The sequence below is a fragment of the Pseudomonas sp. P4_B3 genome, assembly GCF_056402295.1.
The window spans coordinates 1-89,021 of sequence record NZ_JBFUHR010000026.1 but is presented as its reverse complement, the minus strand read 5'-3'; the positions used below and the strand labels follow the sequence as shown (position 1 = coordinate 89,021).

Genomic DNA, 89,021 nt, shown 5'->3' with positions numbered 1-89,021 from the left:
GCTCATCGTCGCTGGGTTCGGGATGATGGTATTGCTCACTGCCTGGGCCAAAAACAGAGACACCGAAGCGCACATGGAGCAAGGCACCAGGACTCCAGGAAACGCCGCCCTGGCTGGCTGGTAATTCCAGGTTGAACAAGGAAGTTCAGCTCTAGCCAATGAATCCCGCTTTAACTGTTAATAAAGTCTCACTTGAGGATACCCAAATGAAATCCATGAAAGTTCTCTTCGTAGCCGCCACTCTGACCGCTTCTTCTCTGGCGATGGCCACAGGTGGCGGTGACCGGACCTTCGCACGCATGGAGTCGGCCCGCAAAGTCTCGATGGAAACCTACCAGGTTGCCCAGAAACAGAAGGCTGAAGCCGCTGTAGCTCAAAGCAAAGCCAAGGCAGCCGATCACTCCAACAGCTGATCTGTTGTACGACCTCAAGCCTCAAATGCAGCACCCAAGGTGCTGCTGGCGCCGGTTTGACCGAGATCCTGCTTACACAAAATCTGTTGTGTTGAATCCACAGTCCAAGCAGCCCTTCGCCAAGGGCTGCTTCGTTTACAGGCCGTAGTGGCAGGCAGCAATTGGCTTTCATCTCCAATAAGTTGCTTCATCGGTAAACTCCCCTCGCTCCCATTCAACTTTGGAGCTCTACGATCCTGAGCCAAGGCCAGCGAGCCTGATAACTTTTCGCCTTCTGGTCGAACAAGTCTGGCCTGGGATTCCTTGGATTGATTCTAAGTAACCCGTGCTCTGTGTCGGCCAGGCCGTTGGGTGCATAGACCTCGCCCGTTTCAACATCCAGACCCATGCAGGTACCGGCAATCAGGTAGCGATCAATCCCGTCTCTAGCCGACTGAAGCTGAGGATAATCCCCGCCGAACCGCTGGCTGTACCACAGATGAACGCGAGCCTGATTCCTGACCTCAATGTTCACGTCGAGGTGGTTGAACAGACGCTGAGCGGACTGGATGACCTCATTCTCGGCTTCCCACGACAGATCATCATCGAAGTAAAAGACGTCGTAATCCTTCACTCCCCACCCTGCCGCTCGCTGTGACTGATGATTCCAGGCGGCCTGGAACAGGCAACCGGCCGTGAGCATGCACTGGTTCAAACCGAGCTCAGGCAAGCGATCAGCAAGCTCTGCGTTTACTGGATTGGCCATTGCGATCCTGACCAGGCTTTCGACAGTCAATGTCATCTTCATCCCTTCTAAATCGATCAAGTCCTGGCGACCGACAATACCGCCAACGCTTTACAAATACGCGAAAAACACCGCCCTTTGCTCACCCTCGGCCAATCTGGCGCGATTCATGCCTCGTTCAACGCAATGAAGTCGGTGCTGGCTATGTGGATGACACTTTTGAAGTGAGCCGCCCCGGTGTCTGCCCCGATAATCGATAGCTTACTTACGAAGTATCGAGGTCAAGCATGACGAGCGCAACTATGGAACAAGTCAGCCCAAGAACGCTGAGAAAAGTGATTGTGGCTGCCGGCATCGGCAATTTCGTCGAGTGGTTCGACTTCGCCGTCTATGGCTTTCTGGCCACGACCATCGCCCAACAATTTTTCCCCAGTGGCGATGCCAGTGCCGCGTTGCTCAAGACCTTTGCGGTATTCGCCGTGGCCTTTGCGTTTCGGCCCCTTGGCGGGATTTTCTTCGGCATGCTGGGCGACAGGATCGGCCGCAAACGAACCCTGGCGATGACCATTCTGCTGATGGCCGGGGCGACAACCTTGATCGGTCTGCTGCCCACTTATGCGGCGATCGGAGTCATGGCGCCGATTCTTCTGTCCCTGATCCGTTGCGCCCAGGGCTTTTCCGCCGGGGGTGAATACGCCGGTGCCTGTGCCTACCTGATGGAGCATGCACCGAGTGACAAACGCGCCTGGTACGGCAGCTTCCTTCCGGTGTCGACATTTTCCGCCTTCGCCGCGGCGGCTGTGGTGGCCTATGCACTCGAGGCGTCATTGTCGGCCGAAGCAATGGGCAGTTGGGGCTGGCGCCTGCCGTTCCTGATTGCCGCGCCCCTGGGCCTGGTGGGTCTTTACTTGCGCTGCAAGCTCGATGAGACACCGGCATTCCAGGCGGTGACCCAGGAACGTGCAGTCGCACACTCCCCACTCAAGGAAACCTTGCGCAACCATGGTGCGGCTATCTGCTGTCTGGGCGCTTTTGTGTCACTCACAGCACTGTCGTTTTATATGTTCACCACCTATTTCGCGACTTACTTGCAAGTCGCTGGTGGCCTGAGTCGCGCCACAGCGTTGCTGGTGTCGCTGATTGCATTGCTGTTCGCTGCGGCGATCTGCCCGCTGGCCGGGCTGTACTCGGACCGGGTCGGCCGTCGAATGACGGTGATGACAGCCTGTGCGCTGTTGATTGTGAGCGTGTATCCATCGTTCCTGATGGCCAGCTCCGGCTCGTTCGCAGCGTCCATCGTCGGCGTCATGCTCCTGGCGATTGGCGCGGTGTTGTGTGGCGTGGTGACGGCGGCCTTGCTCTCGGAAACCTTCCCTACCCGTACCCGATACACCGCCTCGGCGATCACCTACAACATGGCGTACACCCTTTTCGGCGGCACGGCACCGTTGGTGGCTACGTGGCTGATCAGCACCACCGGCAGCAACCTGTCACCAGCGTTCTATCTGATCGCGGTTGCATTGCTCGCGCTGGCGGGTGGGCTGGCATTGCCGGAGACTTCAAGGATTTCCCTGCATGACGTTGCGTCGCGGGAGAAAGGCTTAGGAGTGAGTGCGTCCGCCTGAAACACCAAACAAGCCTGTCCTGGGCCCGGTACTGTTCTATCGCAAAGGTGTTGCGGGTCAACCTCCCCGGATTCACACGCTACGCTACTGCCTGAGTCTTTCCTGACATCAGGCATTAACGTAGCGAAAAAGGGGAATCAACCCGTGCAGGCACTCTTCTCGTTTCTCAATGCCAACCCTTACATGTTGCTGTTCCTGGTAGTGAGCCTGGCGGTGCTGATTGGCCGCTTCACCATCAAGGGTTATGGGTTGGGTACCGTCGGAGGCGCCATAGTGGTTGGCAGTGGCGTCGCCATTGCCGCCTCCCTCTATGGCATCACCTTCAAGCTCGACGCGTTCACCATGAACCTCTTCTACTACCTGTTCATGTACGGGGTCGGTTTGCGGGTCGGTCCCTCATTCCTCAATAGCCTGAAGGATGACGGGCTGAAGTTCACCGTCCTTGCGGTCATTTGCAGTTTGGTCAGTCTGGCCGTGGTAGTCTTGGGCACGCGTCTTTTCAACTTGCCGACCGGCGCGGCCGGCGGAATCCTCGCCGGGGCCACGACCATGTCCTCGGCCATCGGCTCGGCTGAACAGGCGGTTGCCTCGGGTGCCGTCCACCTCGCACCGGGCGACACGGTCGAGGGAGTGTCGGCGATGATTACCCTGTCCTATGGCATCACTTACATCTGGGGCACCATCGGCATCGTACTGATGTGCAAATACATGCCGCGCTGGTGGGGTGTCGATGCAAAGGCGGCAGCCCGTCGTTATGAGGAACAGCATGGGATGCATGATCTGGAGGACGACGGCCTGACCGCCGACAAGGCCTTCGGATTGCGCGCTTACCGCCTGGAAAATCCCACGACTGCAGGCCTCAATATCCGTGAATTTCTCGCTCGCTTCCCCGAATATCGCATCGTCAATGTGCATCACGGTGACGAGTCGATAGGGGCAGATCCGGATATCCAGTTGCAGTTGGGGGATGTGATTACCCTTGGCAGCACACGTACAGGCCTCACCACCAACATCGGTCTGATCGGCCCGGAGGTCGATGACGCCAAGGCACTCGCCGTCCCCCTGGACCACGCGGAGATCCTGGTGACCGAGAAAGCTGTCATCGGCAAGCCGCTCAAGGAGTTCCGCGGACTGGACCTGGCCGGGCAGCTTCAGTTGACTCGCATCCAGCGCGGCGGTGTACCGCTACCGGTAGGGCCGCAGACCCGGTTGCAACGCCGCGATGTGCTGTTCGTCACCGGACTGTCCAGCGCCGTGCAACGTGCGGGCGAGTTGTTTGGCGTCATCGCCCGCCCCAGTAGCATGACCGACTTGTTAACGTTGTTTGCCGGGATGACCCTGGGGCTGCTGATCGGTCTGATCCAGTTCCCCGCCTTTGGCGCCTCTGTCGGCCTGGGAAGCGCTGGCGGCCTGATGGTGTCGGGCATCATCGTCTCGTCACTGTCCTCGCGCCTGCGTTTCTTCGGCAATACGCCGAACGCGGCGCGTAACATCCTTGAGGACATGGGCCTGCTGGTGTTCGTGGCGATTGTCGGAATCAATGCCGGTGCCACCCTCCTCGCCCAACTGACGGGTACGCTGGCCGTGCAGATATTCCTGGTGGGCTTCGTCGCCTGCATGCTGCCGCCGTTTGCCGTCTGGGTGGTCGGCTATCACTTGATGAAGATCAATCCGGCGGTACTGATGGGCGGCATGGCCGGTGCCCGCAGTCATTCCGGACCGTGCCTCGAAGCGGCGGCAGAAATCGGCAGCAACGTGCCGTGGGTCGGTTTTCCGGTAGCGTTCGCAGTCTCGGGAATCCTGCTGACGGTCCTCGGCTACTTCGCCATGGTCTTCGCCAATTGATGCTGCTCATCTGTAGGAGCGAGCTTGCTCCTACAGTAGCATTACATCGGCGGACGGCCCGTTGCCAACGATGCCACTAAGGCAACGCATACACCCTGAACAGTTTTTTCATAACAGCGTTGGTCCCGCCCAGATACTGGTCGTAGGCCTTTTCTATGGCGCCCGAGTAATAGGCTTCACTCAGGGCCATATCGACCAGCAAGCGGAAGTCTTCGTCGTTGCGCTCCACGATCATCGCCACCGGCGAGTACTCGAAGATGCGGTCCAGGAGCATCAGGTTCTTGGCCGCACCCTCCTTGGCCACTTCGTTGCGCAGCAGCATGCGTTCGGAGAAGAAGGCATCGGCCTTGCCCTCGGCGACCAGCTTGATGCCCTCGTCGTTATTGTCCACGGTCACCAGCGAAGCGATCACGTTGAGCAGGCGCATCTGTTCGCGAATCCAGTCTTCGGTCACGCCCCCCTCCAGGGTCGCGTAGGTTTGGTTGGCCAGACCGTTGTTGATGCTGGCACGCCAGGTCGGACCGGTATTGGCGACCTTGCCATTGAGCACATTGAGCAGCGATTCGCGAGCATCGTTGCGCACCACGACCGAGAGGCCGGCGGTGTAGATCGGTATGGAGTAACTGATCATCTTGCGCCGTTCCAGGGTGGGCGGTGTCGGCGTGCAGAGGATATCGACTTTACCCTGGCTCACGGCGTTGACCTCGTCCGAAATCCTGACGGGCTGGTAGCGCACTTGCAGGTCGGGCAGACCCAGCTCGCTCTTGAGCTTGTCGGCGACTTTCAGGCACAGGTCGATGGCATAACCGCTGGCCTTGTCGCCTTCCTGCTTGCTGAAAGGCGCCAGGTCAGGCAAGTAGCCCAAAGTAAAGGTGTGGCTGCTGCGCACGCGTTCAAGGGTGTTGGCGCCGGCCACTAGTGGCAGCGTCAAGAGTGCGAAGGCAAGCAGCAGTCTGGTGGTTGTGGCAAATGGTACGTTCATGTCCGGTTTCCCCGTATGCAGATGTCTGTGCAGTCCTGGTGGTCACGCCTGAGGATTGCCGGCCCTGGCCTGGTTCGCGGGTGGCGCTTCGGTGAAGCGTTTGGCGAGGAATCCATAAAGCAGGTAGCCGACAGCGAGCACCAGGGTGCCGCCCATCACTGCGTCCTTGCCGCAGGCATACAGGGCGTACAAGGCGTACGTCATTGCAATCAGCAAGACCACCACGTTACGCGAGTAGATGGACGACGAGACCCCGGCCTTGTGCATGATCACCAGCAGGCCGGTCATCGCAGTTATATAAGGGATCAGGTTGGTGACCGCTGCCAGGCTGACCAGTTTGCTGAACTGTGCGGCGGCGTCGGGCGAGATGGTCGACAGGGCCATGATTGTCTGCAGCACACCGCAGACAATCATGCCGACGACGGGCGCATTCATCGTGTTGACCTTGCTGAACAGCTTGAGGAACAGGTTCTGGTCAGCCGTCATCTTGGCGGTTTGCGCCAGGGTAAATTGCCAGCCCAGCAGCGAGCCGACACAGGCCATGACCGCCAGGGCCATGACGATATTGCCCACCATCGGGCTGAACATCGTGGCATAGACCAGCGCGAAGGGTGCGGAGGACTTGGCCAGCTCAGCGTTGGGAATGATGCCCTGGATGACGGTGGTCGACAGCACATAAACCACGGCGGCACCCAGGGTGCCGAACAGGCAGGCCAACGGCACGTTGCGCTTGGGGTCTTCCACGGCATCGGTGGCCTGGGCCGCCGATTCCATGCCGAGGAAGGCCCACAGGGTCAGGGGGATCGCCTTGCTGATGGCTTCGGAGATCGCCAGGCTGTTGGGGTTCCAGGCGGCGGCCAGCACATCGGGCTTGAACCAGAACCAGCCGATGATGCTCAGGCCGGCTACCGGAATGATCACGCCCCATACCGTGAAAGCACCGATCTTGCCGGTGATGCCCGGTCCACCGAAGTTGGCGAAGGTGGTCAGCCAGATCAGTGCGATCGTACCGACGCACAGTGGAATCGCACCCGTGCCCAGCCAGGGTACGAAGGCCGTCATGTAGCCCACTGCCGAAATGGCCACGGCCACGTTGGCGATGGCCAGGGACAGGAAGTACAGGTACGAACAGAGGAAAAAACCCGACTTTGAATGGGCCTCTTCGGTGTAGGCGGACAAACCGCCGGAGCGTGAGCAGAAGACGCCACACTGGGCAAAGCAGTAGGCGATGGCCATCGAACCAATCGCCGTGAAAATCCACGACAACAAAGAGACGGCACCCAGTTGAGCCATGTTGGTGGGCAACATGATGATGCCCGAGCCCATCATGTTGACCGTTACCAGCGTCGTGAGCCCCATCAGGCCCATTTTCTTGCTTGAATCAGCCATCGCAAACTCCTTGCCTTGTTCAGAGAGTTAACCCCTGGGCCCGCCGACTTGACACCTGCCATCGAGTACGAGGGTGATCCTTACTGCTTGATCACATAGCCATACGCCCGCGTGCGACCGCCTTCCTGCTTCAGGTAAACGCCCTGAAGCTCCGGCGTGAAACCAGGCAAGCGGTTGATGCCCTCCTCCAATGCAAGGAAGTACTTGAGCACGGCGCCACCCCAGATCTCCCCGGGTACAACGCACAAGACGCCCGGCGGGTAAGGCAACGCGCCCTCGGCCGCAATGCGACCATCGACATCCGCCAAGGGCACCAGTTCGACGTTGCCGCGGATGTACTCGATTTGCGCTTGCTGCGGGTTCATGGCCTTTTTCGGGAAGTGTTCCTTGCGGAACATGTCCTTCTGCAATTGCTGCACGTTGTGGCTGCGATACAGGTCGTGCATTTCCTGGCAGAGCTGGCGGATGGTGTAGTCGCGGTAGCGTTCCTGGTGCTGAGCGTAGATGGCCGGCAGCACCCGGCTCATCGGCGCGTCATCGCTGATGAAGCGTTCGAAGCGGGCGATCTGTGCCGCCAGGTGGCTCATCTTCGCCCAGTCTTCGGCCGGTGTGAGCAGGAACAGGATCGAGTTCAGGTCGCACTTTTCCGGGACGATGCCGTTCTCGCGCAGGAAGTTGGCCAGGATGCCGGCGTGAATGCCGAAGTCGGTGTAGCTGCCGTCCACCGGGTCGATGCCCGGCGTGGTGAACAGTAACTTGCACGGGTCGATGAAGTACTGCTTCTCGGCGTAGCCGGCAAAAGCGTGCCAGCGGTCCTTGGGATGGAACTCGAAGAAGCGGATGTCGCTGGCGATTTCTTCCGTTGGATAGTCCTCCCACGCACGCCCTTCAATGGTGTACGGCACGAACGGGCGGACCATGGTGCAGGCTTCGAGGATCAACTTGCGCGCATTGATGCCGAACTTCACGCAGTCATCCCACAGGCGCAGGCCACTTCGGCCTGAGTGGATGCGGGCGTTGACATCCAGCGAGGCGAACAGCGGGTAGAACGGACTCGTTGAAGCCTGGGCCATGAAGGCGTTATTCAGCCGTGCGTGATTGCAGTAGCGTGGCTGGCCCTTGATGTGCCGGTCTTTCTTGTGGATTTGCGAGGCCTGGGAGAAACCGGCCTGTTGCTTGTGCACCGATTGGGTGACGAAGATGCCCGGGTCGTTCTCGTCCAGATCGAGCAACATGGGCGAGCAGTCCTTCATCATCGCAATGAACTGTTCGTAACCGACCCACGCCGAGTCGAACAGGATGTAGTCACACAGCTTGCCGATGCGGTCAACCACTTGCCGGGCGTTGTAAATGGTACCGTCATAGGTGCCCAGTTGAATGATCGCCAGGCGAAACGGCCGTGGCAGTTGCGCCTTGTCCGGGGCGACTTCGGCGATCAGCTGGCGCAGGTAGTCTTCTTCGAAACAGTGGGCGTCGATGCCGCCAATGAAGCCGTAGGGATTGCGCGCGGTTTCCAGATAGACCGGTGTCGCACCGGCCTGCAACAACGCGCCCTGGTGGTTGGACTTGTGATTGTTGCGGTCGAACAGCACCAGGTCGCCGGGGGTCAACAGGGCGTTGGTCACCACCTTGTTCGACGCCGAGGTGCCGTTGAGCACGAAGTAGGTCTTGTCGGCGTTGAACACCTTGGCCGCATGTTTTTGCGCCAGCAGCGCCGGGCCTTCGTGGATCAGCAGATCGCCGAGCCTGACGTCGGCGTTGCACATGTCGGCGCGAAACAGCGTCTCGCCGAAGAAGTCGAAAAACTGCCGACCCGCCGGGTGCTTGCGAAAGAACTGGCCGCCCTGGTGACCGGGGCAGGCAAAAGTCGCGTTGGCCGATTCGGTGTAGTGCTTGAACGCATCGAAGAACGGTGGCAGCAGGCTTTCTTCATAGGCCTTGGCGGCGGTCTCCAGTTGATTGCCGTAGTACTCGGCATTATTGCTGGACAGGTCGAACACGCCATTGACCTGCAAAATCACATCCTGCAGTTGTTTGTAGACCTCCAGGGAACGATTGCTGCGGCCCTGAGAGGCCACCAGGAAGATGGGGATGTCGAAGCCGGTACGCTTGATGGCATCCAGCGCCCCTGCTGCCAAATCATCTTTCGAGAGTACGGCGACAGCGACATCGGTAAAGTCAGTCTGGTCGAGCCGGACGATTTCACGGGAATTACGAAAGCAAACTCGTACCGCATCGCTGGCAGCGATTTTCAAGGCGTTCATAACCAGAATCTCTCGGTCTGTTTGACGTTGAAGTTCCTGGGACGACTGACTTCAGAGGCATCATGTCCCGGGGTCAGGAGCGATTGCCCTGTTGGGTATAGTTCATTTTTACTATTTGTTACTTCTTGCTGAATTTATTTCTTTGACCTTGTTTTTGCGTGGTTCATGACAATGAAACACCCCAACGGTTGCATCCAACCTTTGGGGTGCTGCTCATCCAGCCATCAGGTGCGCCCTGCGGAACCTGTGACGGGCAGGTTCCCGAGCAATTTGAGCCCGGTGCTCTTCACGAAAGTGTCGTAGTCCATCGGCTTCTCGATTCGGGTCTCAGCGTTAGGCAGTACGTAGGCCCAGGCACGTTTGGACGATGCGTCATAAACCAGCTTGAACAGGCGCGTCGGCACCCACACCTGGTTGTCGCCAATGGTGGAGTGGCCAGGGTCAAACAGCGGGCCGGTAAAGACAAACACGTTGCCATCGGCGCGCTTGGCAAACTTTCGGACATCAGACTCGACCTTGCTCCAGATCTTGCGGTTGTTGGTCGGGTCTTGCGGCACCATGTTCGACAGCGCAAAGGATTGGGCCATTGCATTGGGGTTCGGTGCATCGGCTGCCGGGGATTGATGGCCACGGTCCACGGCCGGATGCTGGCTGCGGTAGTCGCTCAACTCAGCGCGCCCACCCTTGGGAATGCGTGGGTCCGGATAGAACTGGTTGGTGCGCTCCTCCCCTTTGGCATCCTGCAACTGGGCCGCGTTCAGGCGTTCGACCACAACCAGCGGGGTCTTGCTGGTTTGCGAGTACAGCACCGCGAAGTTGTCGGAACACAAAGCCAGGGGCTTCATGGTTGCAGGCACAGTGGCCGTATTGATCGGTTTCGCTGCCGGGAACAAATCTGCGCAGCCGTCGAACGATGCCTGTTTCTGTTTGCTTGAATAGAGATCCAGGGCCGCGCTCTGGCTGATCGAACCCGAGCGGGAAGCTTGTTCATGATGCGCGGTGGGCGGCTTGAGGAAGTCCAGCAGACTGCGGGCTTGCACCCCGGTCGAGAGCAAAACAAGGGCCGACAGCCCAACTGCAATTTTGCGTAGGTACATGGGTTAAATCTTCGAATGGGGTTGAGGGGTTAAACGTAGGGCGAGTCCCGACTCACGGAACCAGATGCAGGCGGTTGCTGATTATATGGCGGCGAGCATGCTTTCACTGTCCTTGATCAAATTACCGATGCGGGGCCGGTCGGTTCCGGGCAGTTCGACCGCTGAGGGTCGTGCGGGGTTTATTGACCATGACAAGATACGTTAGTGCCGGGCGGCGGTTGGATTCTATTCGCCAGTGCTCGTCGAAGAAGCGGACCGGATGACATATCCAGTACCGCTCGATACCCTTTCGCCCCCGGGTGCCTGACAGCCATTCAGGCCAGACTCACTCCATCCAGACGAACCAAAAATGAAATCCTCCGCAGGTTTACTGTTGTCAGGTATCGAGCTGGACCGTGCCAGCTCCATCCCCTTGTACCGCCAACTCTACTTGCAGATTCGCAAACAGATTCTCAGTGGCAGGATTCAGGGAGGCGTACGTCTGCCGTCCACCCGGACCTTGAGCAAAGAACTGCAGCTGTCGCGAATCAGCATTCTCAATGCGTTCGATCAACTGATTGCCGAAGGTTTTCTGACGTCGCGCACCGGGGCCGGGACTTATGTCGGCCATGAATGGGAAAGCCGCGGTATCGATGACGATGAGCACAAGCGCCAGCCTCCTCGCCTGTCCGACCTGAGCCAGTCCATGCTGTCATTGCGCAGCGATCATTTCCGCGGCGTTTCCTATGCGGACTGGGCCACCGGCAGCCCGACCTCGTTCCTGCCCAGCCACAGTGCGTACGATGCGTTCCCGCAATCGGTCTGGAAGCGGCTGATGAATCGCCACCTGCATAAGCCAACCAAGGCCATGCTCGGCTATGGCGAACTGCAAGGGTTGCTGGCCCTGCGCGAGGCGATTGCCGAATACGTCTTCGATGCCCGGGGCATCGACTGCACTGCCGAACAGGTGGTCATCGTTTCCGGCGCCCAGCAAGCCTTCAACCTGCTGGGCATGCTGTTGCTCAATCCGCAGGACAGCTTCTGGATGGAGGATCCCGGGCATATCGCGGCGCGAATTGCGCTCCAGGCCCAAGGGGGGCTGGTCGTGCCGTTGCGTATCGACGAACAGGGGATCGATATCCAGCAAGGCCTGGCTCAATGTCCTGACGCCCGCCTGGTGTTTACCACACCTTCGCGTCAGCATCCGCTGGGCATCACCATGAGTTATGCGCGGCGCCAGGAGCTCATCGATTGGGCCGCGCGCAATCAAAGCTGGATCATCGAGGACGACTGCGACAGTGAATTTCGCTACAACGGCCGCCCCTTGCCGGCACTCTATGCCATGGACCAATGGGCCCGGGTCATCTACGCCGGGACATTCAGCAAAGTGCTCTTCCCCTCGCTGCGCCTGGGTTACGTGATACTGCCGAACGCCCTGGTCGAACCCTTCTGCACCCTGCGGGCGGTCATGGACCGCAGCCCGCCCACACTGCTTCAGGCCGTCACGGCAGACTTCATGCGCGAAGGCCACTTTCTCGGTCATATCCGGCGCATGCGTGCGCTGTATCAGGCTCGCCAGCAAGCACTGGTCGAACAACTGCAGCAACGGCTCGGCACGTTTTTCAGGATCACGCCCGTGGAAGCCGGCATGCACCTGATCGCCTGGTTACCCGCGCACCTTGATGGCGACACCCTTGCCAGGGAACTCGGCCAGCATGGCATCCATACCTATGCCCTGAGTGACTACTGCATCGCGCATGTCTTGCCGCCGGCTCTGCTGATCGGTTTTGCCAGCACGCCCGAGGACCAGGCCCGGGCGCGCGTCGAAGCACTGGTCCAGGCCTTGAGCACATTGGGCTACCTGCAGCAGGCCACTTGACGCAAGGCAAGTGGTCTTATGATTTAACTGATAATGGATCTATCGAGAGTTCCTGACTGGCGCGATAAAGGCTGCGCCGGTAGACCCGGCGTCTGAACCAGGAACGACTCGAATGAACAATAAGATCCAGGAACGATTCAACGCCTTGCTCAGCCATAAGGCTGCCCGGGCCGGGGCTCCCCCCGTACTGACTGAGGCACTGGCCCGCCAATTGCTCGACCGGCTTGGGCAACTGCGCCTGTTTGCCCATGCCTACCCCTTGCTGACCAACCTGACCCACGGCCGCGTGACACCTGCTGACCTGTTGGACTTCGCCTATCGCCACGAGCTGCAGGGGCTGAGCCTGCACTTGCTCGACGGTGAGGAAAACAGCCTCAGTCAAATGACGCCCGCGCAGCTTCAGGCGTTTGCAGACAAGGCCAATGCTCTCGGGCTGGACGTGCATCTGGAAATCAGCAGCACCTTGAAAAAAGATGTCGATCAAGTGATCGCCATTGCCAAGGCGCTGGGCACCCGCAACATTCGTGTTTACTCACGCTACGAAGGGGCGCTGTCGCGGGTCATGGACCTGATCGAGTCGGACCTGCACTACCTTGCGCAGCAGGCAGACGAGCACGACCTGTTCTTCGACTTCGAGCAGCATGAGGAACTCAAGAGCGGCGAGATCGCGCAACTGCTGAGCCGGCTGAACCACCCTCGCCTGCACGCCCTGTTCGACTTCGGCAACATGATCAATGCCTGCGAACAGCCCCTTGCTGCGCTCCGTAACCTGGCGCCGCACATACGCCAGACCCACCTCAAGGGTGTGCGCATCGTCCCCGAGCAAAACGCATTCGGCCATTACGGCGTGCTGCAGGGCTGTGACGAAGACGACCTGCCCAACGCACGCATGTTGTTCGAACTGCTGATGCTCGGTGAGTCAACCCCGCAAGTGATCGCCTTCATTCTCGAGCAGGAAAACCACTACGTGGCCCCGGCGTTCCGCCAACTCGACGAAGCCGCCGACCCGTTCATTGCCTACCGGAAAATGAGTGAAACGGCGCTGCCGCAAGGCTTCTCGCTGGAGCAAATGCTCGCCGGTGAACACCGTTGGGCCAACAACCAGGTGGCCTTTGTACGAGGTCTGCTGGCCGAGTTCCGCACCCTGGCCGAGTTGACCCTGGCCCATTGCACTGGCGCCTGAACCTGACGTGCCGAGCGGCACTGCGTACCCAATCAAGCCTGGAGAATAATAATGACATCCCAAGACAAGGCCAAATGGCTCAGATTCCTGATTCTCATCCTCGGTGGTGGCACCATCTACAAGCTGGCGAGTCTCAAAGACGCCTTCTACATCCCCATGCAGGAATTCATGGGGCTGTCCCATACTGAAATCGGCCTGCTGCTGAGCGCCAACGCCATTATCGCCACCGCGCTGTTTGTCGTCGGCGGCATGCTCGCCGACCGGTTCGACACGCGCAAGCTGATCCCCCTCGGCCTGATCGGCACCGGCAGCCTCGGGCTCTACCTGGCGACCTTTCCGCCCTTCAGCAATCTGCTGATCGTGTTCTGCCTGCTGGCCGTCTGTGCCGACTGTCTCTTTTGGCCTTCGCTGCTCAAAGCCATCCGCAACCTGGGTGACGATAAGGAACAGGGGCGCCTGTTCGGTCTCCTCGAGGGTGGACGCGGCGTCATTGATACCCTGGTCGCCTTTTCCGCGCTGGGCGTGTTCGTCGCCATGGGCTCCGGTGAAAACGGTCTGAAGTCGGCGATCCTCTTCTACTCGGTCATCGACATTCTTGCCGGGACCCTGACCTGGCTGCTGCTCAAGAGCGGCAATAGCCAGTCGACCGTCAAGCCCAAGAACGGTTTGTCGAACCTGCTCGAGGGCATCAAGGTGCCGGGCATCTGGCTGGTCAGCCTCAACGTGTTCATGGTCTATATCGTGTACTGCGGCCTGACCTATTTCATTCCCTACCTCAAGGAAATGTACGAACTGCCTGTCGCCCTGGTGGGCGCCTACGGCATCATCAACCAGTACTTCCTCAAGATCCTCGGCGGCCCTGCCGGTGGCTTCATTGCCGACAAGCAGTTCAAGAGTTCCAGCCGTTATCTGAAGTGGGCATTCCTGGCGTTGTTGCCGTTGATGGGCGTCGTCATGCTCATCCCGAAAAGCCCGGATTACATCTACGCAGGCATGGCGGCCACCCTCTCCTTCGCGCTGATCGTGTTTTCCATGCGCGGCGTGTTCTGGGCACCCATGGGTGAAGTCGGCATTCCCCAGCACATCACCGGCTCGGCCTTTGGTATCGGTTGCCTGATCGGCTATGCGCCTGGCATGTTTGCCTACGTCATCTATGGCGCAATCCTTGACCACTTCCCGGGTCAGCAGGGCTACAACTACGTGTTCTCGTTGATGAGCGTATTGGCGATTGTCGGGTTCATGGTGTCCAGCCTGCTGTATCAAGCGGTACGGAAAAATTCCACGGTCACTGGCAAGGTCAGCGCCGCGCAAGCCTGAACATAGACCGGGTGTACGCGTCGCAACACCACGCCGTGCGGCGGTAGCCGGAGCCTTTCGGTTACCGCCGCACGGGTGCCGCCATCAAGCAGCACCGACGATGCACTGGCTGATCATCCGTGGTGTGTAGTTCATCAGTGAAGCTGTCGGATCGCTATACAGTGAACTACTGTCAATCATGGGTGTGGCGCCCATAGCCAATCTCCAGATATCCACTGAGTTGCAGGGTTTCCAACCGACTTATCACGATGATCAGGGAACCAGGTCGATGGCAAAAGATGCAAAAGTCGAATCAAAAAACGCGACTTTTATCGCGCAGGAGACTGAGGCTCTGGTCGAGCCAGCCCCTGTTTCCGATGCGGCTCGCAATGGAATCTGGCGCACGCGGATCGGGGTCAAGGCGCGCAATCTAAGTCGCTCGACCCAGTTTGTCATTGCCGCTGCGGTGATCCTGGGACTGACCATGTTCTTCGTCGGCAATCTGGTGAGTGAACGAATAGAAAGTGCCGCAGTACAAAGCGCGGCAGAAGCAGCCGCTCAGTACATGGATACGTTTCTGGAGCCCTATGTGCAGGAGATGAGCCGGGAAAGCGGCCTCTCGGCTGCAAGTGTCCAGTTCCTGGACCGCCTCACTGAAAGTCGTTCGCTAAAACAGCACATTGTCTCGATCAAGATCTGGCGAGCGGATGGCACGGTGATCTACGGCACGAACAAAGCCATCACCAACCGCCAGTTCCCATTGGATGAGATCTCCGAGGCACTCAAGGGCAAAGTGGTCACCGACCTTCAAGACCTGAGCCAGGATGAGAACGAGTTCGAGCGCAATCTCGACCTGCCGCTCTATGAGATCTACGCGCCCCTGCGGGACTCAAGCTCCGGAAAAATCATCGCGGTGGGCGAATTTTATGAAAAGGCCGATAGTCTGAAGCGCGAGATCGATCGCGTCCGGGATCAGGTATGGGGGGTCGTTGGCGCCGCGACCCTGGCAATGCTGACGCTGCTTTTCTTCATCGTGCGACGCGGTGACAAGATTATCCAGCGACAACAAGTGGCACTGCGCTTACGGCTGCAGGAGCAAACCCGTCTGCACATCAGCAATGCCGAACTCCAGCGCAAGATGGCGACGGCTACCCAGGAGTTTTCCCATGTCAACGAACTCACCTTGAGGCGCATTGGTGCAGACCTGCACGATGGGCCAGCGCAGTTGTTGACCTTGATTCTGATCCGGCTCGACGACCTGGCCGAAAACTGCTCCGCTGTCGATCAGGAGTCGCTGGAAACCATTCGTGGCGCCGCCACCGACGCATTGAGTGAGGTCCGCGATTTATCGCGAGGTCTGGCACTTCCGGAAATCAATGAATTGAGCCTGGTGGAAGAGTTGCAACTGGTGGCGCAACGGCACGAGCAACGCACTGGCACCAAGGTCACATTAACCCTGGGACTGCTACCGGAGGCCGCGCCACTGCCGCTCAAACTCTGTTTGTACCGTTTTGTGCAAGAAGCCCTCAACAATGCTTACCGTCATGCCAACGGCGAGGGTCAGGTCATCCAGGCGCAATACATTGATGAAGTATTGAACATCAGCGTCAGGGACAGTGGACCAGGCATGGCGGCAGACGCCATGCTGCAAGGGGCATCCGGCAGAACCCGATTGGGGCTCGCCGGTTTGCGTTATCGCATTGAATCTCTGGGCGGGTTGTTCAGCATCGACTCCAGCGTCTCTGGTACGTCGGTCAATGCACAGTTCAAACTCTAGGGGGCGTTCCGGCATCCATTCGTGTTTTTGCTGCGCCGGTGTGAAGTCGCCCGACCGCTTCGCGCTCCCTGTAATGCCGTAGAGCCGTGACCGCTTCGACACGATTTCGGGCGTGCAGTTTCTGCATCACGCAGCCCATGTGGTGCTTGACGGTTTTTTCGCTGATCATCAGCTTTGTCGCAACCTCCCTATTGGTCAGCCCCTTTGAAACTTCACGAATGACCTCCTCCTCCCGATGGGTCAGATCAATCGTGTGAATTTGCGCTTCGTGCTTCTTGTCGTTACTCAGCAGTTTGTTGGCGAACTCGGGGGTGATATACGTCTCCCCCCTGGCAACCGATCTGATTGCCAGGACCAGTTCCGGTCCGCTGACTCCTTTCAACACATACCCGCGCGCGCCGGCCTCCAGTGCCAAAAAGGCGTCGTCTTCGGATTCTGAAACCGTCAGCATCAGTACCTTCACATTCGACAGTTGAGTGGAAATGAACCGCACCGCGGCGAACACATCGCCCGGCATATTGACGTCCATCAACATCACATCCGGACGGATCTTGCGGGCAATATCCATGGCATCTTGCGCATTGGCGCCCTGATCCACGACCTGCAGATCCGCCCGTTTTCTCAACGTATTGGCAACGCCCTCACGCAACATCGGATGATCGTCGGCAATGCCGATGCGAATGGATGGATTCATGACGCGCTCCCGAAACGATCAGCAATCGAACACTCATTGATTAATAGCAGGGAACCGGGGACGCCGCCGGTCGCCAGTCGCATGTCCCAGGCTCCAGGTGTTCGAAAATCAGACTTAAGTCGGACAAAACTCGATCGTCAACAAGCATTCATTATGACAAAACCCTGATTTTCAGACGCCAACCCATTGTTTTAAAACACCATTAAAAACGTCAATAAACAGACAGCCTCATAAAACCCGGCCCCATCTTTCATCCGACCAACAGTCGCTCTCCTGCACTCAGGTACATGCAACCCCGGCTCGATAGCAGGCCCGGCCAAACTAATTGAGAACGCCCCCTAGCGTCGGGACGCAGTGATCGGTGACAAGGGTACGCTCTGCGTGACTTTGGCCATCTGGGTGATTTCCACCTGCACCTTGTCCTTGCCGAGCAGGTAGTCGGCCAGCTTCTGCGAAAACGGCCAGTAGTTCAGTGCGGCCGTCAGGGTCAGCGGCCCGACCGCGTCGGCCGGCACCAGGAAGGAGAACTCCCCGATATCGTAGCCCTTGGGCAGAATGCGGTTGTCCGAGAGAATCTGCGTGGCATTCCAGACCTCGACATCCAATGGATTGCCGTCCTTGTCGCCGATGTGCACTTTGAAGTTTCGCGTGTTGTCCTCGGTCTTGCCGTCCTTGATCGAGCCCAGTCGATAGAGCTCGCGACCACTGGCATCGAGCACCCGGAAATCGATCCACATCTCCCGTCCCTCTGGAAAACCGGTCGGCAGCTTGTGCCCGGCGCCGACGTTGGAAACTTTGACCGCTACCGAGGTGTATTGCCCGGGAATGATGGCTGCCGGCGGTTGCTGGAAGGTTATTTCCGCTGCGCGCGCGAGCATGTCGCGAGCGCGTTGCGAACCCTCTTCCTGACCGAGATGCTTGAGCATCATGGCGTTGGCTCCGCTGAACCAATGCGAGGCGACCTCTTCGCGGTCTGGCCCCATGATCGCGGCCTTGCCCGCAAAACCCGGCATATGGCAGCTCTGGCAGGTGACATCGTTAAGGCTGTAGGTGCTCTCCTGCCATTCGTCATAGGTGCGCTCGACCGCCACGCTGCTGAAGGGATGCGTGACGTTGTGGCAGGTGCCGCAAAAGTCCGAGCGTGTGTGCAGAGCGGAATATACGGTGTCGTGATACGGCGAAACGGCATCTTTGCGCGGGCCGAACTTGGTCGGTTTACCGTGTGCCCGAGGGCTCAGAACATAGGCGCCGTTATCGAGGCCCGTGCGGGCACTGATGTTGTGGCAGGTCTCGCAATCGACCCCTGGCATCGGATGATTCTTCGTGCTGTCTTCAATCGAGGAGCGGTTGACTTGCGAATTGATCTGCCCGGTCGTGAGACCGATCGGGGTATGGCAGCCAGTGCAGAAGTTATCGACCTTCCCCTCGGTGGATGAACTCGCACGCTTGAGCAAGGCCCGATAGATGGGTTCATCCCAGGCCTGGGACATCATCGACGAGCGCCACTGCCTGTAGATCTCCGTATGGCAAGCGCCACATACCTGGGCATTGTCGAAGTCCTTCACATTCAAAACCAGGTTGCCGGGGGTATTGGCCCGATGTGGAAAGAACGGCATCGCGCCAGTCACATGCATGAGCTTGGAGCGTGCCGGCTCCAGCCACTTCTCGTTACTTTGATTGTCATTGCCCTGAGGTTCGTCTGCCGCCATCAGCGTTACCGTCAGCAGGCTGGCTAGAAAGCACAATCCGAGCAGCGCTACCCGCGCACACGTGTATCTGGAGTGGCTCATAAGCATTTCCCCTGGACGGTTGCAGAGGAGGACTGCAGCACTTCTATTGAGTAGCCAGGGGTATTAGTTACGTGCAATCACTCAATGGGGTACTTACAGCTCCACAGTTTCCCGACTCTGCACCTTTCATGGTCGGGATACGCTCACTCAGCAATTACCTTGCCATCGATGTAACAAAACATATCGGCCGACCTGAGAGCCCGGCAAACATTGCTCAGAACTTGAAATTCTTGAGCTAATGGATGTGCGAATTCTGCCGGGGAATCGCGCCCATTAGTGGGGGGGCTCGCTCCGAAATCGGGGGGTGTCAAGACCAGAGGGCCAGCCCTGCCGTGCAACCGCCGCACAACATCCGATAGCCCAATTGCCCCCCGGGTTTAATGAGCCGCTCAGATCTGATCCGTTATTTGGTGCACCTCGCAAATCCGGGGCCACTCACTTGACTCACTACGACTTACTCCCTGTCTTTCGTCGACCGGATGAGACTGCCCCGTAACTTCACTATGGCCTTCTGCATTTGCACGAAGTCGTCGGGGTCAAGACCGGTTTGCGGGAAGCCATCTTCGGTGAGGCCTTCGCGCAGTTTTCGCCCCTCTCTGGTGAGACTGATCCGCACCTGGCGTTCGTCTTCCGGGTCGCGCTGGCGCAGCAGATAACCCATCGCTTCCAGCTTCTTCAGGATCGGCGTGAGGGTATTGGATTCAAGAAACAGCTTTTCGCCGAGGCTGCCAACGGTCTGGTTGTCTTCCTCCCACAGCGCAACCAGGGTGATGTATTGCGTATAAGTCAGGCCAAGCCGCTCGAGCATCGGCTTGTAGGCCTTGCCGAAGGCCAGATTGGTTGAATAGACCGCAAAACACAGGAAATCGGAGAGTTTGAGATCCAGGGCGGATGTCTTGTCGGTGTTTTTCATGGACGTACTCTTGGGTCAGTCTGGCGAGACTGAAACTTTACATCGTACGCGATGGTATCGGAAGTGCGCATAAATACTGAAGGCCGGCTCACCGGGAGATCCCCGGTGAGCCGGCCGTGGAGTGGGTTATGCCGTCAAGACATTGATGTCGACATCAATGTTGCCGCGTGTGGCCTTGGAATACGGGCAGATTGCATCGGCGTTGTGTGCCAACTCGGTCGCCACCCCATGATCCAGCCCCGGCACACGCAAAGTCAGTCGAGCCTGGAGGAAGTAAGCCGCGCCGGTCTGGCCCAGATCGACTTCAATGTCGACGGCCGTGTCGGTCGGCAGCGTCACCTTCATCTGTAGGGCGGCCAGCCCCACCGCTGCGATGTAGCAAGCCGACCACGCTCCGGCGAACAGTTGCTCGGCTTTCGGGTGCGGCTGGACGGCGGTGAGCACGTGTGCCGGTGTGTCGCTGCCAGGGGACGACAGCACGATATCGAGGTTGCCGTTATGGCCGCGCGAGGTGTTGCCTGCGCTGTTATGAGTGGTGTGGGTTTTGCCGGTTGCCAGTACTTTTTCGATCTTGCTCATGGGGCCTTCCTCAGGATTTAATGTTTCGTGCGATTGTATCGCATGCGATGTTTATGGCGCTTAAAATGCAACGTTCATCAATTGGCGTGTGCAATGATCCAGTTGTTGCCGTTTTGGCCATGGGAAGCGTGGGCGGTCGAGATAAACATTGTGCGGCGGCTTCCGGTGTTCATGGCTGAGTCTCCAAACGGCAAGGGTTGTTGCTACATCATATCGCGTTCGATTAGATCGTATGCGATAGATGAATACTCAACCAAAGCCCCAATGATGTCAAAGCCTATTTTGTGCCTTGGCGATGAGCGGTAGACGCGAGATCAACCTCGCTACCCTCCCCCTTGTCGAAACGATGATGGGCTTCTCACCGTCCGGCCCTACGGGGCCTCTGGTTACGCGCTTCGGATCGCTTTCACGCATGACGATCAAGTCGTTGGCGCTGAAATGAAATGGATGTCTTTCACTCGAAAAAAAACCGGCCAATCGAGCCGGTTATCTTTGACCTCCTGTTTCCCACACGCACAAAAACCCCCCTCGCCAGGAGGGGGTCTGATGTTTCAAAGGGTCAAACGGTTTTACCCGTCTTTACCTGGATTTTCGTCAGCTCAGCGCAGCGCAGGAATACCCGCAAACAGCCACGAAGTCTCCTGAGCTGGCGTTGCTTCGTTGCGCTTGCGCGCCCACTGAGTCAGCGCCACCATCATCGCAAAGCCGAGCACGATCAACACCGGATAGGCCATCAGCAACTCGGTGAGCGAATATTTCCAGGCCAGTGGTCGACCGACACCGAGCATGGCGGCATACAGCCAGGACACGCCCGACAGTGCGCCAGAGAACAGGGCAAACATTCGTACACTGACCTTGAGATCAAGCAGCGACCCGGCCTTCAGCATTGCCGGCAATACAAAGCGGTGCAACAACATGCCGTTGAACGTCAGCAACAATACAATGATGACTTTGGCTTGCAGTTTTGGATTGGCAAAATAGTTCATGCCTTTATCCAGATAATCAATGCCTATTACCGCGGCTCCGGTGATCCACAAGAATATCAACGCATTGGAAACAGACTTCTGAAGACTGGCCATATGTTCATTATCGTGCCCCGACGACACACGACCTTTCCATAAATCCTTGACCATTGCGGCATCGCTGGCAAACACCAGGCCAATCGCCACGCAGCAAGCCAACAGGTGAACGTAAACAACACCTAAACGCAAAAACTCCATGGATTCTTTCTGGCCGATCAGGCCGATCATTGTATTAATATCCAAGATGACATCTCCACTTATAGCCGCAGTGCAAATTGACCATGCCCCAGGCATGCGAATTATTTATTCGCACCTGCAAGATCAAGTTCGCAATGATTGAAGCAACTTAATAATTAGGTATTACAAGAGGGAGCGACTCGCCCAGCGAGTCAGTGATGACGGCATACTATCACTCCAGGTCTCAGGTAAAAAAAATCCCCATGTGCATTCCATTCAATGCAGATGAGGTATACGTCCTTTTTATTAGTGAGTGCAGCGCGACCTCTCAAAGGATCCCGTCTGCCGGAACATCAGAGCGAAGCCTATCAAAATCGTTCACTTTTTGAGCAGAATGCTCGACAAACGGTACCGAATCCAACACCAGGGAGTACCTGTCTCCTTGGCTGAAACCGGCGTAGCCAAGGAGCTGAATCGTTTCCGGTTTTATTCCGAAAAAAAACCGCCATCGCGCTGTATGCACATCGCCTGCCCCCCACGCTTCCTCAGGCCAGTAACTGGGTGATCCACCGGGCCTGACGCGCGATGTCCTGCACCTTTTCCTCGGGTACGGCCTGTTGCACCCGGGCAAAGTGGGTCAGGGTCTTCTGCTTCTGGCGCAACTTGCGCTGCCACTTGAGCAGGAACGCCGGACTGCGGGCCTGCATCTGCAATGGGCCGAAGTACAGCTCTTGGGCGGTGTACATCACCGGCCCGGCGCGCTCGGCGACGATGATTTCATAGTCGAAACGACTTTCCCGCAGCACTTCCTCGCAGAGGATGCGGTAGCCATTGTCCATCAGCCATTGGCGCAGTGGCTGTTCGCCGCCGTTGGGTTGCAGGATCAGGCGCTCCTGACCGCTCAGGTACGTCTTGCCGCTGTCGAGGATGTCGCGGATCGTTTCGCCGCCCATACCGCAGATGCTGATCGCCGTGATCCCGTCTCCCGGCTCGATTGCCGCCAGGCCGTTGGCCAGGCGCACGGTGATCTGCGGGTCCAGGCCGTTCTCGCGCACGGTGCGTTCGGCCGAGCGGAACGGCGTCAACGCCACCTCGCCGGCCACCGCCGCCGCGATGGCGCCACGGCGCATCAGCGCCACCGGCAGGTAGCCGTGATCCGAGCCGATATCGGCCAGGCGCGCGCCGGCTGGCACATGCGCCGCCACGCGCTCCAGGCGCATGGACAATGTCTGTTCGTTCACCTGCGGCCCCTTTTCACCACAAACGTCCGGCGCCTTTTGGCCGGATCGGGGCGCGATTGTGTCGAGCAACGCCGTGCATTTCAAATTTATGTGACCAAGGTCATTGCCCCTTCACGCAATCACTTGCGCATACACCGATCTGTCGACGTTGCCGCCGGATAGAATCACACCCACCCTTCTTCCCGACATGGCTTCACGCTCCGAAATGAGCGCTGCCAGCGCCGCCGCACCGGCCCCTTCAGCAAGGTTATGGGTATCGGTGTAATACACGCGCATGGCCTCGGCAATCTGCGCGTCACTGACCGCTACAATCCGCTCCGCACCTTGCGCGTAGACGGCAAAGGCCTCAGGCACTGGCTTGCGTACGGCCAGACCGTCGGCAAAGGTGGTTGCCGAGGCGGTTTCGCATAGGACCCCAGTGTCAAACGACAACTGTGCGGCGGCCGCTTGCGTGGAAACCACGCCCACCACCCGGGTGCTCAGTCCCAGCGCATCGCGGGCGGCGATCACCCCGCAAATCCCCGAGCCACAGCCAATCGGTACATATACGGTATCCAGGTCCGGCGCCGCATTGAACAGCTCCAGCGCATAAGTGGCGACGCCTTTGACCAGCTCGGTGTGAAACGGCGGGACCAGGAACAGGTCATGCACCTGCGCAAGGCGTGCAGCCTCTTCGCGGGCCTCATCGAAATCGCGCCCGAATTCGACCACTTCAGCGCCAAAGCCGCGCATGGCGTCGTTCTTTTCTACCGAGTTACCTTGCGGCACTACGATCAACGCCCGCAAACCCAGTGCGCCAGCTGCCAGCGCGAGGCTCTGGCCATGGTTGCCGCGGGTAGCGCTGACAATGCCTTTCGCGCCTGGGTGCTCGCGTTTGAGCCAGTGCATGAAGGTAATACCGCCGCGCACTTTGAAAGCACCGGTAGGCGTGTGATTTTCGTGCTTGACCCACACCGTGCAACCCAACCGCCGAGCCAGCAACGGCCAAGGGTATTGGGCGGTGGCCGGCATGACCTGGTAAACGTTGCGTGCAGCCTGTTCGATATCGCCGCGAGTCAGTCTGTGCATGATTGATCCCCCTGAGATTTTGCCCAGTCTGGACACGGACGCAGTACGCTGGCTTTCAGAAAACTGACCTGACTTTTGTCCCCCCTCTTCACTACTATGGTGTTCATGAGCTATCGAAACCGCATGACGCCACCACTCCTGTCCGAACCGGTCCGCCGTATCGAGGCCGGCCCTTGGGCGATCGAATTGCTCCCCGGCTGTGCCTACGCGACCCGCTATGTGGCGACCCAGGCGGGAATCGGCTTTGCCTTCGACAGCCAGCGAGGCCTGCACGCTATCGGCAGTGACCGAATACGCCCTTTCGATGCCGTGCCCAACGGCCTGGCGTTCGTTCCCGCCGGGTGTGACGTGTTGTCCGAATCACCCACGGGCGGTGAATACCTGCGGGTGATGCGCACCGACGGTATTGCGTTGGTCGGGGATCGTGCCTTCAACAATCGCATCGACCGGCAGGCCACTGCCCTCGCACGGCGAATGCGCGCCGCGCTGTTGCACGCTTGCGTGGAGGACGATTGGGAGGCCTGGGCACTGGCATTGTCTGCGCGGGCGACGAGTAGCGAAGCAGTGCTGTCACCGGCCCATGGCTCGATAACCGGTTACCGGATGCGCTTGCTCGATGAGTTCATTGATGCTGGCCTCGATGGCCCGTTGAGCGTACCGGCAATGGCGGGGCTGCTTGGATTGTCCGAAGGCTATTTCATGCGGGCCTTCAAAAACGCCACAGGCAAAAGCCCGCACGGTTACCTGATCGACCGACGCCTCGCCAGGGCCCGAGCCCTGATGCGCGATTCGACTGCCACGCTGACGGAGATCGCCTACGCCTGCGGTTTCAACTCCCAGGCACACATGGCGACCACCTTCAAGCAACGCCTTGGCGTGAGCCCGGCGCAGTTGCGTCAATGTTCAAGGTTCAGTTAGCGCCGGGTTTGATGTTTGCGATGGGCCGGTGGTCGTTGCATTTCGGTTGTCGCCGGCGTTTGGCTAAGCTTAATAAATCAGGGCGAGTTGAAACTTGTGTGATTGCGGCCATCAACGGATCTGGATGGGCATCAAGACGGTACTCCCAAAGGAGACGACTATGTACGCGGTGATAAGAACCTACCTGGGTACGGGAGCAAAGCAACTTTTCGAGCTTCTGGAAAAGCGCAAAGACGACATCGAAGCTACCTTGCGGACAGTGCCTGGCCTCGTAAGCTACACATTGCTGAATACGGGTGACGGTGGTACGTCGATCACTGTTTGCATAGACAAGGCCGGCAGTGATGCGAGCTTGAAAGTAGCGCGTGACTGGATTCAGAAAAACACCTCGAGTATCCACGCGAACCCGCCGATCGTAACGGAAGGTCCGGTCATTGTGCAGATCAATTAGCGACCGATCCGCATGCTGGCGAGTGCTATACTTTTTTTCAGATTGCATGAAGTATGCAACGTTCCCCACGGTACAGGTACCGACTGTAAATCCTGGTTAACAGCTGCCGGACAAAGGAGGTCTACAGCAAACACGAGTTGGGAGGTGTGGCATGAATCGACACTATTACATCAGTGACAATCTCAACGATCTCGAAACCGTTGAAAATGAATTGGAAGCCAGCGGCATCAATTCCGAACAAATTCATGTGCTCAGTGAAAAAGTTGCTGATGTCGAACAACATCACCTCCACGAGGTTAACTCGTTAATGGAGCAAGATGCTGTTCACTCTGGTGAGATTGGTGCGGTGATCGGTGTGCCCCTCGCAGCACTGGTCCTGGGTGTCGCCTATTGGATGGGCTGGACAGAATCCGCCGCAGGCTGGATGCCAGTTATCTTCCTTGCCATTGTTATTTTGGGCTTCTGCATCTGGGAAGGCGGCTTTTTTGGGTTCCAGGTGCCGAACACTCACTTCCGCAATTTCAAGCAGGTGGTAAACGAAGGCAAACATATCTTCTTCGTGGATGTTGAGCCGGATCAAGAATCGCTATTGGACCAGGTAATCAAACATCATCCAATGCTGCAGATCGCCGGCACGGGAACGGCAGCCCCCCACTGGACAGTGGCCTGGCAGCACAAATGGCATCAGTTCAAGCGAGTGATATCGGGTTAACGCCTGGAGACTCAAGGCCATCCGAAAGCTGCTTATTGGCCAAAGGAAATGACCCGGCTGAGGAAAACATAGTCTGCCTCGGTGGCCATGAGTCCGACGAGCACCAGTAAACACAAAGGTGGCACCAATATGGCGTAGACCATGGCCAACCGCTCCCATGCCATATGCATGAAGATGGAGACAATTAAACCTGCCTTCAACAACATGAAAGTGATAATCAGCGTCCACCGAAGGTAGCCATGGAAGTGGAAATAGTCGACAAGGTACGACAGCGTGCTGAGGACGAATAACAACCCCCAGATTTTAAGGTACAAACTGATTGGATGTTGCTGACCCTGAGCATGTGCCATCACCCGCACTCCTCTACCACAAATAGAAGAAAGCAAAAATAAACACCCACACCAAATCCACGAAGTGCCAGTAAAGCCCGGCTATCTCAACGTTCTGATAGTTTCCGGAGCGCTCATAATCTCCCCGCAAAACTTTCAGCGCCACAATGCTGAGGTAGATGGCGCCGATTGACACATGCAGTCCGTGAAAACCGGTAATCATGAAAAAGCTGGCACCAAATTGCGCCGCCCCCATGGGGTTCCCCCAGGGACGCACCCCTTCTGCGATGAGTTTGGTCCATTCAAATGCCTGCATGCCGACGAAAGTCACCCCCAAGGCAGCGGTCGCCAGCATCAGGGCCGTGGTTTTCGCACGATCACGGCGATAGGCGAAATTCACGGCCATGGCCATGGTGCCGCTGCTACTGATCAGCACAAAGGTCATGATGGCGATCAGAATAAGCGGGATTTCCCTACCGCCGATCGTCAATGCGAACACTTCACTGGGGTTCGGCCAGGCGGTGGTGATAGTCATGCGTACCGACATGTAGCCGGTCAGAAAACAGGTGAATATAAAAGTGTCGCTGAGCAGGAATATCCACATCATCGCCTTGCCCCAGGGGACCTGCTTGAAGGCCTCTTTATCCGAGGACCAATCGTTGGCGATGCCCTGCCATCCCGGCGCAGGTGGCGAACCTGTTGGATTGGATGAACTGGTCTCGACTTGGGCTTGCGGGTGCAATGCCATGGCTGTTCACCTCAGGCCGCAGAATCTGGCGATGGCTTCATAGGTTTGCGGGGTGCTGGCCAGCAGCGCGAATAGCACGAACCAAAGGCCCAGCAAGTAATGCCAATAGATGGCACAGAGCTCTACGCTGGCGCTGAGTTGTGCCAGTGGCACATGACGCAGAAATTTAGCGACGATCCAACACCAGGCGATCAGCCCGCCCAGCAGGTGGAGCCCATGCAGGCCGGTCAACAGGTAGAAGAAACTGTTGGCCGGATTGCTGGCGACAAAGTAGCCCCAGGCGACAAACTGCTGCCAGACCCAGAGTTGCCCCGCCAGAAAGGCAATGGCAAAGACTCCCCCCAATGCAAAACCAATGACAGCTGCGCCCGGCAGAGCCTTTCGGGCGGCCATACGCGAGCACTGCAGTGCGATGCAACTCAATACCAGAAAAGCCGAATTCAGCCAGAGCGGTCGGAGATTGCCTAACGGCGCCAAAGGCTCTGTCAGGGGTAGCCAGTCGGCCATTTGTGAACGGGCGACAAAGGCGATCAGGAAGAGGAAGAATAACGAACTCACCACCACCAGAAACAAGCGCAGGCCTACCCTTGCGATTTGCCTTCTATCGGCACCCTCGGCGGCCTGAATACCCTCAGGGTCGCGACTCCAACTGCCGCCGGGGTCAGCGCCATCGGCGTTTCTCAATAGCAGTCTGTTCATGTTTTAACGTCCGCTGTCCTGGTTCCGGCACTGAGTTGCCGCATTTGCTCCAACTCCTCGGCCGAGACTGTTTGCGGCACGAAATCCTGCTCTATCCCCGGCACACTGTAGTCATAGGCCCAGCGATGCACGACCGGCAGCTTCTCTCCCCAGTTACCGTGTATCGGCGGGGTGTTCGGCGTTTGCCATTCCAGACTGGCCGCGCCCCAGGGATTACTGCCTGCGGGTTTGCCCTTGAACGCACTCCAGGTCAGGTTGAACAGGAACAGCAACTGGGAAACGCCGACAGTCAATGCGACTACCGTAATGAAGGCATTCAAGTCTTGAGCGGACTGCGGGATGAACGCGTAGTTTTCATAGGCGTAGTAGCGACGTGGCATGCCCTGGAAACCCAGGTAGTGCATGGGGAAGAAGATGGCGTAGGTGCCCAGAAAGGTAATCCAGAAATGCAGCTTGCCCAGGGTGTCGTTCCACATCCGCCCGGTGATTTTCGGGAACCAGTGATAAATGCCGCCGAACACCACCAGGACCGGTGCAACCCCCATGACCATATGAAAATGGGCTACGACGAAATAGGTGTCCGAGAGCGGAATATCCACGATCACATTGCCGAGAAACAACCCGGTCAGACCGCCGACCAGGAAGGTGACGATAAAGGCCAGGGCAAACAGCATCGGCACGGTCAGATGGATGTCGCCCTGCCACAGGGTCAGCACCCAGTTGTAGACTTTCAGCGCAGTCGGCACCGCGATGATCAAAGTGGTGACGGCGAAGAAAAAGCCGAAGTACGGGTTCATTCCGCTGACATACATATGGTGCGCCCAGACCACAAAGCTGAGTACGCCAATCGCAATAATGGCCCACACCATCATTCGGTAGCCGAAGATGTTTTTACGTGCATGGGTGCTGATCAAGTCGGAGACCAGGCCAAACGCAGGGAGAGCAACGATGTAGACCTCCGGGTGGCCGAAGAACCAGAACAGGTGCTGGAACAGTATCGGGCTGCCACCCTGGTGATCGAGGTGCTGCCCCAGCGAGACCATCGCCGGCATGAAGAAGCTGGTGCCCAACAGCTTGTCGAACAGCATCATGACCGCACTGACAAACAACGCCGGGAAGGCCAGCAAGGCCATGATCGAGGCCATGAAGATGCCCCATACCGAGAGTGGCATGCGAAACAATGTCATGCCGTGCGTGCGCGCCTGCAACACCGTGGTGACGTAGTTCAACCCGCCCATGGTGGCCGCGACAATGAAAATCGCCAGTGAGACGAGCATCAGGACAATGCCCCACTCGACCCCCGGTGTCCCCTGGGAAATGGACTGTGGCGGATAGAGCGTCCAGCCGGAACCTGTGGGGCCGCCAGGGACAAAAAAACTGCTGAGCAACACCAGTACCGCCACCAGGTAAAACCAGTAGCTGAGCATGTTGACGTAGGGGAAGACCATGTCGCGGGCGCCCACCATCAGCGGGATCAGATAGTTGCCGAAGCCGCCTAGAAACAAGGCCGTCAGCAAGTAAATGACCATGATCATGCCGTGCATGGTCATCGCCTGATAATAAGTACTGGCATCCATGAACGCCAAACTACCGGGGAAGCCTATCTGCATGCGCATCAAGCCGGACAACACCAGAGCGATAAGCCCCACGAAGATGGCCGTCAACGAATATTGAATGGCTATGACCTTGTGGTCCTGACTCCAGATGTATTTGGTCAGGAAACTTTTGGGCTCGTGCAGTGCTTCTGTTTCGGCTTGCTCCGCATAGGCCATCACGTCATCCTCCTGCCGAAGTTTCAGTGTATTCCTGGCTGTTTCACGGCTACTTCCCTGGCTCCGCCTTGTTCGCATCAGCGTCAGCATTCGCTTTGGATTTGATGAAAGCGATCAGTGCATTCAGCTCCTCGTCACTCGGAGCCAATACCGGCATGACGGCTGCATAGCCCTTGACGATTTTGGCATTGGGATGAAGAACCGAATCTCTGATATAGCTCTCATCGACCTTTACGCTCGAATCGTCGGCAAGGGTTTCCGTCTTGCCGTACAGGCCCAGCCAGCTGGGGCCGACGCCCTTGTTGCCATCGACACTGTGGCAGGCCAGACAGCCGAGCGACCCGGCCAGTCGCTGTCCCTGCGCCACCAGGTCTTCACCCGAGCTCGACGCTTCGCCGGTAGAAGGTTCATCGACTTGCCCCGCAGCACCCAGTGATTTGATCAGGGCGATGACAGCACCCAGCTCATCGTCTTTGAGAGTATAGGCCACCATGACCGGCGGGTAGCCCTGTACCAGTCGGGCCTTCGGATCGAGAATCGACTCTTTCAGGTAGGCCTCGTCGACCTGCACACTGGTGCCATCGGCAAGCTGTTCAGTGCGGCCGTACAACCCCTTCCATCCCGGTCCGAGACTGGCACCGCCATCCTGGCTATGGCAGGCCTTGCAGCCGAGTTGTTCGACCAACTGGCGGCCTTTTTCCAGCACGCTGTCTCGACCGGGTTTGGCGGCTGTCGTCAATGTCTGCGCAAAAGTCGGCTGGCCTTTCAGCCATTGATCGAAGACGCCCTGCTCTTCCACGATCATATGGCCGCGCATGTTGTAATGACCCACGCCACAATATTCAGCGCAAAGGACGTCATATTTTCCGGTTTTAGTCGGCGTAAACCAAAAGTACGACACCATCCCTGGCACCATGTCCATCTTGCTGCGAATTTGCGGTACATAGAAATCGTGCAGAACATCTTTAGCGCGCAGTAAAACTTTCACCGGCCGATCGAGCGGAAGACGAACTTCATTATTGATTACAAGCACATCGTCCTGCCCTGCAGGATCCTTGGGATCAAGGCCGAGGGGATTGGCGGAATCAATAAACCTGATATCCGATCTGCCCAGCTTTGCGTCTTGACCGGGAAAACGAAAGGCCCACTGCCACTGCTGGGCGACCACTTCAAGTTCGTAAGCATTTTTCGGCACCCGGACGAAGTCGTTGTAAACAACCAGACCTGGCGCCAACATCCCGGCAATACCTACCGAGGTAACGATAATCAACCATAATTCCAGCTTTTTATTTTCTGGCTGGTAGGCCGCCCTGGCACCCTCCTTGTGACGATAGCGCATCACCGCTACCGCCATAAATATCGTGATGGCGATGAAAAACACCCCGCAAATGATCAGGGTGATGAACAGGGTGGTGTCTATGGAGCCCCAGTTGGAAGCTGCCGGTGTCGCCTGCCAAGGCGCTAGTATGTGGAATAGCACTGATGCAATAACGATTAGTATCAAGACAATTGCTATTGCCATTTCCTCTTCATCCTATTCCTGTTGTTCATTGGTTATGCAAAAGCATCGCCACTTACGTCCAGGCAGGGCAGACAAATACCACCCGTCCGGGCGGTAAAGTCAGTAAGGAGTATAGAGCCATCGGCTTGTACCGTGAGGTGGGTAAAGGAGGTTCGGTTGCCAGCTATACTCAATTTCTGATGACGGACGGCAGAGATCGACCGGAAGCGGCCCCAAAGGATGAACCCTGCCCTTGTGCAGTCATCAAACATAAGTGATGGCATTGAGCAGGAACGATAGCTACAGAGTCCAGCAATCCACATGGGAGGTTTCCTCATGAGTGCCCTGACGATTGAAGGCTGGTGCAAAACCAGCGGCGCCCCAAAGTCCACCCCGATGGGGGAAGTCCATTTCTACGTCGACGGACCTCTGCATCGCCGTCTGGAAGATGCCGAAGAGCGCTTGCAGAAGACCCACGAGACTGAAGCCATGGTCGATGTCGATATGGACTCGATGGATTTGATCATGCCTGAGGGATACGCCCCCTTGTCCGACTGTCAAATGCGTGTCTATTTGCAACACGACCGCGGTCAGTTTCACCTGGTCGGGCACCGTGCGAGCGATGACAGCTTGATCTATACCAATGCGGTGTTGATCGATCAGCTGCTTGATTAACGGCTACGTGATTCTCGGCACCGGACTTTCTCATGCTGATTGTCTGCGCCAAGTGCCGGGGGAAGTGCCGAACTGGCGTTTGAATGCGCGACTGAACGCAGCTTCGGATTCGTAGCCGACTGCAAAACCGATTTGCGCCACATTGCCGCGACCTTCGCGCAAGTGTTGAGCCGCCACGTGCATACGCCAGAGCGTCAGGTATTGCATCGGTGGCTGTCCGACCAATGCGGTGAATCGCTCCGCGAATACCGAGCGCGACATGCCCACTTCAAGCGCCAGTGCTTCTGCCGTCCAGCCTTCGGTTGGACGCGCATGGAGCAGCGCCAGTGCGCGCCCGATATGCGGATCCCGCAAACCCGCCAGCCACCCGCGTCGCTCAGCGGGAAGGCTGCTGACATACTGGCCGACGGCTTCGACGAAGAGCAATTCCGATAGCTTGGCGATGACCGTTGCCGAGCCGACGCGTCCCGCCGCGATTTCACTGACCGCAAAACGGAACGAGCTTTCGATCCAGACACCCGAAGCCGTCGCACGCAGGTCCAGTTTCAATAAGGAAGGCAGCGACGAAAGCAACGGACTGAAAGGTGTTTCAGAGCCGAGGAAGCCGCACAACAACTGCGTGGCCTCCCCGCCCCCGCCGTATTTGATCCGTGAAATTGCGCCGACTTCTGGCGGCTGAATAACTTCGCTCGCCGGCATGGGCGCAATGCTCAGGTCGCTGCCAAACGAATGAGCGTCGTTGCGAGGCAGCAGAACAAGTTCGCCTGCCCCCACGTCCATGGCGACACCACCGTCGACGCGTATTTGCATGTGCCCCGCGGCGACAAAATGCGACGCAATGATATGTCGGGGCGCCGCCAGGAACGGTCTGCAATCATCCGCCGAGATTCTGCCGTTGATGCACCAGGGCGCAGTGAGTTCCGCCTCGAGGAAGACCCCTCCAGACAGCCGGATCACACGCAAGACATCAGAAAGCGCATCCAACACTTGATCGCCCTCTTTTCCGGAGTCCGGAGCAGGTATTCAGGCGCACCGGTCATTCACCGCCTGAACTGCGATGCCTAGATTAGCACCAACGCGGACTCAGAGATCGAGACTGTTCCCAGAGGCTTCACCACGGGTCTATGGCTCCGACGTCAACCGAAATTGCCCCATTCCAACTCAACCAGGGCAGCAGGAGTTCCATATGAACAGCGTCGTTACCCTACCCGGCTCAGAGCCGGGCAACATCGCCCGTTATGCGCAAATTGTCAGATCATCGAAAAAAACCGAATGGCAGATCGATCGCGATTTGCTACAGGACCGGAGTTTCGACTTCTCGCGCAAGTTCTTGCCCGATGGACTCTCGCAGGTCGACCACCTACCCTTTCTCGCCGCGGCCGAGGCTCGCCTGCTCAGTCAGATTCAGGGCCGAACCTATGCGTATATCTTTGGCCTGGTCGAACGTTTCATCAGTGCCAAAATGCTCGATCAAGGTCGGGCCCATGTATTTGACAATCAACTCGCACTCGAAGCGCTGGTGCGCTTTTCCAACGACGAGATCAAACACCAGGAACTGTTCCGGCGCATGGAGACGATGATGGGTTCGCAATTACCAGCGGGATATCGTCAAGTGGCCGATCCAAACGATGTGGCGCGCGCGGTACTTGCGGCGAGCACCTGGTCGGTGCTGGCGCTGACCTGTCATATCGAGCTGTTTGTTCAGGCGCATTACATACAGAGCATCGCCCCGCGCGAGGAGTTGTGCCCGTTATTCAAGGATGTTTTCAAATTTCACTGGAAGGATGAAAGCCGGCACGTCGTACTCGATGAACTGGAGTGGCAGGCGGAGCACGCGAAACTCTCGCCAGCCGAGTGCGACCAGGCGGTGAATGATCTGATTGCGCTGGTGGCGGCCGTCGACGCAATCCTGCAGGCACAATCGGCAGCCGATGCCGACTACTTCATTGGTATTGTCTCACGATCGTTGAGTGCCGATGAGTCAGCGCAAATCAAGGCCTGTGTGCTGGGCGCCTACCGCTGGCAATACATTATCTCGGGCGTGCGGCATCCACACTTCGGCCGGCTGCTGACGCAGATGACAACGCCAGCACAGATGTCCCGGATTCAGACCGCACTGGCACCCATCATGAGCAATTGACCGTCAGCGCGCGACCGACGGCCCGGCGGTCGCGCTACGGGATGACGTGCTGATAATGAACTATCGAGGATGGCGGCCATGACGATACCGATGTGGATGCTGCTTGGGTTTGCGACCTGGACTTTGCTGCTGTTGATGGCAACCGTCGGGGTTTATCGCTGGGTCGGAATTCTATTCTCGAGTGTACCGATTGCCTCTTTCCGAAGTGATCAGCTCGAAGGTGAGGATTGGTATCGGCGCGGGACAAGGGCACACGCCAACTGTGTGGAAAATCTGCCTGTCTTTGGCATCATCGTGTTCGTGATTTCAGTACTCGATATCAACGGCCCTGCAGTGAACTGCTTGTCCACACTTGTCCTGATCGCTCGCGTGTRCCAGTCGCTGGTTCACGTATTCCATGAGCAAACCAATACATTCGTGGCGGTTCGATTTACCTTCTTTTGCGTTCAGTTGGTGTGTTTTCTCGCGCTCATCGTCATAGCCGCTTGTTACGGCGTATGAATGCGGCAGAGGTCCACTCGGAGCCGAGACTGGATCGAAACAACAACACCAGGAACGACTGGTGAGTCGTAACTCAGGCTGCAACCATTAATTCCATCGGTTATGTGTGTGAGGAGCATTCGTTCTATTGGGCTCGGTACAGGTAGCTAATCTTCTGGGGTTGAGGGTGGAACCTTCAGAAAGGCGAAAGCATATGGACGCAAATCTGATCGAAACCGACTACCTGATCATCGGTGCTGGCGCGACGGCCATGGCTTTCGTCGATACGCTACTCAAGGAAACGAATGCACGCATCATAATGGTGGATCGACACGACCGACCTGGCGGGCACTGGAATGATGCCTACCCGTTCGTCCGATTGCACCAGCCCTCGGCCTTCTATGGCGTCAACTCACGGGAACTGGGCAGCGGAACGAAAGACCGGGCGGAACTCAACGAGGGCCTATATGAGCTAGCCTCCGGCGCCGAGGTGGCGAGCTACTTCGACCAGGTGATGAATCAGCAGTTTCTGCCATCAGGTCAAGTCCGTTACTTCCCCATGTGCAACTACACCGGCGACCGCATTGACGACCACCGGTTTACCTCGCTGGTCAGCGGCGTAAACCACCAGGTCCAGGTGCACAAAAAGGTGGTAGACGCCACCCATGCCCAGACGGCAGTTCCCTCGACCCACCCGCCCAGGTACCGGGTGGACCCCGGCGTGCAATGCGTGCCACTGAACGACCTGCCGAAGATCCGGCACCCTCACTCTGGCTACGTAGTGGTCGGATCGGGCAAGACCGGGATCGACGCTTGCCTGTGGTGTCTGCAAAACGGTGTTGCACCCGCAAAAATCTGCTGGATCATGCCGAACGATCCGTGGTTGATCGACCGGGCCAACCTGCAACCCGGCCCCGACAGCTTCGAACGAACAATCGGCGGCCTCATGGCGCAATTCGAGGCCATCGCAGCCGCAGACTCGATCCCGGACCTGTTCGCAAGACTTGAGGCCGCGGGCCAACTCCTGCGCCTGGACAAGTCCGTCGAACCCACTGCTTACCGCTGCGCCACCGTCACACAGGCGGAATTACGCGAGCTTCGACGCATCGGCAACATTGTGCGCCTGGGCAGGGTGCGAGCTATCGAGCCAACGCGCATCGTGCTCGACCGGGGCAGCATCGCCACGAGCCCAGGTACTCTGCACATTGATTGCAGCGCCAGTGCCATCCCGTCACTGCCTGAAATGAAGGTGTTCGACGGCGGCAAGATTAACCTGTTGATGGTAAGCAGTTGCCAACCCGTGTTCAGCGCGGCCTTGATCGCTTATGTGGAAAGCCACCTGACCGATCGAGCGCAAATGAACGCGCTTTGCACGATGGTCCCCCCGCCTCACGTCCCCACGGACTGGATCAGAATGTGGGCGGTCTACCTGGGTAACCAACTACGCTGGGGAGAGCATGAAGGCCTGTCGCGCTGGATCAGACAGTCGCGCTTATTCTTTCTGACTGCGGTGCTCAGGGGACTGCAAGAAACCGACACCGGGAAAGTGGCACAACTGTATCGGCTCTCTGTCAGCAGGCAGAAGGCTCAGGCGAATCTGCCGCGGTTGCTGGAGTCCATCGCTTGAATGGCAGGAAGCGCACATGAACGAGCCACACCTCGAAATGCTCGACATCAATGGCATCCGCATGCGGGTAGCAACGCAAGGTTGCGGCCCGTTGGTCTTGCTATGCCACGGCTTCCCGGAGCTGTGGTACTCCTGGCGCAATCAGCTTGCTGCGCTGGCGGCCGCCGGCTATAGAGCGGTCGCGCCCGACATGCGTGGCTATGGCGGCACCGATGCGCCGGCCGAACCCGACGCCTACACCACACTCCACCTGGTAGGCGACATGGTGGAGTTGGTCAACGCACTCGGCGAACAACAAGCCGTGATCGTCGGTCATGACTGGGGTGCGCTGGTGGCATGGAGCGCAGCAATGATGCGACCCGATCTGTTCCGCGCAGTGGTCGGCATGAGCGTTCCCTTCTCGCCACCGGGTCGCGTGGAGCTCCTGAGCGCGCTTGCCTCGCTGGGTATCAGCGACTTTTATATCCAGTACTTCCAGACGCCGGGTGTGGCCGAGGCCGAGCTGGAAAGAGATGTCGAGTCGTCGATCCGGCGCATCTACTTCAGTGGCTCGGGTGACGGGCCCGATTGGCCGGTGTTTGGCCGGTTGCAGCCGGGACAAGGCTTGCTGGGGGGGATGATCGAGCCCGAAACCCTGCCAGCCTGGCTAAGCCTCGAGGATATCGCCTACTACACCGGCGAATTCACCCGCAGCGGATTTCGCGGCGGCTTGAACTGGTACCGCAACATGACGCGCTCATGGGCACTGCTGGCACCCTGGCGCGATTGCATTATCCGGCAGCCGTCGATGTTCATTGCCGGGAGCCGCGACGACGTGCTGAAGTTTCCGGGTTCCCCACGGCAGATCGAAGCCTTCGCGCAGACACTGCCGGAACTGCGCGGGTGTCATATCCTCGAAGGTGCCGGCCACTGGATACAGCGAGAGCGCGCGACAGAGGTCAATGAGCTGCTACTGGGTTTCCTGAAACAACTCTGAGGACATATCACCAGCATTTAATACATATTCTCTTTTGTATTTTTTAATACTGCCGTTTCAAATCGTCGAGGGTTCAATCAATCCGGGGGGCTGCTCCAACAGGTCAAGCAACCGAGGCTCAATCGAAGTCGCCGTTACCTCGAGCAGCGCCAGCGTGACAGGCAGCTTGAAGCGTCGTCGCCCCGCGCTGCCTGGATTGACAAACAATCGCTCCCCACGCCATTCCATGCATGGCTTGTGGGAGTGGCCGGTGATCACCAGCTTTATGCCTGGGTCCAGATCGACCGGAACATCGGCAATGTCATGCACCAACAGCGTCTGCCAACCGTTGAGGTCCAATCGCAGAAAATCAGGGAGATTTCCTGCCCATGCCTGGTTTTGATCATTGTTCCCGCGCACGACGTGCAGCGCAGCGATAGACGCCAGTCGCTCAAGAATTTCCGGGCTACCGATGTCGCCGGCATGAATGATCTGCTCGCACCCCGCCAGGGCGGCAAGCGCTTCGGGACGGAGCAAGCCGTGGGTATCGGAAATCACGCCAACTTTCATGCAAGCTCCAGAACGATATGGGCAATGGCCTGAATAATATGTGGACCCCAGGGAATCGAACGGTACCCAAAGCGGTCCAACACGTGGCAGGACAACCTGCCCGAATGATCGCCTGCCGACCGCCATTGCCTCTGGGAGAACCAATTGTCACCTGCCTTTATGCGTCAACTTGTCCACTTGGCGATAGCGCTTTTCTGCGTGGTTACTTCGTCCTCTGCTTTCGCCTGCCCGCAAGGACAGTACCAGGTCTGCGTGGTCGCTTGTTTTTGTGCTCCCGGCTCCAAAGGGGACGTTGGGGAGATCTTCGATAACATGAACCAGATGGCGGCCGCCGGTTTACAGAGCTGGATCGTGCAATCGCGCAATACCGTGGCAACGGGTGATATCCAGACAGTCCCGCTGAATATCCGGGCCCAGCTCGAACCCTACTATGACATTCGAGTGCTCGATTCGGCTCGCTACAAGGTTGGCGACGATGCGCAACTGAACGCCGCAAACACCATACTGCAGAATCCCGATGTAAATGCAGTCACCCTTGTCGACATCATCGTTTTTCGCAGTCCCGATGATGCACTGAACAATGTCGCGCTGTGGGCGCACGAACTGAAGCACGTGCAGCAGTACCAGCAATGGGGCGTCAGCGAGTTTGCCACTCGCTATACCCGTGATTACTCAGCCGTCGAAACGCCTGCCTACGAGATCCAGACCCAGGTAGCCAGAGCGCTGAGAGCCAGCGTGGCCCAGTCAGGGTCTCCTCGGGTTCCTTCAGAGGACGGAGCAATAACCAACGAGTAGCTATGCTTGGTTTATTGACAGACTCTGTTAGCAACATCGTGAAAGGAGGCGTTTTAGATGCAACTCATCACTTTGAAAATCGATAAACCGGATGTGACGAATTTCATTTTGGGTCAGACGCACTTCATCAAATCCGTCGAGGACATCCACGAAGCGCTGGTTAATGCCGTGCCGGGTATCCAGTTTGGCGTGGCCTTTTGTGAAGCCTCTGGCAAGTGCCTGGTGCGATGGTCTGGCACCGATACCTCAATGATTGAACTGGCACAGAAGAATGCCAAAGCCATCGCCGCAGGCCATAGTTTCATCATTTTCCTGGGCGACGGCTTCTATCCGCTGAACGTGTTGAACACCATCAAAATGGTTCCAGAGGTATGCCGTATTTTTTGTGCAACCGCCAATCCAGTCGAAGTGATTCTCGCTGAGACGCAACAAGGGCGAGCAATCCTGGGCGTAGTGGATGGCTTCTGTGCCCATGACATTGAAGGCGATGAAGACATCCAGTGGCGCAAGAACCTGTTGCGGCAGATTGGCTACAAGCTGTGAATTGCAGAGCGAGCATTTCGTGAGAAAGGGACTGGTCTGATTTCGTCTGGCTTTACATCTGCGACGTGTCGTTTGCAGCGGGTCCCTAGAACTTTTCCTTATTTATCGGTCTATGTGGGTAGGCACATCCGCTCGGTAAGCTCGAGCTCGCAGGCTTCCCGCAACCAGATGGCCATACCCCCAAATGTCAATCAGAGGTTTTCTTCGCTCATGAAATTCCATGACCCACGGATGGTGCTCTTCGGCCTGTTCGCGTTCGCGGCAATGGGCTCGGCATCAGCAACACAGATGAAGGCCTCAACCTCTGTTTTCGCAACTGAAGTCGCAGCCGTCCAGGTTCCGGTCCAGGCTGCCGGCAACCCTTGGCCGACCTTGGCCAGTATGGCCGGCAAGCAGCCAGGGCCGTTGCTTGCCCATGACGACCGATACTGGCATGACGGCCGTTGGCATGATCGTAGAGACGATTGGCGCCGAGACGACTGGCGTAGAGAACAGTGGCGTAGAGAACAAGCCCGGCGAGAAGCCGAGCGCCATCGTGATTGGGAATACCACCAGGATCGGGCCATGCGGCACCGCTACGAGGACGATCACCGCTACTATCGTCGCTAGTGCGACGCCACGAGATCACCCCGCCTGCACGATGAAGGCACCACCTTCCGAGCCTTGCTGGCCAAGCCCCGCAGCCGCAGCCGCAGCGCCATCGAGATGCTCAATGACGAACGCTTGAGCCTCACCGAGATTGCCGAGCGACTGGGTTTGAGTGACCTGTCGAGCTTTTCCCAGGCACTCAAGCGCTGGTATGGGGTAGCTCCAAGTCATTTCTCGCTGCGAAAAAGTAGCGGTGGCATGTGCTGGATGACGAACTGGAGTGATCAATGAGCCCAGTTCACACCTCCCCAAGACGCTCGCCTGAGCAGCCTACTGATTCAACGAATCAAGTCACGGATATTTACCTATAGAGCAGATCCTTATACGATGAAGTCCGCTCTACTGCGCTCCATCAGGTCTGAGTAAGCTATGGTTGTTATGCATAACAAAGCGATCTAACAAAATGTGCTCTATAGCCACGAAAATTTTGCGTAGAAAAACAAGCGGAATCTGCATGCAGATTCAACTACTTCTACAACTAAATACAACACCATTGAGCACTTGAACAATGAACAATCCTGGTTCTCCGCCCGAAAGCTCTAAAGCTTTCAGCATCGTCATAGTGAATTACAAAACACCGGAAATTACCAAGATATGCCTGGACTTATTGCACCAGCATGTGGGCAACGACAACGTCCCAATATGGGTAGTTGACAACTATTCCGCCGATGAAAGCACTGAGTATTTACGAACGCTTGACTGGATCAATTTAATCGAGCGCTCTGTTACCGAACCAGAACCGGGCCACATCGCGCATGGCAAGGCACTTGACCTGGTTTTGGAGCGAATTGAAACTGATTATTTATTCTTGATGCACACTGATACGTTTGTTTTCGATAAAAATGTTTTTCCGATGATGCTGAATAAATGTTTAAAAAACCCGAACGTCGTGGCCGTCGGTTGTGTTGAGCAATTAAACCGCGGCGCCACCAGAACTTTTTGGCGTTTTAGCTCGCGACTATTCAAACATCATTTCCGGCGTCTGAAAATCTCGATGGGATTGCGCTCCAGAGAGCCAAAACCGTACAAAGAAGTCTACTTGAAAAGTTTCTGCACATTGTGGAACTGCAAACTTATCAAGCAGCACGACTTGCATTTTTCGATGGATGACCGTGTACCAGGCTATACTCTCCAAGACCGCATGACCGAGCTTGGCTATGTCGTTGAAATGTTATCGCCGCGTAAAATCTTCAGTTATCTGGATCACATTCAGGCCGGCACTGTCGCAGCGGCTGGTGGCTATGACAAGACTCATAGACGAACCAAAATGTACAACAACATCCTTAAGCGTCTGAACAAGGACGACAAAAAAAATTAAGCTACGAATAGACGCAACGAGCCGTGAGCTCAACGCTGTTTGACGTCACCTATCAGTCTTTATATCAAGTTATTGGAGCGGTAATGGCCCCCATCACTCAAGCACTACCTATCACCCTGTCCCCGGAGCTTGATTTCGACCAAAACGCCGCCAGCGCCTTTGGTGAGTCATTGACCAGTCGCTATACTCAGGCTACGCCATTTCCGCACATCGTCATCGACAACTTTTTGCACGAAGACCTGATTGCGAGTATCTGTTCGCACTTCCCAACCGAGCCAACCAACAACGAAATGCTCTACGAGCGAGGCTATAAAGGTCAACGAAAACGTCAAATCAGTCCCAACGAATGCGTGCCCCATTTGAAGACTGTTTTCAACATCTTTAACTCGGCCCCCATGTTGCAATTTCTTGAAAAGCTCACAGGCATCGAAGGTTTGATACCCGACCCCTACTTTGTCGGTGGCGGCCTGCATGAAACCAAAAGCGGTGGTTTCCTGGGGGTGCACTCGGACTTCAGGCTCAACAAAAAGCTTAATGTCGAGCGCCGACTGAATATCATAATTTATCTGACTGAAGACTGGCGAGAGGAATACGGCGGCAACCTGGAACTTTGGGATGTCGACATGAAAACCTGCCTTAAAAAAATCCTGCCGATTTACAATCGTTGTGTCATTTTTAATACGGACAAAGACAGTAATCATGGGCACCCAGAGCCTTTAACGACTCCAGAGCACATCACCCGTAGGTCTATAGCACTTTATTACTACACCGCAGGAACCATGGTGATCGATCCTGCACAAAGAAACAAAACCCACTACAAACCAAGGCCAAAAGATCGTTTTAGCCTGAAGTACTACATGAATAAACTAATCAAGAAGAAAAACTAAGCGGTATCGCCAGACGATCGAGTTCGTGCTTTTTTGAGCGTTAGCTCGCCAATCAGGATATGCCCCCATGCTCAGTTACAGCGTCGATCAAATGGCCCATGGGGGCGCAGGGATAAACTTTGACTCGATCCATTGTTTGAAAGCGACAACCACAGCAGGCGAGGCGCACAGAATCCGGCGATGGTCACTTGGTTTTCTGGCTATCAACCGGTTGTCTTCCAATTCTCCAATCCGAATGGCAGCGTCAAAACCTTCATCTTCGACACTGGCCTGCTTTGATACCACGCAGGATGCTGGTCCTGGCAATTATGGAGACGCCAAAGGTTATCGCCGCTAGTCCTCAAGACGCCCCGTGGCATCCCGATCGCGTTCGTAGTGTCGTGTGAGCGCAAACGGCGGCAACCAGGCCTCGCGACGCACGATCCAGCTCTCGTAGGTTGGGGTCAGTTGGTCTGGGGCATCTAGGGATCCGAGGTTCACTTCGATTTCGTCTGCGCTGCGCGAGAATACGGACGAACCGCAGTGCGCACAGAAATGCCGCCCGGCGTAGGCACGTGTTTCGCCTTCGATCGTCACCGCATCCTGATGAAATATCGCGGACGCATGAAACAGCGCCCCATGATGTTTGCGGCAGTCAAGACAGTGACAAACGCCAACCCGGAACGGGCGCCCCGATGCGACAAGGCGTACGTTGCCGCACAAACAACCACCGGTGAATCGGTCCATGCGGTGTCTCCTCCAAGCTGTCCGAAACGGCGTATCAGCGTGGAAACAGGAACGTCACGGCAGCGCGAAAGCCCCAGCCTTGCGGGCCGTCCTCCGGGCTGTCGAGCCAGTAGCGCGGGCCGGCCTGCACCGTCAGCGGTTGGCCGCCGATTCTCAACAGTTGGGTGACCGTCAGGTTGATCGGTACCGACCATTCGCGCGATTGCCAATTGTAGGTCGATTCGGTGTTCACCCCGTAGGTCGTGTACGTATGAGTGGTGTACGAGAGGAAGGGTTGCAGGAAGGTCTGGTTGACCTTTTCCTTGTCGTCCGGCGGGCTGCCGTCCAGGCCCCAGATATGGTTGGCCAGAATGCCTCGGGTCCAGCCATTGGACTGTTTCAACGCCACCGCCGTCGGGCCGAGGCCCCATTGCTCGCTGCTGAGCAATTCGTCACTGCCGGTCGGTATCAACAACGCCGGGCCGCCGCCGAGTATCCAGCCACTGTCCGTGGGCTTGGTCGGCGAGAAGAAAAAACTCTGGGTGATATCGCCGGTGCCGGATTTGTCCGCCGCGCCATTGGGGGCCAGGCCGTGCTGGTCGATGACCGGCAGAATGGTGCGAGAGATGAGGTTCCAGTCTTCGTTCAAGGCAAACGGCAGCACAGGCTGGATATTGGTGACGCTGTGCATGCCCTCCCCGGTCGGCCCCATCTTCTGGTCCCAGTTGTACTGCACCGGCAGGCTGTACATCGCCGCGACCGGGTTGAGGGCTTTCTTCGCCAGCTCTGCCGAATCGTCGGCCTGAGCCAGCGGGATGAAGCCCAACGCAACGACGAGTGTCGACGCGGTACACATCCATCGTTCTTTCAAATCCATCTCACTCACCTGTAGACGCCAAAACCGGCGTTGCAAAGGGTTAGCGTAGGCAACTGTGATCGATGTGCAATTTTTCCTGGCCGCGTGTTTAAAAGTTTTTGAGAGTTATTGATTCGGATTATCCCGCTGCTACAGGCAGCATTCGGCCCGCATTGGACGGCGTGCAAGCACCTGCTTTGCGTAACCGACTGGCAAGTACCAATGCCTGAATACAAGGCACCCGGACCAATGCCCGGGGCCAGGTCGGAACCCGAATGACAACTTTCATCACTTGAGAACCAAATACATGGGCATGTCGAATAAATGGATTGCGGGTATAGCTTTGAGTTGTGTATTTCAGGTCGGCTGTGTCTCGAAAGTGGCGCAGCAAGAGCAATACTCGGGCTTCCTGGGCAATTACCAAGGCCTGGAGGAGCAAACTACGCCGAGTGAGCAGAAAGTATTGCGCTGGGTATCGCCAGGGTTCGATCCTCGCGCGTACTCCACTGTTGTGTTCAGACAGATGGAGCTGTATCCCGCGCCGCAGCCGACCGCGCGCGTCAGCCTGAAGACGCTGCAAGACCTGCAATTGATGGCCAGCAACAGCGTCAAGACCGCCTTTGCCCAGCGCTACACGATCGTCCCCTATGCGCAGTTGGTACCGACCGATTCGCGATCGCTGATCCTGCAGGCGGCGATCACTCACGTCAGTGCCAACAACGAAGGCATGCACTGGTATGAGGCTGTTCCAATCGGGGCCATTGTCGGGGCGACACAAGCAGCCACCGGGCATCGGGATCAGACTGCCGAGATGTACATCGAAGCCAACCTGATCGATGCCAAAACCGGTATGCCGGTCGCGAAGATCGTACGCAAGGTATTCGGCGAGACCATCAAGAATGCCGAACAGCCGATTGTTGCCAATGACTTCAAGGTTGCACTCAAAGGCATGACCGACGATATGCAGGCCCTCCTCCTCAAGCGTTGACGCTCAGGTAAACCCCATCGCAAGCAGGCCGGCATGGGGTTTCAATGTGATGCCCCGCCGTGTTTTCCCTCTGACAAACCGTTAGCCGTGCCGACGCCTGACGTGAGACTCAATGATGAAAATAATGGCCCATACCTTAGCGCTCGTTACGATGTTGCTGAGCACCAGCTCTGATCCAGTTCGCCAAACGACTAAAGGGTTACTGGCGGGGCATCGTGAGCCGGGTTCGCTGGCCGATGCACACCGGTCAGTTGGAAGGAATAAACAATCGAATAAAGGTCATCAAGCGGATGGCGTACGGTTACCGGGATAGCGAGTTCTTTTTCATGAAGATCAAGAGCGTCTTTCCCGGTAATCCGTGAAGAACCAAAAAAAGCCCCGGCCCCTTCATGAAAGGACTCGGGGCAAAGCCGTAGAACGAGAGGTGAGGATCGTTTACGCCGCGACAAACAAACCCTGTACGCGATGTGCGTCAACGCTCCTCGAGATCCATTTAAATCGATAAAACCCCTGGTTCAAAGCTAATAAGAATCAAAAATAATTTTTCACAAACCTGGCGCACAAAAAAACAATCATTGATTTGTATCCTGATAGTTCAGGCTGAAATAGAAGCCTGTCGCAACAGCGAGGTTAGTTCATTCAGGCGTGGCTCCACGCAAACCCACCCGCCCGAGCTTGCAGTTTTCGGATAGCGCAGATAATCCATTCCAAGCATTATTCACGGTGTCCAAATCGAAAACCATGGGTCATCCAGCAATGCTTTTTCTTTGTTTAACTGAACTGATACCTCTGACAGGCCGGGCTGCTTGCCGCACTGCACACCTATGAAACGAGCCAGTCCGGCATTGTAAATGTGACACACAGTGCACCTTCCGCCTGGCCCTCATCTTCGTTCACCTCCCGGACCAGAATGCACCGAGCCAAATCCGGCCCCTATACTCAGGCCAGTACCGCCTGAACGGAAGATTTCTATGAGCTACACCTTCAAGTTGAAAAATGGCGCCGTGGCGGTATTCGACCCGGACAGCGCCATGCTTTCCATTACAACACCCCATGGAGATGTACAAAACTCCACGCTAGGTAGAGCTGAGTCGCGCCTGTTGGACCTGCTGCTCATGGAGCCAGGTGTCACTAAAAGCCGCGATGAAATCATCGACTACACCTGGAATGACCGCGTGGTTGCCTCCGGCAGTTTGAACCAAACGGTTTTCTCACTACGCAATATTCTCAATGACAGTCGGGATCACGAGATCCTGATGACCGTTCCTCGACGCGGATACTGCTTCAACCGGCACTGTGTAGTCGATGCAGCAGCAGATGTACCAGCACCCTCAGAGCAAACAGCGCAGCCACCCGCCCCCATCCCTGGACAACTACCGCCACCTGGTAGTGATGGGCTGCTTGCACCCTCAGGTAAAACCAATAAATCCACTCGCATTACAAAGGCCCATCTGATCGCTTATATGGTTACGCTGGCAGTCGTTGCCTTTACTATTTTTAAATTCGACTTCGACGCGCCAAAAATTGAAATTTCCAGCGTCGACAAGAATGGACTGGTCATACACGCCGTGGGCAGCGATCTTGCCGAGGCTCAAGCCCTGATGAACTTGTCGGCCAAACAAACTGAACAATTACCGCCAAACCTGAAGGGTCAAGTCTGGATCAACCTGTATAAAGCCAATTATTCCGTTTCGTGCATTCGCCCGGATCTAAGCACTGCAAATCTACAATTGAACAGCAGCGAAAGAGACCTCGCCTTGATGATCCGTCAATGTTTGGAAGTCACCCTATGAAGTTTGAAATTCCGCAAGCCATTCACTGGCCGGTCATAGCCTTGATCAATGCACTCTGCATTTTTTCGCTTGCTTACTCCCCTTCGCACTACATGGAAAACACCAGTTATCAAACAAAAGCCCGACAATGGCTGGAAGATCTTGATCAACTGAACACCGAAGAGTACCTCACTATCGGACATGGCCGACTCACGGGGACCACGCTGGAAAGCCTGAATGGAAAAATCCGCAATGCGACCATTTCAGCGAATATAATCGACGAAAGCAAAACTCACGTCGAAATCAAAGTCAGCAACATAAAACTCAGCCAGGACAATGAACTTTTTGCCATTGAAAAGACCCCTGACCTGTTTTTCAGACGTCAATACGTCTTGCAAGAAGGCGCCATTCTAAATTACGAATTGATTCCGACGCCGGATAAAAACGCCGTGTGTTTTTACGTACATGAACTTGGTCGCTTGCGCTGCATGAACCATTAATCGGCCTCCCGAATCGACTCAACACCCGCCTGGCACAGCTTCACATCAAAGAACTTCTCAAACAAAAATAACACTTATTGATTTGAATCAAACGTCTCTCCCGCCAAAAATTCCTCGCCGATAATCCTTGGAGTCGAGCCTGCTTGATTCTCGTCCGGGACAATGCCCTATACAGGAGAATCAAGTGAAAGTCCTGCATTTCCTGCGAACCCATAATTCGACGACTTTCGGATTTCTGGCGGTTGTATTTTTGTCTGCCATGCCACTTTATTCGTTGGCTCACGACGAGCACTCCGTCGAAAGCACGACCATTGAATATTATGAAATTGAAACAAGCCCGGATGATCGCCAGAAACTATCGCATCTGAAAATCCAAAGTGAGAATGAGTATCACTCGGACGATCAGGACAGTGATTTTCCTCTCTCCACCCCACCACAAGGTGATACAGGCACGAGTTACGCCAGCTCGCTCATATTACTCTGACGTGTAGGGTGTAACCCGGTGCAAACGGTGTTTTGACCATTCTGACGACCTCATAAATATGAGTTATTGACTTTGGCAGACACCATCGAGGTGAGATTATTTTCAGGCCAGGTCGTGGCAGAGATGCAGCTGACATTCTGCTCTGCCTGAATAAACTGTTTATAAGGAAATCGCCTCGATGCTACTGAAAAACTTCGTCACCGTGTCGTTTGGCTTATTGCTTTCTCTCAAGGCCATGGCCGACGACAAGAGCGTCTACAGTGCCAAATTGACGAGTGTCGAAACCAACAAGAAGGTCCCAAGTGCAGTGAAAACCAGCTATCAGGTAAAAAACGGTTATCGTATTGACGACTTTTACACCTTTACAGCTGCAGCCATTGACCCGATGAAACCCCAATCGCAGATCTTCAGTTCGAAAATTGACCCGCGCAACGTTCAACACATGGATGATTCACCGTTGGACAGCAAGTACGCATTTTCGGCGGAGCTGGAACTGATCCGGGGACTCTGACAACCCGTTCAAAGCCAATGGCAATGGGGTCGAACTCACCGACAGCAAGGACGCCGAATTACGTATCCTCTCCATGACTGCCCGTCAGGCTTGACCCTAATCATTTAACAGATGAGCCTTCAATTTCATGAGTATCGCACCGCCCGACGAGATCTTTCATTTGTCTTCTGCCTTGCCGAGCCAACTGAACAGAACAATAGGCAAATGGGAAATGAGCCTTATTCCAACCGAGCAAGAGGCACGCATTCGGCAACATAAACTCTTTCACAGCCCGGAACTGCAGTGCAGTCGCCTTGAGTTCGACTCATCCGTGACGCTGGTCAGTTCTGTTCCTGCCGGATTCGTGACATTCGCCATCTCGCAGCCTCCGATTGGACGCCCCGTCGTAAACAATCACAAACTACGGCCTGACGAAATCATCGTACTGCACAGCGATGAATCGGTGCATTACACCTGCGAACCGAATGAAACACTTTTCAGCATAACCACAACACTGGAAAACTATGACCGGTGCCGCCAACATCACGCGGTCATGGATATACTTGCCAACAGAACACAACACAGCTTCCAGGCTGAAAACTATCAATTCATACAATCTGCCGTTCAAGCCATCAGCGCTTGCTGTGTCGACATCAACGACTCTGATTCTTCACAGCACAGCGAAGCACAGGGTTCAGCGATTGAAAGTGCGGTGCTTGCTTCTCTATTGCAGTCGTTGACACCCGCTGGTGGCTTCAGCCGTAAAGTCCCGACAAGAAGAAAGGTGGCGATAGAAGCTATAGAGTACATTCATGAAAACACAAAAAAAACGCTCACTATAAAATCGCTGGTAAGGCAACTTGATACCACCACTCGCACCCTGCATTTTGGCTTTATTGAAACGTTCGGGATGTCGCCAATCGCTTACATCAGAAACCTGAGACTCGCCAGTGCCCGCCGCGATCTGATCAATAAAACGTGGCCCACCGTGACAGAAACCGCGATGTACTGGAATTTCCACCATCTGGGTCGGTTTTCCAAGGCGTATCAGATTGCTTACGGAGAGACTCCGTCAGAAACGGCCAGGCGCAACTCAGCCAAGCCCTGCAAATGATGATTAATAATTTCCTTTGATTAACCATAGGGACCCACCATTGCCTATTTGCCCATTCAAGGAAATAAGCATGCATCATCGAATAAACACACTGCCACTCAAGCAGAAAATCATTCTGTGCATTACCGCCTATGCCAGCGGCATCTTATTGGCCTGGGTTATTGACGGGTACTGAAGACGTTCAATCCGTGACTACAGGGTGCACAGTGAAATAATGATACCTCGAGGTTTTTCGATGGTTGCCGCATATAAAGCGTTACTTGGAAGGCACGCAGTCACTGTATGTCTGATTGCTGCAGCGGGCTGGGCCGCATGGTTTTGTGCCGGGGGACTGGCTGAGCAATTCATTGAACGGAAGTTGAATAACGTTTACGCCGATCTGCGCGCTGCTCAAGTGGAGCCCAATGCGCAGATCGACAAAGCACTGGAAAACCTCGGCGATCTTGATCGTTCGGGTCAGGAATGCTCCGTCGATCAATATTCACAACTGGCTAACCTGGTCAAGAACCTGCGATTTGTCGATCAAGCGGCAATCCGTTTGCCCAACGGCAAGATCTGCTCCTCCTACGGACAAGAACTCCCTTCAGTACTGGCAGGCAATGAGAAGCGCAAGTTCTCAATTGGAAGACGCACTTATTGGGTAGGTTCCGGCCACACAGCTTCTGCGGACACCGACTTCATCATTGTGTCGGAACAGTCAACCTACGTCTGGGCAAACAAGAAGATCCTGCTCGACAATTTGAAGTTTCCAGAGGACCTGCAACTGGACCTCATCGGCCCCGGCGGCGCTGTGCCCATTGCTTCCACGGGCCCTCAGCCGCTGAAGATGCAGAAGCCGTTCCACCTGGACGAACTGGTTACCTCGCCAGACAAGGTCCTGATCGCCTTTGCGGGCAACCGAAATGAACTGATCGCCGTCATTTCTCTTCCGTTGAGTTACCTGACAAGTCTCAAATTCAAATTATTCATTGGCCTTGTGTGCGTGTTCGCAGCGCTGCTCTTGCTCGCAAGGTGTGCCCAACGGTATTACACCTCTATCGCCGTACGACTTCGCAATGCCATAAAAACCAACACGCTGGGTGTTCACTACCAGCCTATCGTTAACTTGACGACGGGCTATCTGGTGGGCGCCGAAGCACTTTCTCACTGGAGCGACAACGGCACCCACGTGCCTGCGGATGTTTTCATTCCAGTGGCGGAGAAGTCTGACTTGATCCGCAAACTGACGCGCTCGGTGATTCGACAAGTGGCGGAGGATTACAGCACCTGCCTTTGGGCGTGCAAGGACTTCTACATTTCGGTCAATCTATGCGCCCGGGATATTCAGGACCCGAGCTTCCCAGACTATGTGGCCAGCGTGCTGGCAACCTACAACATGCCTGTGTCCGCCATGGCCTTTGAAATCACCGAAAGGACCCTGCTCGATCAGAAGCCTGCCGCCCGGCAATTGCAACGGCTTCGTGCGTGTGGACATCGCATTGCCGTGGACGACTTCGGTATCGGCTATTCCAACCTCTCGCTTCTTGATTCGGTGCCTTTCGACATTCTGAAAATAGATCGCTCATTGATCGCAGACGACAAGATCGCTGCCGAGGATGCCTTGTGGCGACACATTGCCCGGTTGGCCAAGTCGCTGAGACTCAAGGTCGTGGCCGAAGGTGTCGAGACTCAGGAGCAACTGCCGCATCTGGTTTCGGAGGGGGTTCTATTGGCGCAAGGCTGGTTGTTCTGCAAAGCGCTGCCTGTTCAAGCGTTGGCAAGACGCTACTTTCAATGCCCGGCAAACATCCCGCCTTACGACGCAAAAATATCAATCAATGACTTCTATTAACCCCTCACGGCCCCTCAAATGCTCGCCGAACCCTAACACCTGACAAACCTGTACAAGGACTCCACCACACATGCGACTTCGAAACCTTGGCTTCGCTTCACTGCTATCGTTGTTGTCTTTTCAGGCGCTCGCTGATGACAAAGGTTTATATCTTGGAGCTGGCGTAAGCAGCATTCAGACCGACGAATCCAGACTGGACGACGACGACACCAGCTACAAGGTTTATGCCGGGTATCGCGTCAATAGTTACCTGGCCTTCGAGGGGGCCTACGTCGATCTCGGTCAATTCAAGGACAAGAATGTCGATTTCGAAGGCAAATCGGCTCAGGCTGCCGCCCATCTCGGCTTTCCGCTGGGCGATCGGATGCGGGTATTCGGCAGTGTCGGTGCTCACGCCTGGGACGCCGACGGCAATGCCACCGACGACGATACCGGGGTTGATCTGACCTACGGTGTCGGCCTGGAGGTCGATGTCTTTCGCAACATCGGCCTGCGTGCTGAATACGAAGTTCTGGAGGTCGGAGAGATCGACCTGAACCAGACGACCGCATCCGCCTATATTCTTTTTTAACACCACTACAACCGAGCGGCCTCCCCCGGTCGCTCATCGTGCTCTGTGCGACCCTCGTCCCTCGCCCTGCCTGCCCCCGCGATTACTTCGCACATTAAGTCCGACTGCTAACGTATTGAGAGTCTTGTAACTACAACGTGTAAAGAAACAGCGACACACTCAAATTCTGGCACATTTCAAATTGCCATCAAACAGCAACGCCCCTTGAATGAACGAAGCATTATTGGGCTCTGCGCATTCCAACCATAAGTTGTGCACCAAAAGCGCGCCAAATGTACGCGAAAATGGCATATAGCACGTGCAGAATAGAATGATTAACAAATACACCGGCACCACCTCAGCTCAATAGTGCACTAGCTCCGAGAGACTATCGCCATCACAGAAAGTTTAATTTTTCCGATAGAACACTATTTTTCAACAAAAACAATCTATTACGAGCAATACATCACACAAGTAGATAAAAGGTATGCCTTTTGACTTCTTATGTTTGACAGACCGCTTAGAGTGGCCGATAACTATATAACTCAGGCGGATATTCCAAGAGTGCAGCAGCATCTGATATCCTGGGCAACACGTGAAACACCGTTGTTTATCGGGCGCCAAGTGCGAACCGTGCGGTAGCTTTAACCCTGATAAAGTTGTAGCGCTTTCATTACATATACAAATATCCATATACACTGCCGAACTGCTTCACACTTGAAACACATATAAGATCATTTCTGAAACACATATAAGCTCATTCCTGAAACACCTGCAACTGCCAATAATAAACATGACGCTTCTGGGATCATTTTTTTAAGGTCTCGTTGGCCTACTACCTACTAGCGAGCACGACGGTGTCTCCCCCCGACTAATCAGGCCCGCCGTGCTTAAAAACAAGCTATGTACGGAGCTCTCCAGAATGCTGACCGATACCCCCAATGGCGCTCATTGGTATCTACTGCAATGCAAACCCCGACAGGACGAAAGGGCTCAGCTCAACCTGCAGCAACAAGACTACATCACGTATCGCCCTCTACACGTGAGCGAACGCCTGATTCGCGGCAAGCGGCACCGGGTGCTGGAGTCCCTGTTTCCAGGGTATCTCTTCGTCCAGCTGAGTTGCAGTGACCACTGGGCGCCCATACGCTCTACCCGCGGCGTGAGCCGTATCGTTGAATTCAACCATGTCCCCGCAGAAGTGGCCGACGAGGTCATCGAGCACTTGCGTTTGCGCAGTATTCAATCGCTGGATAAATTGCATGACTGCAAGGCAATCGAGCCCGGGGAAATGCTGCAAATCGTCCACGGCCCGCTGGCGCCGCTCGAAGGTGTGTTTATGTCAATGCTGGGGGCTGAACGGGTCATGCTCCTGCTACAGTTCTTGAACCGGCAGCAGCAAGTCTGCGTCCCGCTCAGTGATCTGGAGCGACAACGTTCGTAACGACACAAGCAAAAACAGCCGGGCTTATTCACTTCTAGGGAATAACGATATGCCCCTCAAGCCGCACCGCCCTTTTGCATTGCTCGTGGTCTCCCTGTATCCCGGCATTGCCTGGAGTATTGACCCGCAATCCATTGATATTTACGGATTCCAGTTCATTCCCACTTTCGGCTTGTCGGAAAGTTACGACGACAACATTCGAGAGGTCGAGCATAACGTCCAGTCCTCTATGGTGACCAGGATTGCACCTTCCTTCGAGCTCAAGGCTGAAGACCGCAACAGCGCCACCCGGCTTACCTGGCAACCGACCCGCAACATCTATCATTCGCAGTCCGATGCATCGAGCACCGGGCAGCGCCTGCGGGCCGACAGCATCATGGAGTTCACCGACCGCCACCGCCTGAAACTCGACGCCGAATACCATAAGTTCGAGCGAACGACTTCAACCGCGGTCGAAGGTATCAACGACAAACTCAACGACAAGCGCGTGGGGGGCGTCTACACCTACGGTGCCAAAACCGCCGACAACCAGATAGACATCGGCGCCAATTACGCGCAACGGCGCTACGACAATAGCGACGGCATAAATGACGACAAAGAACGCAACACCACCGGCCTCACCACGACCTGGTACCACCGGATCGGCAGCAATACCCGCGGCTTGATTGAATACGATCACACTCGCTTCGATTACCTGCAGTCCAACAGTCCGCGCAGTAGTAAATCCGATGCCGTACTGACCGGTGCCCAATGGGACTTTACCGCGCGCACCTCCGGCAAGGTTCGGGTCGGGTATGAGCGCAAGAACTTCGATGAAAGCACTTCCAGCGATCTGAGTAATCCGACCTGGCAAATTGACCTTCAATGGAAACCCCGCACCTATTCGACCTTCACCTTCCTGGCCCGCCAGGCACTGGCTGAAGGTGACGATGGTTCAGACGCCGTCAAGGCGACCTTCACCCAGATCGGCTGGCGCCATGGCTGGACCGAACGGATCACCACCGTCGCGCAGGCCGGTTATGGGCATTACGTCTACGAAGGTGAAAACCGCACCGACAAGCTTCAAGACTACAACCTTGCGGTGATCTACCAGATGCGTCGCTGGCTGGACATCGATCTGAGTTATCGATTGCGCGATAACAACTCCGATGCCGACAACGAAAGCTTCTTGCGCAATGTGTTTCAGCTCGGTTTCAACGTCAGCCTGTAAGAGGACATGTATATGAACCGGCGCCTGTTTGGTTTGTTGATATGGCTGTTGCTCGCTCCCGCTACCCAGGCAGCAGATCCCTCCACCGAATACAAACTGGCCGCTGGTGATGTGTTGCGCATCACCGTGTTCGGGGAGCCGGGATTGAGCATCAAGAAAGTCCGACTCAACGATGCCGGGACGTTTTCCTACCCGTTCCTGGGCGAAATCGTCGCCAAGGGGCTGACCCCGAACCAGGTCGAGAGAAAGATCGTCGACGGGCTCAAGCAAGGCTACCTGATCGACCCGAAAGTCAGCATCAGCCAAATCGAATACCGGCCCTTCTACATCAACGGCGAGGTGAAAAAGCCTGGCAGCTACGCCTTCGTGCCGGGCCTGACCCTGGAAAAAGCTATTGCCTTGGGTGGCGGCCTGACCGAACGCGCTTCGATGAAACGCGTGACCATCCTGCGTGGCGACGGCGGCCCGGCGCTTGAAGACAACATTTCCAAGACCACCGTAATTTCCCCCGGTGACACCATTTCCATTGCACAAGGCTTTTTCTAATCATGGACAATAGCCCTAGCACCTACGTCGAACGTCCGCTCCAGGCGCATCTGCGCCCGCAGCACAGCGAAGAGTCGGACACCCTTGATCTGCTCGAACTGTGGAGGGTCCTCTGGCTCGCCAAATGGAACATCGCCTGGTTTGTGGTGCTTTGTTGCGCCCTTGCGGTGGCGGCATTGTCCTTCATCACGCCACAGTACCTGGGCAGCACCACGATGTTGATCAAGGAAAAAACGCCGCCAGTGCTGACCTTCCAGCAAGTCTCCGACTCTGGCGCGTCGTCCACCGCAGACTATCTGCAGACCCAGCAGGCGCTCCTGCAATCTCGGGACCTGGCGGAACGGGTGGTGAGGAAACTCGGGCTCACCACCAACCCGATCACCGATCCGCGCCAGCATACGCAAACCTGGTTCAAACCTCGTCAATGGTTAAACGATCTCAATGCCGGCCAATGGCTGCCCTGGCTGGCTTTTTTGCCCCCGGAGAAACCCGCGCCCACTGAAGCGGACGTGTTCAATGAAGTCACGCAAAACCTCATGCTGCAGACCACCGTCAAGTTTGTCGGCAAGAGCCAACTGATCGAAATTGCCGTCGAGTTACCCGACCCTGATCTCGCGGCGGCAGCAGCCAACGCGCTGGCCCAGAGCTACATCGACAGCCAGCTCGACACCAGCCTGAAGTCCTCGCAAAACACCACCAGCTGGATGAACACCCGCCTGGTGGAGTTGCGCAACAACCTGCGCGCCGCCGAGGACAAGCTGCAAGGCTATCGGGAAGAGCAAGGGTTGGTGGATGTCGACGGCGTGGCAACGATCAGTGCCAACGAACTGCAAATGACCGGCAATCGCATGATCGACGCCCGGCGCAATCGGGCGGAAGCCGAAAGCCAGTACCGTCAGGCCCAGTCATTGACCAACGGCGACATGAGCCGGCTGTCCAGTGTACCGGCGGTGTTGAGCAACCCGTTGATCCAGCAATTTCAGGCGGAGGTGGCCAAGGCGCAAGCCAAGGTCGAGCAGCTGTCCGGACGCTATGGTTCGAAACACCCGGCGCTGATCTCCGCTCAATCGGAATTGCATACAGCGCAAACCAGCTTGCGCCTGCAAGTACAGCAAGTGGTGGCTGGCATCGAGCGCCAATATCAATTGGCGGTGGCCAGCGAAGGTGCCCTGCAGAAATCCTTCAACACCAACAAGGCGCAGATCCAGAACATTTCACGTAAAGAGTTCCAGCTGCGCGAGTACCAACGGGAAGTCGACAGCTCCCGTGCGCTGTACGAAACGTTCGTCACCCGCCTGAAGGAAACCGCCGCCACCTCCGACATGGACTCTGCCAAGGCCCGCGTCGTCGATCCGGCGATCACACCGATGGAACCCAGCAAGCCGCACAAAACCTTGATTGTGGCGATTGTCGCGGTGGTCGCATCGATCATCGGCGTCGCGCTGGCCTTCCTGTTCGATACTTTGAGCAATACCTTCAGGACTGAGGACCGCATCGAAAGCATTCTCAATGTGCCATTGCTCAGCGTGGTTCCGCTGGTCATGAAGAAAAGTCGCCGGCAACTGGCGCGTCTGTTCGAAGACAACGACAACCCGCGATTCTCCGAGACAATCCGCAATCTGCGGACCTGGCTGATGCTGCAGAGCACAGAAGAACCTTCGCAGGTGGTGCTGATTACCTCGACCGCACCGGGCGAGGGAAAAAGCACCATCGCCAATAACCTCGCCTCCTCGCTGGCACCACTGGAACGGGTGCTGTTGATCGATGCCGATTTGCGCCAGCCGACGTTGTCGTTGAACTTCGACTTTCCGCCGGACAGCCCGGGGTTCGCCGATGTGATCGCCGGCACCGCACTCCTTGAAGACTGCATCTGCACCGTGGGCAATCTCGACATGCTGCCGGCCGGGAGTGTCTCGCGGCCCTCGATGGACATGTTCAACACCCCTCGCCTGCCTTCGCCAAACAATCCGCTCGACTCGCTGCGCCAACCACCGGCGCAGGACCTGCTCAGTTCGCCGCGGGTGGCGCGCATGCTCGAAGTGCTCAAATTGCGCTACCGGCACATCATCATCGATTCACCACCCGCCGAGATGGTCAGTGATGCGCTGTTGCTGGCCCAGCATTGCAATGCGGTGATCTATGTGGTGAAAGCCGACAGCACACCGGTCGAGCAGGTGCAAAAAAGCCTGGCGATGCTGCAGCAGAGCCATGCGCCGGTGTTTGGGGTGGTGCTCAACCAGGTCGACCTGCGCAAGGCGCGCAAGTACGGCCACAACCACTTAAAATCCCTCTACGACTATGACTTCGCCCCCCGGTAACAACGTGCAGCGGCCTTAGCTGCATTACCTCACCACCAGCATTACCTCACTACCAGCGCGCGTATCAAAGCCGTGACGTTCACAAACGGCTTCGAATGACTACCCATGCCTGGAGATTGAGCCGATGACTTCGCTATATACCGCTCAAATGGCACATCGCCGTGGCGTGACCTTCTGGTGCCAATGGTTGAGTGCGATCACTCTGGTCAACCTGTTGCTGATACTGCTGGTACAGATGCGCATCGGCACCCTGACCCCCGAGTACCGCGTCCTGATCATTCTGACTGTCCTCGGTTCGGTGCCGATCTACAGCCTCATGCAGGTCTACCACAAGCGTCATGGCCTGTTGGTCGGGCTCAGTCGGTTGTTGGCCGGCTGGCTGATCCTGCTGGCGGTGCTGATCAGCATTGCCTTCCTCACCCAGACCAGCGCCCTGTTTTCGCGACAGGTGATCATCGTCTGGGCCTTCGCCGGGTTCCTCGTCCAGGCAGCCAGTTTCCTGCCCTTGCACTACTTTGCCCGGCTGTATTCGCGGATGATCTTCAACGAACGTCGCTCGGTGATCATTGGCACCTGTCCGACCGCCCATGAGCTGGCCAAGAAACTGAGCAGACCCAATCGCGCGCTACTGTTGGGGTTCATCGCCGCGAAAGACCATCATGGCCCTGCCCCCAGCATTCTGCCGCTGCTGGGTCACGTCGAAGACATACGGGAACTCATCACGCGCATGGAAGTGCGCCGGGTCTACATCGTGTTGCCGATGGCGGAGGCCGCGACCATCGAAGCGCTGTACATCGACTTGCTGGACATGAACGTCGACGTGGTCTGGATTCCCGATTTCGGCAGCATGGTGCTGCTCAACCACTCGATCTCGGAAATCGAGCGGATGCCCGCCATCTACCTCAACGAAAGCCTGATCAACTCCCACCCCGGCAGCCTGTTTTGCAAAGACCTGTTCGAGCGCAGCCTGTCCGCCGTGGCCCTGATGCTGCTCAGCCCGTTACTGCTGAGTGTGGCACTGGCGGTCAAGCTGACATCGCCGGGCCCGGTGTTGTTCAAGCAGAACCGCCACGGCTGCGACGGCCAGGTGTTCAAGGTGTGGAAGTTCCGTTCGATGCGCGTTCACGATGAGGGCGAGGTCCGCCAGGCCACCCGGGACGATGACCGCGTCACACCGTTGGGGCGCTTTCTGCGCCGCAGCTCCATCGATGAACTGCCGCAACTGTTCAACGTGCTGTTCGGGCAAATGGCCCTGGTCGGCCCGCGTCCGCATGCGGTCACCCACAACATCTATTACACCGGCAAAGTCCGCGCCTACATGGCCCGCCACCGCCTCAAGCCAGGCATCACGGGGCTGGCGCAGATCACCGGCCATCGGGGCGAAACCGAAACCCTGGAGAAGATGCAGCTGCGGGTTGCCCAGGACCTCAACTACATCAACCAGTGGTCGCTGTGGCTGGACATCAAGATTCTGCTCAAGACGCCCTTCACCTTGTTCTCGAAAAACATCTACTGACCTCGTGCCCGATCCTGGATCGGCCCCACGAAAACTGAGGTTTTCCCATGAATATGAGTGTATTTGGCATTGGCTATGCAGGGCTTGTAAAAGGCGCCGCGACGGCCGAGGTCGGTCACACCGTGATGTGCGTGGACGTCGACGCCGTTGACGGACGCAACCTGTACAACCCGCAGCGCCTGAGCAAACGCGGCTTCACCTATGTGTCGGTGGGCCGCCCGCCTCGACCGCTGGTGGCACCGGGAGACGGGCCATGATCCGGCTGGATTTGATCGGCCAGTATTCGCCGGCCCTGCTCGAGGCCAACAAAGCGTTTTCCTTTATCAACTTCGCGTCGATCGGCAGTTTTTTCCAGCACCCGCCTGATGCCATCGCCTACTTTTGCGACGGCATGCTGATGTCGAGTTTCATGTCGCAAGTCACCGGGCGATCCATCGCGCGGGTCAGTTTCGACTTCACCTCGATTGCCGGACCGGTGTTCAGCGACGCAGAACAACAGGGCAAGCGGGTGTACATCGTCGGCGCCACGCAATCCGAGCTGGAGCGGTTCATCCGCAAACTGCAGACACGCTACCCACGGCTGCCGATTGCCGGTTATCACCACGGTTACTTCGATGCGCCTCAGGCGGCGGCCATCCAGGCGGACATTCGCCTGGGTCGGGCCAACATCCTGATCGTGGGCCTGGGCGCCGGGTTGCAAGAGCGCTTCGTGCTAAGCGCACTGAATGCCGGCTTCACCGGTGTGGCGTTTACCTGCGGCGGTTTCATTCGTCAGGAAGCGATGACCAACGGTGTCTATTACCCCGAAGCAATCAATCGCCTGCACTTGCGGGCGTTCTATCGCATGTACCGCGAGCCGCACACGATCAGGCGTTACCTGGTCGACTACCCCGGCAACTTTCTGCAACTGGCGGCGATGATTCTGTCCCACAAAGTCGCGATCAACATCACTACGCCCTGAGCGCCGGAGAATGGCCGTGCACATTATGTTCACTCTCAAGGATTTCAAGCTCGGCGGTGGCATCGAGTGCGTCCAGCAACGCCTGGCCGGGCAGTTTCTCAAGGATGGGCAGCGTGTGAGCTTTTTCGTCATGAACGGCGAAACACCGGATGTAGCAGGGGCGCGAATCCTCGACGGCGGCGGTAACGGTCTCCTGGGCCTGATCAAGTCTATTGTGCTGCTGCGCCGGATCATTCGCCGTGAAAGCGTGACTCACCTGATCAGCGCCAAGGAACAAGCCAACCTGTGTACCTGGGTGGCCACCCTCGGCAGCCGTTGCCAGGTCATCTACACCCGGCACACGGCCCTGGATTGCACGGAACAGAAAACCGGTGTCCACAGCCTGCGCCTGCTCTATGCCCTGTACCTTTGCGGCAGCGGCAAGGTGGTGGCCGTGTCCCATGACCTGCAACAGACCATTGCCCGTCTGATGCCCTGGGGGCGTGAACGCATCCGCTATTGCCCCAACGCGGTGGTCACCGAACAACTGCACAACGCCTCCCGGGCGCCACTGCCCAACGGCTTGCCCCACGAATACTGGATCGGCGTGGGCCGGCTGGTCGAGGTCAAGGGCTTTCATTTGATGCTCCAGGCCTATGCCCTGGTGATCCACAACCCGGACGTACCCGACCTGGTGATTGCCGGTGACGGCCCGTTGCGCGAAGAACTGATCGCTCAGGCGCGGAAACTGGGCATTGCCAACCGGGTGCACTTTACCGGCCACGTGAACAACCCCTACCCGCTGATCCGCCATGCACGCCTGTTGATCCTCAGTTCTTTTTTTGAAGGCCAGCCCACCGTGTTGATCGAGGCACTGGCGCTCGGTACTCCCGTGCTCGCCAGCGACTGTCCCACCGGCCCTCGAGAGCTGCTCGACAACGGGCGCCTTGGCCAACTGGTGAGAGTCAACGATGTGCCCGACCTGGCGCAAGCGCTGCAGCAAAGCCTGTGTTTCAAGGCACACAGCGCAAGATCAATGGCCAAAACCGTGCGCCCCTACACCAGCGAGCACGCCGCACGGGCTTACTACGAGGTGTGGGATCGATGAAACGGTTGCTGATCATCCTGCACGACCTCAGCGCAGGCGGGACCGAAAAAATGATGGCACGCCTGGCCGGTGCGCTGGTTGACGCCGGCAATGACGTGACGTTGCTGATGCTCACCGGCGGCGGTGTCAACGTGGCGCTGGTCGATCCTCGGGTCAAACAGGTGGAATTGCACAGTGCCCGCAGTGCCAGCGCGGTGCCGGCGCTGGCCAGTTTTCTGCGCCAGAACCGCTTCGACGCACAACTGGCCGCCCTTACCCACGTCAACGTGGTGGCCATTGCCGCCGCTACGCTGTCGGGGACACTGGCACAATTGCATGTCAGCGAGCGCAATGCGTTTTCCCGGGATAAACACGTCAATCCTTCATTGCGTGTACGCCTGGCTTACTGGTTGGCGCCGTTGCTGTACCGGCTGATTCCCAACCCGGTGATCTGCGTCTCGCGCGGCGTGGCCGAGGACCTCGTCGAGACCACTGTCGCCCGCGCGCAGGACGTCACCATTGCCGACAATCCGGTACTGGATAATGACTTTCGCGACAAGCCACCGGGCAGTCCGACGCATCGCTGGCTTCAGGAAAAAACCACCCCGGTGATTGTCGCCGTGGGTCGCCTGGCACCGCAGAAGGGCTTTGACACCCTGGTCGAGGCGTTCGCCCGATTACCGTATCGCAACGCCCGGCTGATCATTTTCGGTGAGGGCGGGCTCAGGGCCGAGCTGCTTGAACTGGCCACCCGACTCGGCGTGGCGGACCGCTTCGATCTGCCGGGCTATGCCGATCGACCCATGGCACAAGTCGCCGCCGCCGATTGTTTTGTCCTGTCGTCACGCTTCGAGGGCAGCCCCAACGTCCTGGTCGAAGCGCTGTCGACCGGCACACCGGTGGTCTCGACTCGCTGCCATTACGGCCCGCAGGACATTCTCGAAGATGGCGTGGTGGCTCCGCTGGTGAACGTTGATGACCCCCAAGCACTGGCCCAGGCCATCGGTATTGAATTGACCCGGCCCAGGGACCGGCATCGCCAGGTCCGCATCGATGCCGCCGCCCGTTTCATGAGCGGCCGCGCCGTACAGACTTACCTCGCTGCACTGCTTGGGAGCCAGTCGTCATGAACAAACTGGAAATCAGGTATTCCACGCTGCGCGATGCCTTCACGCTGTTTGGCCTGTTGTTTTATTTCCAGGTGACGTCGTTCTTTCTCGGCCTGGGCAATGTGGCGACCCTGGACGGTGTCGGAAAAGACCTCGAAGGCAACGTGCTCAATCAGGTGTGCGGCCTGATCACCTTGCTGGTGCCGTTGTTCCTGTTCGTGCGCCACAAGGTGTTCCTGAGCAAGAGCTTTTACCGCGGCAACTTCTTTTTGCTGGTGTTCCTGGTCTGCGTGGCGGCATCGATCAGTTGGTCCGACGATCCGATACTGAGCTTCAAGCGTTATATCGCGATGATCAGTGTGGTGTGCTTCGCAGGGTTCATTGCCTATAACTACAGCATCGAAAGAATCGCCCTCATGCTCGGCTGCGTCATCGGTGCCGTGGCGTTGATGGGGCTGATCTTTGCCGTGATCAACCCCGATATCGCGTTCATTACCGGCGGTATTCGCGACGGCGCCTTCAAAGGGATCTTTGCCGAGAAAAACGCCGGCGCCCGGCTCAATGCCATCGGCATCCTGTTGCTGCTGCCGGCGATCAGGCAACGCAACCTGCTGGCCATCCTGTGTGCACTGTTCTCGCTGATTGCCATCGGGCTGGCCCAGTCCGCCACCGCCATTGCCCTGATCGTGGCTGGCGCGGCGAGCTACGGGTATTTCCTCACGCTGGTGCGGTTGCGTGTCAACCGTTCGATGATGGCGTTCTTCGGCGCCACACTGGTTTATGCCCTGATCTGCTTGTTTTTGTACGGCAATTACACGTTGATGCTGAACCTGCTCGGGCGGGACTCGTCACTCACCGACCGCACGCTGATCTGGGAACTGCTCACGCCGCTCATCGACGACAGGTTCCTGAAGGGCTACGGCTATGGCGCGTTCTGGACCAGCAACGATGCCGAGGTCTTTATCAAGCGCTGGGGCTACATCGGCAATGCCCACAGCGGCTACCTGGAAACCCTGCTCAACGGCGGCGTGATTCAACTCGCGGCGCTGATGCTGCTGTTTGCCGAAGCCTTGATCAAACAGTACCGGGCGATCACCTCCGCGCAGTCGGCTCAGGTGCGCGCCTGTGCCCTGGTGATCATCGGACTGTTCATCGTCTCCAACTACGTGGCGTACGTGATTCCCAACTACCGCAGCGCCGAGTTCCTGGTGTTCTGCACCCTGGCCCTTTCGTTTCGGCACCATCACGCGACTCGTCCGCACCTGTCACCGACAACAGGCCGGGCCTACTACCGTGGGCCGGCGAAGATGTATCCCAAGGAGAAAACCTCGTGCTAGAGCCAAGCCCCTCTTCGGTGCATTCAGTGTGCGTCGTGATCCCGATGTACAACGGTGCCGACAGTATCGAACAGACGCTGGGCTCGTTGACCGACCAGACTCGACTGCCCGATCACGTCATTGTCATCGACGATGGGTCGAGTGATGACGGACCGCAACGGGTCAAGGATTTCGCCGCGCCGTTTCGCCTGACGTTGTTGCATCAGGCCAATGAAGGCCCGGCCAGCGCCCGCAACCATGGCTTGCGGCACACGGAAGAAAGCCTGGTGGCGTTTCTCGATGCCGATGACCAATGGCATCCGCAAAAGCTCGAAAAGCAACTGGCGCTGTATGACGACCTGCTTCGTCAGGGACGGCCCGTGGGGCTGATTGATTGCAACGTGCTGATTGAATACAGCGACGGCACCCGGTTTGTGGAAGATCGCTACAAGAGCGGCATGCACTTCCATGATTTCATCCGCTGCAACATCGTCAATGGCGTCTCCACCGTGCTGATCCGCCGCGATGTGCTCACACAACTCGGCGGCTTCGAAGCCAGCCTGCGCTATTCCGAGGACCGCATGATGTGGGCCCGGATCGCCGAACACTGGGAAATCCACACGGTGCCGCAAACCCTGGCGCGGCGGACGGTCAACGGCGGCAACATCACCGCCCAACCGAAAAAGTACTTCTCGCACAAACTCAGGTTCATCGAGCTGTTCCTCGCCCGTTATGGTGCGCAGTTGAGCCAGCAACAACGGATCGATTTCGAGCTGGGCAACCTCGCGGATTTCCTCTGTGCCTTTTCCCGCTTCGGTGAACATGCCGAGGTGATCAACGTGTACCGGCGCATGCTGGCGTGTTCCTGGCAGGCACTGATTTTCGCCCGGGGTAAACCGACCTTGCGTTACCTCTATGCCCGCGCCAGAACCCTGGGCCGGACCGCCGAGTCAACCACCGCTCATTGAACCGGTGCCCGCCATGGCCAACCAGCGTCTGGTTACCCTGATCTGGATCTTCACCGAGAAATTCGGCCTGATTTTCCTGTCGATGATCACCTTTGTCGTCTACGCGAGGCTGCTCACGCCCACGGAGCTGGGCGTGGGCACGGTGATCATCGCGATTGTCGAAATGGTCGGACTGCTTTATTCGTCGGTACTGGAAGACCCGCTGGTACGGGCCGAGCGCCTGGAAGACAAGCACATCAGCACGGCGTTCTGGTTTGCCGTGCTGATCAGCCTCGTGTCCATCGGCGTCATCTCCCTGGCGGCCATGTTGTACACGCCCTCGCCGGCACTGCAATGGATGATGGCGGTGGCCTCGGTAAAGATTCTGTTCACCATGATAGCGCGTGTGTATGTCGTGGAAATGCGCCGCACCAGCAACTTCAAGAGGCTGGCGTCGCGTACGTTGCTGGGGAAAATCGTCGGCGGCGTCGGCGGGATTGTCGTGGCGCTCTGGGGGTTCGGCCCGTGGGCGGTGATCGCCCAGGCGCTGATCATGGAGTTTGTCTGCGTCGTGGTGCTGATGAACGGGGACCGGCGGCGCATCGCTTTGTACATTGACGGGCCTTTCCTGCGGGAACTGCTCAAGACCGGAACCCCGGTGGCGATCAATGCGCTGAGCGCACAAACCCTGCAACGTGGCGTCAACGTGGTGCTGGGCATGACCGCCGGGGCCCATGCGGTGGGCATGTTCAACCTGGCCATGCGCATCATCGATCTGCCGCGCTCGGCGATCTACAACGGACTGATGAGCTATGCCTTGCCGGTGTTCGCCCGGCGCAGCAGCGACCCGCCGCGACTGATCGGGATCATCAGCGACTCGACGGTGATCAGCGGTTTTCTGCTCACGCCGTTTTTCCTGGGGATTGCGCTGACGGCCGAGGATATCGTCCTGTTGATCTTCGGCGCCAAATGGGCCGACGCCATTCCCATGCTGCAAGTGCTGGCGATCACCGCAGCCATCGGCAACCTTGCCATGTACGCCACCACGGCGCTGGTGGCGGTCAACCACACCCGCGTCACCCTCAAGGCCGAGGTGAGCACCGCCCTGCTCGCCCTCGGGCTGGTTTATATGCTGGGCCCGACCTGCGGCGGCATGGGCGCTGCACTGGCCTTGCTGGTGCGCATGCTGCTCATCACGCCGTTGCAAATTCGCGGACTGAACACCGCCATCGGTTACGGCTGGGGCGTGTTCATCGAGTCCGGTTACCGCAGCGTGATCGCCTCGCTGGTCATGGCGGTTGTGGTGCTGACCGCTTCTGCGCACCTGGCCTTGCAAGGCGTCTTGCACCTGGCCTGCAACATCGCCATCGGTGCCCTGACCTATGCGCTGGCCTATAGCGTGTTGCACCCGCGCTGGCCGCAGGAATTCAAGTTGGTTTTCACCGCTCGCTGACCCTGACTTCTTGAAACAGGAACGCCCAAAATGCCTAAAACCACGCTGATCACGGGCGGGGCCGGCTACATAGGCTCCCACACCGCGTTGACCCTCATCGACGCCGGCCAACATGTGCTGGTGCTGGATAACCTGTGCAACAGTTGCCACGAGTCCATCGAGCGCCTGGAACACCTGGCCCATGCCCGGGTCCGCTTCATTGAAGGCGACATCCGCGATACGGCCTTGCTCGAAAGCCTCTTCAGCCAATACGAAATTGACGCGGTGGTGCATTTTGCCGGCCTCAAGTCCGTGGCCAACAGCGTGTGTCATCCCCTGGAGTATTACGCCAACAACGTAGTGGGCACCCTTAACCTGTGTGAGGTCATGGCGCGCTTCAATGTGTTCAAACTGGTGTTCAGTTCCTCGGCGACGGTCTACGGCGAACCGGCGCACACGCCCATCGTCGAGGCTTCGGGCACCGGCATTCCGGCCAGCCCTTATGGGCGCTCAAAGCTCATGGTCGAGCAGTTGCTCACTGACCTTGCCCTCTCCGAACCGCGCTGGAGCATCGCCCTGTTGCGCTACTTCAACCCGATTGGCGCCCACCAAAGCGGCCTGATCGGCGAAGACCCCAACGGTCGGCCGAATAACCTGTTGCCCTGCCTGACCCAAGTGGCGATTGGCCGAATCCCCGAGCTGACGGTGTTTGGCAATGACTACCCCACCGTCGACGGCACCTGCGTGCGGGACTACATCCACGTGGTCGACCTCGCCGAAGGGCATCTCAAGGCATTGCAGGTGCTGCACGGTGCTGGCGGCATTCACATCTGGAACCTCGGCACCGGGATCGGCTATAGCGTGCTGCAGATGATCCACAGTTTCGAAGACGTCACCGGCGTCAGCATTCCGTTCCAGATCGCCCCGCGCCGGGCCGGCGATATTGCGCAGTGCTGGGCCGATGCCAGCAAGGCCCGGCACGAACTGGGCTGGTGCGCCCGGCGTGACCTCGCGCAGATGATCCAGGACAGCTGGCGTTGGCAATCGAGCAATCCCTACGGCTACCGCCCCGCTGTCGAGTTGTCGGCCGCCTTTGCCAAGTGACCGGCGCGTCACTCCTCCGCGCTCTTTCAGGGGGCTCACATGCTCAGGGAATGCTGGCTGGTTTTGCTGCTGGCCGCGATGGCCTGTTGTGCCCAGGCGACGCCCGCGCGTCCGGTGACCGATGGCCTGGTCCTGTGGCTGGACGGCGCCGATCAGTCAACGATGTCCCTCGACCGGCAAAACCGGGTCCTGCGCTGGCACGACAAGTCGGGCAAGTCCAACCATGCGAGCGTCGACAACCCGAACGCCACGTCACTGCCGCTGCGCGTCGACAACGCGCTCAACGGCAACGCCGTGGTGCGTTTCAGTGGCGTTTCGGCATTCGTCGGCAAACAAATTCGTGTGGCAAAGGGCCCGGCCACGGTGTTTCTGGTGTCCCGCCGGCTGCCCGAACAGGCCGGCGGCGACACCTGGCAGCGCCAGTTCAGCTCGCGCCCGCGGCTTGCCGATAACGACAACGTGACGCCGAACTTTGCACTCAGCGTTGAAAAGAGCACAGCCTTCGCGCCAACCCTGGATTTTCTGGAACTCCATGATGTGCCCATCGGCCCCTATGCCGTGGCGCGCAACGTGGTGGGTACCACCGAAGTCTTGCGTGGCGACATCGCTGAAGTGCTGGTTTACGACCGCCCGCTGATCACCCAGAAAGAGCGCCGGGAGGTGTTCGAATACCTGGCGAACAAATGGGCGGTGACCATCCCCGGCCAAGCGAATGTCTGGACCCGGGCGGGCCCACTGGGCCCCGTGCCTCAGCAAACCCATGCCAGCCTGCCGCTGTCGGATCAGGCCAATGCCGGGCGTTGGGTGCTGGACGCGCAACTGTCCGACGACTTCAACGGCAACACCCTTGACCGTGATCGCTGGCACGTCAACAACGCCACGGGCAGCGACTCGCTGGGGCGCAAACCGGCCCTGTTCATGCCGGAAAATGCCAGCGTCGACAACGGCAATCTCGAAATCGTGTTCCGCAAGCAAACCTTGCCGCAGAAGTACACGAAACTGGGCTTCAAGGATTACAGCTCGGCGATGGTGCATACCAATGAGCGGAGGTTGTACGGTTACTACGAGGCCCGGGCCAAACCGATGAATTCCGCCGGTTCCAGCGCATTCTGGCTGGCCTGGACGGGGCTGCCCGAAAACGCCACCGAAATCGATATCTTCGAAATCGGCGGCAAAACCGGAAGCGGCGCTTTCGACCGACTGTACAACATGAACGCCCATGTATGGGCCACGCCGCAAAGCAGCGAACATCTGGCCAATGGCAGCACCTGGACCGCGCCCTGGCGCTTGGCCAGCACCTTTCATGTCTACGGGTTCGACTGGCAACCCGACACCCTGCGCTGGTACGTCGATGGCGTGCTGGTCAGGGAATCGAAAAACACCCACTGGCACTTCCCGATGCAAGTCGTGTTTGACAGTGAGGCCTTCTGGAAATGGTTCGGCGTCGTGGACGACGCTGACCTGCCCTCCACCTTCACAATCGATTACTTAAAGGTATGGCACCGAGGCCAGTAACCGGCGCTGATGCGTGCCTTTGCTCCCGCAGTACGCCCTTCCAGGCGGAATCAGGATTCCTTCGATTCTTGCACAGGAGCCGGGTACCACTTGTCCCTGGGCACCCACTTTTCCTGTTGCGGATCGCCCAGGTAGTGCGGCGACATGATCTGCACGCCGTACTCGTTGAATACATCCTGGATGTTGGCGTGCAGCATGCTCAGCAGCACCGCTCGCGGCCGAGGCTGGCTGGGAATGGCCTGGGCCACCAGCCGGTATTCCGGGTAGAAGTCCGACAATGCTGTCTGGAACACCTGGGCCGGCGGCACTTCGAGAATCCCCGGCGTGCGTTTTGCGGCCTCCAGCAACATCGCCTCCACCTGCCGCCACGGCGTGTCGTAGCCGATGGTCACGACGGTGTCGACCACGTAGCCAGGGCCTTGCACTACACGCGAGTAGTTCTTGGTGACGGTACCGGTGATCATCGAATTGGGCAGGGTCAGCACCTCGCCCAGGCCGGTGCGAATGCTGGTGGTAAACATGCCCAGTTCGGTAACCGTGCCTTCGTAGTCGCCAATGCGCACAAATTCGCCGGGGCGCAGGGTACGGGTGTAGGTCAGGATCAACCCCGCCGCCGCCTGGCCCACCACGCTGGTGGCGCCCAGGGAAATCATCAGGCCGATCAGCACCGACAAGCCTTTGAATGCATCGGTGCCAGCACCCGGCAGGTACGGATAGGCCATGGCCAGAGCAAACAGCCAGATCGCCAGGGACGTCAGGCGTTGGGTCGGTTGCAGGGTTTCATGGTTCAGCCAGCTGACGGTTCCCGGTGCAGCCATGCGCCGCAGTATCCGCCGCATGAACGCGGTTGCGCCGCGGGCGATAAAGAAGATCGCCAGCGCCACGCCCAGCCCGGGTATGGCACCGACGATCCCTTGCAGCAGATAGCCGCCGAGTTCCAACAGATAGTTATTCAGGCTTTCGCCCCAGGGACGGGTATAGGGAAAGCGTGACAGGACAAAGCCCAGCCACTCGTACGTAAACAGCGCGACGACGATCCAGCGCACCAGCTCCAGCAGGCGGCTGACCAAGGGATACAGGTAATTGGCGTCGACCAGCGGAACTTTTCCGACTTTCAGGGCCTGGGTGTGCCGATGCATCAGTTCGGGCAGTTTCTTCAGCACTCTGCGCCGCAAAAACATCATGCCGTACAGCAGAGCGATGTAAATGCCGGTGGCGAGCAACGCGGCGACTACGGAACGCAGGATCAATTGCAGGCTACGGGCTTCCCGGGTTTCGGCCACGACCTGGCGCAGCCTGTCAGCCGCGGCTTCCGCGGCCTGCTGTACCGAATCGTATTCGGTCTCGTCGAAGTCCTTGGGCGAAACGATAAAGGCGCGCCGGCTACCCAGCAGCACCATGTAGCTTTTCATGATCGGGTCGAGGGTGACATTGAGGTCGTCGGCCTCGTCCAGCGCCTCACTGATCACCACTTTTGCCCGTTTGACCCGCGACGCTGGGGCTTCACCGAGGAGGGTCGCGCGAAATACCATGATGCTGCGGTTGGCCACTTTCAATTCGACGGGAGCATCAACCGCTTTAGGTGCATCCTCGGCCCACAGTTGCACCGACCAAAACATCCCGAAAACAGTAACCATTACAGCGAGCAGCCTGCTCCGCATGTGTCGGATCCTTACGTCACAAAATTCAGATCGAGGGTACGTATCGCAGCGTAGTTCACCGATGAACGGTTGTCAGATTAGAGCTACAGGCAGTTTCCTTATCCGCCTGCTTCCTTGAAACAGCGAGCTCGGGGATCCTGTAGGAGCGAGCTTGCTCGCGATAAACCGGAGAGCACCGCGGGGCACCTGCCAACCAGCGTTATCGTTGACGACCATCGCGAGCAAGCTCGCTCCTACAGTGTGTTCCGTACCTGACTCAAGGGTTGACCTGATAACCCTTGCCCTGCAAACAGCTGCTGTAGGCCGACGCGGTATTCGTCTGGGTGGTTTTCGCATCCGCCCGGCGTTCCTGGCGTTGACGTGAACCACCGACCACAGCGCCGGCCGCTGCCGTCGACTTGGCGCGGTTCTGGCGATAGTCCTGCTTCGTGTCATCGTCGACGCGGTCATAAGCCTCGTCATGCTGATTGCCGCGTACCTGGGCAGCCGTTGCGCCGGCGGCAGCCCCCACAGCGGCACCCTTGACCCTCCCGCCGGAAGGCGTGGAAGCCGTCGAGGCGCTTTGGCTGGCGGCGATGCTGTTGCATTCGTTGATGTCGGCCTGGGTTTGTTGCGAACTTTGCCCTTTCATCGGCACCACCGATTGCGCCCATCCCGGGGCACTGAGAACCGACAAGGCAAGGCACAGACTGATGGGTGACAACCTTTTCATGATGACCTCCGACAGGCTTGCCACAACGGGCAAGCCTTTGGGTCGACTGGCGGCGGCAAGCGACGCCATGCGTCGCCTGCCGATCGGGTGGAGCAACTGAAAAGTGTAGTTCAATGGCTCCGCTGAGAAGGACTTCCAAACAAGCGGTGGGTGTTGTGTAGGAGTGAGCCTGCTCGCGATAGCGGCGTGTCAGACAAAATAGACGTCGACTGACACACCGCTTTCGCTGGCAAGCCAGCTCCTACAGGTCTATCGGTGATCTGGAGATTTGTGGTTATTCAGGCGGATCGAGTTGATCCAGCGCCCGGTTCACCGCCAGTTCGCCGAGCATGATCACCTGCGCAATGCCGAGCAGCGCATTGCGGCTGGTTCCTTCCAGATGATCCACCAGATCGGTGGCCATGACATTGGCCGACGCCAGCGATTCACAGGCATGCACCAGCAAGGTCTCGATATTGAGTTCGGGATTGACGATGAACATGGAACTGGGTTTACGCGGCGTGGCCATGATGCCGGGACCGGGGTTGAGGTAATGATCGAGGGCGCGCTCTGCGGCTTCGTGGAGTTTTTGGGAGTCGAGGGTTTCGTACGGGGATGTCGGATCGGTGTCTGGGGGATTGGGTGTGACTTTGAACATAGTGAAACTCCAATACTTATTAAGTTGGAGCCATCACTTTCGCTACCAAACGAAGGGTGGTGGCCATGCACAGGTTGGTAGACCGGAGTACTGGAGCCGGCGCCTCCGAAGAGACCCTGCGCATGACCACCATAAAAAGCAGAAACCAAAATGAGCATCTGCATGATGTGTCGTTGCGCGCCAGACTCCGGGCTACCAAACCCGATCGCTGTTGTTTTCCAGCGACCGGCCTACGATAGAACCCGCCCCCAAGACGCACAAGCCGGCGGATTCTGGCGTAGCTGTAGGCAATGACGCAAGCCGTTGTAGCTTGCGGGAAGTAACGCTGACAGCCGTTAAACAACCCATAAACACCCCCGATTCAGACAGCCCATACAATCCCCTGTAGGAGCTGGCTTGCCAGCGAAGGCAGTGTGTCAGGCAAACACTTGTTGGCTGAAGGACCGCTTTCGCTGGCAAGCCAGCTCCTACAAGGTTCGGGGTGTTGATCAGGTCAGTGGATAGAGCTTGTCATCAAACTGCGCCAACTTCGGAAACACCAACGGCTGATCATCACTCAGATGCTGCAGCCGCTGGCCGTAATCAACCAGAAATTGCTGGCGCGCTTCGTCGCTGATGTACGGCACATGCCAGGCCACGAACGGTTCCAGCACATCGAACCCGACGTAAGCCAGGGTGCCACGCAGGATCGGCCGCAGCATGTCCTCTAGCGGGCCATGAATCGCGCCTTCGCCGAACATGTGTTCGCGCCCGCCCAGGGTCACGGTCACCAGTGCCTTCTTCCCAGCCAATCCGCCCTGATCGTAAAAGCGTTTGCCGCCGTAGCAGATGCCGGACACCAGCACCCGGTCGATCCAGCCCTTGAGCATCGCCGGGGCAGAGAACCAGAAGATCGGGAAGTTGAGGATCAGCAGGTCGGCCCACAGCAGTTTGTCCAGTTCGGCCTGGATGTCCGGCGCCAGCGACTGGCTCTTCACGCCCAGGCGTTGTTCCAGGGCATAGACCAGGTACTCGGGGTTTTCCCGATTCGAGAAGTCTGCGTCACTGGCCACCGGGTTCCAGTTCATTTTGTACAGGTCGCTGACCTGCACCTCGTGGCCCTGGGCTTCGAGGGTGGCGACAGCCTGGTCCCGCAGGGCGGCGGTGAAGGATTGCGGTTCCGGGTGAGCGTGGACGATCAGTACTTTCATGGTGGTTCCTTAGACTTTTTCCGGCGTATCGGTTGAAGGTGTGGAGTCGCAACATCGTGGGTGATGAACAGTTTGAGTCGCCAACCGTCACACCTGGATCGCCTTCACTTCGACGAACTCGTTCAGCCCCTCCTCACCCCATTCGCGACCGTTACCCGACTGTTTGTAGCCACCGAACGGCGCCTGATAATTGAACGCCGCACCGTTGAGGAAGCACTGACCGGCGCGCATCTGCCGTCCCAGGTGCAAGGCGCGCTCGGAACTGCCGGCCCAGACGCCACTGGACAAGCCGAACGGCGAGTCGTTGGCGATCTGGATCGCTTGCGCCTCATCGGTGTAGGGAATCAGGCACAGCACGGGGCCGAAGATTTCTTCCTGGGCAATGCGCATGCGGTTGTCGACATCGGCGAACAGCGTCGGGCTGACATGGAAGCCGCGCCCCGGCATGTCACCGCCGCACAGCAGGCGAGCGCCTTCCTGCTGGCCAACCTTGATGTAGTCGAGCACGGTGCGTTTTTGCCCGGCCGAACACATCGGGCCGAGGAAGCTTTGCGGGTCGAGGGGATCGCCCATGCGCAGGCTCAGGGTTTGCGCCAGCGCCACTTCCACAGCCTCGGCGTAGCGGCTGGCCGGCAGCAGCATGCGGGTCAACGCGGTGCAGGTCTGGCCGGAATTGATCATCACGTCCTGCACGCCGTAGCGCACGGCCGCTGCCAGATCCGCATCCTCGGCGATCAGCAGCGGCGACTTGCCGCCCAGTTCCAGGCACACGCGCTTGACCGAAGGTGCCGCCGCTTGCGCAACCCGAACCCCGGCGCCGGTGGATCCGGTGAACGACACCATGTCCACGTCCGGGTGCTTGGCCAGCGCTTCGCCGACTTTCGAGCCCGGACCGCTGACCAGGTTGAACACCCCGGCTGGCAGGCCGATGTCCTCGATCATTTGCGCCAACAGGAAGGCATGCAGCGGAGTTTCCTGGCTCGGTTTGACCACCACGGTGCAACCGGCGGCCAGTGCCGGGGCCAGTTTGCCGATCAATTGGTGCAGCGGGTAATTCCACGGGTTGATGAACGCGCAGACACCCACGGCCTCGCGGATCACCAGCGAATTGCCGACTTCACGCACCTCGTCCATGAGATGAGCCAGTTCGACGTATTGCTCAAGGCCAGTGATCGGCCCATCGACCTGCACCGAACGGCACCATTGCACCGGCATGCCCAGCTCCATGGTGATGACCGAGGCCATCTCATCGGCACGCTTGCGCAGTTGATCGGCCAGTGCACGGATATAGCCCGCACGCACGCTGGACGGCGTGCGCGACCATGAATCGAAGGCCCGGCGTGCAGCCGCCACGGCGTTTTCGACATCGAGTTCATCACCCAGCGGCACGCTGCCGCACACTTGCCCGGTGGCCGGGTTGATCACCTCGGCGATGCCCTGCCCCGAAGGTTTCTGCCAGCGACCCTCAATAAACAACGCCTTGTGGTTAAGCATATAGCTGAGCCTCCATCAGTTCTTGAGCACAACGGGCAATGCGCTGGCAGGCATCGCGCAGCGGTTCGGCGCCGACCACCAGACCGAGGCGAATATGCCCCGCCGCGCTCGGACCAAAGGCCTCGCCAGCCAGTACCGACACGCCGTGGCGATCCAGCAGACGGTCGGCAAACGCCTGGGCGCTGAGCCCGGTCTGGCGGATATCGAGCATCACGAACATGCCGCCATCGGGTTTCAACGCCCGCACACCGGGGCAATCGGCCAGGCTGTCGCACACCAGGTCGCGGCGCTGGCGATACGCTTCGCGCATGGCTTCGAGCTCTGGCAGGTTGCTTTCCAGGGCCACCACGGCGGCGTCCTGAATGAAATCCGGCGAGCCGTAGAGCATGCACAACGCGAGGTTTTCCAGGTGCGCGGCCAGGGATGGCGGCGCCACCACCCAGCCGACGCGCCAGCCGGTCATGGCGTGGGATTTCGACAGGCTGTTGAGGGTCGCGGTGCGCTCGGCCATGCCCGGCAGGCTCGCCGGGCTGACGTGCTCGCCGTCGAACAGCAGTTCGCTGTAGACCTCATCGGAAATCAGCCACAGGTCGTGGCCGATGCACAGTTCAGCCAAAGCAGCCCAGGTGCTGCGCGGCAGACTCGCGCCTGACGGGTTGTGCGGGCTGTTCAGTGCCAAGGCACGGGTACGCGCAGTGATGCGCGCGGCGACATCTTCTGGCAACACGCGAAAACCGTTTTCCGAGCGCACCGGCACCGGCACCACCACGGCACCGCAAGCACCGAACACCGCTTCGTAGGTGACGTACATCGGTTCGGCGACGATCACCTCGTCACCGGGATTGAGCACGCATTGGGCCACGCTGAACAGCGCACATTGCGCCCCGGCCAGCACGGTGACCTGATCGGCCGAAACGGATTGGCCGCTGCGCTGCTGATGACGTTTGGCGATGGCTTCACGCAGGGCACGCTTGCCGCGCACCTCGGCGTAGTGAGTGTTGCCGCTCAGCAGGCTGTCGATGGCGCCCTGCACGATAGGCTGTGGCGTGTCGAAATCCGGATCGCCCACGGACAACAGCAGAATGTCTTCACCCTGCTCGCGCAGTGCCAAGGCGCGGTAGTGAATGTCCCACGCGGCGGCGCCGTCGCCGGCGATACGTTGAGTCAGATCGGAAAAGCGCATGGCTTCATCCCCTTGAAATGCAGATCAATGCGCACAGGCATGTTTGAGTTCGATCAGGGTCACGCCGTTACGCTTGAAGCCGTGGCGCAGGTCGGTCTGCAACTCGGCCAGGCTTTGCGGCTGAGTCACGGTGCAGCCGAAGGCACGAGCGAGGGCGGCGAAATCCGGGTTGCGTGGCAGCACGCCGATGGGCTCGATGTCGAGGCCCAGCATGTCGTCGCGAATCTGCCCCAGCGCGTCGTTGTTCCACAGCAGCACCACCAGCGGGCTGTCCAGTTCTTCAACAGCCGTGGCCAGTTCCTGGGCGGTGTAGAGGAAACCACCGTCGCCCACCAGCACCAGGCCCGGCCGCTGCGGCGCGCCGAACTTGGCGCCGATCCCGGCCGGCAGGCCATAACCCAAGGTGCCGTAGCCGGTGGGGTGCAGCCAACTGCGGATCGCCAGGCTGTCGAAGGCGTAGTTGCCGGTGTAGGCCAGTTGGGTCATGTCGGTGCTGATGAACGCGTTGTCCGGCAGCTCCGTGGCGATACGGTCGAGAATCGATTGATGAATGGACTGCAACGGTCCATGGCTGGCCTTGACCGCTTCGCGCAGGGCGACAACCGAGGCAATGGCGGCGCCAGCGTCGCGCACGTCGGTGGGCAAACGCTCAAGCAACCCACTGAGGGTTTGTTGTGCATCGCCATGCAACGCCACCGCGCACGGGTAGAAGTCGTTGAACTTGCGCGGGTCGATGTCGACGCGCAGCAGCTCGGCATTGAGCGGCAGGCGTTCACGCCAGTAGTCGGTGTCGGCCATTTCGGTGCCGACCGCCAGCACCACGTCGGCCTCGGCGATGAGGTTCCAGCCCGGCTCCACACACAGGGATGAGCCGGCGTTGAGTGGCGCATCCGGCGGCAGCAAGCCCTTGCCGGCGACGCTGGTGAACAGCGGCGCAGCGAGTCGGGTGCTGATGTCCTGTAGCTGCGAAGTGGCATTGAGCGCACCACCACCGGCGATGATCATCGGCCGCTTGGCAGCCTTCAGTTTGGCCACAGCTTGATCGATGGCGGTAACGGATGCCGGGCCACGACCCGGACGACGCACTACGTCGTTGCTCCAGTCGCGAGCGATCGGCGCTGACAACACGTCCAGCGGCACCGAGATGTGCACCGGGCGCGGGCGCTCGCTGTCGAACACCGCGTAGGCACGGGCGATCAGTTCCGGCAGATCTTCGGCGGTCAGCGCCACTGCGGAGAACGCAGTAATCGGCGCGGTCATCGCACGCTGGTCCTGACATTCGTGCAGGCTGCCCCAGCCCTTGCCAAGGCTGGCGCTGTGGTTGACGCTGGAAATCACCAGCATCGGAATCGAGTCAGCGTAAGCCTGGCCAATGCCGGTGGCGGCGTTGGTCACGCCGGGGCCGGTGATGACGAAGCACACGCCGGGTTTGCCGCTGACCCGGGCATAGCCGTCGGCCATGAAGCTGGCGCCCTGCTCATGACGGGTCAATACGTGGCGGATGCCGCTGCCGGGCAAGCCGCGATACAGCTCCAGGGTGTGTACGCCGGGGATGCCGAACACGGTATCGACGCCGTAGTTGGCCAACAGACGCACCAGGGCCTGGCCACCGGTCAAGGATTTGCTTTGCATATTCATGTCCTCACTCGTGGCCGAGGCGAATCAACGCATCGACCGCAGTCGTGCCTTGGGCACCGACCAACAATGGGTTCACATCGAGTTCCAGCAGGTGTGCGGAGCTCTCGCAGGCGTAATCGGCCACGGCGCGGATCGCGGTCACCAAGGCGTCCAGGTCAGCAGACTCGCGTCCACGGAAACCTTGCAGCAACGGCGCGCTGCGCAGGCTGAGCAAGGCGTTGCGGATCGCGCCGTCGGTGGTCGGCAGCAACAGGCTGCGACTGTCCTTGAGCAACTCCACTAGAATGCCGCCGGCACCGATCACCAGCGCGAGGCCGAAATCGTTTTCGCGTTTGATGCCGACGATCAGTTCAGCCAGTGGCGGTTTGGCCATGGGCTCGAGCAATAGTTGATCGAACACTACGCCCGGGGCGTAGGCGGCAATGCTGGCGCGCATCTTCTCCAGTGCAGCGCTCAATGCCGCGCCGTCCTTGAGGTTCAGCGCCACGGCACCGGCCTCGGTCTTGTGTGGCAGTTGAGCACTGACCGCTTTGAGTACCAGCGGATAGCCCAGGGTTTCGGCGTCTTTCAGTGCCTTGTCCGGGGTGCTCAATACGCCGTTGGGCGTCGGCAAGCCAAAGGCTTTCAACGCCTGCTTGGAATCCCATTCATTGAGCAAACGCCCCTCGCCTTCCAGCGCTTGCGGGCACAGCGTGACCAGTGCCGACTCGCCCACAGCCAACAAAGTCTTGCGGTTGCGCTGATAACCGGCGATGCGGCCCCACGCGGCCAACCCGTCTTCAACGCCCTGCAAGGCCGCGACGCCTTGGGCGTGCAGACGCTCACGGGCATGGGCCGGCAACAGCTCGGGGAAGGCCGAGGTGACAAAACCGGTCTTGCCGTGGCGTTGCAGTGCCGCGCAGTACAACTCCAGCAGCAGGTCGCATTCCTTGCGCTCGCCGGTGAACTCCGACGGGTAGTCGAGCACCAGCATCGCCGCGTCGGCTTCGGTGCGCAGCGCACTGTCGAGCATGCGGTTCAAGGCTTCGCCGTCGCCCCAGATCGCCGTGGTGAAATCCAGCGGGTTGACCAGGTTGGCGTAGCTCGGCAGCACTTGCGCGAGTTCGCCGACCTGTCCTTGATCGAGTTTCGGCAGGCCCAGGTCGTTGCGTTCGGCGTAGTCGGCAATCAACCCGGCGTCGCCACCGGAGCAGGCCAGCGCGATCAGGCTGTTGCCCGCCGGCAGATTGCCGCAAGCCGCGGCTTTGAGGGTTTCGACAAAACTCACCGGGCCGCTGACGCGGATCACCCCGAGACGGTCGAACAACGCGTCGTACAGCGCATCGGAACCGGACAGCGAACTGGTGTGACTCAAGGCCAGTTCGGCGCCGATCTGCGACACGCCGGTTTTCAGGGCAATGATCGGGACGCCCTTCTCCAGTGCCTTGTGCGCGGCGCGGGCAAAACCCGGCACGTTCTTCAGGCCTTCCAGATGCAGGCCGATGGCGGTGACGCGCGGCTCGTCGAGCAACACGTCCATCAGTTCAGCGACACCCAGTTGCGCCTGATTGCCGACCGAGGCCATGTAGGCCACCGGCAGCGAACGGTCGCTCATGGACAGGTTGTAGGCGAAGTTGCCGCTCTGGGTCAGCACCGCCACGCCCTTCTCCACTGCCTTGCCGCCATGGGCCACCGGCCACAGCGCAGAGCTGTGCAGGTAGTCGAGCAGGCCGTAGCAGTTGGGGCCGAGCAAGGCCATGTCGCCAGCGGCCTTTAGCAGTCGCTGTTGCAGGGCCTGGCCTTCGGCGCCGGTTTCGGCGAAGCCCGAGGCGTAGCAGATCGCGCCGCCCGCGCCGATGGCGGTCAGTTCTGCGACGCAGGTCAGGGTCAGTTCGCGGTTGGTGGCAATGAAGACAGCATCCGGTCCACAGGGCAGATCAGCAATATTGCGCACACACGGCACACCTTCAAGGCTGTCGTGTTGCGGGTTGACCAGCCACATCTGCCCTTGGTAGCCACCCTCGGCACAGCGCTTGAGGGCGCGGGCCATATTGCGGCCGCCGACGAACGCCACGTGTTGCGGCGCGAGCATGCGTTTGAGGTTGTCACGAATGGTTTGGGACATGGGAATTCTCCGGGCCGATCAGCGCAACAGCGGCCGCAGCAGCTCGCGGGAAATGATGTGGCGCTGGATTTCCGAGGTGCCTTCCCAGATCCGTTCGATCCGCGCGTTGCGCCAGATGCGCTCCACCGGTCCTTCGTCCATCAGGCCCATGCCGCCGAAAATCTGCACCGCTTCATCGACGGCACGACCGAGCACTTCACTGGCGAACAGCTTGGCCATGCCGGCCTCGCCATCGGTCATGGTGCCCTGGTCCATTTTCCACGCGGTGTGCAGGGTCAGCAGTTCGGCGGCACGGATTTGCGTGGCCATGTCCGCGAGCTTGAACGACACGCCCTGGTAGGTGCCGATCGGCTGGCCGAATTGCTTGCGGTCCGCCGCCCATTGCAAGGACACGTCCAGTGCGCGCTGGGCCTGACCGACGCAGTTGGCCGCGACCATCACGCGCCCGGCGGTCAGCCAGGCGTTGGCCACGTCCCAACCCTTGCCGACTTCGCCCAGCACTTTGCTGGCCGGCACGCGGCAGTCGTCGAAGAACATTTCGAAGGTGTGATAACCCCGGTTGCTCACGCACTTCGGTCCACGGCGGATGGTCATGCCCGGGGTGTTGCGGTCGACCAGGAACGAGGTCACGGCGTTACGCTTTTTGCCGTTGTGTTCGTAGGTGTCGGTCACGGCGAAGACGATGGCGAAATCGGCATGCCCGGCGTGGCTGATGAAGTGCTTGCTGCCATTGAGAATGAAGTCGTCGCCTTCACGCACGGCGCGGGTCTTGATCGCGTTGGCGTCGGAGCCGGCACCCGGCTCGGTCAGGGCAAAGCAGTCGATCTTTTCACCTTGGATGCACGGCAACAGGTAGTCGTTGATCTGGTCGCCGGTGCAGGCCATGAGGATTTTCGACGGCCGCGCGACAAACACGTGCAGCGCCCAGGACACCTTGGACAGCTCACGTTCGATCAGCGCCTGGGACAGGTAGTCCAGGCCGCCACCGCCCACTTCTTCGGGCATGTTGAAGGCGTAGAAACCGGCGGCGATCGCCTTGCCGCGAATCTGTGCCGCCAGTTCCGGGGAGACCTCGTCGGCGCGGTCGACCTGCTCTTCATAGGGCAGCAGTTCCTTCTCAACGAAGCTGCGTACCGAGTCCACCAACATTTCTTGTTCTTGGGTCAGTTGGAAATTCATGCTGCTACCTGTTGTTCGTGTTCTGGGAGATGGAGAGGAATCAACGGCCGATGAAGCGTGCCGGGCGTTTTTCCATGGCGGCACGCAGGGCTTCGTTGCCGTCTTCACTGCGACCGCAGAGCAGGCCGGCGGCGAGTTCGGCTTGCAGCTGTTCCGGCAGGCTGCGTTCGGCGCCTTCGCGCATGAGTTTTTTGGTCTGGGCGAAGGCAAAGGTCGGGCCGGCGGCCAGGCGTGCGGCCAGTTCGTTGGTGACGGTCAGCAGTTGCTCGTCAGCGCAGACTTCGCTGACCAGTCCGGCGGCCAGGGCACGGTCGGCGCCCCACAATTCGTCGAGAAACAGCAGGCGCTTGGCCTGCTCGCTGCCGATCAATCGCGGTAGGTGCCAACTGGCGCCAGCATCCGGCGAATACGCCATGCTGGTGTAGCCGGCCTTGAAACGTGCCGATTGCCCGGCGATGCGCAGGTCGCAGCACAGGGTCAGGTCCATCCCGGCGCCGACGGCGGTGCCGTTGATGGCGGCGATGGTCGGTTTTTCCAGGCTGTGCAGGCGGGTCATCAAGGCATGGGCGGTTTCGGTCCAGCCGTAGGTTTCCAGGGCGCCCCGGGCTTCGGCATCGGCCCATTCATCGAGGTCGGCGCCGGCGCAGAAGCTGCGGCCACTGCCCGTCAATACCACCACGCGCACCGCCGGATCGGCATTGAAAGCGTCGAGCAAGCCGTGCAGGTTTTTCAGCGTCGGAATGTCCAGCGCATTGCGCTGGTCAGTGCGATTGAGGGTGATCCAGGCAACGCCTGCTTCGACCTGGCTGAGCAGCGACGATTGTGTGGTCATGGGAATCCTCGAATTATTGTGATGGGTCTGAGGTGATGCGACCTGAGGCCATACTAAACGAGTGTTCAGTAAGGCGGCAATTGGTGGGGGAATGGGCTGTAACAAGCCAATGAAATCGCTAAAGCATTGTTTTTATTAGATTATTTATCGATTGCGTTGAATGGGTCGCTGGCGCTGTTACAACTTCGAACAACTGCTGACAGCAGACAGGTCGCAAATCTTTTGCCCACCACAAAACCAATGTAGGAGCGAGCCTGCTCGCGATGAGGGAATCACATTCAACATCTCTGTTGGCTGATCAACCGCTATCGCGAGCAGGCTCGCTCCTACAGGGGGGATGTGTCTATTTTGAGGGATCAGGCAGTCGGCAAGCTCGGCGCCAATACACCCTGACGCTTGCGATGGATCAGGAAGTACGCGCCATAGCACAGCGCAATGAAGCCAAAGCCCCAATACAGCGACGGACGCTGGGTTTCATCCAGGGCCAGGAACACGAACAGCGAGCAGCACAGCGTGATGCACATCAGCGGCAATACCGGGAACCACGGTGCGCGGTACTTCAGGTCGCTGAGTTTGCCGCCGTCACGCAGATACGCCTTGCGGAACTTGTACTGCGCCAGCGCGATGACAATCCAGGTCACGGTGCCGGCCATGCCGCTCACCGCCATCAACACCATGAACAAGGTGTCGGCGGCGACGAAGCTGGTCATCAGCGACACCAGCGCGAAGCACAAGGTGATGCTCAAGGCGCGCAGCGGCACGCCACGCTTGCTCAGCGGTGAAAGACTTTTCGGCGCCATGCCGGTTTTCGACATCGCCCACAGAATGCGCGTCGAGGCATACAGGCCGGAGTTGCCCACCGACAGGATCGCCGTGAGGATCACGAAGTTCATCAGGTCGGCGGCGTAGGGAATGCCGACCATGTCGAACACCTGCACGAACGGGCTTTCCATCAGGCCCGCTTGCTGCCACGGCACAATGGCCGACAGCACGATGATCGCCAGCACGTAGAAAATCAGCACGCGGAACACCACGTTGCGTACGGCGCGGGGAATGCTTTTTTCCGGTTGATCGGTTTCACCGGCGGCCACGCCCATGATCTCGCAACCCTGGAACGCGTAGACCACGGTCATCATCACCGCGAACACCGCCGACAGGCCGTTGGGGAACAACGAATCGCCGATCAGGTTGGTCGCCATCGGTGCCGGTGCGCCGCTGCTCAGGGGCATCACGCCGAAGATCACCAGTACGCCGACCACGATGAAACCGAGAATCGCCGCGACCTTGATCCCCGAGAACCAGTATTCCGCCTCACCGAAAGCGCGGGTGGCCATGGCATTGATGCCGAACAGCACCACCACGAACAGCGCCGACCAGTACCAGATCGGCACCGTCGGGAACCAGCGGGTCATCAGCATGCCGGCGGCGGTGAACTCCAGGCCCACAGTGGTGGCCCAACTCATCCAGTACACCCAGCCGATCATGAACCCGGTGGCCGGGCCAATGTATTTAGTGGCGTGGGTCTGGAACGAACCGGACACCGGCATCTGTACCGACAGTTCGCCCAGGCAGACCATCACCAGGTACATCAGGAAACCCGCGACCAGGTAAGCCAGAATCGCCCCCACCGGGCCGCCCTGATTGATGGTCACACCGGAGCCCATGAACAACCCGGTGCCGATGACGCCGCCCAGCGACAGCATGAAGATGTGACGGCTCTTGAGGGCACGGGTCAGCTGGATGTCTTTATGATCAGTGCTGCGATCAGTATTTTCGTTCATGTCGGCACCTCAGCAGTCAATGAGGTGTGCAGCGCGCGACAGGACGTCACGGCGCAGGGAGGGATCAGCTTTACGGCAATTCATTATTATTATCTCCAATAAGCTTCGAAGACCGCGCTGCGGCGGTTACGTCGATTATTGGAAAGCCATGTAAGTTCGCGTTGACCGTAAAGATCGAAGTTGTACAAAGTCGTAACAAACTTGTACGTCAGCTCTGCAACAGGCCTTTGAGGGTATCGAGCGAGTGCTGCAATTGCTCATCCAGCACCGGGCTCAGGCGCTGGATCGCCGATTCATCGTTTGCCAGCGCCAAGGTCTCCAGCGCCCTCAAGGTGCTGGCCAAGGCCCGAAAACCCAGGGAGTCGCAGCTACCGGCCAGGCGGTGAGCCAATTGCGCAACCTCAGTGCAGTCGTCGGCGGCCATGGCTTCATGCAGCGCGTCGCGGTGCTGCAGGATCGAGTCACGCAGCAGCGCCAGCAGACTCTGGACCTTTTGCTCGCCGAGCAGGCTGCGATGGGTCTGCAACAGCGGCCAGTCCATTGCCTCATCGATCAGCAGCGACTCGGCCACAGGCGCATGCCCTTCCAGCACCTGGCGCAGGTTTTCCAGCTTCAAGGGCTTGGCCAGGACACCGTTCATGCCGGCCTCCAGATAACCGCGCACCAGCGCCGGCTGCACGCTGGCGGTCAGGGCGAAGATGCGGGTGTGGCGATTCGGCCCGTCGCTGTTGCGGATCTGCCGGCACAACTCGACCCCGCTGATGCCCGGCAGATGCACGTCCAGCAGCAGCAGATCGAAAACCCGCGCCGCGCAGTGTTCCAGCGCCTGTTCTGCCTCTTCGGCCAGCCATACCCGGTGACCGTCCCGCTGCAGCAAACCCTTGGCCACTTCGCGGTTGAGCACCACGTCTTCGACCACCAGGATGTTCAGTGCCGGCCCCACCGCCCGCACCGGTTCCGCCTCAACCACGCCGCTGGCCGGCTGCAAGGACAGCTCGAACCAGAAACAACTGCCGCGCCCCACTTCACTGTCCACACCGATGCAACCGCCCATCTGCTCCACCAGATGTTTGCAGATCGCCAATCCCAGCCCGGTGCCGCCAAAGCGTTGCGCGACTTCTTCGCTGGCCTGGGTGAAACGCTCGAAAATCTTCGCCTGCATCAAAGGGGCAATGCCGATGCCGTCGTCCGTGACACTGACCCGCAGCCGCTGCCCCGCCTGTTTGCCGGTTCCGCTGAGAAGCGCCACCTCGACGCTGACTGCGCCGCCTTCGGTGAACTTGATCGCGTTGGCCAGCAGGTTGCTCAGCACCTGCCGCAGGAACTGCTCGGCACCGTGGTGATACTCGGCAATGCGCTGATCGACCCGGCAACTCAGGATCGTATCGTTGTTCAGCGCGCGCGGTTCCAACAGTGTCAGTACCTCATCGAGTAACTGGCGCAGCGAGAAATCCACCGGCTCGGGATGGCTGACGCCCTCCTCCAGCTTGGCGAAATACAGCACTTCATTGAGGATCGTCAGCAAGCCTTCGCCGGCCTTGTGCAAGGCATCCAGGCGTTTGCCGTCCTGGGCATCCAGACGCGCGCCGCGCAGCAATTCGGCCATGCCGAGAATGCCATTGAGGGGCGTGCGCAGTTCGTGGCTCATGGTCGCCAGGAACCGCGACTTGGCGAGGTTGGCCGCTTCCGCCTCGTCTTTGGCGCGCATCAGGCTGGCGGTGCGGCGCTCGACCATTTTCAGCAGCTCGTCACGGTTGTCCTGCAGGGCCAGGCGATCGGTTTCCCGGCGCTCGATGTCCCGCAGAATCGCCCGGCGCATATCATCCAGCGCATGGGCCACGGTGTCGATTTCGTCGCTGCCACGACGCTTGTCCAGGTGCAGGGGTTCGTGCCATTCACCGGCGGCGATGCGCCGGGCAAACTCGGCCATGACTTTCAGGTGCCGGGTCACCAGTCGATAAAACAGACCCGACAAGGCAACGGCCAGACCGCAGAGGAACACCGCCATCCACAACAGGCTGGTCAAACCGGTGGCGTAGAGACGCTGGTACACCGCCCCCAGATCGGTACTGACCTCCAGTTCGCCAAGGTTGCGCAAGGGGCCGGACGGCGGCTGATAGTCCAGGGCAAAGCGCTCGATGCGCAGCGGTCCCGTGGGGTGCGGATTACCCTGTACCAGGTCGAAATCGGCGCTGGTCAAGTGCACCCGCGCCACGTCGGAGAAGTCCACCAGCCCGCGCAATTGCACGTTCAGCTGTTCCTGGTTCAAATCCCAGAGGCTGCGTTCCAGGCTGGCCAGGTAGCCGGCGCGGATCAGTTCCATGCGCGAATCGATGTCGCGCATTTCCCGTCGATACTCGATGTACAGTTGCACGCTGCTGGCCAGCACGGTGAAGCACAGGCTGAACAACAGAATGAACAGCAACAGGCGCCGCAACAGTCCACCGGGACGGGCACGAATCATTGCGCATCTGCCGGCAGATTGATCATGTCACGGTAGGTCACTTCGCTTTCGTTGAGCCAGCGTTCGATGTCGCCGGCATCGACCATGCGCTGCAACTGCGCATTGATCTCGGGCATGCGCTGGGCCAAGGGTGAGCGCCGCGACACGGCGACGCGCAGATAGTCCACGCTCAAGGCCTTGGGCAAGGCAATGATGTCCTGGCCGCCGGGCAGGTTTTCCACATACAACTGGCCGGTGCGCCGCTCCTGGGTGATGAAGTCGATACGCCCGCGAATCAGCTTGCCGAAGTTCTGGTGGCTGTCGGAAACCCATTCGATATTGTTGTTGTGCGCAACCATGCGATCGAACTCCACACCGTAGCTCTCGCCGAACAACAGGCCGCCACGGTAATGGGCCAGATCGTCCAGTTGTTCGAATGTAACCGGGTGTTGGTGGTTGATGAACAGCGCCACTTCTTCACGCAAGACCGGCACCGTCGAGAACAGCATGCTCTGTTCGCGTTGCGCGGTGCTGTAGGCCAGCACCACATCGACCCGGCCTTCAGCGGCGTCCAGCAGGCAGCGTTTCCAGTTGCCCAGCACGACCATCTCGACCTCATACCCCAACTGGCCGAACAGGCTTTTCACCACGCTCGGCGCCAGGCCGCGCACCTGCTTGCCGTCGCTCCAGGAGATCGGCGGGTACACCGGGTAATCGCAATAGCGAACCTTCTCCGCCGCGACGGCATGGCCGGCCACCAGCATCGCCAGCAGGCAAAGCCATCGCGCCATCAGGTTCAGGCTGCCACGCCAGCGGTGAACAGGTAACCGGCGCCATGGATGGTGATGATCAACTGCGGTTCGGCCGGATCGTCGTGCAACTTGCGGCGCAAGCGCCCGACCAGCACGTCAATGGAGCGGTCGTTGGGCACCCATTCGCGGTTGCGGATCTGGTCCATCAACTGATCGCGGCTGAGGGTGTGGCCGCTGTTGCGCAGGAACACGCTGAGCAATTGGTATTCGCCATGGGTCAGCAGGGTTTCGCTGCCGGACGCATCGATCAGGCGACGGCGGTCGGTGTCCAGTGACCAGTCGGCGAATTGCTTGACCGGTTTGGCCACCGCGACGGCAGGTGCTGGCGTTTGCGCATGACGTACCCGGCGAATCAGGTTTTTCGCCCGGGACACCAGCTCCCTTGGATTGAGGGGTTTGATCACGTAGTCATCGGCGCCGCATTCGAGACCGACGATGCGGTCGATTTCGTCGTTGCGCCCGGTGATCAGGATGATCCCGACTTCCGAACGCACCCGCAGCTCGCGGGTCAGGGTCAGGCCGTCCTTGCCCGGCAGGCGGATGTCGAGCATCACCAGGTCCACGGCCTGGCCGGCGAGGAAGGTTTCCGCCAGTTCCGCCGTGGCGGCGCAATGGACGTCGTAGCCTTCCTGGGACAGGTAGGCGTGCAACAGATCGCGAATCAGCGGATCGTCATCGACGATCAATACCCGAGGAGTCATCGCTTGGTGTCCGGCTCAGGCCCGAGGGCCAGTTTCTTATTAGAGTGTTTTCCCGCTTCGGCGCCAGAGAGTATCCAGTACTGAACGACTGATCAACAGTCGCTCGTCTGCACGCAAAAGCGCTGACGGCCGCCGGCCTGCAACCCGTCGACCCAAGCCTCGCAAATCTGGATGCCCTGCTCCGGGGTGAAGGTGCCAGGGTTCAGCCCGGACTCCAGCCACAAGCCGTCGAGCAACGCGCTGAGGCTGATGGCGGCGAGGTCGGCGTCGAAGTTTTCCCAGCCCTCCTCCCGGGCCAGTTCCGCCAGCACCTTGCGCAGGACGCCGCGATACTCGCCATAGGAATGATCGTGGGCCTGGTTGATGGCCTCGGCGGTTTTCACCGCGCCCCAGAACGCCAGCCAGGCATCGAGCAGTTGCGGATCGAGCAGTTCGGCGGAAAACGACCCGCGGAAAAACGCCGACAAGCGCTCCCGGGCATTCGGCGCGGCTTGCTCCATGGCGTCGCGCAGCAAGGTCATGACCCGCCCGGTGATCGCCATGTAGGCCTCGGCCACCAGTTCATCCTTGCCGGAATAGTGATGGCTGATCAGCCCCACCGAGACCCCGGCCTCGGCGGATATCTTGCGGATCGACGCGCCCTGGAAGCCATGACGCTTGAGGCACACCAGCGTTGCCTCGATCAGGTTGGCTTTGCGCAACTCCGGTTCCATGCGGGAAAAACGGGCTTCCTGGTTCATCGGCGACACGCTCCTTGGTTGAATCGTTCAGGCTCGCGTTGTGCGCGCAAGCTGAACGACTGTACAGCAAGAGCGGACCATTTCTCCAGTCAGTTGCCAGACTGATAGACCGTGGTGCCCCCATCGCGAGCAGGCTCACTCCTACAGTATTTGTGTAGTTCGCAGATTTTGCGTACACCCTCTTCTCCTGTAGGAGCGAGCCTGCTCGCGATGACGTCAGCCCAGACAGCCGAGGTCTCAGATCAGTCCCGATACCCCGTCGCCACTCGATCCAGCATTCGCAACAACGCCGCCCAGGCCAGTTGCATGGCATCCGGATCACTCAACTCCCCATCCTCCAACGGTCGCCCCGGCTCATTGAACTGCCGTTCGGTATGCGCGCAGACCTCGTGCGACGGCAGCACTACTTCCCCGGCAGCCTGCGCGGCCAACTGAATCTCACAAGCCTTTTCAAGGTAATACATGCGCAAAAACGCCTGGCTCACGGTCTCGCCGACGGTCAGCAAACCGTGGTTGCGCAGCATCAGTACCGATTTGTCCCCCATGTCCGCCACCAGCCGTTGTTGCTCACTGAGGTCCAGCGCCACACCCTCGTAGTCGTGGTAGGCAACACGGCCATAGAACTCCATGGAAATCTGGTTCACCGGCAACAACCCGCACTTCAACGCCGCCACCGCGCACCCGGATTTGGTATGGGTGTGCAGCACGCATTGCGCATCTTCACGGGCGCCATGAATGGCACTGTGGATCACGAAACCGGCCGGGTTCACCGGGTACGACGACGACTCCACGGCATGACCATCGAGGTCGATCTTCACCAGATTCGACGCAGTGATTTCATCGAACATCAACCCGTAAGGGTTGATCAGAAAGTGATGCTCCGGCCCCGGAATGCGCACCGAGATGTGAGTGAAGATCAAATCGGTCATGCGAAAGTGCGCAATTAAACGGTAACAGGCCGCCAGCTCCTCGCGCAGGCGCTGCTCGGTGGCGTTGCGTTCAGGGGCCAGGTAGCTGGCGATGTTGTTCATGGTTGTGGTTCTCCAGGCTGATCGGCTGGGGCAGACGGTAAGGCTGGACGCTTGGACACGTCCAGCCATCCGCGTTTATTTGCTGGCCCAGGCGTTGAAGCGCTCTTCCAGTTCTTCGCCATGATCGACCCAGAAACCGACATTCATCGACAGTGCGCCCTTGAGGTTCTGCGGCGCGGTGGGCACCCATTGCGCCAGTTTATCGTCCAGCCGTGCGGCGGCCTGGGTGTTGGTCGGGCCGTAGGGAATCTGCTGCACGTAGTTGACCTGGGCGTCCGGCTGGTTGGCGAAGGCGATAAAGCGCTTGGCCTGATCCACATGCCTGGAGCCTTTGATGATCGCCCAGTAGTCCATGCCGTACAGGCTGCCGGGCCAGACCAGCCCGAGGTGGCTGCCTTTCTGCGCGGCGTCGGCGATGCGTCCGCTGTAGGTCGAGGTCATCACAACATCGCCGGCGGTCAGCCATTGCGGCGGTTGCGCGCCGGCCTCCCACCACTGGATGTAAGGCTTGAGTTCAGTGAGTTTGGCAAATGCCCGGTCCACGCCCTGTGGGGTGCCGAGCACCTTGTAGACGTCTTCGGTCTTGACCCCGTCCGCCAGCAAGGCGAATTCCAGGTTGTACACCGCGCGTTTACGCAGCCCACGCTTGCCGGGGGTTTTCTTCACGTCCCAAAAGTCTGCCCACGAGGTCGGGGCCTGGGCCAGTTTGTCGGTGTCGTAGGCAATCGCCACGCTCCACACCAGCGCGGCGGAACCGCATTCCTGCGCCGCTTCGGGGATCAACTGGTCGGCGTGGCCCAGGCGGGTCCAGTCCAGCCGCTCGTACATGCCTTCCTCGCAGCCGCGCATCAGGTCCGGGCCTTCGATCTGCACTACGTCCCAGTCGACGTTGCCGGTGTCGACCATCACTTTGATCCTGGCCATCTCGCCGTTGTATTCGCTCTGGATCACCTTGCTTTGATCCACGGCGGCGAACGGTTGGAAGAACGCCACGTCCTGGGCTTTTTGTCCGGCTCCGCCGTATCCGACCACCACCATGTCCGATGCTGCCTGAGCGCTGCCCAGGCCCATGGCCACGGACAACACCAAGGGATAAAAACCGTGCTTGAGCGTGTGCGACTTCATCAGTGGTTCCTCTTGCAGGTGCCACGGGACCCAAGGCCCATGCAGCCCTTTTTTATTGTTGTGAGGTTCGGCCCGGGAGCGGGCTCGAGACGAAATTACTGCAAGACGCAGTAAAAAAACAAGTTGATTTTTTACTGAAGGTAAATTTCTATAGGCCAATAATAACAACCGAAAACCTAATGCCTCTGTAGGAGCGAGCTTGCTCGCGATGGACCTGAGGGCGACGCGTTCATCCAGACAACACGCGTTATCGTTAACGTCCATCGCGAGCAAGCTCGC

The 89,021-nt window shown here is 58.4% G+C and carries 81 protein-coding genes and 2 pseudogenes; 44 read left to right on the top strand and 39 right to left on the bottom strand.

The window, feature by feature from the left end; genetic code table 11:
- The first annotated feature begins 206 nt into the window (after window positions 1–206).
- On the top strand, window positions 207–413 hold the full coding sequence (locus AC1DWG_RS26160) for a co-regulatory protein PtrA N-terminal domain-containing protein (RefSeq protein WP_477788545.1): 207 nt from the start codon (window positions 207–209) through the stop codon (window positions 411–413).
- 214 nt (window positions 414–627) lie between these two features.
- Here the strand turns inward: AC1DWG_RS26160 and AC1DWG_RS26155 are convergent, their stop codons facing one another.
- On the bottom strand, window positions 628–1,194 hold the full coding sequence (locus AC1DWG_RS26155; RefSeq protein WP_477764282.1) for a nucleotidyltransferase family protein: 567 nt from the start codon (window positions 1,192–1,194) through the stop codon (window positions 628–630).
- A gap of 230 nt (window positions 1,195–1,424) precedes the next feature.
- On the opposite strand from AC1DWG_RS26155, the gene AC1DWG_RS26150 reads away from it, so the two are divergent.
- Window positions 1,425–2,762, top strand: coding sequence for an MFS transporter (locus AC1DWG_RS26150; protein WP_477764271.1), 1,338 nt, complete (start codon window positions 1,425–1,427; stop codon window positions 2,760–2,762).
- Between the two features lie 144 nt (window positions 2,763–2,906).
- On the top strand, window positions 2,907–4,607 hold the full coding sequence (locus AC1DWG_RS26145) for an aspartate:alanine exchanger family transporter (RefSeq protein ID WP_477764270.1): 1,701 nt from the start codon (window positions 2,907–2,909) through the stop codon (window positions 4,605–4,607).
- Window positions 4,608–4,683: 76 nt separating this feature from the next.
- On the opposite strand, the gene AC1DWG_RS26140 is transcribed toward AC1DWG_RS26145, so the two are convergent.
- The 4 genes from AC1DWG_RS26140 to AC1DWG_RS26125 all read right to left on the bottom strand — a co-directional run bounded on the left by AC1DWG_RS26140 (window position 4,684) and on the right by AC1DWG_RS26125 (window position 10,339).
- Entirely contained in the window at window positions 4,684–5,589 is a 906-nt protein-coding gene (locus AC1DWG_RS26140) for an amino acid ABC transporter substrate-binding protein (RefSeq protein WP_477788544.1), read from the bottom strand.
- Between the two features lie 42 nt (window positions 5,590–5,631).
- Entirely contained in the window at window positions 5,632–6,978 is a 1,347-nt protein-coding gene (gene potE / locus AC1DWG_RS26135; protein ID WP_477788543.1) for a putrescine-ornithine antiporter, read from the bottom strand.
- Between the two features lie 80 nt (window positions 6,979–7,058).
- Window positions 7,059–9,242, bottom strand: coding sequence for an ornithine decarboxylase SpeF (gene speF, locus AC1DWG_RS26130; protein ID WP_477788542.1), 2,184 nt, complete (start codon window positions 9,240–9,242; stop codon window positions 7,059–7,061).
- Between the two features lie 224 nt (window positions 9,243–9,466).
- On the bottom strand, window positions 9,467–10,339 hold the full coding sequence (locus tag AC1DWG_RS26125; RefSeq protein WP_477764266.1) for a DNA/RNA non-specific endonuclease: 873 nt from the start codon (window positions 10,337–10,339) through the stop codon (window positions 9,467–9,469).
- 349 nt (window positions 10,340–10,688) lie between these two features.
- On the opposite strand from AC1DWG_RS26125, the gene pdxR reads away from it, so the two are divergent.
- The 4 genes from pdxR (at window position 10,689) to AC1DWG_RS26105 (ending at window position 16,453) form a co-directional block, all read left to right on the top strand.
- Window positions 10,689–12,197 (top strand): MocR-like pyridoxine biosynthesis transcription factor PdxR, encoded by a 1,509-nt coding sequence (gene pdxR / locus AC1DWG_RS26120; RefSeq protein WP_477788541.1) that lies wholly within the window; start codon window positions 10,689–10,691, stop codon window positions 12,195–12,197.
- A gap of 112 nt (window positions 12,198–12,309) precedes the next feature.
- Window positions 12,310–13,380 carry a sugar phosphate isomerase/epimerase family protein gene (locus AC1DWG_RS26115; RefSeq protein ID WP_477788540.1) on the top strand — a complete coding sequence of 357 codons (1,071 nt, stop codon included), beginning with the start codon at window positions 12,310–12,312 and terminating at the stop codon, window positions 13,378–13,380.
- Between the two features lie 51 nt (window positions 13,381–13,431).
- The gene (locus AC1DWG_RS26110; protein WP_477788539.1) at window positions 13,432–14,697 is read left to right on the top strand and encodes an MFS transporter; all 1,266 of its coding nucleotides are present in this window, start codon (window positions 13,432–13,434) and stop codon (window positions 14,695–14,697) included.
- A 268-nt stretch (window positions 14,698–14,965) separates the two neighbouring features.
- Entirely contained in the window at window positions 14,966–16,453 is a 1,488-nt protein-coding gene (locus tag AC1DWG_RS26105) for a sensor histidine kinase (RefSeq protein WP_477764262.1), read from the top strand.
- On the opposite strand, the gene AC1DWG_RS26100 is transcribed toward AC1DWG_RS26105, so the two are convergent.
- The 7 genes from AC1DWG_RS26100 to AC1DWG_RS26070 all read right to left on the bottom strand — a co-directional run bounded on the left by AC1DWG_RS26100 (window position 16,443) and on the right by AC1DWG_RS26070 (window position 23,937).
- Entirely contained in the window at window positions 16,443–17,147 is a 705-nt protein-coding gene (locus AC1DWG_RS26100; protein WP_477764261.1) for a response regulator, read from the bottom strand. The genes AC1DWG_RS26105 and AC1DWG_RS26100 overlap by 11 nt on opposite strands.
- A 338-nt stretch (window positions 17,148–17,485) precedes the next feature.
- The gene (locus AC1DWG_RS26095) at window positions 17,486–18,937 is read right to left on the bottom strand and encodes a multiheme c-type cytochrome (RefSeq protein ID WP_477764260.1); all 1,452 of its coding nucleotides are present in this window, start codon (window positions 18,935–18,937) and stop codon (window positions 17,486–17,488) included.
- A gap of 454 nt (window positions 18,938–19,391) precedes the next feature.
- Entirely contained in the window at window positions 19,392–19,850 is a 459-nt protein-coding gene (locus AC1DWG_RS26090) for a MarR family winged helix-turn-helix transcriptional regulator (RefSeq protein WP_477754574.1), read from the bottom strand.
- A 126-nt stretch (window positions 19,851–19,976) separates the two neighbouring features.
- The gene (locus AC1DWG_RS26085) at window positions 19,977–20,429 is read right to left on the bottom strand and encodes an Ohr family peroxiredoxin (protein ID WP_477788538.1); all 453 of its coding nucleotides are present in this window, start codon (window positions 20,427–20,429) and stop codon (window positions 19,977–19,979) included.
- A gap of 599 nt (window positions 20,430–21,028) precedes the next feature.
- Window positions 21,029–21,679 carry a hypothetical protein gene (locus tag AC1DWG_RS26080; RefSeq protein WP_477764258.1) on the bottom strand — a complete coding sequence of 217 codons (651 nt, stop codon included), beginning with the start codon at window positions 21,677–21,679 and terminating at the stop codon, window positions 21,029–21,031.
- Window positions 21,680–22,173: 494 nt separating this feature from the next.
- Window positions 22,174–22,869 (bottom strand): tRNA (adenine(22)-N(1))-methyltransferase, encoded by a 696-nt coding sequence (locus tag AC1DWG_RS26075; protein WP_477764257.1) that lies wholly within the window; start codon window positions 22,867–22,869, stop codon window positions 22,174–22,176.
- 111 nt (window positions 22,870–22,980) lie between these two features.
- On the bottom strand, window positions 22,981–23,937 hold the full coding sequence (locus AC1DWG_RS26070) for a threonine dehydratase (protein ID WP_477764256.1): 957 nt from the start codon (window positions 23,935–23,937) through the stop codon (window positions 22,981–22,983).
- 96 nt (window positions 23,938–24,033) lie between these two features.
- Here AC1DWG_RS26070 and AC1DWG_RS26065 point away from each other — a divergent pair, with 96 nt between their 5' ends.
- The 3 genes from AC1DWG_RS26065 (at window position 24,034) to AC1DWG_RS26055 (ending at window position 26,018) form a co-directional block, all read left to right on the top strand.
- Complete coding sequence (locus AC1DWG_RS26065) at window positions 24,034–24,855, top strand: helix-turn-helix transcriptional regulator (protein ID WP_477764281.1); 822 nt, start codon at window positions 24,034–24,036, stop codon at window positions 24,853–24,855.
- 160 nt (window positions 24,856–25,015) lie between these two features.
- Window positions 25,016–25,306 (top strand): hypothetical protein, encoded by a 291-nt coding sequence (locus tag AC1DWG_RS26060; protein WP_477754579.1) that lies wholly within the window; start codon window positions 25,016–25,018, stop codon window positions 25,304–25,306.
- A 151-nt stretch (window positions 25,307–25,457) separates the two neighbouring features.
- The gene (locus AC1DWG_RS26055) at window positions 25,458–26,018 is read left to right on the top strand and encodes a magnesium transporter (protein ID WP_477754580.1); all 561 of its coding nucleotides are present in this window, start codon (window positions 25,458–25,460) and stop codon (window positions 26,016–26,018) included.
- Between the two features lie 32 nt (window positions 26,019–26,050).
- On the opposite strand, the gene AC1DWG_RS26050 is transcribed toward AC1DWG_RS26055, so the two are convergent.
- From AC1DWG_RS26050 to AC1DWG_RS26030, 5 genes are read right to left on the bottom strand one after another with little or no spacing between them, the layout of a single operon-like run.
- Window positions 26,051–26,368, bottom strand: coding sequence for a cytochrome C oxidase subunit IV family protein (locus tag AC1DWG_RS26050; RefSeq protein ID WP_477754581.1), 318 nt, complete (start codon window positions 26,366–26,368; stop codon window positions 26,051–26,053).
- A 13-nt stretch (window positions 26,369–26,381) separates the two neighbouring features.
- Window positions 26,382–27,095, bottom strand: coding sequence for a heme-copper oxidase subunit III family protein (locus AC1DWG_RS26045; protein ID WP_477788537.1), 714 nt, complete (start codon window positions 27,093–27,095; stop codon window positions 26,382–26,384).
- Between the two features lie 6 nt (window positions 27,096–27,101).
- On the bottom strand, window positions 27,102–27,794 hold the full coding sequence (locus AC1DWG_RS26040; RefSeq protein ID WP_477764254.1) for a cytochrome c oxidase subunit 3: 693 nt from the start codon (window positions 27,792–27,794) through the stop codon (window positions 27,102–27,104).
- Window positions 27,791–29,566 (bottom strand): cytochrome c oxidase subunit I, encoded by a 1,776-nt coding sequence (gene ctaD, locus AC1DWG_RS26035; RefSeq protein WP_477754588.1) that lies wholly within the window; start codon window positions 29,564–29,566, stop codon window positions 27,791–27,793. Before ctaD ends, AC1DWG_RS26040 begins: the two co-directional genes overlap by 4 nt.
- 49 nt (window positions 29,567–29,615) lie before the next feature.
- The gene (locus AC1DWG_RS26030) at window positions 29,616–31,088 is read right to left on the bottom strand and encodes a c-type cytochrome (RefSeq protein ID WP_477764253.1); all 1,473 of its coding nucleotides are present in this window, start codon (window positions 31,086–31,088) and stop codon (window positions 29,616–29,618) included.
- 315 nt (window positions 31,089–31,403) lie between these two features.
- Between AC1DWG_RS26030 and AC1DWG_RS26025 the strand changes: the two genes are divergently transcribed.
- Window positions 31,404–31,742 carry a hypothetical protein gene (locus AC1DWG_RS26025; RefSeq protein ID WP_477760782.1) on the top strand — a complete coding sequence of 113 codons (339 nt, stop codon included), beginning with the start codon at window positions 31,404–31,406 and terminating at the stop codon, window positions 31,740–31,742.
- Window positions 31,743–31,772: 30 nt separating this feature from the next.
- On the opposite strand, the gene AC1DWG_RS26020 is transcribed toward AC1DWG_RS26025, so the two are convergent.
- The gene (locus tag AC1DWG_RS26020; protein WP_477764252.1) at window positions 31,773–32,729 is read right to left on the bottom strand and encodes an AraC family transcriptional regulator; all 957 of its coding nucleotides are present in this window, start codon (window positions 32,727–32,729) and stop codon (window positions 31,773–31,775) included.
- Between the two features lie 199 nt (window positions 32,730–32,928).
- On the opposite strand from AC1DWG_RS26020, the gene AC1DWG_RS26015 reads away from it, so the two are divergent.
- The 4 genes from AC1DWG_RS26015 to AC1DWG_RS26000 all read left to right on the top strand — a co-directional run bounded on the left by AC1DWG_RS26015 (window position 32,929) and on the right by AC1DWG_RS26000 (window position 36,965).
- The gene (locus AC1DWG_RS26015) at window positions 32,929–33,882 is read left to right on the top strand and encodes a diiron oxygenase (RefSeq protein WP_477788536.1); all 954 of its coding nucleotides are present in this window, start codon (window positions 32,929–32,931) and stop codon (window positions 33,880–33,882) included.
- A 78-nt stretch (window positions 33,883–33,960) separates the two neighbouring features.
- Window positions 33,961–34,383, top strand: coding sequence for an MAPEG family protein (locus tag AC1DWG_RS26010; RefSeq protein WP_477788535.1), 423 nt, complete (start codon window positions 33,961–33,963; stop codon window positions 34,381–34,383).
- A gap of 193 nt (window positions 34,384–34,576) precedes the next feature.
- Entirely contained in the window at window positions 34,577–35,989 is a 1,413-nt protein-coding gene (locus tag AC1DWG_RS26005) for an NAD(P)-binding protein (protein WP_477764249.1), read from the top strand.
- 16 nt (window positions 35,990–36,005) lie between these two features.
- Entirely contained in the window at window positions 36,006–36,965 is a 960-nt protein-coding gene (locus AC1DWG_RS26000) for an alpha/beta fold hydrolase (RefSeq protein WP_477788534.1), read from the top strand.
- 57 nt (window positions 36,966–37,022) lie between these two features.
- Here AC1DWG_RS26000 and AC1DWG_RS25995 read toward each other — a convergent pair whose 3' ends face one another.
- A complete protein-coding gene (locus AC1DWG_RS25995) occupies window positions 37,023–37,514 on the bottom strand; it encodes a metallophosphoesterase family protein (RefSeq protein ID WP_477764247.1) in 492 nt (163 codons plus the stop codon).
- Window positions 37,515–37,826: 312 nt separating this feature from the next.
- Here AC1DWG_RS25995 and AC1DWG_RS25990 point away from each other — a divergent pair, with 312 nt between their 5' ends.
- The 6 genes from AC1DWG_RS25990 (at window position 37,827) to AC1DWG_RS25965 (ending at window position 41,705) form a co-directional block, all read left to right on the top strand.
- Window positions 37,827–38,309: an eCIS core domain-containing protein gene (locus AC1DWG_RS25990; RefSeq protein WP_477764246.1), complete on the top strand. Its 483-nt coding sequence runs from the start codon at window positions 37,827–37,829 to the stop codon at window positions 38,307–38,309.
- A gap of 57 nt (window positions 38,310–38,366) precedes the next feature.
- Window positions 38,367–38,852 carry an adenosine-specific kinase gene (locus AC1DWG_RS25985; protein ID WP_477788533.1) on the top strand — a complete coding sequence of 162 codons (486 nt, stop codon included), beginning with the start codon at window positions 38,367–38,369 and terminating at the stop codon, window positions 38,850–38,852.
- Between the two features lie 210 nt (window positions 38,853–39,062).
- On the top strand, window positions 39,063–39,461 hold the full coding sequence (locus tag AC1DWG_RS25980) for a hypothetical protein (RefSeq protein WP_477764244.1): 399 nt from the start codon (window positions 39,063–39,065) through the stop codon (window positions 39,459–39,461).
- A 24-nt stretch (window positions 39,462–39,485) separates the two neighbouring features.
- Window positions 39,486–39,731, top strand: a complete 246-nt coding sequence (locus AC1DWG_RS25975; protein ID WP_477764280.1) for a helix-turn-helix domain-containing protein — start codon at window positions 39,486–39,488, stop codon at window positions 39,729–39,731.
- Window positions 39,732–40,008: 277 nt separating this feature from the next.
- Window positions 40,009–40,818 carry a glycosyltransferase gene (locus AC1DWG_RS25970; RefSeq protein WP_477764243.1) on the top strand — a complete coding sequence of 270 codons (810 nt, stop codon included), beginning with the start codon at window positions 40,009–40,011 and terminating at the stop codon, window positions 40,816–40,818.
- An 83-nt stretch (window positions 40,819–40,901) separates the two neighbouring features.
- Window positions 40,902–41,705: a 2OG-Fe(II) oxygenase gene (locus AC1DWG_RS25965; RefSeq protein WP_477764242.1), complete on the top strand. Its 804-nt coding sequence runs from the start codon at window positions 40,902–40,904 to the stop codon at window positions 41,703–41,705.
- A gap of 147 nt (window positions 41,706–41,852) precedes the next feature.
- Here the strand turns inward: AC1DWG_RS25965 and AC1DWG_RS25960 are convergent.
- The 3 genes and pseudogenes from AC1DWG_RS25960 to AC1DWG_RS25950 form a co-directional block, all read right to left on the bottom strand.
- Window positions 41,853–41,963, bottom strand: a pseudogene (locus AC1DWG_RS25960) (LysR family transcriptional regulator); the annotation flags it as partial.
- Window positions 41,964–42,038: 75 nt separating this feature from the next.
- Window positions 42,039–42,431: a GFA family protein gene (locus AC1DWG_RS25955; RefSeq protein WP_477764241.1), complete on the bottom strand. Its 393-nt coding sequence runs from the start codon at window positions 42,429–42,431 to the stop codon at window positions 42,039–42,041.
- A gap of 34 nt (window positions 42,432–42,465) precedes the next feature.
- A complete protein-coding gene (locus tag AC1DWG_RS25950; protein ID WP_477788546.1) occupies window positions 42,466–43,266 on the bottom strand; it encodes a transporter in 801 nt (266 codons plus the stop codon).
- Between the two features lie 307 nt (window positions 43,267–43,573).
- Here AC1DWG_RS25950 and AC1DWG_RS25945 point away from each other — a divergent pair, with 307 nt between their 5' ends.
- The 23 genes and pseudogenes from AC1DWG_RS25945 (at window position 43,574) to AC1DWG_RS25835 (ending at window position 67,479) form a co-directional block, all read left to right on the top strand.
- A complete protein-coding gene (locus AC1DWG_RS25945) occupies window positions 43,574–44,254 on the top strand; it encodes a DUF3313 domain-containing protein (protein ID WP_477764240.1) in 681 nt (226 codons plus the stop codon).
- Between the two features lie 167 nt (window positions 44,255–44,421).
- Window positions 44,422–44,616, top strand: a pseudogene (locus AC1DWG_RS25940) (transposase); the annotation flags it as partial.
- Between the two features lie 609 nt (window positions 44,617–45,225).
- Window positions 45,226–46,047, top strand: coding sequence for a winged helix-turn-helix domain-containing protein (locus AC1DWG_RS25935; protein ID WP_477764239.1), 822 nt, complete (start codon window positions 45,226–45,228; stop codon window positions 46,045–46,047).
- The gene (locus AC1DWG_RS25930) at window positions 46,044–46,526 is read left to right on the top strand and encodes a hypothetical protein (protein WP_477788532.1); all 483 of its coding nucleotides are present in this window, start codon (window positions 46,044–46,046) and stop codon (window positions 46,524–46,526) included. The genes AC1DWG_RS25935 and AC1DWG_RS25930 overlap by 4 nt, the downstream gene beginning before the upstream one ends.
- Window positions 46,527–46,710: 184 nt before the next feature.
- Window positions 46,711–47,010 (top strand): hypothetical protein, encoded by a 300-nt coding sequence (locus tag AC1DWG_RS25925; RefSeq protein ID WP_477764237.1) that lies wholly within the window; start codon window positions 46,711–46,713, stop codon window positions 47,008–47,010.
- Between the two features lie 178 nt (window positions 47,011–47,188).
- The gene (locus tag AC1DWG_RS25920) at window positions 47,189–47,521 is read left to right on the top strand and encodes a hypothetical protein (RefSeq protein ID WP_477764236.1); all 333 of its coding nucleotides are present in this window, start codon (window positions 47,189–47,191) and stop codon (window positions 47,519–47,521) included.
- 127 nt (window positions 47,522–47,648) lie between these two features.
- A complete protein-coding gene (locus AC1DWG_RS25915) occupies window positions 47,649–48,614 on the top strand; it encodes an AraC family transcriptional regulator (RefSeq protein ID WP_477756225.1) in 966 nt (321 codons plus the stop codon).
- A 235-nt stretch (window positions 48,615–48,849) separates the two neighbouring features.
- Complete coding sequence (locus AC1DWG_RS25910; RefSeq protein ID WP_477788531.1) at window positions 48,850–50,445, top strand: EAL domain-containing protein; 1,596 nt, start codon at window positions 48,850–48,852, stop codon at window positions 50,443–50,445.
- A gap of 70 nt (window positions 50,446–50,515) precedes the next feature.
- Window positions 50,516–51,016, top strand: coding sequence for an outer membrane beta-barrel protein (locus AC1DWG_RS25905; RefSeq protein WP_477764233.1), 501 nt, complete (start codon window positions 50,516–50,518; stop codon window positions 51,014–51,016).
- Window positions 51,017–51,917: 901 nt separating this feature from the next.
- A complete protein-coding gene (rfaH, locus tag AC1DWG_RS25900; protein WP_477764232.1) occupies window positions 51,918–52,439 on the top strand; it encodes a transcription/translation regulatory transformer protein RfaH in 522 nt (173 codons plus the stop codon).
- A gap of 49 nt (window positions 52,440–52,488) precedes the next feature.
- On the top strand, window positions 52,489–53,649 hold the full coding sequence (locus tag AC1DWG_RS25895; protein ID WP_477764231.1) for an outer membrane beta-barrel protein: 1,161 nt from the start codon (window positions 52,489–52,491) through the stop codon (window positions 53,647–53,649).
- 12 nt (window positions 53,650–53,661) lie between these two features.
- Entirely contained in the window at window positions 53,662–54,195 is a 534-nt protein-coding gene (locus AC1DWG_RS25890) for a polysaccharide biosynthesis/export family protein (protein ID WP_477756649.1), read from the top strand.
- A 2-nt stretch (window positions 54,196–54,197) separates the two neighbouring features.
- Window positions 54,198–56,513 carry a GumC family protein gene (locus AC1DWG_RS25885; protein WP_477764229.1) on the top strand — a complete coding sequence of 772 codons (2,316 nt, stop codon included), beginning with the start codon at window positions 54,198–54,200 and terminating at the stop codon, window positions 56,511–56,513.
- A gap of 124 nt (window positions 56,514–56,637) precedes the next feature.
- Entirely contained in the window at window positions 56,638–58,029 is a 1,392-nt protein-coding gene (locus AC1DWG_RS25880) for an undecaprenyl-phosphate glucose phosphotransferase (RefSeq protein WP_477788530.1), read from the top strand.
- A 47-nt stretch (window positions 58,030–58,076) separates the two neighbouring features.
- On the top strand, window positions 58,077–58,286 hold the full coding sequence (locus AC1DWG_RS25875; RefSeq protein WP_477788529.1) for a hypothetical protein: 210 nt from the start codon (window positions 58,077–58,079) through the stop codon (window positions 58,284–58,286).
- Window positions 58,283–58,990, top strand: coding sequence for a WecB/TagA/CpsF family glycosyltransferase (locus AC1DWG_RS25870; protein ID WP_477788528.1), 708 nt, complete (start codon window positions 58,283–58,285; stop codon window positions 58,988–58,990). The genes AC1DWG_RS25875 and AC1DWG_RS25870 overlap by 4 nt, the downstream gene beginning before the upstream one ends.
- A gap of 10 nt (window positions 58,991–59,000) precedes the next feature.
- Window positions 59,001–60,077, top strand: a complete 1,077-nt coding sequence (locus AC1DWG_RS25865) for a glycosyltransferase (protein ID WP_477760505.1) — start codon at window positions 59,001–59,003, stop codon at window positions 60,075–60,077.
- Window positions 60,074–61,186, top strand: coding sequence for a glycosyltransferase (locus AC1DWG_RS25860; RefSeq protein WP_477764227.1), 1,113 nt, complete (start codon window positions 60,074–60,076; stop codon window positions 61,184–61,186). The genes AC1DWG_RS25865 and AC1DWG_RS25860 overlap by 4 nt, the downstream gene beginning before the upstream one ends.
- Entirely contained in the window at window positions 61,183–62,502 is a 1,320-nt protein-coding gene (locus AC1DWG_RS25855; protein ID WP_477764226.1) for an O-antigen ligase family protein, read from the top strand. Before AC1DWG_RS25860 ends, AC1DWG_RS25855 begins: the two co-directional genes overlap by 4 nt.
- Complete coding sequence (locus tag AC1DWG_RS25850) at window positions 62,496–63,449, top strand: glycosyltransferase family 2 protein (protein WP_477755835.1); 954 nt, start codon at window positions 62,496–62,498, stop codon at window positions 63,447–63,449. Before AC1DWG_RS25855 ends, AC1DWG_RS25850 begins: the two co-directional genes overlap by 7 nt.
- A gap of 13 nt (window positions 63,450–63,462) precedes the next feature.
- Window positions 63,463–64,881 (top strand): oligosaccharide flippase family protein, encoded by a 1,419-nt coding sequence (locus AC1DWG_RS25845; protein ID WP_477764225.1) that lies wholly within the window; start codon window positions 63,463–63,465, stop codon window positions 64,879–64,881.
- A gap of 30 nt (window positions 64,882–64,911) precedes the next feature.
- Entirely contained in the window at window positions 64,912–65,964 is a 1,053-nt protein-coding gene (galE, locus tag AC1DWG_RS25840; protein WP_477788527.1) for a UDP-glucose 4-epimerase GalE, read from the top strand.
- A gap of 39 nt (window positions 65,965–66,003) precedes the next feature.
- Window positions 66,004–67,479, top strand: a complete 1,476-nt coding sequence (locus AC1DWG_RS25835; protein WP_477788526.1) for a family 16 glycosylhydrolase — start codon at window positions 66,004–66,006, stop codon at window positions 67,477–67,479.
- A gap of 50 nt (window positions 67,480–67,529) precedes the next feature.
- Here AC1DWG_RS25835 and AC1DWG_RS25830 read toward each other — a convergent pair whose 3' ends face one another.
- The 17 genes from AC1DWG_RS25830 to AC1DWG_RS25750 form a co-directional block, all read right to left on the bottom strand.
- On the bottom strand, window positions 67,530–69,140 hold the full coding sequence (locus tag AC1DWG_RS25830; protein WP_477764222.1) for a mechanosensitive ion channel family protein: 1,611 nt from the start codon (window positions 69,138–69,140) through the stop codon (window positions 67,530–67,532).
- A 256-nt stretch (window positions 69,141–69,396) separates the two neighbouring features.
- Window positions 69,397–69,852: a hypothetical protein gene (locus AC1DWG_RS25825; protein ID WP_477753776.1), complete on the bottom strand. Its 456-nt coding sequence runs from the start codon at window positions 69,850–69,852 to the stop codon at window positions 69,397–69,399.
- A gap of 274 nt (window positions 69,853–70,126) precedes the next feature.
- Window positions 70,127–70,489, bottom strand: a complete 363-nt coding sequence (locus AC1DWG_RS25820) for a DUF6124 family protein (RefSeq protein WP_477764221.1) — start codon at window positions 70,487–70,489, stop codon at window positions 70,127–70,129.
- Window positions 70,490–70,977: 488 nt separating this feature from the next.
- The gene (locus AC1DWG_RS25815; RefSeq protein ID WP_477764220.1) at window positions 70,978–71,679 is read right to left on the bottom strand and encodes an NAD(P)H-dependent oxidoreductase; all 702 of its coding nucleotides are present in this window, start codon (window positions 71,677–71,679) and stop codon (window positions 70,978–70,980) included.
- An 87-nt stretch (window positions 71,680–71,766) separates the two neighbouring features.
- A complete protein-coding gene (locus tag AC1DWG_RS25810; protein WP_477788525.1) occupies window positions 71,767–73,173 on the bottom strand; it encodes an aldehyde dehydrogenase family protein in 1,407 nt (468 codons plus the stop codon).
- Window positions 73,166–74,356, bottom strand: a complete 1,191-nt coding sequence (locus tag AC1DWG_RS25805; RefSeq protein ID WP_477788524.1) for a pyridoxal phosphate-dependent aminotransferase — start codon at window positions 74,354–74,356, stop codon at window positions 73,166–73,168. The genes AC1DWG_RS25810 and AC1DWG_RS25805 overlap by 8 nt, the downstream gene beginning before the upstream one ends.
- Before the next feature lie 24 nt (window positions 74,357–74,380).
- On the bottom strand, window positions 74,381–75,988 hold the full coding sequence (locus AC1DWG_RS25800; RefSeq protein WP_477764277.1) for a 5-guanidino-2-oxopentanoate decarboxylase: 1,608 nt from the start codon (window positions 75,986–75,988) through the stop codon (window positions 74,381–74,383).
- 10 nt (window positions 75,989–75,998) lie between these two features.
- On the bottom strand, window positions 75,999–78,098 hold the full coding sequence (locus AC1DWG_RS25795) for an acetate--CoA ligase family protein (RefSeq protein ID WP_477788523.1): 2,100 nt from the start codon (window positions 78,096–78,098) through the stop codon (window positions 75,999–76,001).
- A gap of 18 nt (window positions 78,099–78,116) precedes the next feature.
- Window positions 78,117–79,277, bottom strand: coding sequence for an acyl-CoA dehydrogenase family protein (locus AC1DWG_RS25790; protein ID WP_477788522.1), 1,161 nt, complete (start codon window positions 79,275–79,277; stop codon window positions 78,117–78,119).
- Window positions 79,278–79,317: 40 nt separating this feature from the next.
- Window positions 79,318–80,109, bottom strand: a complete 792-nt coding sequence (locus AC1DWG_RS25785) for an enoyl-CoA hydratase/isomerase family protein (protein WP_477788521.1) — start codon at window positions 80,107–80,109, stop codon at window positions 79,318–79,320.
- Window positions 80,110–80,465: 356 nt separating this feature from the next.
- The gene (locus AC1DWG_RS25780; RefSeq protein ID WP_477788520.1) at window positions 80,466–81,890 is read right to left on the bottom strand and encodes an amino acid permease; all 1,425 of its coding nucleotides are present in this window, start codon (window positions 81,888–81,890) and stop codon (window positions 80,466–80,468) included.
- Window positions 81,891–82,098: 208 nt separating this feature from the next.
- The gene (locus AC1DWG_RS25775; protein WP_477788519.1) at window positions 82,099–84,354 is read right to left on the bottom strand and encodes an ATP-binding protein; all 2,256 of its coding nucleotides are present in this window, start codon (window positions 84,352–84,354) and stop codon (window positions 82,099–82,101) included.
- A complete protein-coding gene (locus AC1DWG_RS25770) occupies window positions 84,351–85,124 on the bottom strand; it encodes a substrate-binding periplasmic protein (protein ID WP_477788518.1) in 774 nt (257 codons plus the stop codon). Before AC1DWG_RS25770 ends, AC1DWG_RS25775 begins: the two co-directional genes overlap by 4 nt.
- A 5-nt stretch (window positions 85,125–85,129) precedes the next feature.
- On the bottom strand, window positions 85,130–85,846 hold the full coding sequence (locus AC1DWG_RS25765) for a response regulator (protein ID WP_477764212.1): 717 nt from the start codon (window positions 85,844–85,846) through the stop codon (window positions 85,130–85,132).
- Window positions 85,847–85,938: 92 nt separating this feature from the next.
- Window positions 85,939–86,586 carry a TetR family transcriptional regulator C-terminal domain-containing protein gene (locus tag AC1DWG_RS25760; protein ID WP_477764211.1) on the bottom strand — a complete coding sequence of 216 codons (648 nt, stop codon included), beginning with the start codon at window positions 86,584–86,586 and terminating at the stop codon, window positions 85,939–85,941.
- 242 nt (window positions 86,587–86,828) lie between these two features.
- A complete protein-coding gene (locus AC1DWG_RS25755; protein WP_477788517.1) occupies window positions 86,829–87,617 on the bottom strand; it encodes a class II aldolase/adducin family protein in 789 nt (262 codons plus the stop codon).
- 75 nt (window positions 87,618–87,692) lie between these two features.
- Window positions 87,693–88,742, bottom strand: coding sequence for an ABC transporter substrate-binding protein (locus tag AC1DWG_RS25750; protein WP_477764209.1), 1,050 nt, complete (start codon window positions 88,740–88,742; stop codon window positions 87,693–87,695).
- Window positions 88,743–89,021 lie beyond the last annotated feature (279 nt).

What these genes read in the sequence shown, in the direction of transcription:
- AC1DWG_RS26160 (WP_477788545.1), top strand. Translation starts at nt 207, where the DNA reads ATGAAATCCATGAAAGTTCTCTTCGTAGCCGCCACTCTGACCGCTTCT.
- AC1DWG_RS26155 (WP_477764282.1), bottom strand. Translation starts at nt 1,194, where the DNA reads ATGACATTGACTGTCGAAAGCCTGGTCAGGATCGCAATGGCCAATCCA.
- AC1DWG_RS26150 (WP_477764271.1), top strand. Translation starts at nt 1,425, where the DNA reads ATGACGAGCGCAACTATGGAACAAGTCAGCCCAAGAACGCTGAGAAAA.
- AC1DWG_RS26140 (WP_477788544.1), bottom strand. Translation starts at nt 5,589, where the DNA reads ATGAACGTACCATTTGCCACAACCACCAGACTGCTGCTTGCCTTCGCA.
- potE (WP_477788543.1), bottom strand. Translation starts at nt 6,978, where the DNA reads ATGGCTGATTCAAGCAAGAAAATGGGCCTGATGGGGCTCACGACGCTG.
- speF (WP_477788542.1), bottom strand. Translation starts at nt 9,242, where the DNA reads ATGAACGCCTTGAAAATCGCTGCCAGCGATGCGGTACGAGTTTGCTTT.
- AC1DWG_RS26125 (WP_477764266.1), bottom strand. Translation starts at nt 10,339, where the DNA reads ATGTACCTACGCAAAATTGCAGTTGGGCTGTCGGCCCTTGTTTTGCTC.
- pdxR (WP_477788541.1), top strand. Translation starts at nt 10,689, where the DNA reads ATGAAATCCTCCGCAGGTTTACTGTTGTCAGGTATCGAGCTGGACCGT.
- AC1DWG_RS26115 (WP_477788540.1), top strand. Translation starts at nt 12,310, where the DNA reads ATGAACAATAAGATCCAGGAACGATTCAACGCCTTGCTCAGCCATAAG.
- AC1DWG_RS26110 (WP_477788539.1), top strand. Translation starts at nt 13,432, where the DNA reads ATGACATCCCAAGACAAGGCCAAATGGCTCAGATTCCTGATTCTCATC.
- AC1DWG_RS26105 (WP_477764262.1), top strand. Translation starts at nt 14,966, where the DNA reads ATGGCAAAAGATGCAAAAGTCGAATCAAAAAACGCGACTTTTATCGCG.
- AC1DWG_RS26100 (WP_477764261.1), bottom strand. Translation starts at nt 17,147, where the DNA reads ATGAATCCATCCATTCGCATCGGCATTGCCGACGATCATCCGATGTTG.
- AC1DWG_RS26095 (WP_477764260.1), bottom strand. Translation starts at nt 18,937, where the DNA reads ATGAGCCACTCCAGATACACGTGTGCGCGGGTAGCGCTGCTCGGATTG.
- AC1DWG_RS26090 (WP_477754574.1), bottom strand. Translation starts at nt 19,850, where the DNA reads ATGAAAAACACCGACAAGACATCCGCCCTGGATCTCAAACTCTCCGAT.
- AC1DWG_RS26085 (WP_477788538.1), bottom strand. Translation starts at nt 20,429, where the DNA reads ATGAGCAAGATCGAAAAAGTACTGGCAACCGGCAAAACCCACACCACT.
- AC1DWG_RS26080 (WP_477764258.1), bottom strand. Translation starts at nt 21,679, where the DNA reads ATGATCGGCCTGATCGGCCAGAAAGAATCCATGGAGTTTTTGCGTTTA.
- AC1DWG_RS26070 (WP_477764256.1), bottom strand. Translation starts at nt 23,937, where the DNA reads ATGCACAGACTGACTCGCGGCGATATCGAACAGGCTGCACGCAACGTT.
- AC1DWG_RS26065 (WP_477764281.1), top strand. Translation starts at nt 24,034, where the DNA reads ATGGTGTTCATGAGCTATCGAAACCGCATGACGCCACCACTCCTGTCC.
- AC1DWG_RS26060 (WP_477754579.1), top strand. Translation starts at nt 25,016, where the DNA reads ATGTACGCGGTGATAAGAACCTACCTGGGTACGGGAGCAAAGCAACTT.
- AC1DWG_RS26055 (WP_477754580.1), top strand. Translation starts at nt 25,458, where the DNA reads ATGAATCGACACTATTACATCAGTGACAATCTCAACGATCTCGAAACC.
- AC1DWG_RS26050 (WP_477754581.1), bottom strand. Translation starts at nt 26,368, where the DNA reads ATGGCACATGCTCAGGGTCAGCAACATCCAATCAGTTTGTACCTTAAA.
- AC1DWG_RS26045 (WP_477788537.1), bottom strand. Translation starts at nt 27,095, where the DNA reads ATGGCATTGCACCCGCAAGCCCAAGTCGAGACCAGTTCATCCAATCCA.
- AC1DWG_RS26040 (WP_477764254.1), bottom strand. Translation starts at nt 27,794, where the DNA reads ATGAACAGACTGCTATTGAGAAACGCCGATGGCGCTGACCCCGGCGGC.
- ctaD (WP_477754588.1), bottom strand. Translation starts at nt 29,566, where the DNA reads ATGGCCTATGCGGAGCAAGCCGAAACAGAAGCACTGCACGAGCCCAAA.
- AC1DWG_RS26030 (WP_477764253.1), bottom strand. Translation starts at nt 31,088, where the DNA reads ATGGCAATAGCAATTGTCTTGATACTAATCGTTATTGCATCAGTGCTA.
- AC1DWG_RS26025 (WP_477760782.1), top strand. Translation starts at nt 31,404, where the DNA reads ATGAGTGCCCTGACGATTGAAGGCTGGTGCAAAACCAGCGGCGCCCCA.
- AC1DWG_RS26015 (WP_477788536.1), top strand. Translation starts at nt 32,929, where the DNA reads ATGAACAGCGTCGTTACCCTACCCGGCTCAGAGCCGGGCAACATCGCC.
- AC1DWG_RS26005 (WP_477764249.1), top strand. Translation starts at nt 34,577, where the DNA reads ATGGACGCAAATCTGATCGAAACCGACTACCTGATCATCGGTGCTGGC.
- AC1DWG_RS26000 (WP_477788534.1), top strand. Translation starts at nt 36,006, where the DNA reads ATGAACGAGCCACACCTCGAAATGCTCGACATCAATGGCATCCGCATG.
- AC1DWG_RS25995 (WP_477764247.1), bottom strand. Translation starts at nt 37,514, where the DNA reads ATGAAAGTTGGCGTGATTTCCGATACCCACGGCTTGCTCCGTCCCGAA.
- AC1DWG_RS25990 (WP_477764246.1), top strand. Translation starts at nt 37,827, where the DNA reads ATGAACCAGATGGCGGCCGCCGGTTTACAGAGCTGGATCGTGCAATCG.
- AC1DWG_RS25985 (WP_477788533.1), top strand. Translation starts at nt 38,367, where the DNA reads ATGCAACTCATCACTTTGAAAATCGATAAACCGGATGTGACGAATTTC.
- AC1DWG_RS25980 (WP_477764244.1), top strand. Translation starts at nt 39,063, where the DNA reads ATGAAATTCCATGACCCACGGATGGTGCTCTTCGGCCTGTTCGCGTTC.
- AC1DWG_RS25970 (WP_477764243.1), top strand. Translation starts at nt 40,009, where the DNA reads ATGAACAATCCTGGTTCTCCGCCCGAAAGCTCTAAAGCTTTCAGCATC.
- AC1DWG_RS25965 (WP_477764242.1), top strand. Translation starts at nt 40,902, where the DNA reads ATGGCCCCCATCACTCAAGCACTACCTATCACCCTGTCCCCGGAGCTT.
- AC1DWG_RS25955 (WP_477764241.1), bottom strand. Translation starts at nt 42,431, where the DNA reads ATGGACCGATTCACCGGTGGTTGTTTGTGCGGCAACGTACGCCTTGTC.
- AC1DWG_RS25950 (WP_477788546.1), bottom strand. Translation starts at nt 43,266, where the DNA reads ATGTGTACCGCGTCGACACTCGTCGTTGCGTTGGGCTTCATCCCGCTG.
- AC1DWG_RS25945 (WP_477764240.1), top strand. Translation starts at nt 43,574, where the DNA reads ATGGGCATGTCGAATAAATGGATTGCGGGTATAGCTTTGAGTTGTGTA.
- AC1DWG_RS25935 (WP_477764239.1), top strand. Translation starts at nt 45,226, where the DNA reads ATGAGCTACACCTTCAAGTTGAAAAATGGCGCCGTGGCGGTATTCGAC.
- AC1DWG_RS25930 (WP_477788532.1), top strand. Translation starts at nt 46,044, where the DNA reads ATGAAGTTTGAAATTCCGCAAGCCATTCACTGGCCGGTCATAGCCTTG.
- AC1DWG_RS25920 (WP_477764236.1), top strand. Translation starts at nt 47,189, where the DNA reads ATGCTACTGAAAAACTTCGTCACCGTGTCGTTTGGCTTATTGCTTTCT.
- AC1DWG_RS25915 (WP_477756225.1), top strand. Translation starts at nt 47,649, where the DNA reads ATGAGTATCGCACCGCCCGACGAGATCTTTCATTTGTCTTCTGCCTTG.
- AC1DWG_RS25910 (WP_477788531.1), top strand. Translation starts at nt 48,850, where the DNA reads ATGGTTGCCGCATATAAAGCGTTACTTGGAAGGCACGCAGTCACTGTA.
- AC1DWG_RS25905 (WP_477764233.1), top strand. Translation starts at nt 50,516, where the DNA reads ATGCGACTTCGAAACCTTGGCTTCGCTTCACTGCTATCGTTGTTGTCT.
- rfaH (WP_477764232.1), top strand. Translation starts at nt 51,918, where the DNA reads ATGCTGACCGATACCCCCAATGGCGCTCATTGGTATCTACTGCAATGC.
- AC1DWG_RS25895 (WP_477764231.1), top strand. Translation starts at nt 52,489, where the DNA reads ATGCCCCTCAAGCCGCACCGCCCTTTTGCATTGCTCGTGGTCTCCCTG.
- AC1DWG_RS25890 (WP_477756649.1), top strand. Translation starts at nt 53,662, where the DNA reads ATGAACCGGCGCCTGTTTGGTTTGTTGATATGGCTGTTGCTCGCTCCC.
- AC1DWG_RS25885 (WP_477764229.1), top strand. Translation starts at nt 54,198, where the DNA reads ATGGACAATAGCCCTAGCACCTACGTCGAACGTCCGCTCCAGGCGCAT.
- AC1DWG_RS25880 (WP_477788530.1), top strand. Translation starts at nt 56,638, where the DNA reads ATGACTTCGCTATATACCGCTCAAATGGCACATCGCCGTGGCGTGACC.
- AC1DWG_RS25875 (WP_477788529.1), top strand. Translation starts at nt 58,077, where the DNA reads ATGAATATGAGTGTATTTGGCATTGGCTATGCAGGGCTTGTAAAAGGC.
- AC1DWG_RS25870 (WP_477788528.1), top strand. Translation starts at nt 58,283, where the DNA reads ATGATCCGGCTGGATTTGATCGGCCAGTATTCGCCGGCCCTGCTCGAG.
- AC1DWG_RS25865 (WP_477760505.1), top strand. Translation starts at nt 59,001, where the DNA reads ATGGCCGTGCACATTATGTTCACTCTCAAGGATTTCAAGCTCGGCGGT.
- AC1DWG_RS25860 (WP_477764227.1), top strand. Translation starts at nt 60,074, where the DNA reads ATGAAACGGTTGCTGATCATCCTGCACGACCTCAGCGCAGGCGGGACC.
- AC1DWG_RS25855 (WP_477764226.1), top strand. Translation starts at nt 61,183, where the DNA reads ATGAACAAACTGGAAATCAGGTATTCCACGCTGCGCGATGCCTTCACG.
- AC1DWG_RS25845 (WP_477764225.1), top strand. Translation starts at nt 63,463, where the DNA reads ATGGCCAACCAGCGTCTGGTTACCCTGATCTGGATCTTCACCGAGAAA.
- galE (WP_477788527.1), top strand. Translation starts at nt 64,912, where the DNA reads ATGCCTAAAACCACGCTGATCACGGGCGGGGCCGGCTACATAGGCTCC.
- AC1DWG_RS25835 (WP_477788526.1), top strand. Translation starts at nt 66,004, where the DNA reads ATGCTCAGGGAATGCTGGCTGGTTTTGCTGCTGGCCGCGATGGCCTGT.
- AC1DWG_RS25830 (WP_477764222.1), bottom strand. Translation starts at nt 69,140, where the DNA reads ATGCGGAGCAGGCTGCTCGCTGTAATGGTTACTGTTTTCGGGATGTTT.
- AC1DWG_RS25825 (WP_477753776.1), bottom strand. Translation starts at nt 69,852, where the DNA reads ATGAAAAGGTTGTCACCCATCAGTCTGTGCCTTGCCTTGTCGGTTCTC.
- AC1DWG_RS25820 (WP_477764221.1), bottom strand. Translation starts at nt 70,489, where the DNA reads ATGTTCAAAGTCACACCCAATCCCCCAGACACCGATCCGACATCCCCG.
- AC1DWG_RS25815 (WP_477764220.1), bottom strand. Translation starts at nt 71,679, where the DNA reads ATGAAAGTACTGATCGTCCACGCTCACCCGGAACCGCAATCCTTCACC.
- AC1DWG_RS25810 (WP_477788525.1), bottom strand. Translation starts at nt 73,173, where the DNA reads ATGCTTAACCACAAGGCGTTGTTTATTGAGGGTCGCTGGCAGAAACCT.
- AC1DWG_RS25805 (WP_477788524.1), bottom strand. Translation starts at nt 74,356, where the DNA reads ATGCGCTTTTCCGATCTGACTCAACGTATCGCCGGCGACGGCGCCGCC.
- AC1DWG_RS25800 (WP_477764277.1), bottom strand. Translation starts at nt 75,988, where the DNA reads ATGCAAAGCAAATCCTTGACCGGTGGCCAGGCCCTGGTGCGTCTGTTG.
- AC1DWG_RS25795 (WP_477788523.1), bottom strand. Translation starts at nt 78,098, where the DNA reads ATGTCCCAAACCATTCGTGACAACCTCAAACGCATGCTCGCGCCGCAA.
- AC1DWG_RS25790 (WP_477788522.1), bottom strand. Translation starts at nt 79,277, where the DNA reads ATGAATTTCCAACTGACCCAAGAACAAGAAATGTTGGTGGACTCGGTA.
- AC1DWG_RS25785 (WP_477788521.1), bottom strand. Translation starts at nt 80,109, where the DNA reads ATGACCACACAATCGTCGCTGCTCAGCCAGGTCGAAGCAGGCGTTGCC.
- AC1DWG_RS25780 (WP_477788520.1), bottom strand. Translation starts at nt 81,890, where the DNA reads ATGAACGAAAATACTGATCGCAGCACTGATCATAAAGACATCCAGCTG.
- AC1DWG_RS25775 (WP_477788519.1), bottom strand. Translation starts at nt 84,354, where the DNA reads ATGATTCGTGCCCGTCCCGGTGGACTGTTGCGGCGCCTGTTGCTGTTC.
- AC1DWG_RS25770 (WP_477788518.1), bottom strand. Translation starts at nt 85,124, where the DNA reads ATGGCGCGATGGCTTTGCCTGCTGGCGATGCTGGTGGCCGGCCATGCC.
- AC1DWG_RS25765 (WP_477764212.1), bottom strand. Translation starts at nt 85,846, where the DNA reads ATGACTCCTCGGGTATTGATCGTCGATGACGATCCGCTGATTCGCGAT.
- AC1DWG_RS25760 (WP_477764211.1), bottom strand. Translation starts at nt 86,586, where the DNA reads ATGAACCAGGAAGCCCGTTTTTCCCGCATGGAACCGGAGTTGCGCAAA.
- AC1DWG_RS25755 (WP_477788517.1), bottom strand. Translation starts at nt 87,617, where the DNA reads ATGAACAACATCGCCAGCTACCTGGCCCCTGAACGCAACGCCACCGAG.
- AC1DWG_RS25750 (WP_477764209.1), bottom strand. Translation starts at nt 88,742, where the DNA reads ATGAAGTCGCACACGCTCAAGCACGGTTTTTATCCCTTGGTGTTGTCC.